The organism is Bacillus sp. CGMCC 1.16607, from assembly GCF_042683745.1.
Lineage (GTDB): Bacteria > Bacillota > Bacilli > Bacillales > Cytobacillaceae > Pseudoneobacillus.
This window is the reverse complement of record NZ_JBHUJX010000013.1, coordinates 1-86206: the sequence shown is the minus strand read 5'-3', so window position 1 is coordinate 86206 and position 86206 is coordinate 1. Positions and strand designations below refer to the sequence as shown.

82 protein-coding genes, 1 tRNA gene, 9 pseudogenes and 1 riboswitch are annotated in these 86206 nt (G+C 33.0%); of the genes and pseudogenes, 70 read left to right on the top strand and 22 right to left on the bottom strand.

Annotated elements, in window-relative coordinates:
- Nucleotides 1-119 precede the first annotated feature (119 nt).
- A pseudogene (locus tag ACFSO7_RS09430) lies at nt 120-338 on the top strand (transposase); the annotation flags it as partial.
- A 118-nt stretch (nt 339-456) separates the two neighbouring features.
- Here the strand turns inward: ACFSO7_RS09430 and ACFSO7_RS09425 are convergent.
- Nucleotides 457-834, bottom strand: coding sequence for a hypothetical protein (locus ACFSO7_RS09425; protein ID WP_377877050.1), 378 nt, complete (start codon nt 832-834; stop codon nt 457-459).
- A gap of 114 nt (nt 835-948) precedes the next feature.
- Between ACFSO7_RS09425 and ACFSO7_RS09420 the strand changes: the two genes are divergently transcribed.
- Complete coding sequence (locus ACFSO7_RS09420; RefSeq protein ID WP_377877049.1) at nt 949-1218, top strand: excalibur calcium-binding domain-containing protein; 270 nt, start codon at nt 949-951, stop codon at nt 1216-1218.
- A 67-nt stretch (nt 1219-1285) separates the two neighbouring features.
- Here ACFSO7_RS09420 and ACFSO7_RS24030 read toward each other — a convergent pair whose 3' ends face one another.
- The 3 genes from ACFSO7_RS24030 to ACFSO7_RS09410 all read right to left on the bottom strand — a co-directional run bounded on the left by ACFSO7_RS24030 (nt 1286) and on the right by ACFSO7_RS09410 (nt 2216).
- Nucleotides 1286-1471, bottom strand: coding sequence for a DUF7662 domain-containing protein (locus ACFSO7_RS24030; RefSeq protein WP_483861710.1), 186 nt, complete (start codon nt 1469-1471; stop codon nt 1286-1288).
- Between the two features lie 286 nt (nt 1472-1757).
- The gene (locus tag ACFSO7_RS09415; protein ID WP_377877048.1) at nt 1758-1943 is read right to left on the bottom strand and encodes a hypothetical protein; all 186 of its coding nucleotides are present in this window, start codon (nt 1941-1943) and stop codon (nt 1758-1760) included.
- A 66-nt stretch (nt 1944-2009) separates the two neighbouring features.
- A complete protein-coding gene (locus tag ACFSO7_RS09410) occupies nt 2010-2216 on the bottom strand; it encodes a helix-turn-helix domain-containing protein (RefSeq protein ID WP_377877047.1) in 207 nt (68 codons plus the stop codon).
- Between the two features lie 204 nt (nt 2217-2420).
- Here ACFSO7_RS09410 and ACFSO7_RS09405 point away from each other — a divergent pair, with 204 nt between their 5' ends.
- From ACFSO7_RS09405 to ACFSO7_RS09385, 5 genes and pseudogenes are all read left to right on the top strand, one after another.
- Entirely contained in the window at nt 2421-2582 is a 162-nt protein-coding gene (locus ACFSO7_RS09405) for a hypothetical protein (RefSeq protein WP_377877046.1), read from the top strand.
- A 284-nt stretch (nt 2583-2866) separates the two neighbouring features.
- Nucleotides 2867-3142, top strand: coding sequence for a YolD-like family protein (locus ACFSO7_RS09400; RefSeq protein ID WP_377877045.1), 276 nt, complete (start codon nt 2867-2869; stop codon nt 3140-3142).
- A 136-nt stretch (nt 3143-3278) separates the two neighbouring features.
- Nucleotides 3279-3359, top strand: a pseudogene (locus tag ACFSO7_RS09395) (YneF family protein); the annotation flags it as partial.
- Nucleotides 3360-3671: 312 nt separating this feature from the next.
- Entirely contained in the window at nt 3672-5420 is a 1749-nt protein-coding gene (locus tag ACFSO7_RS09390; RefSeq protein ID WP_377877044.1) for an ABC transporter ATP-binding protein, read from the top strand.
- A 4-nt stretch (nt 5421-5424) separates the two neighbouring features.
- Nucleotides 5425-7218, top strand: coding sequence for an ABC transporter ATP-binding protein (locus ACFSO7_RS09385; RefSeq protein WP_377877043.1), 1794 nt, complete (start codon nt 5425-5427; stop codon nt 7216-7218).
- Between the two features lie 46 nt (nt 7219-7264).
- Here ACFSO7_RS09385 and ACFSO7_RS09380 read toward each other — a convergent pair whose 3' ends face one another.
- Nucleotides 7265-7435, bottom strand: a complete 171-nt coding sequence (locus ACFSO7_RS09380; RefSeq protein WP_377877042.1) for a Spo0E family sporulation regulatory protein-aspartic acid phosphatase — start codon at nt 7433-7435, stop codon at nt 7265-7267.
- Nucleotides 7436-7829: 394 nt separating this feature from the next.
- Between ACFSO7_RS09380 and ACFSO7_RS09375 the strand changes: the two genes are divergently transcribed.
- From ACFSO7_RS09375 to ACFSO7_RS09365, 3 genes are all read left to right on the top strand, one after another.
- Nucleotides 7830-8537: a cytochrome c biogenesis CcdA family protein gene (locus tag ACFSO7_RS09375; protein ID WP_377877041.1), complete on the top strand. Its 708-nt coding sequence runs from the start codon at nt 7830-7832 to the stop codon at nt 8535-8537.
- 319 nt (nt 8538-8856) lie between these two features.
- Entirely contained in the window at nt 8857-9216 is a 360-nt protein-coding gene (locus ACFSO7_RS09370) for a response regulator (protein WP_377877040.1), read from the top strand.
- Between the two features lie 104 nt (nt 9217-9320).
- Complete coding sequence (locus ACFSO7_RS09365) at nt 9321-9800, top strand: CcdC family protein (protein WP_377877039.1); 480 nt, start codon at nt 9321-9323, stop codon at nt 9798-9800.
- Between the two features lie 32 nt (nt 9801-9832).
- Here ACFSO7_RS09365 and ACFSO7_RS09360 read toward each other — a convergent pair whose 3' ends face one another.
- Complete coding sequence (locus ACFSO7_RS09360) at nt 9833-10264, bottom strand: DUF2621 domain-containing protein (RefSeq protein WP_377877038.1); 432 nt, start codon at nt 10262-10264, stop codon at nt 9833-9835.
- Nucleotides 10265-11999: 1735 nt separating this feature from the next.
- Here ACFSO7_RS09360 and ACFSO7_RS09355 point away from each other — a divergent pair.
- The 12 genes and pseudogenes from ACFSO7_RS09355 to ACFSO7_RS09300 form a co-directional block, all read left to right on the top strand.
- The gene (locus ACFSO7_RS09355) at nt 12000-12245 is read left to right on the top strand and encodes a hypothetical protein (RefSeq protein ID WP_377877037.1); all 246 of its coding nucleotides are present in this window, start codon (nt 12000-12002) and stop codon (nt 12243-12245) included.
- Between the two features lie 263 nt (nt 12246-12508).
- Nucleotides 12509-12964 carry an SMI1/KNR4 family protein gene (locus tag ACFSO7_RS09350; protein ID WP_377877036.1) on the top strand — a complete coding sequence of 152 codons (456 nt, stop codon included), beginning with the start codon at nt 12509-12511 and terminating at the stop codon, nt 12962-12964.
- Nucleotides 12965-13106: 142 nt separating this feature from the next.
- On the top strand, nt 13107-13454 hold the full coding sequence (locus tag ACFSO7_RS09345; RefSeq protein ID WP_377877035.1) for a transposase: 348 nt from the start codon (nt 13107-13109) through the stop codon (nt 13452-13454).
- A gap of 148 nt (nt 13455-13602) precedes the next feature.
- On the top strand, nt 13603-14493 hold the full coding sequence (locus ACFSO7_RS09340) for a DUF2785 domain-containing protein (RefSeq protein WP_377877034.1): 891 nt from the start codon (nt 13603-13605) through the stop codon (nt 14491-14493).
- Nucleotides 14494-14631: 138 nt separating this feature from the next.
- Nucleotides 14632-15000, top strand: a complete 369-nt coding sequence (locus ACFSO7_RS09335) for a hypothetical protein (RefSeq protein ID WP_377877033.1) — start codon at nt 14632-14634, stop codon at nt 14998-15000.
- Nucleotides 14963-15205: a hypothetical protein gene (locus ACFSO7_RS09330; protein ID WP_377877032.1), complete on the top strand. Its 243-nt coding sequence runs from the start codon at nt 14963-14965 to the stop codon at nt 15203-15205. Before ACFSO7_RS09335 ends, ACFSO7_RS09330 begins: the two co-directional genes overlap by 38 nt.
- Before the next feature lie 141 nt (nt 15206-15346).
- Entirely contained in the window at nt 15347-15688 is a 342-nt protein-coding gene (locus ACFSO7_RS09325) for a hypothetical protein (protein WP_377877031.1), read from the top strand.
- Between the two features lie 300 nt (nt 15689-15988).
- Nucleotides 15989-16420 carry a hypothetical protein gene (locus tag ACFSO7_RS09320; protein ID WP_377877030.1) on the top strand — a complete coding sequence of 144 codons (432 nt, stop codon included), beginning with the start codon at nt 15989-15991 and terminating at the stop codon, nt 16418-16420.
- 200 nt (nt 16421-16620) lie between these two features.
- Nucleotides 16621-16818 (top strand): hypothetical protein, encoded by a 198-nt coding sequence (locus tag ACFSO7_RS09315; protein ID WP_377877029.1) that lies wholly within the window; start codon nt 16621-16623, stop codon nt 16816-16818.
- A gap of 145 nt (nt 16819-16963) precedes the next feature.
- The gene (locus ACFSO7_RS09310; RefSeq protein ID WP_377877028.1) at nt 16964-17278 is read left to right on the top strand and encodes a cupin domain-containing protein; all 315 of its coding nucleotides are present in this window, start codon (nt 16964-16966) and stop codon (nt 17276-17278) included.
- A gap of 264 nt (nt 17279-17542) precedes the next feature.
- Nucleotides 17543-18106 carry a CBO0543 family protein gene (locus tag ACFSO7_RS09305; RefSeq protein WP_377877027.1) on the top strand — a complete coding sequence of 188 codons (564 nt, stop codon included), beginning with the start codon at nt 17543-17545 and terminating at the stop codon, nt 18104-18106.
- Nucleotides 18107-18478: 372 nt separating this feature from the next.
- Nucleotides 18479-18975 (top strand): annotated as a pseudogene (locus ACFSO7_RS09300) (IS3 family transposase); the annotation flags it as partial.
- A 146-nt stretch (nt 18976-19121) separates the two neighbouring features.
- Here ACFSO7_RS09300 and ACFSO7_RS09295 read toward each other — a convergent pair.
- The 3 genes from ACFSO7_RS09295 to ACFSO7_RS09285 all read right to left on the bottom strand — a co-directional run bounded on the left by ACFSO7_RS09295 (nt 19122) and on the right by ACFSO7_RS09285 (nt 21323).
- Nucleotides 19122-20069, bottom strand: a complete 948-nt coding sequence (locus tag ACFSO7_RS09295; protein WP_377877026.1) for an anti sigma factor C-terminal domain-containing protein — start codon at nt 20067-20069, stop codon at nt 19122-19124.
- Nucleotides 20062-20562, bottom strand: a complete 501-nt coding sequence (locus tag ACFSO7_RS09290; protein WP_377877025.1) for an RNA polymerase sigma factor — start codon at nt 20560-20562, stop codon at nt 20062-20064. The genes ACFSO7_RS09295 and ACFSO7_RS09290 overlap by 8 nt, the downstream gene beginning before the upstream one ends.
- 203 nt (nt 20563-20765) lie before the next feature.
- Nucleotides 20766-21323, bottom strand: a complete 558-nt coding sequence (locus ACFSO7_RS09285) for a hypothetical protein (RefSeq protein ID WP_377877024.1) — start codon at nt 21321-21323, stop codon at nt 20766-20768.
- Nucleotides 21324-21442: 119 nt separating this feature from the next.
- On the opposite strand from ACFSO7_RS09285, the pseudogene ACFSO7_RS09280 reads away from it, so the two are divergent.
- The 10 genes and pseudogenes from ACFSO7_RS09280 to ACFSO7_RS09235 form a co-directional block, all read left to right on the top strand.
- A pseudogene (locus ACFSO7_RS09280) lies at nt 21443-21685 on the top strand (IS3 family transposase); the annotation flags it as partial.
- Between the two features lie 499 nt (nt 21686-22184).
- Nucleotides 22185-22718: a sigma-70 family RNA polymerase sigma factor gene (locus ACFSO7_RS09275; protein ID WP_377877023.1), complete on the top strand. Its 534-nt coding sequence runs from the start codon at nt 22185-22187 to the stop codon at nt 22716-22718.
- A gap of 4 nt (nt 22719-22722) precedes the next feature.
- Nucleotides 22723-23130 carry a PadR family transcriptional regulator gene (locus ACFSO7_RS09270; protein ID WP_377877022.1) on the top strand — a complete coding sequence of 136 codons (408 nt, stop codon included), beginning with the start codon at nt 22723-22725 and terminating at the stop codon, nt 23128-23130.
- A gap of 7 nt (nt 23131-23137) precedes the next feature.
- On the top strand, nt 23138-24406 hold the full coding sequence (locus ACFSO7_RS09265) for an FtsW/RodA/SpoVE family cell cycle protein (protein ID WP_377877021.1): 1269 nt from the start codon (nt 23138-23140) through the stop codon (nt 24404-24406).
- A 374-nt stretch (nt 24407-24780) separates the two neighbouring features.
- Nucleotides 24781-25080, top strand: a complete 300-nt coding sequence (locus ACFSO7_RS09260) for a hypothetical protein (protein ID WP_377877020.1) — start codon at nt 24781-24783, stop codon at nt 25078-25080.
- A 69-nt stretch (nt 25081-25149) separates the two neighbouring features.
- The gene (locus ACFSO7_RS09255; RefSeq protein ID WP_377877019.1) at nt 25150-25764 is read left to right on the top strand and encodes a nucleotidyltransferase family protein; all 615 of its coding nucleotides are present in this window, start codon (nt 25150-25152) and stop codon (nt 25762-25764) included.
- A gap of 250 nt (nt 25765-26014) precedes the next feature.
- A complete protein-coding gene (locus ACFSO7_RS09250; RefSeq protein ID WP_377877018.1) occupies nt 26015-26389 on the top strand; it encodes a hypothetical protein in 375 nt (124 codons plus the stop codon).
- Nucleotides 26390-27053: 664 nt separating this feature from the next.
- A tRNA-Ser gene (locus tag ACFSO7_RS09245) sits at nt 27054-27142 on the top strand.
- A 24-nt stretch (nt 27143-27166) separates the two neighbouring features.
- Nucleotides 27167-27289: a hypothetical protein gene (locus ACFSO7_RS09240; protein ID WP_377877017.1), complete on the top strand. Its 123-nt coding sequence runs from the start codon at nt 27167-27169 to the stop codon at nt 27287-27289.
- Nucleotides 27290-27402: 113 nt separating this feature from the next.
- On the top strand, nt 27403-27633 hold the full coding sequence (locus ACFSO7_RS09235) for a hypothetical protein (RefSeq protein WP_377877016.1): 231 nt from the start codon (nt 27403-27405) through the stop codon (nt 27631-27633).
- Nucleotides 27634-27883: 250 nt separating this feature from the next.
- On the opposite strand, the pseudogene ACFSO7_RS09230 reads toward ACFSO7_RS09235, so the two are convergent.
- From ACFSO7_RS09230 to ACFSO7_RS09220, 3 genes and pseudogenes are all read right to left on the bottom strand, one after another.
- Nucleotides 27884-28218: pseudogene (locus ACFSO7_RS09230) on the bottom strand (IS1595 family transposase); the annotation flags it as partial.
- 311 nt (nt 28219-28529) lie between these two features.
- A complete protein-coding gene (locus tag ACFSO7_RS09225) occupies nt 28530-28772 on the bottom strand; it encodes a hypothetical protein (RefSeq protein WP_377877015.1) in 243 nt (80 codons plus the stop codon).
- Between the two features lie 456 nt (nt 28773-29228).
- Nucleotides 29229-29402, bottom strand: a complete 174-nt coding sequence (locus tag ACFSO7_RS09220; RefSeq protein WP_377877014.1) for a Spo0E family sporulation regulatory protein-aspartic acid phosphatase — start codon at nt 29400-29402, stop codon at nt 29229-29231.
- A gap of 1017 nt (nt 29403-30419) precedes the next feature.
- On the opposite strand from ACFSO7_RS09220, the pseudogene ACFSO7_RS09215 reads away from it, so the two are divergent.
- The 10 genes and pseudogenes from ACFSO7_RS09215 to ACFSO7_RS09170 form a co-directional block, all read left to right on the top strand.
- Nucleotides 30420-30476 (top strand): annotated as a pseudogene (locus ACFSO7_RS09215) (XkdX family protein); the annotation flags it as partial.
- Between the two features lie 95 nt (nt 30477-30571).
- The gene (locus tag ACFSO7_RS09210) at nt 30572-31063 is read left to right on the top strand and encodes a GNAT family N-acetyltransferase (RefSeq protein ID WP_377877013.1); all 492 of its coding nucleotides are present in this window, start codon (nt 30572-30574) and stop codon (nt 31061-31063) included.
- 663 nt (nt 31064-31726) lie between these two features.
- The gene (locus ACFSO7_RS09205; protein WP_377877012.1) at nt 31727-32887 is read left to right on the top strand and encodes an acyltransferase family protein; all 1161 of its coding nucleotides are present in this window, start codon (nt 31727-31729) and stop codon (nt 32885-32887) included.
- Nucleotides 32888-33216: 329 nt separating this feature from the next.
- Nucleotides 33217-33495, top strand: coding sequence for a GNAT family N-acetyltransferase (locus ACFSO7_RS09200; RefSeq protein ID WP_377877011.1), 279 nt, complete (start codon nt 33217-33219; stop codon nt 33493-33495).
- A 944-nt stretch (nt 33496-34439) separates the two neighbouring features.
- Nucleotides 34440-34577, top strand: a pseudogene (locus ACFSO7_RS09195) (IS3 family transposase); the annotation flags it as partial.
- A gap of 490 nt (nt 34578-35067) precedes the next feature.
- Nucleotides 35068-36237: a HesA/MoeB/ThiF family protein gene (locus tag ACFSO7_RS09190; RefSeq protein WP_377877010.1), complete on the top strand. Its 1170-nt coding sequence runs from the start codon at nt 35068-35070 to the stop codon at nt 36235-36237.
- 12 nt (nt 36238-36249) lie between these two features.
- Nucleotides 36250-37482 (top strand): PqqD family protein, encoded by a 1233-nt coding sequence (locus tag ACFSO7_RS09185; RefSeq protein ID WP_377877009.1) that lies wholly within the window; start codon nt 36250-36252, stop codon nt 37480-37482.
- 105 nt (nt 37483-37587) lie between these two features.
- Nucleotides 37588-37773, top strand: coding sequence for a transposase (locus tag ACFSO7_RS09180; protein ID WP_377877055.1), 186 nt, complete (start codon nt 37588-37590; stop codon nt 37771-37773).
- A gap of 113 nt (nt 37774-37886) precedes the next feature.
- Nucleotides 37887-38327 (top strand): NUDIX hydrolase, encoded by a 441-nt coding sequence (locus tag ACFSO7_RS09175; protein ID WP_377877008.1) that lies wholly within the window; start codon nt 37887-37889, stop codon nt 38325-38327.
- A 160-nt stretch (nt 38328-38487) separates the two neighbouring features.
- Complete coding sequence (locus tag ACFSO7_RS09170; protein ID WP_377877007.1) at nt 38488-39276, top strand: alpha/beta fold hydrolase; 789 nt, start codon at nt 38488-38490, stop codon at nt 39274-39276.
- A gap of 444 nt (nt 39277-39720) precedes the next feature.
- Here ACFSO7_RS09170 and ACFSO7_RS09165 read toward each other — a convergent pair whose 3' ends face one another.
- Nucleotides 39721-40221 (bottom strand): GyrI-like domain-containing protein, encoded by a 501-nt coding sequence (locus ACFSO7_RS09165; protein ID WP_377877006.1) that lies wholly within the window; start codon nt 40219-40221, stop codon nt 39721-39723.
- A gap of 21 nt (nt 40222-40242) precedes the next feature.
- Nucleotides 40243-41481, bottom strand: a complete 1239-nt coding sequence (locus ACFSO7_RS09160) for an MFS transporter (protein WP_377877054.1) — start codon at nt 41479-41481, stop codon at nt 40243-40245.
- 173 nt (nt 41482-41654) lie between these two features.
- Between ACFSO7_RS09160 and ACFSO7_RS09155 the strand changes: the two genes are divergently transcribed.
- The 4 genes from ACFSO7_RS09155 to ACFSO7_RS09140 all read left to right on the top strand — a co-directional run bounded on the left by ACFSO7_RS09155 (nt 41655) and on the right by ACFSO7_RS09140 (nt 47326).
- Entirely contained in the window at nt 41655-43385 is a 1731-nt protein-coding gene (locus ACFSO7_RS09155; RefSeq protein WP_377877005.1) for an ABC transporter substrate-binding protein, read from the top strand.
- Between the two features lie 396 nt (nt 43386-43781).
- Complete coding sequence (locus ACFSO7_RS09150) at nt 43782-43907, top strand: hypothetical protein (protein ID WP_377877004.1); 126 nt, start codon at nt 43782-43784, stop codon at nt 43905-43907.
- A gap of 655 nt (nt 43908-44562) precedes the next feature.
- Entirely contained in the window at nt 44563-45420 is an 858-nt protein-coding gene (locus ACFSO7_RS09145; RefSeq protein ID WP_377877003.1) for an alpha/beta fold hydrolase, read from the top strand.
- Between the two features lie 1216 nt (nt 45421-46636).
- Nucleotides 46637-47326: a glycine-rich domain-containing protein gene (locus ACFSO7_RS09140; RefSeq protein ID WP_377877002.1), complete on the top strand. Its 690-nt coding sequence runs from the start codon at nt 46637-46639 to the stop codon at nt 47324-47326.
- Between the two features lie 296 nt (nt 47327-47622).
- On the opposite strand, the pseudogene ACFSO7_RS09135 reads toward ACFSO7_RS09140, so the two are convergent.
- A pseudogene (locus ACFSO7_RS09135) lies at nt 47623-47954 on the bottom strand (Tn3 family transposase); the annotation flags it as partial.
- Nucleotides 47955-48287: 333 nt separating this feature from the next.
- Here ACFSO7_RS09135 and ACFSO7_RS09130 point away from each other — a divergent pair.
- The 4 genes from ACFSO7_RS09130 (at nt 48288) to ACFSO7_RS09115 (ending at nt 57311) form a co-directional block, all read left to right on the top strand.
- The gene (locus tag ACFSO7_RS09130) at nt 48288-53495 is read left to right on the top strand and encodes an S-layer homology domain-containing protein (RefSeq protein WP_377877001.1); all 5208 of its coding nucleotides are present in this window, start codon (nt 48288-48290) and stop codon (nt 53493-53495) included.
- 842 nt (nt 53496-54337) lie between these two features.
- Nucleotides 54338-54526: an aspartyl-phosphate phosphatase Spo0E family protein gene (locus tag ACFSO7_RS09125; RefSeq protein ID WP_377877000.1), complete on the top strand. Its 189-nt coding sequence runs from the start codon at nt 54338-54340 to the stop codon at nt 54524-54526.
- 135 nt (nt 54527-54661) lie between these two features.
- The gene (locus tag ACFSO7_RS09120; RefSeq protein ID WP_377876999.1) at nt 54662-55858 is read left to right on the top strand and encodes a beta-ketoacyl synthase N-terminal-like domain-containing protein; all 1197 of its coding nucleotides are present in this window, start codon (nt 54662-54664) and stop codon (nt 55856-55858) included.
- Between the two features lie 16 nt (nt 55859-55874).
- Nucleotides 55875-57311: a sensor histidine kinase gene (locus ACFSO7_RS09115; protein WP_377876998.1), complete on the top strand. Its 1437-nt coding sequence runs from the start codon at nt 55875-55877 to the stop codon at nt 57309-57311.
- Nucleotides 57312-58442: 1131 nt separating this feature from the next.
- Here the strand turns inward: ACFSO7_RS09115 and ACFSO7_RS09110 are convergent.
- The 5 genes from ACFSO7_RS09110 to ACFSO7_RS09090 form a co-directional block, all read right to left on the bottom strand.
- Nucleotides 58443-58802 carry a response regulator gene (locus ACFSO7_RS09110; protein WP_377876997.1) on the bottom strand — a complete coding sequence of 120 codons (360 nt, stop codon included), beginning with the start codon at nt 58800-58802 and terminating at the stop codon, nt 58443-58445.
- A 68-nt stretch (nt 58803-58870) separates the two neighbouring features.
- Nucleotides 58871-58956, bottom strand: a riboswitch (cyclic di-GMP riboswitch).
- 135 nt (nt 58957-59091) lie between these two features.
- Nucleotides 59092-59643: a CBO0543 family protein gene (locus ACFSO7_RS09105; protein WP_377876996.1), complete on the bottom strand. Its 552-nt coding sequence runs from the start codon at nt 59641-59643 to the stop codon at nt 59092-59094.
- Between the two features lie 700 nt (nt 59644-60343).
- Nucleotides 60344-60469, bottom strand: coding sequence for a hypothetical protein (locus ACFSO7_RS09100; RefSeq protein WP_377876995.1), 126 nt, complete (start codon nt 60467-60469; stop codon nt 60344-60346).
- A gap of 257 nt (nt 60470-60726) precedes the next feature.
- Entirely contained in the window at nt 60727-61278 is a 552-nt protein-coding gene (locus tag ACFSO7_RS09095; RefSeq protein WP_377876994.1) for a hypothetical protein, read from the bottom strand.
- Between the two features lie 470 nt (nt 61279-61748).
- Nucleotides 61749-62192 carry an Lrp/AsnC family transcriptional regulator gene (locus ACFSO7_RS09090; protein WP_377876993.1) on the bottom strand — a complete coding sequence of 148 codons (444 nt, stop codon included), beginning with the start codon at nt 62190-62192 and terminating at the stop codon, nt 61749-61751.
- 132 nt (nt 62193-62324) lie between these two features.
- Between ACFSO7_RS09090 and ACFSO7_RS09085 the strand changes: the two genes are divergently transcribed.
- Nucleotides 62325-62738 carry a carboxymuconolactone decarboxylase family protein gene (locus ACFSO7_RS09085; RefSeq protein ID WP_377876992.1) on the top strand — a complete coding sequence of 138 codons (414 nt, stop codon included), beginning with the start codon at nt 62325-62327 and terminating at the stop codon, nt 62736-62738.
- A 256-nt stretch (nt 62739-62994) separates the two neighbouring features.
- Here the strand turns inward: ACFSO7_RS09085 and ACFSO7_RS09080 are convergent, their stop codons facing one another.
- Complete coding sequence (locus tag ACFSO7_RS09080) at nt 62995-63558, bottom strand: GNAT family N-acetyltransferase (protein ID WP_377876991.1); 564 nt, start codon at nt 63556-63558, stop codon at nt 62995-62997.
- A 626-nt stretch (nt 63559-64184) separates the two neighbouring features.
- Between ACFSO7_RS09080 and ACFSO7_RS09075 the strand changes: the two genes are divergently transcribed.
- The 5 genes from ACFSO7_RS09075 (at nt 64185) to ACFSO7_RS09055 (ending at nt 73530) form a co-directional block, all read left to right on the top strand.
- Complete coding sequence (locus ACFSO7_RS09075) at nt 64185-64673, top strand: GNAT family N-acetyltransferase (RefSeq protein WP_377876990.1); 489 nt, start codon at nt 64185-64187, stop codon at nt 64671-64673.
- Nucleotides 64674-65063: 390 nt separating this feature from the next.
- Entirely contained in the window at nt 65064-65828 is a 765-nt protein-coding gene (locus ACFSO7_RS09070) for a GNAT family N-acetyltransferase (RefSeq protein ID WP_377877053.1), read from the top strand.
- Between the two features lie 243 nt (nt 65829-66071).
- Nucleotides 66072-68135, top strand: coding sequence for a peptidoglycan D,D-transpeptidase FtsI family protein (locus ACFSO7_RS09065; RefSeq protein ID WP_377876989.1), 2064 nt, complete (start codon nt 66072-66074; stop codon nt 68133-68135).
- A gap of 782 nt (nt 68136-68917) precedes the next feature.
- Entirely contained in the window at nt 68918-70249 is a 1332-nt protein-coding gene (locus tag ACFSO7_RS09060; RefSeq protein WP_377876988.1) for a S8 family serine peptidase, read from the top strand.
- 11 nt (nt 70250-70260) lie between these two features.
- Nucleotides 70261-73530: a S8 family serine peptidase gene (locus tag ACFSO7_RS09055; RefSeq protein WP_377876987.1), complete on the top strand. Its 3270-nt coding sequence runs from the start codon at nt 70261-70263 to the stop codon at nt 73528-73530.
- 314 nt (nt 73531-73844) lie between these two features.
- Here the strand turns inward: ACFSO7_RS09055 and ACFSO7_RS09050 are convergent, their stop codons facing one another.
- Entirely contained in the window at nt 73845-73985 is a 141-nt protein-coding gene (locus ACFSO7_RS09050; protein ID WP_377876986.1) for a hypothetical protein, read from the bottom strand.
- A gap of 303 nt (nt 73986-74288) precedes the next feature.
- Here ACFSO7_RS09050 and ACFSO7_RS09045 point away from each other — a divergent pair, with 303 nt between their 5' ends.
- The 14 genes and pseudogenes from ACFSO7_RS09045 (at nt 74289) to tnpC (ending at nt 86065) form a co-directional block, all read left to right on the top strand.
- Entirely contained in the window at nt 74289-74858 is a 570-nt protein-coding gene (locus ACFSO7_RS09045; protein WP_377876985.1) for a dienelactone hydrolase family protein, read from the top strand.
- 861 nt (nt 74859-75719) lie between these two features.
- Nucleotides 75720-76175 (top strand): GNAT family N-acetyltransferase, encoded by a 456-nt coding sequence (locus tag ACFSO7_RS09040; protein WP_377876984.1) that lies wholly within the window; start codon nt 75720-75722, stop codon nt 76173-76175.
- Between the two features lie 200 nt (nt 76176-76375).
- Nucleotides 76376-76816: an NUDIX hydrolase gene (locus ACFSO7_RS09035; RefSeq protein ID WP_377876983.1), complete on the top strand. Its 441-nt coding sequence runs from the start codon at nt 76376-76378 to the stop codon at nt 76814-76816.
- Nucleotides 76817-76983: 167 nt separating this feature from the next.
- Complete coding sequence (locus tag ACFSO7_RS09030) at nt 76984-77463, top strand: NUDIX hydrolase (RefSeq protein ID WP_377877052.1); 480 nt, start codon at nt 76984-76986, stop codon at nt 77461-77463.
- A gap of 839 nt (nt 77464-78302) precedes the next feature.
- On the top strand, nt 78303-79574 hold the full coding sequence (locus ACFSO7_RS09025) for a UDP-N-acetylmuramoyl-tripeptide--D-alanyl-D-alanine ligase (protein WP_377877051.1): 1272 nt from the start codon (nt 78303-78305) through the stop codon (nt 79572-79574).
- A gap of 196 nt (nt 79575-79770) precedes the next feature.
- Nucleotides 79771-80010 (top strand): annotated as a pseudogene (locus tag ACFSO7_RS09020) (GNAT family N-acetyltransferase); the annotation flags it as partial.
- A gap of 177 nt (nt 80011-80187) precedes the next feature.
- On the top strand, nt 80188-80727 hold the full coding sequence (locus tag ACFSO7_RS09015; RefSeq protein ID WP_377876982.1) for a GNAT family N-acetyltransferase: 540 nt from the start codon (nt 80188-80190) through the stop codon (nt 80725-80727).
- A gap of 73 nt (nt 80728-80800) precedes the next feature.
- Complete coding sequence (locus tag ACFSO7_RS09010; RefSeq protein WP_377876981.1) at nt 80801-81115, top strand: hypothetical protein; 315 nt, start codon at nt 80801-80803, stop codon at nt 81113-81115.
- Nucleotides 81116-81441: 326 nt separating this feature from the next.
- On the top strand, nt 81442-82023 hold the full coding sequence (gene plsY / locus ACFSO7_RS09005) for a glycerol-3-phosphate 1-O-acyltransferase PlsY (RefSeq protein WP_377876980.1): 582 nt from the start codon (nt 81442-81444) through the stop codon (nt 82021-82023).
- A gap of 241 nt (nt 82024-82264) precedes the next feature.
- A complete protein-coding gene (locus ACFSO7_RS09000; RefSeq protein WP_377876979.1) occupies nt 82265-82930 on the top strand; it encodes a YdcF family protein in 666 nt (221 codons plus the stop codon).
- A 230-nt stretch (nt 82931-83160) separates the two neighbouring features.
- Complete coding sequence (locus tag ACFSO7_RS08995; RefSeq protein WP_377876978.1) at nt 83161-83649, top strand: serine hydrolase domain-containing protein; 489 nt, start codon at nt 83161-83163, stop codon at nt 83647-83649.
- Nucleotides 83650-83726: 77 nt separating this feature from the next.
- A complete protein-coding gene (tnpA, locus tag ACFSO7_RS08990) occupies nt 83727-84044 on the top strand; it encodes an IS66 family insertion sequence element accessory protein TnpA (RefSeq protein WP_377876977.1) in 318 nt (105 codons plus the stop codon).
- Nucleotides 84038-84397 carry an IS66 family insertion sequence element accessory protein TnpB gene (gene tnpB, locus ACFSO7_RS08985; RefSeq protein ID WP_377876976.1) on the top strand — a complete coding sequence of 120 codons (360 nt, stop codon included), beginning with the start codon at nt 84038-84040 and terminating at the stop codon, nt 84395-84397. The genes tnpA and tnpB overlap by 7 nt, the downstream gene beginning before the upstream one ends.
- Before the next feature lie 60 nt (nt 84398-84457).
- Nucleotides 84458-86065 carry an IS66 family transposase gene (gene tnpC, locus ACFSO7_RS08980; RefSeq protein ID WP_377876975.1) on the top strand — a complete coding sequence of 536 codons (1608 nt, stop codon included), beginning with the start codon at nt 84458-84460 and terminating at the stop codon, nt 86063-86065.
- The last annotated feature ends 141 nt before the right edge of the window (nt 86066-86206 follow it).

Genomic DNA, 86206 nt, shown 5'->3' with positions numbered 1-86206 from the left:
TTTAATGGGCCAAGTCATCGAATGAAGGATTCAATTTTACAAAACAGATAATTTATGGGAGTTGGCAAGTCTTACATTTTTAATTGCCATTTAAAGCATTTCCTACTTGCCAAAAACAGACACAAAGTATGTCACGAGTTGGTCGGTGTGTTGATAATGGACCAATGGAATCTTTTTGGGGAACACTGAAATGTGAGAAGTATTATTTACATAAATATATGACATTTGAGGAACTTTCTCTGGCGATAGATGAGTACATCCGTTTTTATAATCATGATAGATATCAAAAACGATTAAACGGCCTTAGCCCTATGGAATATAGAGCTAAAGCCGCTTAAATCATTTTATTATTTCCACTGTCTACTTGACAGGGGGCAGTTCATTCGAGAGGGGGTTTTCACATTTTAATTATTGTATTAATTGTATTGATTGTTTTCATACCTAACATGGTTCAAATTACTTTTTTTCATGATCATAATTTAACTTCAACGGTAATCCTACTCCTGCAGAAAGGTTAAGAAATTGCATTAGGTCTTTTGTATTTGAATTTTTATTTTTAACATCATTATTGTTTTGTGTTTTTTCTGTTGATATCGGGTCATTTGCTTCTTTCATTTCTTTTGTTTCTTTCACTTCTGAAATTAGTATTTTCTCTCCATTAGGTTTAATTATGTAATGTTTTATATAACCAGCTTCTCTACGAACATCCAATTTACCCTTACTTTTACTACCTTTTTCTTTGTTTTCTAGGAACAAATCTTCTGGTAATCCCTTATTTTTGTCATTTTTTATTAAATCTTTGTATGTATAAATACTAGAACTTCCAACTCTCATAATTATGATCACTCCATAAAATAATATTAAACTATTTATTTCTTAAATTCTAGTATTGCTTATATACTTGTAATAATATGGATATTAGTATTCGTGGGAGGGGTGTATCAATTTTTGAAAAAAATTTGTTTTTTCTTGTTATCATCAGTCATTCTAGTAGGATTTACTTTTTCATCTAATGTAGATGCGAATACTACATTAGAAGCGACTAAATTTAAGAATTGCACCGAGTTGAATAAGATTTATAAAGGTGGAGTCGCTCGTACAAAAGATGCGAAGAACAAAGGTGGAAAAACAAAATATACACCAACTGTTTCAACAGAAATGTATGATGCAAACACTAGATTAGATCGTGATAAAGATAATATTGCATGTGAAAAATAAATAATAAATTTGAATATATTAAAGGAGTAGCTAAAATAGTTGCTCCTATATTAAATTAAATAACTATTTATTTTCTTAGTTGGAATGTTACACTTTCACCTAATTTTACATCCATTGTTCTCCATCCTGCGTATATCCATACTTTAGCTTGAGATCCATAACCTTGATTAGCCCACCACGCAGGATATTGATAAGCTGACTTAGGTAGTTTAAATTCGAGAATATTATCTATATCCTCAAAACAAAGAACCATATTATCATGTTTATTTCTATTTTCCATAAAATAATTATAGATTTTAAGATAATTTCCGTAGTATTTATTTTGATTATCTAGTATTTTACCATCTTAATCTATCGAGGTTAAACCCCACCAAAATACCAACCGTTTGATTCTACAAATCTTATAAACTTCTCTAAGAATACATCTTAGTCAACGTCACCTTGATCAGCAAGAATACATCCGTTGATTTCTATTTCCTCTTTGTTTTGTCATGATTATTCCTCCTGCCATTAATAAATTTTTCTTTTATTCCGAAACATTATTTATCATCTAAATAGATAAAATTCTCTTTGAGCTCATCTTCAGTGATTGTTATCCTATGAACAAAATCATGAGTTCGTAAAACAAACTCTTTAACACCTATAAACTCAGATTCAACAATAACGTAAAATTGAGTTCCTTTTTTAATATCTTTAAATTCATTTTTTAACATGTATTTCTTCATTGTCTTACCTCTGATTGTATTAAATGGTTATTTATTTGTACTCTCTAAAGTAATAAATTTATTTACTCACTCTTCATCTTCTATTCTTTCATAAAAATCATCAACTTTAACCTCTAATAACTCAGCTAATAAAAATGCTTTATCTATTGTAGGGTAAGTTTTACCAGTCACCCAATTTGACAACGTGTTTTGACTGATATCCAATTCTTTTATGATATATTCTCGTCTATATTTTGATACCCTTAATAATTCGCCTATACGACTTTTAAGCATTGCAAATACCTCTATAAAATATACTCCAAAAATAATAATAATTCCTTTCACAATTTTATTGGATAGATGGAATAATGGACAACCAGTATCAAATATCCTTTACTAAGCAGCAAATATATTAGCAAATATATCTTATGTATTTTTGAATTACATTTTAGAAATGGTTAATTTTTGCACCTTAAAATACTCGGAGCAGCTTTTAACATGACAAAGATAGGCATTGAAGAAATTATTGAACGCCATGAAAATGGAAATAATGAAAAGCAAAATGACCCAACAGCACATCTTAGTAACTACATAAATTACGATTCTTATACTCTTGACGGAGTTACTAAGTATCCTAGAGGGTCTAGAAACTTTAAGTAATCTTTATACCAATAATCTAGAAAAATATTTTAATACAAAATAATCAATATTAATCTACTTTCAATACAAAATAATAAATACTAATTACAAAAAAGAGCAACCTGTAATAGTCGCTCCCCCTAACTACTATTCAATCTCTTCATCTGTCTTCTTGCTATAATAAAATGAAATTTGTGAGAATGGCTATGAAGTATTTCTGAATTGCACCAATTTTATAATTGGTGTATTTTTTTGTTTCAAAACGGAACAATTGTTCGTATAATATATTCAAGGAGTGATTTATAATGACGATTCGTGAAAGTGAATTAAATAAGGTAGTGTCTTCGTCTTACTTATCTGAGCACCAAATAGTAGATATTGAAAACATAATACTTGAAGCTAGGGGTTTTGCTAATATAGTGAAAATCAAAACTTGGGAAGACGGATACTTTTGGGAGTATGAAGGGTTAATTGTAAGATTTGAAGAAGTAGGTAATGTGATTTATTTAGAAAAAAATGACGGATATATAATGAAAGTAAAATTCAGTGACATAGTAGGGATTACTAATTTTGATGATTAATCTACCATTATATTCAATATTTCAGATAACTTAACCAAATTTTCTCTGTTTTAGTAGACAAACTATTAAAATAGGGTATATTTTTCTTAATAGAAAAAGTGGTAGTAATAGCTGGTGAAAACCTTGATGTATCAACATTTTGATGCAAATGGGTCAGAAGCCTTCCCAAAAGAAAATCAATCAAATGATGCAAGCAATGAATAAGCAATTTAAATAATAACAAGAACACTCATTTCAAACGGGTGTTTTTTTATCTTTTAGGAAACTATATAATATTCGGATGTGGATAACTTCTTAACTTGTATAATCCACGTCCAGCGCCTAGACCTCGAGGTCAAATGCCGTCCCAAAGAGCAGCCTTCTCTTTGGGACGGCATTTGCTTGTCGGGGATGATCAAGGCGCCGCGCGCTTTTGTTAAGTTTACAAAAAATAGGCAAGTAATAAAAATCTAAAATCTTCCTTATTTTAAGAATATTTGATAAACTAATCAAGTCTAACATTGCTATTAACGTATGGGGGAAGTTTGTTATGAAAGTGTTTTTAGATTTAATGTGGTATTTCAAACAGGAAAAAAAGGCTTATTTAATTGGAATAGGAATTTTATTATTTGTTGCATTTTTGCAAATCATCCCACCGAAAATCATAGGAATGGTGGTAGACCAGATTAGTAATGACACTCTAACGAAATCGTCTTTATTTAAATTTGTTGGGATCATTATCTTAGCTGGTCTTATCATGTATGTTCTTCGTTATTATTGGAGAATTATGATTTTTGGATCGGCAGTAAAATTATCTAAGCTTTTGCGAAACAAGCTATATGAGCATTTTACAAATATGTCCCAGTCTTTTTATCAAAAGAAAAGGGTTGGAGATTTAATGGCTCATGCAACAAATGATATTTCAGCGGTTCAGCAAACGGCTGGATCAGGGATATTAACTTTAGTTGATTCGATTGCAACTGGTGGTTTTGTCATTGTTGCGATGGCATTTACAATTAGTTGGAAGCTGACATTGATCGCATTAATTCCAATGCCAATTATGGCTTTATTAACTAATTGGTATGGAACATTACTGCATAAGCATTTTCACAAAGCGCAAGAGGCTTTTTCATCGTTGAATGATAAGACTCAAGAAAGTATAACAGGAATAAAAGTAATCAAAACGTTCGGTCAAGAAAAAGAGGATATTGAAGACTTCCAACAACTATCACATGAAGTAGTTGAGAAGAACATTCGTGTGGCAAAGATAGATTCATTATATGATCCTACCATTTCCATTATTGTTGGAATTTCTTTTTTTCTATCACTAGCATTTGGTGCAAAGTTTGTAATTAATGGTCAATTATCGATTGGTGAACTCGTCTCTTTTACTTCGTATTTAGGGCTATTAATTTGGCCAATGCTCGCCTTTGGTTGGTTATTTAATATTGTGGAGCGTGGTCGTGCTTCTTATGATCGGATTCAAAACCTATTATCTGAGAAAATTGACATGCCCGATGTTCCCAATGCATTAGGAACAGTTCCAAGTGGAGATATCGAATATTCACTCGATTCGTTTACTTATCCAAATGAGACAGTACCAGTTTTAAAAGATATCCATTTTAAACTGAGAAGAGGAGAAACTTTAGGGATCGTTGGAAAAACAGGAGCAGGTAAAACCACTTTACTTAAGCTGTTAATACGTGAGTTTGAAGGATATGAAGGGGAAATCTATTTTGGTGGGAATCCGATACCAAATTATAAGATGGAAGCATTAAGAGAAGCGATTGGTTATGTACCACAGGATCATTTTCTATTTTCCGCTTCGATCGGTGAAAACATTGCCTTTACAAATCCGACTGCTACTTTGCAGGAGATTGAAGAGGCAGCGAAAACCGCATATATTCATGAAGATATTAAACAATTCACTGATGGATATTCAACTGTTGTAGGAGAAAGAGGAGTATCCTTATCAGGGGGGCAAAAACAGAGAATTTCGATTGCTAGGGCTATTCTAATGGATGCAGAGGTTCTAGTATTAGACGATTCACTCTCGGCAGTAGATGCTCAAACAGAGGAAAAGATACTTAAGGCTTTAAGGGAGAATAGAGAAGAAAAAACGACAATCATTACGGCACATCGTTTAAGTGCGATTGCGCATGCCGATCTCATACTTGTTCTTGATGAGGGACGAATTTCAGAACAGGGTACTCATGAGGAATTAATGCAGCAGGATGGTTGGTATAAAGAAATGTTCGAAAGACAACAGCTAGAAGAGCTTGTGGAGCATGGAGGGTAAAATAATGGAAAAGATTCGAGAACTAGATGGAAGGGAACAAAGAAATGTTCTTTTTCGCCTCCTTTCCTATACTAGACCACACATAAAAGCAATTATCATAGCATTTTTGCTCTTATTCATTACAACAGTTGTTGATATTTTAGGTCCGATACTAGTGAAAATATTTATTGACGATCACTTAAGACCAAGAAATTTGGTTTTTAAACCATTATTTATTTTAGCGGCAGCCTATATCGGCCTTCAAATAACGAATGTCATCGTGTCTTATTTACAACTAATTAAGTTTCAAGAAGTTGCTTTAAAAATTATTCAACAGATGAGAATTGACGTTTTTTCGAAAGTTCATTCATTAGGATTGAAATATTTTGATAAAACGCCAGCAGGTAGCATTGTCTCACGTGTCACTAATGATACAGAAGCGATCAAGGATATGTTCGTGACTGTCATCGCAACTTTTATTCAAAGTGCCTTTTTACTTACAGGAATCTTTATTGCTATGTTTTTTCTCAATGTTAAACTAGCTTTGTTCTGTATGTTGATCTTACCTGTCATTTTTTTCATTATGAGTGCATATCGGAAATACAGCTCTCGTTTTTACCAGGATATGCGTGAAAGATTAAGTCAGCTTAATGCGAAGTTAAGCGAATCTTTACAAGGTATGTCAATCATTCAAGTGTTCCGTCAAGAAAAAAGATTACGTAAAGAGTTTGAAGAAATTAATGAAATGCATTATCAATCAGGAATGAAAAACATCAAAGTTGACGGTCTATTGCTTCGTCCAGCTGTGGATCTCGTGTATGTTGCCGCTTTAATAATTGTTTTGAGTTTTTTCGGGATTTCTTCTTTCGAATCACCCATTGAAATTGGAGTTTTATATGCTTTTATTAATTATTTAGACCGGTTTTTTGAACCGATCAATAATATGATGATGCGATTATCATTGTTTCAACAAGCAATTGTAGCTGGTTCTCGTGTATTTAAATTATTGGACGAAGATGAAGTAGCGCCAATTCAAGAGCAAGAAGGAAATTTATCCATTCAATCAGGTAGAATTGAAGTGAAGAATCTTACATTCTCTTACGATGGAAAGAGAGATGTATTAAAAAATATTTCTTTTACTGCAGAGCCAGGTCAAACTGTTGCATTGGTTGGGCATACAGGTAGCGGGAAGAGTTCAATTATAAACCTTTTAATGAGATTCTATGAGTTTGAAAAAGGGGACATTATCATTGATGGACATTCGATAAAATCTTTTAAGAAAGATGAGCTAAGAAATAAAATGGGGCTTGTTCTCCAAGATCCATTCCTCTTCTTCGGTACTGTATCTGATAATATTCGTCTTTATAATAATGGAATTACTAATAATGAAGTAGAGGAAGCAGCTAGGTTCGTTCAAGCACATACATTTATTGAAAAATTAGACGATTCATATGAGCATAAAGTGGTTGAGAGAGGATCTACTTTCTCGAGTGGGCAAAGACAACTTATCGCATTTGCAAGAACGATTGCAGCTGATCCAAAGATTCTAGTCCTTGACGAAGCTACGGCGAATATTGATACGGAAACAGAAGAAGCGATTCAAACAGCATTAGAGAGAATGAGAAAAGGCCGGACAACGATCGCCATCGCCCATCGTTTATCAACCATTCAAGATGCAGAATTAATTCTCGTTATGCATCAAGGGGAAATTGTCGAAAGAGGAACTCATCAAGAATTACTGGCACAGAAAGGACTATATCATAAGATGTTTTTATTACAGAATGGGGTAAATGAAAAAACAGAGAATGCAGTAATGTAATAAATAAAAAAATCAGCTCATTCCATAAAACTGGAGAGCTGATTTTTTAATATGCAGATACTTTTTTAATATACATTCGATTGTATTCATTTAAGAGTTGGTCTAGTTCTTGACTATATCTTATGGCAATGGATGAGGTAAAGCCATTTTGATTTACCACTTCAATTAACTCTGCTCTCTTTTTTTCAATGAGATGAAGTAAGTCATTTTTTAGCAAAATGGATGTTCCTTTCTAGTTGGTTTCATATATAGCTACATAATTTTGTAAAATCTATCAGTTTATGATACTAGATTATTATAACGGATATTGGGAATAACTTCAAAACATATTTGTAAAATAATATCCAATCATATTTTAGGAAAACGTGTATTAATTAAGTTTTATAAGTAAAATGTATTTAGGCACAATGATTTATGACACAAAATGTTCACAACTGGTTACATATCAAATTGATATAACATTTGTTAGAATGTTATTAATAAGGGAATAAAAATGTTAAAAAAGTCTTATTGAAAATGAAGAAAACTCAAAAATTTGAATATGTATATGTTGGTAGAATGGATTTTTTTCGAAGAATGTCAGTGAACTATATTTTAGGAGATGTTATAAAATGACTGATGTAAATTTATTTCTCGCACTAGGTGCTGGTTTTTTAAGCTTTATTTCGCCTTGTTGTCTACCTCTTTATCCAGCTTTCTTATCATATATTACAGGTATGTCAGTAGGGGAGTTGAAAAGTGAAAATGCGATGCTGCAAAAGAGAAGTTTATTGCATACTCTCTTTTTCTTAATAGGATTTTCGATTATTTTTATTGCCATTGGATTTGGTACGTCCATGGTCGGCCAATTCTTCCTACAATATCAAGATCTCATTCGACAATTGGGAGCTATTTTCATTGTTATATTCGGATTAGTAGTCGTAGGGATATTTAATCCTGAATTTCTGATGAAGGAAAAGAGATTTGAATTTAAAAATCGTCCTTCTGGATTTATTGGATCGATTATTATCGGGATGGCATTTGCGGCAGGCTGGACACCTTGTACAGGACCGATATTGATGTCTGTTATTGCATTAGCTGCATCGAATCCAGGTTCTGGCGTTCTTTATATGATTGCGTATTCCTTAGGTTTTGCTATTCCATTCTTTATTCTGTCATTTTTTATTGGCAAAATGCAGTGGATTCGTAAACATAATGTGAAAATTGTTAAAATTGGCGGATATGTCATGATTATTATGGGAATCGTTCTTTTTTTCGATTGGATGACAAAGCTCATTTCACTTTTTTCAACAATATTTGGAGGATTTACAGGTTTTTAAAGTTCATATATAGTGGATAAGAATCGAAAAGATTGATATTCCTTGTTATTTCCGATATATTCTTAATTAGTTATACTATCAAAATGCGGAAGTGCCTTGATCAGCCTCTTCAAGCAAAAGACGAGTCGGTCGGAATGATGTTCATTAACCTTCCTGATTGATTGGTATTTGTCATTGAGGGCTAGGCACTGGAGCTGGATTACAAAAACTTTTCCAGAGTTATCTACATTTTGTTATTTATAATTTCTTAAGTACTAATAAAACCCTTTCAGTTTGATAGGTTGAATATTTAGTACTTCCAGCGCTAGGGGGAAACAGCATGGCACGAATTTTAATCGTTGATGATGCAAAATTTATGAGAATGACCTTATCTAATATACTACTAAAAGCGAGCCACGAAGTCGTTGGTGAAGCGGAAAATGGTATTCAAGCGGTTAATCTATATCAAGAACTAAATCCGGATCTAGTTACGATGGATATTACAATGCCTGAAAAGAGCGGTATTGAAGCTGTTAAAGAAATTAAGGAACAGTATCCAAATGCTAGAATTATCATGTGTTCCGCAATGGGACAACAAAAAATGGTGGTAGAAGCAATTGAAGCAGGTGCAAAAGATTTTATTGTGAAGCCATTTGATGAAGGTCGGGTTTTGGACGCAATTAATCGTGTATTAAGTTAATAATAGGAACCATTTAAGTAGTATTGCTTGAATGGTTTTTTTCTTCACCACATGAACAAATATTTAAAGAATGAAAAGATATTATATTATAAAGGATGAATGAAATGAACTTAGTGATTGCATCCTCAATCGGTGCCATTGGTATGGCTATTTTTGTCATGTTTCTTCGCATCAAAGCGGCTAATAAACCAGCTTCTGCGAAAAAAATTATTCTCCCACCTATTTTTATGAGTACTGGGGCACTTATGTTTATTTTTCCATACTTCCGAGTGACACCTTTAGAAATACTCGAGGCGATCATTGTTGGGATGCTATTTTCCATTTTATTAATAAAGACGTCCAATTTTGAAATTAGAGAAAATCATATTTATTTAAAGCGTTCGAAGGCATTTATGTTCATTTTAATAGGTCTTTTAATCGTACGTGTTGTGATGAAGTCTGTTTTAAGTTCTACGATTGATGTTGGTCAGTTAAGTGGAATGTTTTGGATATTAGCTTTCGGAATGATTGTACCATGGAGATTGGCTATGTATCGAAATTTTCGCAAATTGGAATTGCAATTACAAATGGAGAATAAACAATAAAAACGCACATAGAAGTGCGTTTTTATTGTTTATTAGAACAGATGTTGGTACGGTGATATTTCTATTTGTTTTTCACGTAGTTTTTTGATTAAGAATTTATGGTCCCTTTTTGGAGTAGCAAGGATATACCCTCTAATAACAAGTTCTTGAGTAATACAACTTGCATTTTCATTAAGGGCAATTTCACCGATTTTTCCTGCTATTTTATGTCTAGCAACGTCTCGAAAAAGTTCAGGCACAGGACTTACTAAATCCTCAAGCAAAGCTTTTTGGTCATCCTTCCATAAGTGCCTAGATTCATTTACATAATGTTCTTCCCAGTCCATCATTGATTTTCCATCTTGTTTTGGCAATTTTTTAAGAAATTTCCGAAACATAAAAAATCCGCCAATTGCAAATAGGAAAAGGAGAACAAAGACCCAAAAAAGTATAAACCATAAAAACCAGCCTTCTAGTTGACCCATTTTCTCACCACTTAATCATTCATTTTATTCTATTATAGACTGTCTATTTATTGGATGACAAGCGCATGGTATCTGAAATAAAAAGGAAAAAAAGAAAAGCAGACAAATTGTCTGCTGATCGGTCACATTCCTAATTCTTTTAAATGTTGTTCATCAATCTCTTTCAATCTATCAAAAATAACTTGAGTAACATAATAGGAACCGATGAAAAAACCGATAGTCATTAAATAAGTAATAAACATTGTTTTTCCCCCTTGATTTTTATATCCCTATTCTCACATTTATTTAGTTAGAATGTTGTGATGCAAATCACGTTTCTTCGCCGTTAATAACATTTTGATAGTGAAATGTTTTTTGAAAAAGAGAAATCCGCCAATCATAATCGACTGACGGATGTACTTATAATTTAATGGTTTTGGCGGGACTGCCTGGGAATCGAACCCAGCTATCCTGGCACGCAGGACACAGGCGGTTTTGAAGTTCTAGACAGTCTGTAATTTCTAGTATCACTAAGTTCCATAAAGTGCTATAGAATAAGGTTTCTGTGATATAGAGTGTTCTTTAGTATCATTAAATTTTTTCAAATGGGCACCAAACTCGGCACCGGTTAATACGAGATATTTTAAGATATAAAAATGGTGAAATGGTTTTTCTAAGAACATTCGGATAAATTCAAAGTTGTGTAATTTTCTTTGTATCTTTTGGTAATTGAACGCATATTCTAACCTTTGGATAAGTATTTTCAAAGCTTGGGTGTGGGAAATGATTTTGATATTTAACATTGTTAGGTGTGATTATAGTACTAATTTCAGGAAGGTTTCTAAAAATCAACAATTACGTAAGTCTAAAGTGAATTAATAGCTTCTTTTCTAACTAAAGAAACGAAGTGGATTAGTTGAATTGACATTTAAAATTAAAGAAAAAATATTTAAAGTGGAATTAATCAGAAACTGAAGGACAGGTGACGATATCTTTAAAAGAGTACAGAGAAAGAGTAATAACTAATGAAAACTTTTATGACAAGATTAGAAGAGTTTTTACTTCTTATTGTAACTTGCCAAATGAACAAGATTATGTGTTTTATGTGTATCCCCTAGTACCAGATAAGGGAATTGATGAGATAACCCACTTGTATTTGGTGCCATAAAAACACCGATTCAAAACAACTTTATAATGCTGACGCATCGTTACTTAGAGAAAAAATCCTTTCCTATGGGCAGTATAAGAATAGCTTTCCTCAACGAAGGAATTTGGCTAACAATAATTATATTTACAAAATATTAGGATTACATTTCCAATTCAAATAATATGATGGTAAGAAATCTTTTCAAACTTCCTCTATTCACTTCTTCTTTAAATCTGCAGACAAATCCCTCATGAGGTTTTTTCTATTTTGAACTCTCTATCTCAAGGCGAGTATTTGTAAATTTTAAATAATCCTGTTTCTGAAAATTGAACTGAAAAAGTTTTTTGCATTATGTAAATTAAAATGATTAAAAACCTAGATAATTATTGTATGGAGACTAATAAATATGCATTATTGGTAAGTATTCCTTATTGTATTAACGTGGCAGTTTACTTTAAGAAGGAATCCTTTCAATATACGTTGAATTAAATATAAATTAGATTTTTGACCGAGGTGGAACTGGGGGGAAGAAACCGATATATAGGTAGTTGGACTGAATCAAATTTTATTGAAATCGATTTGTTTTTTAGTAAGGAAACCCTTGTTGAATTGTTAAAGAGTGTGATATATAAAACAAATCAATATACTCATCAACAGATTTGTAATTGGTGTGATAAGCATTATATGAAATATATGAATGAGGATAAGCTAGGTGATGAAAAGCTATACGGCATATTAGAGGATATTTCTGCACAGTGGGAATTATATTTGACTAACACATTCTCGCTTAAAGAACTACAAAAGTTGGATTTTTCAAAAATAAAACTCCCTATTGAATGGTTCAAAGCTGGTTAAAAGAATTAACTTAAAAATTTTTTAATCTAAAAGTTCCATTTATAGGGATGGACTTAGAGGATTTAATAACTTGTTCAAATACATTTAATGGTTTTTTGGAATATCTTTTTAAAAGCAATTAATATATAATCCTTATTTCGATAACGAGGGCGATACTTCCAAAAGGAGTATCGCCTTTTCCTTATGAGACTAACAGGCCAGGTTAGTTTAACAAGAAATAGTAGTAAAATGAATGTAAAAATGGATTGTGTGGAGGAGAATAAATGTCGATAAATAAAGCACTAGAAATTATAGAAACTAACCAAGAAGAAGCTTATTTTATTGGTGAAATCAATGAACAAACAATTATTGATGCAGAATATAAATTAAAGGTGAAATTTCCTAAAAGTTATAGGGAGTTTTTAAAGAAATATGGATTGGGAGATATTTTTGGACAAGAAATTTATGGTCTAGGAATAGATGAAGCGGGAATCCCGAATATGATTTGGATTACCAAAGAATTAAGGGAAATAGAAAATTTGCCTAATAATCTAATTTGCTTTTATTTCGCTGATGATGGCGAGTATTTCTGCCTAGATTGTTCCAAAGTGCAGAGTAACAATGATAACAATGCACCTGTTGTTTCGTATATCAGTGGACTTCCGATAAAGGAACAACCATTTGAAATAATTGCAGAGAACTTTGGAGATTTTTTATTTGAGTTATTAAATAATTCTTAAGAGGAATAAAAGAAGGGCTACACAGCTTTATTTACGAATGTTTTGTTTCAGCAAGTGGGCAAGGCATTTTTCTTATTCAAGAAACGGGTGCAAGAGTACAGTAACGGAAAAGTTTCTTTAAGTAGAGGGGCGTGTTATATAAATGAATAATGAAGATATAGTTGAGTTGTTTTATAAACATTTGATTGATGAAAGCCTTAACGACTATAAAGAAATATATCTAAAAACAGAAACGGCAAAAGTTAAAGATCCTTACTATAGGGAAGCTATCCCATTTTTTCAGGGATTATCGAATGATCAACAACAGTTGCTATTTAGAATCATAAAACAAACACAGATTGACACAGTATCATATTTTTTAGGTATTCTTGATGGCACTTCTACACTAGATTCTAACATTGAGTTTGATTTTACCCTGAAAAACCAGACGACTAAATTAAACGGTGATTTACAAGATTATTTTTTAGAACTCGTTGAAGAAAAAGAATAGGCAAATGAAAGAAAAAATAAAGTGTTCCTTTAGGAAGTAACGGGTGCTTTAGTTTACTAAGACAGCGATTTGCATTTGTAGATCGCTTTATATTTTTTTAAGGAACAAAAGGGGCAGGATAGTTGCAGAAGAAGGAATCTATTTTATTATGGCGAATCATATTATCAATACTCTTGGAAAGGGAGTGACAATTAAAAATATGGAACTGAAATTACAACTTAAGCAGTTGAGAAACAAAGATATACAACAATTAAGCGCTGAGTATTTCGAATCTTTGATTGGTGATATGTTAGAAAATATTGGTTCTGTGGACCCTGAATTAAGAGATAAGCTTATATATCCAACTTTTATATGGTTAATTAATGAAAGTTTATTATTAGATAAGCAATATCAATACATATTGGAAACCTGCCTAGATGAAAATCATTTGTTCTATGGGGTTGGGGAGAGAAATACAGATTCAGTATTTACACGCTCTTTTTCATCTTTGGTAATCACTGGACTATTGTCTAAAGATAGACAGACAGGTGTGTTATCTGAAGATAATTTAAAAAATGCATTTGAAAGAAGTATAAATTACCTACAAAATGAACTAGATACAAGAGGCTATGTAAAGGAAAAGGGCTGGGCTCACAGTATTGCACACGGAGCCGATTTATTGGTTTCACTCGTTAGACATCCAAAGATTAGTGAGAAAAACTTTACCAAAATTCTCAATATCGTACACACTTGCCTGTTTAAAGATGCGACATATATAGATGATGAAGATGAACGATTAATTTTTGTTATTGAAGCTCTCATTGAAAGAAATTTGGATGAACTGGAATTAGAACTATGGGTTTTACAAATTTTTACTGATCTTGAATTGATTTATACTAAAGAAGGTTTCTCAAATGAATACTTCCAAACTAAGTTTAACACAACTAACTTCCTTAAAGCCCTGTATTTCAGGCTTGGATACAAAAACAATAGAAGCAATGTAAGAGATCTAATCAATGGTAACTTAAAGGAACTTCATCAAAAGGTATATGGTTCTTAGTTTTTTATTTTAATGGACTAACGAGTGCGATACTTCCAGAAGGAGTATCGCATTTTCCTTATGGTACTAACGAGCAGTTTAGTTTAACAAACATTTGGATTTTTATGGTAGCATTTTCAAAAAGAGAGGAGGCTATTAATGAAGTATCTAACTCAAAAAATGCTCTTATTCTTAACTGTAATATTAATAGCAGTATGTTCATTTATTATTTTTCAGTGGAATAAAGAAAAAAATCAATCTAATCATTTAAATAGTGTAATGGAGCAAATGGTTTTTAGAAATTTCACCAATTTAACCAGCGATTTAAATGATATTGCAGAAACATTAAGCGATTATGAAAATGAGGTTACCGAAAAAGAATTGGACTTATTTACACAGTCATTAAATAAAGACATTAGAACCCTTAATGGAACTGGAACGAGTTTATCATATTTATTAAATTCTAAAAAACTTGATGGGATTTTGATATATGAAGATTATATGGAAAATAGAAGTAATATTGGGTGAGATTATAGAAGGAAAAATCATCGATGAAAAAAAGATCCATTCAATTGGTAATGTAATAAAGAAACAAAATAAGCAATTATCAGATATGTTTTATGGCAAAGAACAAGTTGGTGTAGAAGGTATAAATACAAAAAAAGAGATTACGAATGTAATGGAAATAATTGATGTGATGAATAAAAAAATTGGAGGAATCGTAAATAAATAGGATATATGTTTATAGAATTAACGGTGAGCGAAACTTCCAAAAGGAGTATCGCACTTTCCTTATAGTGCTTACGAAGCAGGATAGTTGAAGAAAGAAGATGAAATATACGTTTACCATTAACAATACACTGGGGATAAATTTATGAATGAAAAAGATTTGTTGGAATTCTTATTATTTATTGCTGAGGAAGATGCCCAAATCGGTAATATTATCAATTTTTTCACTAATCAATTAGGGTATGACTTAAATACTATTAAGGATATTGTCGACTACGGTGTAAAAATGAACATTTTTCAAGTAATCGAAAATGACGAAGACTTTGTAAATTATAGAATGGTAAAGCCTAATGAGTTAATCAAAATTGATTGGTCTATTTCAAATTTTAAACACGAAATATATTATAGTGACTTTGAATATTATAGAAAAAAATTATTTGATTCCAATCCTAAAATTCCAAATGAATTTAGATGTTTTATTAAATGATATTATTCATCTGGTCTTGAGTTGAATCATGAGCTTCTTCAACTATAGGGGGCGATTGTTCTATAAGAACAGTCGCTTTTTTCTTATATTTCCGTCACTTTGTGAATATGGAAGGAATTTTCCATTGGAATATTGAATATGTCTCAAAGATAGTTACAACGAAATGAGAAGATACAAGTGGGTATTGCAATGTTCATAGAATTTATCATTTTAATTAGGTAGTTTATTTACCAGTGTCAATACGCAAGAATGATTAAGGCGACTAAAGTTACTTTAAAAATTTAGGAAGGGGGATTCATTTTGAAGAAATATTTACTGATTGCTGCACTAATCCTGCTCTTTGTTTTCTTTTTTACCATCTATAAATATCGTGCTCAAGACTTAGGTAATGTAATAAATATTGATCAAGTTGAACGCATTCACTTGACAACAGAAGAAAGAGAAACCAACGGTGTTGTTAAAATAGAGATTCCAAGAGTAAGCCAAGAACAAATAAATCAACTTGCAAATTTTCTAAATCAATATCAGGTAAAACTAACAAATAAAAAGGGGTGGACTTCAGATTATCCAAGCGAACAGTTTACCCTTCGCATTGTGTACAAAAACGGAGATTTTGAGATTTATACCATCGAGCGAGATACCGTTGTATCAACCCGAATTTACGAATTAGTGAATGCTCCTTTAGATAATAAATGGATAAAAGAGTTTGAACGTGAACTTAACTCAAATTAAGAAAAATGACTTAAAACAGAAAAAGGATTATATCCTCTTAATTCAACTAACGGGGGCTTTAGTTTACTAAGACAGCGATTTGCATTTGTAGATCGCTTTATATTTTTTTTAGGAACAAAAGGGGCAGTTTAGTTGAAGAAGAGGTATATTCCACAGAGCAGCGAAATAGTAAATAAAGTTGAATTGTAAAGGGGTAGAATATGTCCAAGTATATTAGTATATTTTTCTTAACATTATTGGCTAGTGCAATTTTATTTTTTCTATTTGTTGGTGTGTTTGATGGCGGGGATTATGCCGAAACAGCAATTTATACATTTGGTACAATAATCGTTATACTTTTATCACTTTTGATTTCACTCATGTATTATTTAATAAATTTATTAAAAAGTAAAATTTAAGTCTACTGTTCACTAACGGGTCAGTTTAGTCCAACAAAGGTTTTTATAATTCAATGGAATATGAAGAGTTTTCTGTCTATTTAGTACCAGGTGTCAATAGTTGATGTTATAATTGTGGTTAAGAATAGTTTGAGAGGAGTTTACTATGCTAACTAAAATTGATACTACTATCGAAAAAGATTGGATAAAAGTAAGTGATGGTGTAAAAATGTTTGTTTTAAGATTAGAACCAGGGGAAGTGAGAGTTTTATTAAGGTTTGCTGCTGGGAAAGGATATTCAAAACATCATCATCCTTCTGGGGAAGAAGTATTCGTTCTTGAGGGAACATATTCAGATATGGGAATAGATTATGGGGCAGGTTCCTATATTTATTATCCTCCGCATAGTGAACACGCACCAATAAGCAAAAATGGTTGTACCATTATGGTGATGTCACCTGAGAAACCTGAAATATTATGAAGTGGCTACTTAATATTAAATAAATTTCTTTTTAAACAAACGGGTAGCTATCCTTCCTTAAATAAGGATCTCATTAAGCCAAAAATAAACAAGTTTTTATACATAACTTGTTTATTTTTGGCTATTTTCATTCCTTCAGTGAGTGAAAGGCAGGTTAGTTTAAGAAGAATAAGTAAGGAATTTAAAGTCAAAAATTTGGAAGAATAATTTCTAATGAAGATGATGAAGGTGTGGGTACAATATCTCATTAAGGAGAATATTAGTATGAAGACATTACAGGACCAGGAAAAGATGAAAAAGGTAGGAAGTTTTTATGAAATGAATACCAAAGCAAATCAAGACTATATAGAGTTTTGGAAGGAGCACACATTGTTCCATTGGGACTTTTGGGTAGCTTTAATATTCATAATAGCTCCGGTTATTTTTTGGATTAAAATTCGAAAAAAAGAAAGTTCAAATCGGCTTTTATTTGTTGGATTCTTTGTACTCATTATTGCTTCTTACTTTGATTTTTTAGGAGTTCAATTTGGAATGTGGTATTACACTGGTAAAGCATTACCAACGATCCCTTCATATCTTCCTTGGGATTGGACTATTTTCCCTGTTTTTGTTATGACCTTGATTCAGTTTAAACCATCGATATCACCTTTCATTAAAGGTTTGTTCTTCGCCGGTTTTAGTGCCTTTGTTGGTGAACCCTTATTTCTTTGGTTAGGTTTTTATGTTATGAATGATTGGCATACGTATTATTCCTTTCCTATTTACTTTGTTATTTACTTATTAGCTCATAAAATGAGTACAGTTAATAATTTTGAACCCATAAAATAAAAAAACAACTTGTTAAACTAACGAGGAGCTTTAGTTCAATAATGATCTACAACAATCGGGCGCAATTGTTGATTTAGCGTTTATTATCTAGGTCAACTAAAGAAGGTTATCCTTCCTTAAGAAAGGATCACATTTAGCAAATAATATTCAAGTTTTTAAACACAACTTGTTTATTTTGGCTTATTTTCATTCCTTCAGGGAGTAAAGGGGCAGCATTCCTGTAATGAATGAAAATGGGGTTTGAATAAAAAAATTACCTCTTGGTAGAATGAGAGAGTCCCGAAGCCGGCAAGCAAAAAGTGCGAACTCAATTAACCAGGAGGATATAAATTGAATTATAACCAAAATGAAAAGATTGCTCAAATCACTTCTAAGACTGGCAAGGGGTTTCTAACAGATATCACTTATTTATATTACGGTAAAGGCCAAAGAGCTTATTTATAAGCCATAAAAGATGACTCCACAGGTGAATTATTAGCCTATCATATTTCAGAACGGATGAACATTGATTTGGCCACAAACACTCTTAAAAAACTAAAGAAGAAAAAACACTTTAAGAAAGCAAAAGATACCTTAATCCATTCAGATCAAGGAGTCCATTATACCCATCCATATTTTCAAAAAGCGGTAAAGAAACTTGTCCTACGCCAATCAATGTCAAGAAGAGGAAACTGTTGGGATAATGCTCCACAAGAATTATTTTTTGGCCATTTAAAGAGGAGGTTTCTGTAAAAGCATGTACAAACCTAGAGGAATTAAAGAGAGGAAATAAGCAATATTTGACTTACTACAATCATTATAGATACCAATGGAAATTAAAAAGGATGACCCCTGTTCAATACAGTGATCATCTTCTTAAAACCGCCTAGACTTTTTTTAAAAATGTCCTTTACAAAGGGTGCCCTTTAAATTTGAGGGGCTTTTTTGTTACCAAGGAATTCGGGAATCATCAAATGCTTTTGCCTTATCAGTAATTACCATTTTTTAAATATTTACATTTATGTTTGTATATTGATTAATACCTTTCTGTTATAACTCCTAAAGTTGAAGCTCGAATAATAGGAATATCAATATATTCTTTTAACTCAGATGGACTTCCAGTTAAAACGACACCATTAATTTCTAAGTTATCTACCGAAAGTTCCTCAGAATTCTTGTTTGTGATATTATTTATAACTTTACTTATTTCATATTGGGAAGATTCTTTTTCAGATAAAAATTTTAAAGCATTAATAAAATTCCCTTCAGCGTCTTTTTGGAATCCTATAGCTTGTTCACCTGATACGACATAGTCAAAATCTCCGTATTGCTCTTTTTGTTTGCGCTGGACTTCTTCTTTTGTCTCTGTATTTACCCATAACCATGCTAAACGGTCATCTTTAAATATATTTTTAACTTCATCTATTGAAATTGATTTAGTGAAGGATACGGCTATTTCTAGTATTTTATCATCACTTATCTTATCTAGTAATTGAAAGTCGTTAGCTAAACTATGATATTCATTAAAAGGATGGTAAAAATCAAGTACTCTGTTCCCATCTAAGTACATTTGCATTCTACCAGACACAATTGGTCCGTATCCTCTTATTCCACCACCAGGTACTGTTCTTTGTTTCCCAAAAACATTATAGCTCCTCGTAACCTTTTTCCAAGGTACAGGCTTATTGCTCAGAATCTTATTATAAGAAGTACTTTTATTATAAGAAAGAAGGTTAAAAGATATTGTAGATTCTGCTCCATTTATATTCGCTCCCTGAATCAAGTCCCATCGACCTTCAATTCGTGTCATATAATCATTGACTATTCTTAACCTATACTGGGTTAATGTATATAAACTAAATATCACAAGTAATGAAACAAATAACGAAATTAGAAAAGTTCTAATGTATGTTTTTCTTCTTGCCTTCCTAGCTAATTTAGTAAAGTCATTGTCTTGAGAAGAAAACGTACTGTTTTTACTCATTTTTTATCCTCCCATATTCTTTGATAAAATTTTGCCTCGCTCGAAAGAGATTCATTTTTACATTACCGACTGACATATTCAATAGGTCTGCTATTTCCTGATACTTTAATCCTGTACTATACTTTAAAATTAGAAGATTTTTGTATGTAGAGTTTAATCTTTCAAGTATGTCTATCACGTTTTCCGCTAATGCTTTTTTCACAATAATATCTTCTGGTGTTAGCTCCGTATTTAGGTCATCGAGATGAAAGTTCAAAAAATAGCCTTTTTCTGTTCTTCGTTTTTTTACTAAGTCATAAAACATATTTAAAGATACTTTAAACATCCAACTTTTAGCATTATTTGGTTGGATAGAGTCTACAAATAGAAAATATTTATAAATAGTTTCTTGAACTATGTCCTCAGCATCCTCCTTACTTGCGCCCATGTTAATAAGACGACCTAGAATAAATTGTGAAACTTCATTGATTTTTTGAATATATACTTCATCCATTTTATACCTCCAATAGCTAAAACGATTTACATAGAAAAATGTTAACAATAAATATATTTTTTACTTTAGTAATAAATTGATTGTAGGTAATGTAAAATAAAAAACCCTTCTCAACTCGAGAGGGGCTATGTTTAAAGAGATTACAGTTCCATGAAACATTTATAGTGAAAAAATCCCAAAAGTAAAAAAATCGTAAGGAGGGATTAATTTAATGTAAAATAAGTTGAATCAATAATTCTCCAGTAATCCTTCTTCTCTAAGCTTCCTTCCTTGGTTAATGTACCTTTGAATTGAATTTTTGTCCCTGGTTTTAAATCTTGAGTTGATATTCCATCCTGTAAGTCAACAATTATGATATAAGGTATAAATTCTTTATCATTAATAAGCTGAGAAAAAGTTTGTTTATTATAATCGATTGTATTATTATCCCCTAGAACTGACATTGAATTATTAGTCTTACTAATTACAGACCCCTGCCAGTTAACTTTTGTACCGTAAATAAGGTTATGTACAGAAGAATAATTATTTGGAGGGGTCAACTCATAAACATACTTGGAAAACTCCTCAAACGGTTTTTGTTCAAGTTCTTGTATTAAAGTCTGCTTCTCATTTTGGTTTTCAATTTCATTTTCCTTTCCTAATTCGGTGGATATCGCTGAAATGTCAGTCTTTTTCTGTTTTCTTATGTCCTTATTTATAAATAGCAAGCCTGGTATAAAGATTAATAGTAAAAAAATAAATAGTAATAGTTTATATTTCATAGTTTTTCCTCTTTTATAGTTATTTGAAGGGGGTAAAAGACTATATTTTTCTATTATTAGACGAGATGGATTTGGAAAAGTTTCGCAAATAATAAATCCCTTCTCACTTTAAAATGTAGTTACCTAGAGAGATTTTAGAACAATGTGGTTTTGATAATGATGTTTTGGGAATGGATCATGTTAGAGCTGCTGGTAAGAGATGGCGTGCTGCCTATAGAGAAAATGGAGTAGTCGGTCTATGTGATATCAGGTCTGAGAGCGCAGGGTGGCCAAGTGAAAGAGAACTTACATTAGAAGAGAAGTATGCAAGATTAGAAGCTCAGAATAATTTATTAAAAGCAGAAAATGAACTTTTAAAAAAGATTGCTTTTTCTACAATATCTAACCCAACCACAGCATCGCCTCCTCCCCCCTGCTACCTATTAGACTTTGCATCAGGAGAAATCGTTCATCTACTTTTCTAGAATTATTAATAATCACTAGGTCAGTCCCTAATTCTAGCAATCCTATAAAAAACTGATTACAGCCAGTGAAATGTACCATCTTGACATAGTTGTTATACAAATTTGATGATTTTCATTAGCTCAGTCATTCGCAATCAGGCCAATAATTGAGTAAGTCTTATTAAACGAACGGTGGCAGGATAAAGAATTCCATGGAGTAAATAGGAAATAAGAGTGAGAATTATTAAGAAAACAAAAAGGGATATACCTTTTTTAAAGTAACTGATTAACTTTTAGATAATAAAAATTAATCTTGAAATTAAGATGGGTTTAACAATACGGTATGGTCACTTCCATCCGCTTTTTTAAAACTTTTCAATGGACTACCTCGTCTAATAAATCGGGAGGAGGAACTGATTTGGATGAGTTAACGGCTGAAATATTTGAAATAGAGGATAAAGAAGCCCTTATAGATGAGATAATGAACAGATATGGACAGGAGATCTTACAGCTTGTTTATTCATATGTAAATAATAAAGAGGTTGCTGAGGACTTAACACAAGATATTTTTATTAAATGTTACAAATCCATTCATACATACAAGGGAAAATCGAAGTTAAAAACATGGTTGTGGAGAATTGCTATTAATCAGTGTAAGGATTATATGAAAAGTTGGTATAACAATAAGGTAATCATTACAGAAAAAAATTCTACTTATATTGGTATCCAAGAAGAAAGTGTTGAACAGACTGTCGTTCAAAATGATGAGGATCATAGGCTGGCTTCTGCAGTAATGAATTTACCAATTAAATATCGAGAATTGATTTATCTCTTTTATTTTGAAGAATTGCCAATCAAAGATATTGCTATGGTAATAGAAGTGAAGGAAAACACTATTAAAACAAGACTTAGGAGAGCCAAGGAACTCTTGAAGAAGGGACTGGAGGAATAATCAAATGGAAGAACGGTTAAAAGGGCTAAGACAATCAATGGAGAAAACAACCTTTAAACATTTGAGTTTTTCTGATCAACATCGTAACGAGATTTACGAAAAAAGCAATAAACCATACGAAAAAGAAGAGGATATATTTTTAGCAGTTTTACAACTTCTCAATTATGAAAAAACAGGATACGAACTGGCCCAGCTATTACGGGGGAGAGGAATTCAAAAATTTGAAGGAAATGAAGGCTTTTTATACACCGTATTACATCGTCTAGAACAGAGTTATCTTATCCAATCAAGTTGGGATCATTCAGGAGCTAAATATTATCTATTAAATAATAAAGGGAAAAAAATATTACGAAAGGCAGAAAAAACTTCCACAGTAAAACGATTTATTTTAAAAGAATTGATACAGGAGTGAGATAAAATTGAACAAAAGAGGGGATCACTTTATAAAAGAAGTCACCAATCATATTAAATCAAAGGAAGCAAAAGATCTGGTGGCAACTGAATTGGGATTTCACTTGAAGAAGACTAAGAACATGTGGATCGAGAAAGGGTTAAGCGAGGTAGTTGCTGAAGACAAGGCAGTCGAACAAATGGGAAGTCCAATTAGACTTGGTCAAGAACTTAACAAACTCCATAAGCCAAAGGTTGAATGGTTGATTATTATTTTAATAGTGACTGCTATGGGGATAGGTTTCTTGCCAATAATAGCTCTTGGATATACGGATCTTTTTCTCATCAATAAGGTGATATTTGTTATTTTAGGTGTTACGGCTGCTTTTGGGATGATGAAGATTGATTATCGGAAATTAGAGAGACTTGGATGGCTGTTTTACACAATCGGAGTACTTATCCTGTTAATGATAAGCTATTTTCAAAACACTTCAATCAATGCAGAACCTTCTATAATAATTGGACCCATTACAATTGAATGCTTAATGTCTATACCTTTTTTTCTTCTAGCTTGGGCTTCTTTTTTTAATAACAGTAGGTTAAAGGCTCGGGACCTTGGAATTTTGTTCCTATTTTCTTTCTATCTTTTCTTAACTATGCCAAATATCTCAACAACAATTTTTATCTATATGATGATGGTATGCGTTATGCTTTGGTGGAGTAAATTAAATAGGAAAAAGGTAATGATGATTACAGTTGTATCAATTTGTTTAGCTATCATTGGTGGATTATTTTTCTGGTTCACTGCAGAGGAATACGAGTTGGGTAGAATTTTAGGGTTTTTATACCCAGAAAATTACGCAGATGATTGGGGGTATATGTATTTACGTTTAAAAGAGGTAATGTCGTCCGCAGGGTGGCTTGGTACATCTGGAAATATAGGGTTCAGTCTGGTTGCACATACTGATTTAGTGTTTGCCAGTTTGACTTACTATTATGGGTATTTGTTTGCACTTATCCTTGTTATGATTCTTTCCTTTTTTATAGCAAGGATAGTGATTATATCCCATAAAATAACTGGTCATTATGAAAAATTACTTCTTGCTGGTGTAATGGCGCTCTATGTAGTCCAGTTTTTTTATAATGTTGGAATGATACTTGGCTTATTCCCACTCACCTCTATATCCTTGCCTTTTATCAGCTATGGATTGATGCCAACTCTGTTTAATGCGTTTTTAATGGGAATCGTATTAAGTGTGTATCGCCGCAAAGACTTGGTATCACGGAGTATTATTTAGAATTCAATTTGAAATTTCTATAAATGAATTTAACAAAAAAATTGTATTCTGACATAGGTATTTAACTTTTCGAATGAACGGAGCTTATCTTGTATAAGTTTTAAGCTATGATCTTCAACAATCTGGCGCTTTTCTGAAATAAGGAAAGCGTCTTTTTTCATGAAAAGGGCCATTTCATTGAGTAAAAAAGGTATTTTGAGGAAGAAAAAGAATTTAATTATAAAGGGGCTTACTATATTTAATTAAAAGAACAGATAAAAATTTGAATGTAATCGTTTTGAGAAAAATCTTGTATAAGTGTGTCAATTGAATTAGTTAGAATTTAAATCAGGAACAGGTGTAATATTTAGTCTGATATAATAGGAGAGTATAGAATGCAGGTAATTACCTTATGTGGTTCAACTAAGTTTAAGAACCAGTTTCGGGAAGCAGAAGCGTCTCTCACTTTACAGGGTAATATTGTAATCAGTCTTGGATTTTTTGAGCAGAGTGAGGGAATAGAACTTACAAAGGAACAAGAAAAATTATTCGAAGATTTGCATTATCGAAAGATTGATATTTCTGATGAAATATTTGTAATCGATGTTAATGGCTATATAGGTACCAGTACGAAAAAAGAAATCGAATATGCAAAAAGAAAAGAAAAAGTAATACGTTACTATTCTCAGAGTTAGCAACATCTCAATCTTACAGAATTAGGGCCATTCTTGGTTTAGGATGTGTATCGGTAGGAGGTAAGGAAATTGTTTCATAAGCTAGAAAAATTGAACGGTCGTAACAAAGATTTAGACACCCAGAAAGAGATATTAAAGTATATTTTAAATTTGAGTGAGAACATCGACAAAATATTAAAAGTTTCGGATTCAGAATTAATCAATTATTATATCGGGGCAGGTGCTTTAGTACAAACTGTATGGAATTACTTATCAGGAAATCCATTAGAATATGGAATTAGCGACATTGATATTGTTTATTATGATGATAAAGATTTAAGCCGAGAGAAGGAAGAATACATAGAACGTAAGATTATGTCGTTACTTGGGGATTTTCCATTCAAAATAGATGTAAAGAATGAAGCACGGGTTCATCTTTGGTATAAGGAGAAATTTGGATACTGTATAGAACCGTACCAATCTTTAGAAGATGCTATTAACAGTTGGCCAACCACTGCAACTTCATTAGGGGTAAGGAGAGCAAGTAATGGTGAATTTAAGGTGTACGCCCCCTATGGTCTAAATGACCTATTTAATATGATTGTAAGGGCCAATAAATTGCAGGTAACACGTGGAATTTATGAAAGAAAAGTCACCAAATGGACTGAACTTTGGCCAGAACTCGAAGTTATCCCATGGGACTGAATAATATATGCATACTATTCAATTAATGAGCGCGATTGTTAAATTAGCGTTCCTTTTCTTGATCAACTAAAGATGGCGTTAGCACAATATGAAATATTGGTGAAGTATTAATTTTTTTTGCTTTTTCGGAAACTAACGCTATTTCTGAAAAAAAGAATCAAAGCTCATTTTTCACTTTAAGTATATATTGAGAAATTTGGTACTTAAACTATGAAGCAGTTTAGATCAACAAGGAAGGGGAGAAATACTGTTGTTGCGTCTATTCAAATCTGTACGTGTTATCCTTCTGTTGACCTTGTTAGTTTCTTGTTCTACAAACACAGAACAGAAGAATGTAGAGATTAATGCTTACAGTGACTTAGTAGCTCAATTTGCGTTTAAAAACAGTATCTATTCTATCGAAGGCACTACAACTCCTAAAGATAAATTAGAAAAAGAAATTGGGGAAATTGAAGAAATTGTAGATGAAATCGCAAAAAATGCCGAAGGTAAAAATATTAACTCAAAATTTAACTTAACAGAAGGATCAAAGGTATTTAGTATTAGAGGTGTAGATAGTACTGTTGTTGCCGTAAAATATAATAATATATATTACACGGCGGTATATACGAAAGAATTAAATTAAATCTTTTCAACAATCAGATGCAATTACTGAATAAGAAATCCATAACAGTTAGAACTGAATTTGGATAGAGAGAAAATTGGATTTAATAAAATTTCACCTATTCATCGTATTCTTGTGATAAAATTTATTGTAGTTTTATTTTGACCGAGTAGACAATGGAATTTGTCATAAATGAATGAATTAAAATGTAATTATTTTTCAGAACCCTTAGTAAACCGATCATTCAGTTTGTTAAGGGTTTGTTTAACTTTTGAAGTAATAATCTGTTTAAGGGAGAGTGATTTTTAAATTTACTGTAAATATTATTGCTTTGGTTGGTTAGTTTGCCGTGAAAACAAATGTATTTATTACTATGCAAATATAAATTAGATGATTTATAGTGTTACACTGATGATTTAACTAAGCTATAAATCAAATTGACTAGTAGTGATATAACAGGGTAGATATTTTTCTCTTCCAACTTAGCAATTTATAAACTCTAACCTCACTGGTTAGTTGGTAGCCTTGATAGTACAACTAATCGAAGAATGGTGATAATTAAGGCGTATTGAAAAAGCTACTTTTATTTTTGTAGGTAGTAGGTTGAAAAAACTGCTAACGATGAATACATATGTGACACTGCAGGATGTTTGAAAATCAAAATCTTGTGAGTTTCTTAAAAGATGGAGAGGTGCCGAAGTGGTCACAACGGGGCGGTATTGAAAACCGTTAGGGGGCAACCCCTCGCAGGTTCGAATCCTGTCCTTTCCGCCAAACATGTAATTGGAGGTGAGAATAATGAAGAAACTCTCAGCTTGTATTTTGTTCCTGTCTCTGACTTTCTCTGGAGTGCAGTCTCACACTCAAAAAGTTGAAATTGCGGAAGGTAAAGTAGTAGACCCTTGGGTTCAGCAAATATAAGTCTTAGGCGCTCTTAACCTTCTTTTGGAGATTATAAATCTGTCTTTTAAGTCAGAAACTAATCTCCGAATTCTATTTCTAGCTCAGTTGGATAAGTAATAGGTGGTGAAATTATGAAAAATCTATCTTGGATAAAAGGTCTTATTTTCGGTGCTGTATTTTCATTTGTTACTGCACTGTTATTTATGCTAATAGGACCAACGTGGGCTGGTGGAATAACCTCGTTTTGGGGTGAAAGTTGGTTGTATTTCTCAGTAATAATTCCTTTTGCAATTACTTTTGCAATTTTAGGTGAATATTTCCGCAATAGAAAAGATTATCAAACAAAAAACTATGGCTTATAAGCCTTATATGTGCGTTTCTTGTAACCTTATACAGTGGAACTATTGGTGCTATTTTTGGCGAAACTATCGTTAGAGGTGGCATGGAAACACTAAACATTGATGGCACATTAGTCTGGGGTACAATTTATGCTTTTATTTTACTTCCCCTCACTACACCATTTGCAAGATTACTGATAGGGATTTTTTACAAATTTATTAGAAGATAATCAATAAAATGCTGAAAACATTGACCTCTCGATTGAGGTCTTTTTTATGCACTTCTATACATCTGAACCGTTGTCTCATTTGATTTTTTACAATCTGAAATAAGCATTTGCTCCACCTGTTTTTCAAAGGTCAAATGCTTGTCTATTTCGAGCCATCTAAACCAATATAAGTAATTATCAAGGGATTGGGTTGCAACACATTGAAAACGCCTAATCAAAGTCTTCAAGCGACTATGGAAGTTATTCACATTTTAAATGTGATAGTTGCTTTCTTTACACGCTGTTTTTGTCTTCCGTTAATAGTTTCGTGTTGTAATCCCTTTATTTTTGCGAACTTTTTATAGTTAGTTGCTGTATCTGTGCATAGTAAAGCAGGGGGGGTGAACATGAAATAGAAGAGTAAGGGAGTTGTCTATATATAGATTAATGTTTAGCATTTGTTTTTTCTCTTAAACCATTTTGATAAGAAGTCTACGTATAAAGTATTGATAACCATAGAAACTGCAATGAGAAAACTTATCGATAATCCTATGAACTTTAACATTTTCATAATTATTAATCACACGTTATTTAATATTACTAACAAAGGGCAATGCAATACATTAAGCATTTTGTGCATTAAATCTGTAATGTGCAATAAAAGTGAATTAAATTTAATTATAGGGGACTCATAATCCCATTTCATTTTAATTATGGAGTCTCTATGAACAATCCACATGGTTTCATGTATTTCAACGTTTTCATCTTTGGTGGAGTCTTGAAAACTAATATATTCTTTTCTGTAAGGATCTTTTTCATTACCCAACCAGTGAAAACGATCAGATAACCAAACATATAAGTAATGTTTTTCAAATATACCCATATTTCTGGATCGAATTCCGGGAAGTCATCATAAGGGAAATAAAAAAATCTTTCTATCTTTTTTCGTTCCATACAAATACCCCAAAAATATATATGAATTTAGTATTACGTTCTTGAAAAATTCAATACAAGTGAGGAAGGTATCAATTAGGACTTCGCTAGTTGGCTGGAGGAAATACCTTGCTCGGATTAATATTCAAAAAGTATAGGTGCAATCCATCAAACAAAAGGTTTACTGAAAATTTTTCAGAGATTTTTTACATGTTTTACATGAAATATATTTGATATGTATAAATCTTATTTTTCTTAAATCTTTTCTGGATATGATATGAGAATAATTGTAAGAATATCCACACACACAATTTGTTTTGTCACTTATTGCATGAGTGATATTAGTTAAAAAGCATTCGAAAGTTGGAAAAAACATAGAAATATCCCTTCCTGCATTCCTCGCATAGGTCTTATGGCTTAGACGATAGAATTAAGAAAATGTTTCAAAAACTTAAAATTCATTGATATAAAAGTTTTTTATTTCTTTTTTAACGCCAGTAATTGATATTGCAAAAGTAATATGTCAAGTTGTCTACTAATAATGATAGTCTCATTGTTTTCAAGTCCCTTATCAAGACCAATTTCAATCATTTTTAATCTTAATATATTAATTTGTCTTAATAATTCAATTTGATCATCTTTGTTTTTCATTTAATAACCTCAAAATTATTCGGTAATCTAAAATTACTATTTACGAAAGTTATTATGAACAAAGTTAATTTAAATTTAAAGTGATTCAACAAAACATCCTATAAAAAGACAAAATATGCAAGTTTATTATACGGAATATGTTTGCAAAGTAAATAGAAGTTTTCATTAAGATTTAGAATGGAGAAATTTCTAAAGATGCAGAATTAAGTAAACAAAGGTAGGTTCTGACATTTAATAAGGGATAAAAGAATTAAATACTCTTCTTCATCCCAAAACTTCGGCACTCTTGTCCATTGCCAGCCGAACTCTGTGATAGGGTGTAGTAATTTCAGCGATGACAGCATGAGCCTCAGTACCACCACTTCGTAAAGTCCTTGGAACAAATACAATCAGGCTAAACAGTCATGTCTATTTATTGATAAAGCGGGCAGAGTATATCTAGCTAACTATAGTCAATAAAACCTTCCAAATTGACTCCATCATTTAAAATAGAATGATCGAAACCGATAGCCTGGATAATTGGTATAGTTAAGGACTCAACAGGTAGATTACTAGCACCATCCGCAAGCGATGGTTTAATTCACTATATTGTTGAAGAATTGATAACAAATAAAGGGAGTATAAAAATGAGCATTAACTTAAAGTACTAGTTGGTGGATGAGCAGAACGCAATTATTACAGAGTTTTTTTGATCTATGTAATCCAATCATGGATATAAAAGGGGCAGAGGGATAATGACTTGTTCGTTAACTTCATTCTAGAACCCTTGAAAAATAGTAAATCTCAATTCATAAAATCAAAATTCAAACTAAAGAAAAATGGGAAGATTTTAAAGAAAGACCTCTGTGACAGAGAACGAATCGAACAACTCGAAATGTCCCAGGGTGTCTTACTCATGGAAATTACATTGCTTAAAATGGGAAGTAGTATCTAATGTGGAATATGACAATCAAACGTTATTATGATAACAGGCATCCTTCATACACAGATGAGAGCTTAAAGAATTTCATCTAAGCTGGCATGATTACCGCGGATCAATATGAAACAATCACTGGCAAAGCGTACACTGAGTAGGATTTTTATTTTTGTATTACGCTTAAATAAAGGAGATTCTAATAATTCTAACGAACTCTTAATTTTGTAGTTTTATTTTAGGAGTGTGTTTTGAATTGATTAGAGAATTTACTTTAGAAGACAAAGATTACATTATTGAGTCACATTACTCGATGTATAAAGAAGAGTATGGTTATGATATTTCATTTAAACAGTTTGTTGCAAAAAAGATTCAGGAATATATAATAAAAAAGGATCCAAAGGAAAGGATTTGGATGATAGAAATTGATTCAAATCTCTTTGGTTCAATTTCTATAAGCAAATATGATGAAAATACTGCGCAGTTAGGATTATTCCTTGTTGATCCGGTATTAAGAGGGACTGGCATGGGAAAAAAACTAGTCCAAACTGCTGTTGATTTTTGTGTCTCCAATAGCTTCAAAAAGATTATTCTTTGGACTAATGATGATCTAAAATCCGCACGCCATATTTACGGGAAATTTGGATTTATTAAAGTAAAAACAAAAGAATCCTTCCTTTCGAATGTTAAAATGGTTGAAGGAAAATGGGAATTAAAACTAGAAAAACCGGTTACAAATGAGATATAGTTATTAAATTTATGAAGGGGTCAACGTATAGTGACTCTTTTTTTTATGGCATTAGGAATATATAGTGAAACAGGGTTATTTGTATTTTCCCCCCTCCTATAGAAACAATATAAAAAATGGGAGGTGAAAAAAAGAGGTTACTGAAAATAGTCACAATATCATTATTTCTTGCATGTTCATTCACCCTTTTAGGGTATGCGGAAAACCCACCAAAAAAGATACAATATGAGGATATAACCTCTGGTGAAATGTTCTATGGTCTAATTGCACCACAATTTGATAAGGTAATACAACAATAATATGATAAAACAGAGAGTTGGAAACCCAGTGGAATTGTTAAATCGGAATACATATATGAAACAGAACCAAATAAAAATATGTATGTGGTTACTGCTAATATTTTTGTTAGTCAAGAACAAATAACAAAGATTAGCCATATTACATTTAAAGTAAGTATCCCAACTGGAAAAGTACAAGTGCTCGAATACAAAAAATAAACCAACAATTGTTGGTTTTTTTATTGCACACATGGAATATAATGGAAAAAAATGATTAATTTCGGGGTTAGAATTTATTACTATAAATGGAACACTTTCCCCATAGTAGTAAAAAATACGCTACACTTATCTAAGTGTAACATTTAATGGGAAAGGGGTTTTAAGGGTGAAAAAAGAGAGTGATCATTTATATTTCATCGATAATATAAAAATAGCTTTAATTATGCTTGTAGTAGTTCACCATGCTGGACAAGCCTATGGACCAGGTGGTTGGTGGTATTTTTTGGATGAGGAGTCTATCAATTGGTTGGGCAGATTTTTCTCTGTAAATGCAGCATTTTTTATGAGTATGTTTTTCTTTTTATCAGCCTATTTTCTCCCTCAATCAATCGCGAGAAAGGGACCGAAACGGTTTTTAAAAGAACGGTTTACTAGAATCGGTATTCCATTACTACTTGGATTTCTCGTGATAATTCCTATTTTGATGTATTTATATTACATTAATTTCAGAGATTATGAACCCATCTCATTTTTTTCATACTATGTAAATATCTTTTTTGGGCTTGGTAATGAACCCTCGAATTGGTCCGGGCCATCATGGCCTGATATGCAATTTGGCCATTTATGGTTTTTAGAGCATTTACTTGTGTATGCTGTTGTGTTGTCAGTTTGGACCTACTTTACATCTAAGAAATCCATAAAAAAATCTTATGGAAACTTTAAGGTTTATCAGATTCTCTCCCTGTGGTTGGTCGTTAGTTTAGTGACTTTCATTATAAGGATATGGTTTCCTATTGATCATTGGACAGCGTTCGCTGGGATTATTCAAACAGAATTTGCACATGTACCACAGTATGTGAGTTTCTTTTGTTTAGGAATTATGGCTTATCATCATAAATGGTTTTTAACTTTGAGCGCGAGAGCAGGATACACCTGGCTTGTTATTAGTATATTAATAGTAACTATTTTGTATTTTGGAGGGAATACGGTATATCCTTTTCTTTTAAAGGGTGGTCAAAACTTTGGTTCTTTGGCTCGATCATTTATTGAGACGTTACTGTGTTTTTCGCTTGTAATCGGACTTCTTATTTTATTTAGAGAAAAAATTAACGGTACTAATCGTTGGTCTAAGATGTTATCAAACAATGTATTTGTTGTTTATTTCATTCATGTCCCAGTAGTTGTCTTCCTTCAATATACATTGAATGCGCTACCAATATCGGTCTGGAATAAATTCCTTATAACAGCATTTTTAGGAATCATCATAAGTTTTTTGCTAAGTCATTTTGTATGGCGAAAGATTCCATACTTAAAAAAAATGATGTGAAAGGAAAGATTATTTAAATAAGTGAAAAGTGAAAAAGCCAGCATAATGCTGGCTTTTGTCTTAGTAGGAACAAACTATGCAGTTCTTCTATTAAAATACGAATAGATTTAAAGGAATATCCTAAAAAAAAGAATATATTAATGAGTTTAAAGCATTGCTTTTATGGGGAGGTAATTTGATTGTGATTAGAGAAGCAACATTAAATGATAATTCTGGCTTAGTTGGTTTAATGGGACAACTTGGTTATCCCACTACGGAAGATAAAATGAGAACTAGGTTTAAATCTATTAATTCTAATTCAAACTATCACACATTAGTAGTTGAAATGAATGGGAAGGTTATTGGAATGGCTGGATTGTATACCGGAATATTTTATGAGTATGATGGCATCTATGTTCGACTTTGCCTTTGTAGTGGATTCTGCTTACCGTGGTAAAGGGGTCGGAAGGAAGTTACTACAAGAAGCAGAAAGCTGGGCGGTTGAGCAAGGAGCTATTGAAATTGGGTTAAACAGTGGTAACCGGGAAGAACGAAAAATTGCACATCAATTTTATTTCAATATGGGATATGAAGGTAAAAGCACTGGTTTTTCTAAAAAGTTTGCCTAATCTAGAATGATTAAGTCAATAGTGCACCTGTTGGCTTTTTTCTGTCGTATCCGGATGATAGTCCGCGATATAACATCTTGAATGTTAATCTCTGTATTTACGTTTCTTCCGATGAATGAAAAAAACAATGACGATGTAAATTAAAAATAGCACTGTACAACCTAAACCAAAATACAGAGAGAGAAGCTGTTGAACTAGGTAAAAAATACCTTTTGAGGTTATAAAGGAAACATAAGCTAAGGTTAAGCTTAGAAGCCATAATGCTGCCCCGAAAATTAATAATATTTTAGATTTTTTATACATATGGACGCACCTTCAGAAAAAAGTAGTTCGGTTTTTGGGTTTGTTTCCAGATTCATATTATCAGATTTACAAAGGAATTGGAAAAATCCACTGATTGTTTCTCCCTTCATATATAATAATCACATAGAATTAGAGGAGTGTTCCTTATGGAATGTGAAGTATGTGGTTATAAAATCGATATGAAAAAGAAAACTGGATTTTTTTTGATTACGAAAATACAGAACCAACATATGAAATTACTTCAAAAATTTTTGATGAGATAATATGTGAGCAAATAATAAATCATGCTTTATCATTATCATATAAACCTGACACGATTTATATTGATACATGGTTTCCTGATACACATTTATTTGAAGGATGTTTTGAGATAAAAAAGAATATAATAGATGGAATGTCGGCTAAATACTAGAACATACAAAATTAAAAGTAAAGTTTTTCTTTTAAGCGATCATCATTATGAACTGCACCCCAATTGTTAGACACAATTGGGGTGCAGTTTTTTTATGAGTAAATTATAAGTGATATAAAATTAATGATTATTCAAGACTATAACTCGAGAGCAATTTCTCAAACAGAGTATGCAAAACAATGGGGGTTACCAAAGCATAATTCCAATATTGTTGAAGTTATATGAATTACATAAGGAATTCGAAAGTGTAGAGCATTTTAAACAAGAGCTTGAAAAATATATGGAATACTATAATACGAAACGGAATAAGGCAAAATTAAAAATGAGTCCGTTACAATACCGAACTCATTTGGAGCAAGCTGCTTGACGAAATAACCGTGTCTAACTTTAGGGGTCACTTCACAATCTAGACCTTTGCTATTTTAAACAAAATATTAGCTCTAGGGGAAACTACAAGAAGATTTTTTTTAAAAAAATAAACTGACTAGTAGGTTTATGGTTATTTTTCAAGTTCTAGGTTCATATATTTTACTATCCAAGAACAAAGGGGGTGAAAATATGAAAATAAAAGGGAAAAAGATTGAACAAGTTAGCACAACAGCTGCATGCAGTGTATTTGATGCAATGGGAGGAGCTTGCTAACTAAGTAATAAGTAAAGTCTTAGGATTTAAAATACATACATAGGAGGTGTAAAGATGAAAATTAAGGGGAAAAAGATTGAACAAGTTAGCACAACTGCTGCATGTAGTGTATTCGATGCAATGGGAGGAGCTTGCTAACTTGATTATTATGTAAATAGTGATGAGATAGTGGTCTAGTTTTTGAGACCACTATCTTAATTCTTGGAGGTGAATGTGTGTTTAAACCATTGTTCAAACCAATATACTCGGCGTATCTAGTGAGACCTGGTTATATTCGTATTGGTCAATCAACAGATTTGGGAATGGAAATCGAGGATGAAACAGGAATTTTTCTTGATCTTATCTTGCAATTAAACGGAATAAAAGGACTTGAAGAAATTTGTCAGACTTTAATAAAAAAGTACCCGAATGTAACAAACGAAGAAGTTTTAAACGCAATTGAAGAATTAAATCAAATGGGATTTATATCAAATGCTGAACTAGAAGAAAAGTGTATGCTATCGAGTGAGAAGAGGAATCGATATAAGGGAAATCTTAATTTTTTCCTTCATTATTCAGGAATTGAAAATTCAGCAATATCCCATCAAATTAAACTAAATCATTCCAGAGTAGTCATATTAGGTATGGGTGCTTTTGGCTGTGGGTTATTGATGAATTTAGCTGGTTTGGGTGTAGAACATGTTAGAATTGTTGATTTTGATACGATTGAACTTAGTAATCTAAATAGACAGTTTCTATTTAGAGAGAATGATATTGGTTTAGCAAAAATCGAAGCCGCAAAGAATTCTATTCTTGGATTGAATTCGAACATGGAAATAGATATTGTCAATAAAAAAATTGATTCAACGGAAGTAGTGATTGAATTAATAAAGGACTATGATTGTGTCATTTTAGCAGCGGATCAACCTTTAATGCAAATTCAAAGATGGGTGAACTCAGCTTGTGTGAAACTAAAGAAAGTTTTCATGTCAGGAAGCATTTATTTAAATAGAGGAGTATTTACCACTATTATTCCTGACGAAACTCCATGTTTTGATTGTATGCTATTTGAGAATGGTGAGCCTAACTTAACTCTAATCAATGAAATGGAAAGATTCGTTAATACAAATTATATGCCACCTAATACCGCAACCGCCCCTGGAACTTTAATGATAACATCTATGATTATCCAAGACTTGTGCAAATTACTTACAGGTATATCACCTCCGATTTCTCTTGGGAAAACAATCCGTTTTGACATCATGACATTTTCAAAAAAGGAGATTCCTTGGAAAGAAAGAGAAGTAAAGAACTGCCCTACATGTGGTGAAGGAAAACATTATCAACACATTTTTAATAGCTTGGATAAAGAAGAATGGGCGAACAGACCTTTTATAGAAAGATAGGTAATATTAACTATGAATATAACCTTTCAAAGTAAAATAAAAATGCATCGTTTAAAAAGTCGGATAGAAGATGATGATGAAGTAGTGATTGGCCGTGTTGACACAGGAGAATATATATTGTTACCAAAAATAGGTATTGAAATTATTGATTTATTAGATGAGGGAAAATCAATTGGTGAAGTTAAACATATAATCGAAGAGCGTTACTGTGAAGAAGTGGATGTACTAGATTTCGCAAAAGATTTAATTATGGATTATAAGTTTGCATACATGTTAGATGGTATCATTGTCAATGAACAAGATAAAACAAAGGACCATTTAGCTTGGATACCTGGTAAAGTAGGGGACTATTTGTTTGGAAAAATGGGTTATATGATATACATAGTAATCATACTTTCATGTTTATTTCCACTTGTTCTTTCTGAAGGTATGGTCTACCCACATTATAGTGATATTTTTATAACATCATACTCCTCTATAAATATTCTTTTGACAGTTTCAATTAGTTGGTTTTTTTTAGGTATTCATGAAATAGCCCATTTAATTTCAGCAAAGTCTCTTGGGATTGGAAGCAGAATCCGACTTAGCCATAGACTATTTTTTATGGTGGCAGAAACAAATATGTCGAATATCGTTCTAGTGGAACCAAAGAAGCGGTATCGTGCATTTTTAGCAGGAATGGCTTTAGACGGAATGTTTTTAAGTATTGTCTTCTGGATTCAATACCTTCATGAAATTGGTTTATTTTCTCTTTTACCCACCACATTATCTATATTCAAACTATTAGGTTACATCTTTTTTATGGGACTATCCTTCCAGTTTATGTTTTTTATGCAAACAGATATTTATTACACCATAACTACATTTTTAAGGTGTAATAATTTAATCGTTAATACTAGGCTATTTTTAATGATGAAAGTTAAGAAGAAGCTTACTTTACATCAGCAAAGTGAATGGGAGGGAGTATCTCTTAAAGAAAAGAAAGTAATTAAGTGGTATTCTTGGGTTTATGTGCTAGGAATATCATGGGCAATTATTTTTTTCTTAAGTTATACGTTTCCACAGCTGATTGAATTTTATAGTAATTCATTTCGTTCAGTGTTTAAATTTCCATTTCAGTTATGGTTTTTCATTGATGGAATTTTTTATCTAACTATAACATCTATTCCATTTGTAGTCGTTATTTGGTCCTGGATGCGTACCCTAAAAAGGAACAAAATACGGAGTAGAAGTAATGCACTTTAGTGAGTGAATTAATTGTAATCTAATAAATGATATAACCAAACCAGTTTTTTAAGAAAAAACAGTCCAAATGATTCAACTGCCCTTGGATGTTAAGAAAAAGCCTCTATCTACGGAAAACGTAAAAGCGAGGTAGATTGCGTTTTTGGTCACATCAAGGGCAATTGGTCGTTCCTCAGATGGTCCTTGCGGGGTCGTACCAAAGTCCATGTAGAATTTGGGATTGTGGCATTAGCAAATAATTTTAGAAAATGTAGTTTTATAAAAAAGATTGATCATTTAAACAAAGTCTAATTATTTAAAATAAGGTTTGATTAAAAATCCTGTGTTGATATGCAGGATTTTTTCTTCTTCCACAATCGGGCCAGATTGTGGAAGATAAAGTATAAATTTCAGGAGGTTTTTTTATGTTTGTAGTAAATGTAGAAGGGGCAATTCGTCGCAATGAGAAATGGCTTTTAATCCGTAGAAGTGAAAAGGAGGAGCATGCTGGTGGGGGTCTCTCATTAGTAGGCGGAAAGTGTGAAATTGAAGGTGATTCATCTGATATTCTGGAAAGAACGTTAAAACGAGAAATTTTTGAAGAAGTAGGTAGCGAAATAACAGGCATTAAATATGTAAATAGCTCCTCCTTCGTTACTGAATCAGGGATAAATGTAATCGATATAGTTTTCCTATGTCATCATAAATCTGGAGAACCTTACGCTAAAAGTACTGAAGAAGTGGATGATGTTATTTGGATGACAACTTCAGAGATTCTTGCTCATACGGATCTACCTATATTTCTAAAAGAAAACATTAAACTTGCAGAGAAAATACTACAAGATAATTTGCATGTGAAATATTAGTTATACATATTCCATTAAGGGGCGCTTTTCTGAAATAAAGAAAGCGTCTTTCTTCATGAACAGGGCCATAGTGTGGAGTAACTCTTATATTGCGTATTGCGAAGTAAGTATATTTTTAATAAGATAGAATATATGTTCCTATAAAGATGGAGGGGTTCGAATGAAACGAGTTTATTTTCAATCAAATAATTTATGTTTGTCATATATCGATTATAATATTGGTGAAAGTGAAAAGGTTTTACTTGCATTACATGGTCATTTTGGAAATGCTAGAATGTTCTCTAGTCTTGCATCCAATTTTGATGATTGGAAAGTCATTGCTTTAGATCAGAGGGGGCATGGTTGGAGTGAGCATCCAGAAAATCGAGATTACTCTCGCGAAGCATACATTGAAGATATAAAAAATTTTATTACGACTGTACTAAATAAAAAATCTGTAGTTATAATAGGACATTCGTTAGGGGGAGCGAATGCTTATCAATTTGCTTCTAAATATCCCGAACTTGTAAAAGCAATGATTATAGAAGATATTGGGGCTGAAATTGAAGGTGATGCATCCTATGCAGAACAATTTCCTAATAGAGTAGCTTCATTAAAAGAGCTTAAAGACGTAATAGAGAGTAGATGGAAAGGAAGTTTTAGATACTTTGGTGAAAGTGCCTTTGAAGACGAGCATGGATGGGGATTTAGATTTGATTCAAAAGGGATGATAATTTCACAGCAAAATTTGAACGGTAGTTGGTGGAATGAGTGGACAAACACAGATTGTCCAACATTACTATTACATGGTAAAAATAGCGATGTGGTTAACCTTAGTCAAATCAAAAAAATGAAACAAGTAAGAAAAAATACTACAATAAAAGTTTTTGAAGGCTGTGGACATACCATTCACGATGATAATCCTCTTAGTTTTAATAACACTGTAAAAAACTTTCTTGAATTACTTTAATCTATAAGAACTAATGCTACGCAGTACAAGGATACTGTTAAATAGAACAGGTTATTCGGCAATCTGGCGCCTGATTGTCGATAAATATAGGTAGAAAATGATCTTACTTTTTTATTAAAATCATACTTAAAACTGCTGAAAGAGAATCCCTTTTGAACAATCTTTTTTTAAAAGGGATTCTTTTAATTTATCGTGAAATATAGGCTTGTGGGGGATTATTAATCAAAATTTATTCCAAGGCCTAAATTTATCCCTACGTTTAACTTACTGTAAATTCAATAGGATTAATTGAATTGAGTTCATTATATCTCTCCTTAGTCATTATCACTACAAAAAATAGACAAAAGTTTCATTTTTGCAATATGTAATGGTGACTAATAAAATATATCGCAGTTCGAAATAAATATATAATTAAATGGTATGAGAATATGTTAAATACTGTTACTAGCAATCAATAGTTTTATTCTGAATATTATAGTCATTTAATACTGGAACATAAATTTCAAATTCAAGCAATTCATGATTCCATGTATGATTTTGCTTTTTATCAAATAATTCAATGTAAGGGAGATTAGGATGTTTTGTTAAGCCATTTTCCATAAGTTTGTTTTCGATCAATTCATAAGTTTCTATAACCTTTATAGATGAACCCTTATGTTTGAATACAGCATATTCGATTGAAGGGATGATTTCGCTTACGAAATCACCCTTTAAAGTAAAAGGTATTTCAGATATTGGCTTAGCGAAAAAGTAGGTTGATTTTTTTCGGAAATCACTAATAAGACCGAAATATAAGGAACAGTTTTTCCATTCAAGAATAGGGTACTCATCAAACCCTATTTCATCCCATCTCACTACTATTTCATCCCTTGAAAAAATGTCAATATCCTCTACTTTCTTTCCTACAATCTTTAATTCACCTTTTTTTTTAATAGTAAATTTCATCTTTTAGTCCTCCCATAATTTTTATGCAGTTTGATTATTTTTTGGGGTAAAACTCTTGGATTTGGCTAAGAAGTATTTCGTAACAAAGAAGGTGAAAAATAATCCTATTCCAGATATAAATAATGTTCCTTTCTCACCTAATATTTCTCCTAATACACCTCCGATCAATGATCCAATCGGTACTAGACTCATCATTATCAATCGTAATAAAGCATTTACCCTACCTTGTGTATTTATAGGTACAATCATCATTCTTATACTAATCTGATTAACTCTAAATATAGTTATACTTACCCCCAATAATAGCTGTGTCAAGATAAGATATAAGATTGAATAAATAGAATTGTCTGATACCACAGGAAGAAGTAGCACGGAAAATGCTCCCATGATAAGGGAAATCACCAAAGATCTTTCCTTTCCGACGAGATTTGCGATCTTGCTAGCTAGTACGGATCCTATAATTCCACCAATACCAGTAGAAGCCAGGACGATTCCAGTGAAAAATGGATTCAATTTAAGTTCTTGTGTTAAAAATAAGAGAAAAATAGGAGCCATCATGGTTGAAAATAGATTTAACAAAGCTGTAGATAATGCAAGAACTCTTAGTTTTGCATTATTGATGATGACTTGATATCCTGACTTTGCTTCCAATAAAAGCGATTTTCTCTTAGTTGTAACTTCCTCAATACTTTTAACATCCTTCTCTTCTTTTATAGTTGCTAACACCAAACTAGATAACATAAAGGCACCAATATTAAAAATTATGGCAAAAGGAGCAGATAATAGTTGTATTAACATTCCTGCTATTCCCGGGCTTACTGCCATTGATACAGATCTTGTACCTTCCAATTTACTATTAGCCTTTATAATTTCATTTTCTGTAACAACTTTTGTAACAAGAGATAGGTATGCGATATCAAAGAAGGTTGTAAAAATCCCTAAAAAAAAGGCAACAAAATATAAATGTATTATGGTCAACATATCGAAAATATACAAACAAGGTATCATTAGAAGTGTAATAAAACGAGCTACATCTGACACTACCAAAATAGGAACTTTGCGATGTCGATCTACCAAAGTACCTACAACGAGACTAAATAAAAGGATAGGAGTATAGCTAACAGCTTGGAGGAAGCCCATTTGCAATGGATTACCTTTTATCACAACAACTGCTATTAAAGGAATACTCATCGTAGAAATTTGATGACCAAATACTGACAACGATTGACCTAACCATAGTTTTGAAAAGTTACTTCTAATAGAATGTTTAACTTGTATCCCCTCCTAAAAGTGGGCAGTTTTACTACCTAAAGTTTGGACATTGAAAAAACTTGTAAGACAATAGCAACAATTCTATTATTAATCTGAAAAGAGGAATAAAAAAGGGAAAATAAAATTATTATTTTCCTCTATTAATGCTGGGGAGTTGCAAAATGAAAGTTGAAGAATATTTTATTCTATTAAGGGAATATTACCGAGAATATAAGAGTTGGGACGAGATTGAAGTAACTTTAAATGAAGTATCAAATATTCTTCTATGTACAAAGAGAAATTCTCGTTTAGTTTTAAACAAATTATCCGATTTAAATCTACTTAAATGGAACCCTGGGAAAGGAAGAGGGAATAAATCGACTTTAGTATTTTTATCTTACCCTGAGGATCTGGTCTTTAATGTAATCATTGACCTTGCATCAAAAGGGAACTTGTCAACCTCTTACAGATATCTATCATTTCAAACAACACCGCAGAAAGTTAAGATGAAATACAAAGAGTGGCTAGATGAACAACTTGGGGTTAAGCATTATGTTGAAAAAGGAAAATCTATCGATGTGATAAAAGTTCCAATTTATACAAAAATACAATCGTTAGAACCATCAAAGGTCTTTTATGGACCAATGAAACATATCCTAACAAACATATTTGATAATTTAGTAACATTTAATTATCAAACAAACAACCCTGAACCTCATATTGCCCATTATTGGGATGTAAGTAACAAAGATTTAACATGGACGATATATCTTCGAAAAGGAGTATTTTTTCATAATGGAAAAGAACTTACATCCGATGATGTTATAGTTTCTATTAATAGAATAATAAATTCTGAATATCCTCTTAAATATACTTCATTTTTAGGGATCAAACAGCTCGAGAGTGTTCACAACTATTGTTTTAAAATCCATTTGTACAAACCTAATTCCTTGCTCTTGCATTTTTTTAGTCAACCCGAATTTAGTATCTTACCTAGTAAGCATATATCTGAAGAAGATAGTGAAGTTATTGGCACTGGTCCTTATCAACTATTAAGCAATAAGAATAATGTATTAATATTAGGCGCTTTTCAATATTATTTTAAAGAAAGGCCACATATAGACAAATTAGAAATTTGGTCTTTTCCTAACGATAAAAATATGGCTATAACAAATTCTGATATTATTTTCAATCCACCGGAAGAAATAACAAGAAATCTCGGGAGTTGGAAATCATTCTCAACACAAATCAGCAAAATGCTTATTTTCAACTCTACAAAAATTAATAGCCCTTTGCTTAATAAATCGATAAGAAAGATAATTTCTACTTCTCTAAACATAGAAACATTAATAGATTTAGGTAATAGTAAGAAGAAAGAAGATTTGGGTGCTAATATTGATGGTTACAATGGAGAATTGATAAGTATATATACCACTACGACAAATGAAAGGGAAATGGAATGGATTAAGATTGAATTTAATAAATTAAGCATAAATGCTAAATTAGAACAGATTTCCCCAGATGAATTATACAGAGCTGATGTTTACTTAAAAGCTGATATTATTATTTCTGGTTTTTCCTTTGATTACTCTAAAGAGATATCCATCCTAACATTAATATTTAAGTTTTTCGGATTGTTTACAATAGAAGTCCAAGAAAGCATTCAAAAACAATTAGATCTGGTGAAAAGTTCCTATAACCCAAATTTAAGAAAAAAAAGTTATGATAAAATTTTTATGATTTTAAAGGAAAATTATTGTATTAAAACTCTATATAAAAAACAAATAGATACTAAGATGGATTCCTCTATCTTATGGAACGACAACCAAACATCAAATTTGATTGACTTTAGAAATATATGGATAAAAAATACAGATACTTGTTCTAGTATTAATAAAAGTACAAATGGATGAAGATACGAAGTAGACTAAATACTGCGCAACAAACAGGCAAATCATCGAGGTAAAATTCATGTGAATTAATTGTATTTGATTTAAAGTTATTTGAGATTAATCGAAGTGTACCATACCACAAAAAGTGGTAAAGGAAACCATCTCAATATCAAATAACACTGTCTTGCCCATATCTCTATACAGATAATTTGGAAAAATTTTTTTTGGATTTTTATTTACTTTGTCGATTTTGATTTTTCATGTTCGTTGTATCTATACAGAGGACGAGTATGAATGGTCTTCTAAAAGGAACTTGACTTAGAAATAAGGTGGAAATCCCCCAAGATCAGAGCTCAATGAAGCCATAAGTAAGTACAATGAGGAATTAGTTAAGGCAGGTGTGAGGGTTGCGGCTAATTGACTATATCAAAGTTCAATTGGGATTCGCATTTGGATTACGAAACTAGGGAAAAGCCAGTGGTTATGGATGGCACATTTACGGAAACGAAAGAAGTGATTGCCGGGTTCATTTTATTGATGTGAAGTCGAGGGAAGAAGCGGGTCGAGTGGGCAATGCGGATGCCGGATCCACAGGGATATTGGGAATGTCAGAATTGCAGGAAATTTGTTGCAAGAGGTATTGGTCAGTGCGCTTGAAAAATGGCCGGAGTCAGGTATATCAGAATACTGGGAGCCTGGCTCATAACTGTTGCCAAACGATAGGCGATTGATCTTCTGCATCTCATATTCACCACGTGTCATCCGGTACTTTTAAGGGAAGCTCGAGTCGCTCTAACGCGGTTGCAACATATCCTTCATTAACCATGAGATAAATCACATCCAGAACTTTTGACATCCGGCGTGAAAGCTCAAGCCCACATGGATATTCAAAAGGTACCTTTGAAGCAGAAAGTGTTCCTTTGCTCTGACGATTTGTTGTGCAATGGCTGATTCCGACACAAGAAAAGCTAAAAAAAGCTTGGACCATTCCATCTGTCTTTAACCCGTATAGCTGTTTAAAATAGGACCAATTGCAACCTCGAGCTCAAGTCTTCCGTTATCGGACGCTTTACTTTAATAAAGATATTCAACAACAGGGCAAGATTTTGAAATAAAAAATAAAAGAGTAGAAATTTTTGATAAAATGAATCTTAGAAATGTAAAAATAAGAATGATTGCTTAGGAAGAGGGGGAAGAAGTGCCATATTGTAAAGTTCGTCAGGCTGAGATTTATTATGAAGAAATAGGTGAAGGTAGACCAATTTTGTTAATACACGGATTTACACCTGATCATAGATTAATGAGTGGTTGTATGGAGCCAATATTTACTTCAAGGGATGGATGGAGAAGGATTTATGTGGACCTACCCGGAATGGGGTTAACAAAGAATTATAACGGAATTAGTAGTTCGGATGATATGTTAAATTCGCTTATAGATTTTATAGAAGCTGTCCTTCCTAATAAAGAATACATAGTTGCAGGAGAATCTTATGGTGGATATATAGCAAGAGGACTTATTGAAAAGCATAAAGAACGAATACTAGGGGCTGCATTTATTTGCCCTGTTATTATTCCTCAGCGAGACTATAGAACGGTTGAGAAACATAGAATTTTAAGAAGAGACGATGAATTTGTAGAAAAATTATCAAAGGAGGAATTAGCCGAATTTAGTAGTAATCAAGTTGTACTTGATGAGTACAATTGGTTACGTTATAACAAAGAAATTTTAGCTGGATGTAAAATTGCGGATGAACAATTTTTAGAAAAGATTAAGAACAACTATGAATTTTCATTTAAAGCTAATCAAACTATTTTTACCAGACCGAGTTTATTTCTTTTAGGAAGACAAGATTCTTCTGTTGGATACAAAGATGCACTTAACATAATGGAATACTATCCAAGAGGGTCATTTGCAATTTTGGATATCGCAGGTCATAATTTGCAAATTGAGCAACCCAAACTATTTAGTTCTTTAGTAAATGAATGGTTAGATAGAACAGAAGAATTATTATTGATTAGTGAAATAACTTGTTCAACAATCTGGCGCGATTGTTGAATAAAACATAAATTTATAAACCACTTTATTGTTATATTTCTTTAGTATAGTGAAGTGTTTTACATCAAAAATTTAACAACTATATTTACAACCCCGACCTAACATTGGTTGAGCATTTAAAATTAAATAATTTTATTGTCATTAACACAGGAATGTGAACTGTAATACCTTTTGATTAACTCAGTGGAGAAAGTCAAATACATCACTACAGCTCTCCTTTGCTAGTAAGTGATAAAACGAAACAGTAAGATTATTAATAATTGAATTTATGGATACCATCATAGTTGGTGAAAATGAGCTTGTTAGAAAGAGAGAAAGGTGTTGCCGTTATCACGGATGGCTTTTATTAAGGAGGAGTTAAGAAGTAACGTAATGAAATTTACAGACTAATCAAATGGTTGCCAGTCAGCGTGAACAAGCAGGTTGCAGGATAAGGTGGAAACCCACCTAACAAGAAATAGTCATTCAAGTAGAGAATCTTGGAGTAAGAGGGCTAAATCTGTTCTTAAGTGTAGACAGTTTGGAAATGAGGCGGAAGCCAACTTAGTAGGAGGTTTGAACTCCGAAATCCCAAGTTTATGGTGGTAGAAATATTTGACTGTACAGAATGCCAAATCTTTATTCTCGATTTGGAGAGAAAGTAGAGTTTCCTTCGGAGAGCATTGATCTTTGCACCTTTCACAATGATCTTGTAACAACTCGGGAGATCCTGTGTGGTATTTCATTATGAGTCTTGTTCTGCACAGGAAGAAGAATAGATGCAAATCTGCTCATGTATTAAGAATTTATATTGGAAAACCTAAAACAAACAAGATGACTTTCTTAGGAAGGTTTTTGTCAACCCTATCTTAATCTAGGGAATTATAGGTTAATTTGTTGAAATTTGTCTATCAATCATCGATCTGTTATGCTTCGTTTTATGCTATGCTCTTAATATAAAACGACTAGTTGTTCTATATTATGGGAGAGGAGTGATAAAATGGTTAAAATTCTAAAATCAATCAAAAAGGCAATTTCAACAAAGAAAGTAGCACCTGTTTGCGAACCAATGTAATTATTACATTATGACAAAGTCTTACTTAAAAGGTAAGGCTTTGTTTTCTTTTATAAGTGAATAACTAAAGTAGAATGCTGAATACATAAAGATAAGAAATAAACAGGATATGAACAATGGTAATTCTTTATCATAAATTACTAAATAAGGAGTTTTAGAGAGTTGAATTTAAAGCAATCATTACTTAATATTATCGATGACTTAATTATTAATAATTACATTAAAAAAAATGATATCTACAATCAGGGAACTGGGTTGAGAAATGAACTATTATTACCCCTATATAAATCATTAGAAAGTGCATTAGATGAATCTTTTAGACTCAATCTAAAAGATAGGGTGATAAAGGTTCACAAGTTCAATTCTGTAAAATTTGACTTTGCATTAGAAGAATTAAAGAGATTTTTTTTGTTAGCAGCCTTGGTGAAGAATGGTATATCTATGTACTCTATGAAGGTAGATGCAGTATGGCACGAAATGTTAATGTTTACTAAGGAGTATGATTCCTTTTGCGAGAATTTTATTGGCAGGAAGATACACCATGTTCCTAGAGTAAAAAATAAACCTCTTTATATGACAGAAAAACAATTTAATGAACAACAATCTTCTGATGATGCCCAAGACAAAAGACTACTTTTCAATATCATTTACAGTCACGTGTTTATTACAACTGAATTTAGTCACTATTTTTGGGGAGAGATCGAGACAGATTTACCCGGAAACTGGAGCGCTATTTTAGATAAACATTTTAGACATTATCCTGACTTACGTGAATCAGTCATTCTTGCTGAACAATTAAGTTTATTGAGTAGGGAAACTTCTGAAATAAAACAACAAGTGGTATTTAAGTAACCTTGAACCATAATGAGTAAATAAATAGATAACAAGAATTTATCATTAATGGGTGGGTCTGCTGCTAATCGGTAGCGGACTTAAATTATGTGTACCACATTCTAGTAAGTTCTTTTTAAGTAAAGTTTGAAATATTCCTAATACAACCTATATTTTATTTAAAATTATTTTAAAGTGCCTACTTTAAATTCTATTACCGGTTAGATAGGTATAAGTGTCAACGGATATATCTATATTTTTGATCTTTTAGAATGTAAAATTTTGTTCTTCCTCCTTTTTCCCCAACCATACGGATTGGCTTTATTAATTGCAACTTCATAATGCGCCATAGAGAATACATTGGCAAATTGCTTATATGTAAGTCCGGGTGTTGCTTCAACCATCTTGCTTAAACCGATATTCATTCCCATTTATAAAAGAGCAGCCATGATAATGATCGTTTCTTCCTTATGTGGCTTTCGAATATTGAAAGCATGAGTGAATTGCTTATGAAATCCTACTACATAAGCAACATCTATGAGTAATCGGTTAATTTTAATTATTGGAGCATCTTATAAAGACGAGCACTAAATTTCTTTGTTAATTAATGAACATCATTTTCTAAGCATGCAATTGAAAGTTTTCCCCTTTAAAAAGGAAATTTATCAAGCTTTTTAAAATTTGATAAGGCTATTGGTTCTCTTTATCATATAGTCATAGATGATAAGCTAACTAATCATTCTCTAATTGGTTAACATCAGCAAATGACTTTTAATTAAAAATTGTCCGAAAGGATTATATCCTGATAAATCTAGTTATTTATTAAATAGACTAATTAGTATATTATTTATCATGGGGGGTAAATTGTAATCTATTAGATATAGTAGAAATAATTAATAGTATCAATATTTTGTCAGGAAAAGTGTATTCCATTCTTCTTTAGTTCAGAAGTGATAAAAAAACGTGTTGAAGGGTTGATGAAATGGTGTTAAGAAAAAATTCCTTTTATGGCATTTTTATAATTTCAATGATTTTATTTATGTATTTTATATTTTGTGTAGTCCCAACTTATGCAAATTCACCAATAACGTCCAATAATATAGTAGAAGTTAATGCCCATACATTTTCCAATAATACTTATGCGTATAGTAAATTAGACATCAGTCCTAATGGAAAAGTTTATCTAGCCCATGTTATCAATGATGGAACTGATATTGTTATTAAAAAATGGAATGGAACGAACTGGGAAACAATCACTTCAGTGAGAAATAGTGATGCAAACGTTACTTATATTAATGGGCCATTGGATATTACTGTAGATTCTAATAATGGCATTCATTTAGCATACCATTTAGACATAGGTACAGGAGTTACTAGTACAAGAGGAATAGGATATGGCTATTATAATGGTTCAAGTTGGAATTTTACTCAAATAGAAGTCGCGAGTGATCCAAATGGATGGAAAGATTATAGAACACCTATAATTGAAGTAGATTCTGATGGTAAAGTTTATCTTGTTTATGAACATATAGATGGTAACGGTACAAGGAAATCAGAAGTAAGATTTGCAACTAATGTATCGGGTACTTGGAGTAAACAAGGCGTATATACTAAAACAGGTTCAAGTGATGGGAATTTATTTGCTAGTATTGCAATTGATAGTAATAAAAAAATTCACATTTCGTATACCGATAACAATGCTTTTTATTACACATTCAAATCAGCCTCTGATTCAAACTTTTCTATCGCTAGTAAACTAGTAGATGGGGGCTCATTAAATAGTATTTTTTCTTCTATTTTTATTGATTCGTCAGATAATCTATATTTTACTTATTTCAAAGAGAATGGCTACTCTTATATTGAAACAAATAAGAGTGGAAATTGGCAGACAGAGCAAGTCTATTTTGATCAAAACAGATCTACATATCCCGTAAATATCTTTGTTTATGGGTCATCAGTTTATTTATTAATGGATTCTTGGAAAAACGATGGTACGGATGAATATCTATTTGCGATGGTTAAAAATAATAACCAGTGGATATCAGGAAAGAATGTATTGCCCGCGGATAATAGTTCTACAACATCAGAATTGGACTTTATAATTAACTCTGATGGGAGTTATATGATTATTATGTTAGATGAATCACTTAGAAAAATTAGTAGCTTATCAGGTACCAAAACAGCTTTTGGCTTAGTGTCAAACATCCCACAAGCGCCAAATGTCAGTGCAGATGATATCAATAATACGATTCTTGGTATCGATATGATTATGGAATATCAAATAGACGGTGGCGCATGGACCGCGTATACGGGAAGTATGCCAGACTTAAGTGGCAATAAAACCGTCAAGGTTCGAATCCAAGCTGACTCCACTTCTGGTACTCCTGCAGGGGAAGAGGCGACTTTAACATTTACGACGAACCCAAGTGCTCCACCCGCTCCAAATGTTAGTGCAGATGATATCAATAATACGATTCTTGGTATCGATATGACAATGGAGTATCAAATAGTCGGTGGGGCATGGACAGCGTATACGGGAAGTATGCCAGATTTAAGTGGCAATAAAACTGTCAAGGTTCGAATCCAAGCTGACTCCACTTCCGGTACTCCTGCAGGGGAAGAGGCGACTTTAACATTTACGACGAACCCAAGTGCTCCACCCGCTCCAAACGTCAGTGCAGATGATATCAATAATACGATTCTTGGTATCGATATGACAATGGAGTATCAAATAGACGGCGGGGTATGGACAGCGTATACGGGAAGTATGCCAAACTTAAGTGGCAATAAAACCGTCAAGGTTCGAGTCCAAGCTGACTCCACTTCTGGTACTCCTGCAGGGGAAGAGGCGACTTTAACATTTACGACGAATCCAATTGCCCCGGCCGCTCCAAACGTCAGTGCAGATGATATCAATAATACGATTCTTGGTATCGATATGACAATGGAGTATCAAATAGACGGCGGGGTATGGACAGCGTATACGGGAAGTATGCCAGACTTAAGTGGCAATAAAACAGTGAAGGTTCGAATCCATGCTGACTCCACGTCTGGTACTCCTGCAGGGAAAGAGGCGACTTTAACATTTACGACGAATCCAATTGCCCCGGCCGCTCCAAACGTCAGTGCAGATGATATCAATAATACGATTATTGGCATGGACGCGACAATGGAGTATCAAATAGACGGCGAAGTATGGACCGCGTATACGGGGAGTATGCCAGATTTAAGTGGCAACAAAACTGTCAAGGTTCGAATCCAAGCTGACTCCACTTCAGGTACTCCCGCAGGGGAAGAGGCCACTTTAACGTTTACGACGAACCAAAGTGCTCCACCCGCACCTAACGTCAGTGCGGATGATGTCAATAATACGATTATTGGCATGGACGCGACAATGGAGTATCAAATAGACTTTGGAGCATGGACCGCATATACGGGAAGTATGCCAGATTTAAGTGGCAATAAAACCGTCAAGGTTCGAATCCAAGCTGACTCCACTTCAGGTACTCCCGCAGGGGAAGAGGCCACTTTAACGTTTACGACGAACCAAAGTGCTCCACCCGCACCTAACGTCAGTGCGGATGATGTCAATAATACGATTATTGGCATGGACGCGACAATGGAGTATCAAATAGACGGTGGAGCATGGACCGCATATACGGGAAGTATGCCGAATTTAAGTGGCAATAAAACCGTCAAGGTTCGAATCCAAGCTGACTCCACTTCAGGTACTCCCGCAGGGGAAGAGGCCACTTTAACGTTTACGACGAACCAAAGTGCTCCACCCGCACCTTACGTCAGTGCGGATGATGTCAATAATACGATTATTGGCATGGACGCGACAATGGAGTATCAAATAGACGGTGGAGCATGGACCGCATATACGGGAAGTATGCCAGATTTAAGTGGCAATAAAACCGTCAAGGTTCGAATCCAAGCTGACTCCACTTCAGGTACTCCCGCAGGGGAAGAGGCCACTTTAACGTTTACGACGAACCAAAGTGCTCCACCCGCACCTAACGTCAGTGCGGATGATGTCAATAATACGATTATTGGCATGGACGCGACAATGGAGTATCAAATAGACGGTGGAGCATGGACCGCATATACGGGAAGTATGCCGGATTTAAGTGGCAATAAAACCGTCAAGGTTCGAATCCAAGCTGACTCCACTTCAGGTACTCCCGCAGGGGAAGAGGCCACTTTAACGTTTACGACGAACCAAAGTGCTCCACTCGCTCCAAACGTCAGTGTAGATGATGTCAATAATACGATCATTGGCATCGACATGACCATGGAATATCAAATAGACAGTGGCGTATGGACGGAATACCTGGGAAGCATGCCGGATTTAAGTGGAGATATAACGGTGAAAGTTCGAGTAAAATCCGATACTAATACGGGGACACCTGCAGGAGCGGTAACAACGTTAACCTTTACGACTAATCCAAGTCCGAACCTAGATCAAGTAGCTCCTACAAGCTTACAAGGATTCGCACCAACTTTTGCAGGAAATGACGGTCAGATCAAAGGTGCTTCGCCAGAAATGGAATATAAGTTAAAAAACGATTCAACTTGGATTCAGGTGACGGGAACAACCATTATAGGATTAGTAGCTGGAACGTACGAAGTACGCTATAAAGCTAAATCGGGCTATAATGCTGGTCAAATTACAGAAGTTGTTATCCCACAGTATGTAGCACCAAGCCCCAATCCTAACGATAACGACGAAAGTAGGGGCAGCACTCCTTCACATGGTGGTGGTAATAACATTGGAGGGTCTTCTACAACTCCTAGTGTAAACATTCGCCCTGCTGATGTGGGCGTTAGCGATGGAAGCAAAACAGAATCAGCAGCTAAAGTTGAAATCGTCCGTCAAACAGAAAATAATAAAAAAGTTGATCAAGTTGTATTAGATAATAAAACTACTGAGGATACGCTTAAAAAAGCATTAGAACAAAAGAAAGATACAGTTAATATATCCATCTCAGATTTACCTAATGACTTAGCCGATGAGGTTTTCGTTAAATTACCAAATCAATCTATAGGTCAATTATCTGGCTCAAATGTGTCACTAAATATTCAAACAGAGGACGTTAGTATTCAATTACCAAAAGAATCTGTACAAGGATTAAACAGAAAAGCAGACGACTTATTCTTCCGAGTTATTCCAATCCGAAAAGAAGAGGAGAAAAAAGAAGTCATCTCCAATACGTTAAATGCTAGCGTTGTAAAAGAAGTCGCTGGAGACAATGATGTCCAAGTTCTTGGTAAACCAATGACCATTGAAACCAACTATCAGAACCAAAAAACATTGGTAACTTTCTCATTAAAGGATATTACCCTTCCAACTGATACAACAGAGAGGGAAATGTTTTTAAATTCATTAGCCGTGTTTATCCAACATAGTGACGGAGAAAAAGTAGTCAATAAAGGGAAAGTGAAATACGATGCTAATGGCAAGCCTTTAGGGATTGAGATTGAAATTACTAAATTTAGTACATTTACAATTATTAGTGTAACTGATAAAACTGGAACAAAAACACATGCACCATACATCCAAGGCTTTGGAAAACAATTCAAGCCAGCTGAAATTGTCACACGTAAGCAAATGGCTGCTATGTTAGCGAGAAATTTACCTGAGCAAACAGTTAACGAAGACACCAAAGGTTATACAGACATTAATAAAAACAATTGGGCTTACACAGATATTATGAAAGCTAAGAATGCTGGAATTATGTTGGGTGCAACCGAAACAAAGTTTAATCCAGATGGTGCTGTAACACGTGCTCAAATGGCAGTGATTGCTTATCGTTGGATACAAAAAGAATGTTCCAAGGATTCAAATGCTTATAGCAGTTGTTCATCTTTAAATAAAATCGCAGATGCAGACTATAAAGACGTTTTGTCAGAATACTGGGCGCAAGAAGCCATTTCCTTCATGAAGATTGCGAATATCATGACAGGATTTGAAGGGAACACATTTAAACCAGAAGATAAATTAACAAGAGCCCAAGCAGTAAAAGTATTAAATCGTCTCTTCAAACGTGGTCCATTAAATGAAGTTGAAACATCCACATTTACAGACGTTCCAACCTCCCATTGGGCATATAAGGAAATTGAAGAAGCAGCAAGAGCGCATTCATACACGCTTGAAGCAAATGGAGAAGAAGTATTTATAGATAAATAAAAAATTAACTGGATCCAGGGGTTAGGAACTTCTAACTATTTGGGTCCAGTTTTTTCTTTAAAAGGCTCAAGTAATACGCTTTTCAATATTGCGCATATATATAGATGTACTATCAGTTATATAAGGATCCCAAATGCAGCTTGTGGCGTTTAAAACGAAAGAATTTTACAACGATAAGACTCTTAAGAAATATCTTATGAGACATTCGAAGGCCTGATTTCACTGTTAAGTGACAAAAGCTGTAATACGATAAAGTTATTTAAAATTTGCGAATTATTCTGTTCAACAATCGGGCAACGTTATTGGGCTTGACTTTTAGAGGAAATTGGATACCTATGATCCAGTGTAGAATAGAATGTGAAATTTGGTACTTAAACTAATGCGAAAAGGTTTAGTTAAACAAGTCAGGGGAGAAAGAAAGTTGTTGCTTCTATTCAAATCGTACTTGCTATCATTCTTTTGACAATATTCGTTTCATGTTCTAAAAACATAGAACGGAGGGATGTAGAGATTACTCCTTAACTCAAAATTAATTTAATAGAAAGAACAAAGGTATTTAATTATAGATGTTGAAAACTGTAGTTTCCGTAGAAGTTAATAATATTTATTACACTGCGTTATACACGAAAGAATTAAAAATAATATTGAAAACCTCGCACTATCTTGAGTCAAGGATAAGTGCTTTTTTATTTTTAGTGCTAGATTGTCAAAAGACTAAACCACCTCAGGGCAAAAAGAATAATTCAAATTTTTCTATTTTTTGTAGAAAAGTGTAAAAAAAGTAAAAATCCGAGAGGGAAAATGTTACTATTAAATGGAAGTATTCTAAGGGGGTTTTTTTCATGAACCTATTTTTTTTAGAGCAGGAAATAAATTCCTTGCGTTTATACTTATATGAGTTAGCAAAAAATGCAGATAGTTACTCTCAAGGAGAGATATTAAACGTAAGCCAACAATTAGATCAAAAAGTGCTACTTTATCAAAAATGTTTGATGGAAAAATTGGAAAATAAATATGTCGGTAGCAAGTGATAAAATAGCAGTTAAATAATTAGCCAAATCTTCACAATTTACTTTTTGTAACTCTAAAATTAACTAGGATAACTAGCCTATTTTCTATATAATTTTTTATATAGATTTTTTTATATTAAAAAGGTGGTATGTTCTTTGGGGAAAATTGTAGTTACTGGGTATGGTGTCAAAGCACCAAAAACAAATAATATTGAACAATTTTTATCCAATTTAAGAAAAGGGGTCTGCTGCTTAGAAAGTGTTAACCACCTTTCACCAAATGGTGAGGAAACGATAATTGGACGTATAAACGGAAGTGTACAAGAGCTGGAGACTGATAAGCGTTTTAAGAGATATCCAAGGGTTACGCTTCTAGGTATGACTGCAGGAAAAGAAGCATTAGATAAAGCTTATTTACCGAATATTTCTGATAAAAGAGTTGGAGTGTTTATTGGAACTTCATTAGGAGCAATGGGAGAAATGGCGTTTCAGGAATCGATTATGCAGATCCATCAAGATAAATATAGAGAAATTCCTATTAATTTTTCTCATATTGTCAATTATCATAGTATTACATCAGGAATTGCTCATTTTTTAGGAGCAAAAGGAATAACAAAAACCATAACCACGGGCTGTACTTCTAGTTTAGAAGCAATTCAAGATGCCATGGTTTATTTAACATGTGGTGCGATTGATATGGCGATTGTTGGTGGTACAGATAGTCTAGTCGATAAAATGGCTACCTACGGATTTGCTAAAACAAAAGCAATCGCACTTAATCAAACATTAACAGATGGTGCTATACCATTTAGTCAACGTAGTTCTGGTTTCGCTATTTCGGAAGGTTCAGGTGTTGTAATTCTCGAAAGAGAAGAAAGTGCCTTGAAGAGAAATGTGCCCATCTTAGGTGAAATTGAAAATATTGTTTCAAATAATGATGGGGTTTCTATCTATACAATAGATAATACGGGTGAACAGATGCTAAATGCTTTAAATGAGGTAATTAGAGGTAGGAAACCTGACTATATAAATAGCCAGGCATTAGGGATTAATACTAATGATCGTATAGAGGAACGCTGTTCTAAAGAATTATTTAATCATGAGGTTCCATACTCTTCGATCAAAAGTATGATCGGAAACCCTTATGGAGCGATAGGAATATTACAGGTAATATCCTCTTTATTAAGTATAAATTATGGATTTATTCCTCCAACGATACGAACAAGTAAAGCAGGTTTTGAAGAGATGAATATTGTTCAAGAAACTAATTTCCAAGAGGTGAACGAAGTCGCCGTTACCAATCATGGGCATGGAGGAAATAATGCATGTGCATATATAAAAAGATATCATTAGAGTGGGGATCAGAAGAGTGATTATCGCATTTTTAATTGCTATTATTGGGATAATTCCGATCGTATTAGCAATTTCAGTACTAAAAATATATAAAGGTTCGGAATTAGGCTATGCCTTGCTTCTCTATATGCTTTCCATCGGCTTTTGGCAACTAGATATTGCCTCATTATATTTAAAAGAAATACTTCCTGAAAATGTTATTCTATGGTTTTTCAGGATTTTTAGGGCTGGACCTACCTTTATGATTCCTTTGGTTTTTTACTTATCTTATGTATCTATTAAGAAACATTCAATAAATATAAAAAATAAATTTTATAATCGATTTCTATTATCCATCTTTAATCGGAAATTATTGATATTACTAACCATTTGGAGCACTTTTGTCTATTTTATTAATATGACCAATCTAGGAGTTGCAGGTTTAAGGGAAGTCAAGATAATAAACACAGATACCTATTCCTATTTCCCTGAATATGGGCAACTTCAATTTTTGTACATCTATCATACAAGCAGCTTTATCATATTTGTTTTGTTTACATATTTGATTTCTAGGAATATCCAAAATCAATACTTAAAAGATTTTCTAGGTACGTTTTCATTTTGTTCATTTTTACTTTTCTTATCAGGGTTATTAAACTTCATTCCTAAAACAGGGACATTATTCAGTAGCTTAGGTGTTATCATTTTTTCAGTCATTATCATCTTTTCATTTGTAAGAATGAACACAGTCATGGCGGTAAACTACAATCGTTTAATGGAGCGTCAGAAGAAACTAGATTATTCAGGGAATCTTACTGCAAGCTTAGTTCATGAAGTAAAAAATAATGTACAAATAATTAATGGCTATTCCAAATTATTAAATGAGTCAACCACAATATCTTCACAAGATCAAAAAATGAATGAGATGATCCAACTCGCTTCGCAACAATTAGTTGAGTTAACCCAAAATTATTCAAAGTATATAAATGATCAACCGATTGATTTTATGATGGAAGATATAAATGTAGTTATCGAACAAGCAATCAAAATTACAAATGAAATGGCCAAAAAAAAATCAGTGGAGATTAGCTTTGATCGAAAATATAGAACACTAAAAGCGTTTGTAAATCAAACGAATTTAAAACAAGCATTTGTTAACTTGATAAAAAATAGTATTGAAGCATTTCCTGAAGAAGTACTTACAAGAAGTATCATGATTACTACTGATATCCTAGCAGATAAAATTTTCATTACTATTATAGATACAGGAACGGGAATACCAACAGAAAATTGGGAAGGTATTTTTGACCCATTCACTACATCTAAAAAAGATGGGTTAGGATTAGGATTACCATTTGTCAAGAAAGTCATTTTTGAACATCGTGGAGATATTAATATTGTGGAAAGCAGTCAAAGAGGTACCAAGTTTCAAATCACATTACCACAATATTCTTTTAGTGATATTCATATTTAATAATATGTACCTACACTACATAGGTAGTATTTTATATGACAATAAGCAGGCTGCTTTTAAATAGCGGTTTTTTGTTGTCATTATTACTTTTAAGGTGGCAATACAATGCCAATGGGAACAGCTGTATTAGGAGAAGTTATGTATTTTGGCGAGATGGCGCCAGCTATCCGTGAAATGCATAACGATTGTTAGAAGTTGTCATTGTGAAAAAAAAACAAGGAGTTGTTTTAGCAAGTGGTTAACCAACATAACCAATTTAGGAGAAATTATAAATGGATTGCATGTTGATAAAAGTAACTCAAGATAGGTATTTAGTTAATGGAATTGAATCGTTAAGAGATAGGGAACTTCTTCGCCTTCTTTTATGTCTGGAATGAAGAGCCATTCGGTTGAAGAGTGGATTAACGAGATCCTTATTCTAAAAAATGAGTATGGTTTAAAGCGGATAACCAAAGAGAATCTTATGTCCAATGTAAAGGGATTAGCTCAAAGAGAATCAGAACTGCTTTTAGCATTTCTTGAATTGTGTAAGAAAACTTATTCTGATGTACCTTCTGTAGGATGGGGTATTAAGTCACCATAAGATGGAGCAAATATTAGGAGTGGAATGGAGAAATCAATTCCGAGAACATTCCTTTTATGTAGGTTATCCTTCTATTTCTCCTTGTGAACCAATGATTGATGGATTAATATGGTTTACCGATAAATAAAAAACTTGGTGTATGAATCTATAATCAGACTTCTCAAGAAATAGTTGTCAATAATGACATCGAATTTGGTTGGAGTCCCTTTGTTATAAAAAGTGTAGCACCTCCTAATGAGCCAGTGCATATTCAATCTGCTGATTTTCGAAATCACCTAGTTTGGTATGTGGATGAAAATGGATATGGTCAATATGGTGTAATTCAAAAGAATGGACAAGTTTGGTTACCCCATCAAAAACCTCATATATAATTTATTCATAGTTACTAGTAACTCAGAATAAAGGTTTTTAAAAGATGGTCTTTAAGGGATAGTTATTTTAAGAATTATATTGTAGTTGAAGTTAGAAAAATTATGTCATTTATGATGAACATTATAAAAAATCGCTTTATTTTTCCATAAGAAAAGCATTTCTAAATGAAATGCTAATCAATTAAATAATTTTCTAATTGCTGGAACCAATTCATTAAAATTTGGCTTAATGATAAAATCTTTTGCTCCAGATTGTAAGGCTTCAAATATAAACCTTTGTTGTCCCATTGCTGAACAAATAATTACTTTAGCTTCTGGATCAAATTCTATAATACTTTTTAAGGCATCAATACCATTTAAATTAGGCATTGTTAAGTCAAGTAGAACAAAGTCTGGTGATTTTTCTTTGTATAAAGAAACAGCATATGCGCCATCAGAGGCTTCAATGAACAATTTGTAGCCTTCGTAAAATAAGATATTTTTTATCAAATTTCTTAGGAACCTTGAGTCATCGGCAATAAGAACGGTTTTGCTCATTTATAACACCTTTCACTAAATATTAAGGCAAATTAGGAAAGGGAATATTCTAGATGTAGTTTTGAAATTTATGCAACCCGGCTACCATAACAAAAATAGTTTTAGGCCCGTGGCTTTGCGTCTTTTACTTTCGTAAAATTTGCCCTTATTAGATGTTATCACACATTTTGTTGTAATAGAGGAAAATTTGTCGAATTATTAAACTGAATTAACAGATGAATCACTTGGTCTCATAGGGAACTCGAAATGCAAAATAATCAGATCAGTAAGTTTTTGCCTTGGAAAAAAGTTAAGAGAAATAGATATTCTTACATTTGTTTAAAACTCCTTTAACAGTTATTCCTAAAACCATGTAATACAAGAAAGAGTAATAATATTCCCATTTTATATAGTAAACCAAGTTTAATAAATGACTAATCGGTTCTCCTATAAAGGAAAAGACTAAAGCCATTATCACTAATGCTATTATATATGGTTTCCAGTTCCAGAAAAACTGATATAAAAGCATGTATGTTACTCCTACCATAAAAATATCAAACGGTAATGATCTAGGAGTAAGGGGTATGAATTGCACTGGATATACCCAAAATTTAAGATCTATACCAATAGAATCTAAAGTAGAAGTTGGAATGATTACTAAACACCATACTAATAAAAACTCTAACATCCTTTTTCGGTCAACTACTAATAGCCAGATAGTGAATGGAATTACGATGAATGCAACTAATATCCACCAGTTCCAGGTGAATAATTCATTATTAAGCCAATGTTTAATATCTTGCTTAACTATTTCATTATGATTGTCTATAGTCTTCAGAGCGGTCTTTAAATTCTCATTCATAAAAAGAAATCATCATCCTTTCCATTGTCTAATATATTTAGATAAATTATTGCCTAATTTGTAAATGGAGATGTAAAAAATAAATTCGCAGAACAAGACCTAATGAATCATAAGATTGATTAAGTTTACTAGGCGGTGAGATTAATATGAGTCATAACTTTTACATCACACCCATTGAATATGCAGAAGTTAGAAATGTATGGAGTGGACCCACACAATTTAGAAAGACGGATCAGACTTCTTGACTGGAAGAAAGCAATAGCAATTTCCTCTCCGTTAAAAAGAAAACCGATCGCAAAGCAAGGCAATTGCAGCAGAAAACGGAATTAAATACCAGATATTCTTGAGTCGGATAAATATTTATGGAATGTCTGAGGAAGAGGCAGCCACTAAGCCTTTGCAGAACAGAAAACTAGCTGCTGAGAGGGAATCGGATAGTAACCGTGTCATCCTGAAAGATTGGCTAAAGATAGATATTGACAGCGGAATAAATTATCACACTTTTCGTGAAAGGTTAAAAAAATGAGTCCAGAGGAAGCTGCCACAAAGAAAAATGTCCAGGACATAGATAGGTCCTAAAGGTGCCTAAAGCTATCATAAGAAATACGGAAGAAATCATGAATTGGTATTTAAAAAGGCTTAATACACAAAATAGTAAGTAAGAATTAAAAAAAGGCCAGGAAACATCTGCCTGGCTAAATTAAGAATAACTTTTTAAGTTTTGCTGTAATGCTTTATTCTGAGAAATTATTACTGAACTAAATATAGTAGTTGCAATCAAACTTAATAAAGAAAAGAAAATCAGTACAGCAAATTTATTTTCCATCAATAAACCTCCATAAAATTTATATGGTTATTATTCCATTTTTTAAAAATTCGATTCACAGAAGCGAGCAAAGTATCAAGGTTAGGACTTTGCTAGTTGTCTGTGAGTTAAATACCTTGCTTGGATTAATATTACTTTCAAAATGATTTAAGTAATACGTTAAGCTAAAGTAACCCGTACTGAAAATTTAAAAAAGAGGATGATACCGACTTTTATAACTTAAGCGAATAGCTTCATTGTCTAAATATAGCTAAACGTCATTCAAGGATTTGATTAGCTAGTTTAATCATATCTTTTTTATGTTGATTTTTTGGAATAGTATCATTCTTGTAGTGAATTAAATATGAAATACCATTGCTGTAGAATTTTAACAAGTTTTGGTTGTAATATCCTTGAATCTCGTTATTTAAGCTAATTTTATCAGCTTCATCATCACCCATTTCCAAAAATTCACCATTAAAAGCGGATATTCCCAGAATAATCTTATCCTTTTTATTTTTTGAATTGGTACTGAATTCAATCCTTACTTTTTTATTGTCTTGAAAGTTAGTCGTAATGGTAGGCGGTTGAAAAGGTTTTGCATCAAAAGGTAAATTCTTAGGTAATGTCATTTTAAAAGGTATTGCTTCTAGTCCAACCTTAACAGACGGTGCTTTATAGGAACTGGGAATATGATTTTCTTGTTCTTCTGCTACATCTTGCATTTCGACTTTACTTAACTTTGATGTATCCAGGATTCCGTTTTTAGTGTTTTGGCAACCCACTAAAAAAAGTAAAATAATTACTGAAAATGAAAATAACTTTCTCATGAAAATCTCCCCTTATAATCGTTTCGATTATTTGTCGATTACCAATATGATAAGTTTCATAGTTAGTTTGACTTTAATAAGTTATTTCAAAAAGCGTCTAAATGGAAAGAAAGTGTTCTAAACTAACCAACTTTACTTGTTAATATATTGAAAAATAGACGGCAAACAGAAGCCTTATAACCCAAATAACCCAAAAATAGAAATTAATCGTAAGACAATGCTAATTAACCAAATAAAAATAAAAAAATACCGTTCTGAAAGAAATTGCACCGTTTTACCCCTTGAATATATTTTTAAAAGGGTTTTTTAGGTAGTTTAAAGGAACTATATAAAAAAATAAGTTGTTCCGTTAAAGGGCCATTTTTTGTGGAAAAAGCAGGATTTGTTCATAAATTTCGATCATTATTAATGCTAGGTTATTATTTCTACTACCTGTAAGGTGAAAAAAGAGTAATGACTTTAACTAATAACTATTCAATCAAATTATTTTTTAATTTCGTCGGAATTTGTGAAAAAATAAAATGTGTTACAGTGTTTGCGATTGGATTTAATTCATCAATGAATCTTTCTGCTTTTGCGAATGTATCAAACTGCAATTTAAGCATATAGCACGCACTTCCTGCGATTCTGTAACAGAATTCTATGTTTGGTAGTTTTTCAATGTAATTTTTAAAAGATTTATAGTCACCATTTTTTACAGTTACTTCAATTATGCATTGGATTGGTAAACCTAATTTTTCATAATCAACTTCTAAAGTATACTTCTTTATAACTCCAAATGATTCCATTTGTCTTACCCTTTCCGTAACCGATGGAGAGGACAGATTTATTCTTCTCCCAAGCTCGCTCATTGATAAACGGCTGTTATTATGTAGTTCATCTAAAATTAATTTATCAATATCATCTATTTTCATTTTTAAAGTATATCCTCCTATTATGTTAATTTTAAAAAGAGTTTATCTGATAATCGTTTCCAATTTAATGTGTTTTAGCTATTTTATTTTATATAATTTATTCGTTAATAAATATAACAAGGAGGAACTTATATGGCAAGAATTGTGGAATCTATGTTAGGAGAAACACCTTTTCAACGACTATTGGGGCATAATAATGATGTAATGGAAGGATGGAATCAGTTAGGGGCTGTGTTAGGAAATAGCGGATTATTATCATCTGAATTAAAGGAACAGGTGAGGAGAACATTAGCTCACGGTAACGGATGTGAGTATTGTAAGGCCAAAGGAAGACCAGATCCAGATAAGTTTAATGAAAAAACATCTATTGCAGTAGGATTTGCAGAAGTTTTTTTAAAACAAAAGGGTGATATAGCTGATTCAACTTTTGATATTTTGAGAGAATATTTCACTGAAGCGGAGATAAGTGAATTTTGTGCATTTATCACATTTACGACTGCTTCACAATATTTTGGTGCTATGATGAAAATAGAACCTGAAAAATAAACACAATCCTTATTCAGCAATCCGGCGCAATTCTGCAGCAAGAATTGTGCTCTTTATTTATGTTAAAGAGCAATTTAATTGAAAAACACTTTATAGAAAATTGGATGTGTACGATGATAGGTCTTAGAAAAGATTGTGAAGTTTTGTACTTAAAGTAACATGGAGGTTAGAAAAATAAAGGGGCTAACTAATGATAATATCTATAGTCAACCCTTTTAGTATTAGCTATGTTAAATTTTAATGTTTAATTGTCAATTTATTCAAACAATAGAATAGCCGATTTTTTATATTCATGACTAAGAATACTCATAACAATCACGTCATGATATTGCTTATTGAAAAATAAACCATCTCTTTTAATACCCTCTTGTTTAAATCCAATTTTTTCGTAAGATTTTATGGCTCTAGGATTATAGTCATAAACCGTTAAGAATATCCGATGGAGATTTAATGTACAAAAGCAATAATCTAACAATAGTTTCATAGCTTCTGTTCCATAACCTTTTCCTAAGTATTGTTCTTCGCCTATTTTTATACCTACTTCAGCACTTCGATTATTTCGGTCAATAGAAACTAAATTGACATCTCCAATCGGTTTATTAGTTTCTTGGTCGCAAATGATTAAATCCACTCTGGAATGAATGTTTGCTGATTTTTCAATGAAATCTTCAATTCGTTTTCGAACGATTATTTCTACAGTACCTGTAAAATAGCGTACTGTTGGGTTGTTAAATAACGCAAATAAGAAATCAACGTCCTCATACTCCAAAGGTCTTAAAAATACTTTTTCACCGATTAGTAATTTAATAGTCTTATCCATGATATTCTCCTTTAATATCTAATTAGATGATCAACTAATTTAATGTATATCTAATTACAAATTATAACATTAGGGTAATTTAGTCAATTAATAAAATTATTATTTTTTTTACTTGAACTAACAGAATGCATTACTCGAACAACGGTAATGCTTCTTTCTTATTGAAGTAACAGGGGAGGTTAATTGATGAACGATTGTGGAAAATTTCAAAAAGAACGCATTTTTTCAGATAACAAATAGGGTGCTTATGTTATGAACATGCAATGAATCTACACCTATTAGACTAACTGAATGTATAAAGCAGTATATCGTGAAATGATATACTGCTCTTTTAAAAAAATAATCATAGAAAATAAAATTGTGAATAAATGGACATAAAGTAATGGGTCATGGGTTGAAGATGGAATTCCGGCAGGCAGCTCTCTTTTTCGTTGATCAACTAACTGTGCAGGATAGTTCAAGAAGGAAAAGTAAAAATATTTGGTTGAAATATATATAAAAGTTCCATTTTTTCCTTATTGTTTATCAATAATAATTTTTAAATGTTGACAAAAGGAAAGAAGGAAAATTAATATATTATAAACTGAATGGTCGATTTATTTTTGTGAAAAGGGGGAGTAAATGACATGAATTATTTTATAAGAGATGCGAAAATTGAAGATATTAGTGAAATACAAAATGTGGCTATGATTACTTGGAATTACACATATGAAGGGATAATACCTTATGAAATACAAGAACAATTTCTAAATTTTGCATATTCAATTAAATCTATGGAGCAACGAATAAGAAATTCTATTTTATTAGTAGGAGAATTAAACGGTAAAATCATTGGGTTTGCCAATTTTTATTTTATAAATGTAAACAAAGATGCTGAATTAGGTGCTATTTATATTTATCCTGAATGGCATGGAAAAGGATTAGGAACAGAGTTGTTAAGAGAAGGTCTCAATCGATTGGTAACACCTAAAAGAATATTTATAAATGTTGAACATAAAAATGAAATCGGAAAAAATTATTATGTAGCCAAAGGATTTAAAAAAATAAAAGAGTTTGAGGAATTTATTGGGAATAACAGTTTGAAAATGGTTAGAATGGTATTGGAAATAGAATGAATTAAAGAATTTAATAATTAATTTGGTTGTTTTCGTTTTCAATAGGGGGGAGGTCTTTCATGTTAAACTAAAGAGTGCAATTGTTCTATTACAATTCATTTGTAGAAGTCCAAATTATGCAAGGTTTATACAAAACTGAGTGTATTTGGACTTTTTTCCGTGTGTAAATGTATTTAAGGAAGAGGGTTAATTCAAATAAGGATAGAAACTTTATTCCCATTAAATCGTAATAAATTTTAATGAGATTATCAAAGGTGGATGGGGATTATGTCTGAGGAAGAAAGAGAATGATTGAAGGCAAAAGAACTTCGGAAAAATCCTGTCGGTGCCCTGAACAATGCTTGGGCTAGAGCTTATACTGGAGCTCCAAGTAGTGCCTGTTTAGTTAATATTATTTCTGTTTTAATCGTAGTTATAAATAATTTTGAAGAAAAATTAAAAGTATTTACTAATGCAGTTAGTGGAGAACTTGCAAGTGAAGAAGATTTCGTCATAGCGAATACGGGAATCCCTACTGGTACATTTAATGTATTGCTATCGAAATCTCCAATTATCAAAAATGCTGTGAAGATTAGACAAGAAATGACTAATCTAACGGTTAAAAAGCATCCCTTTTGTGTTTGGATGGACGCTCAATATGTCAGTAATGACTGGAAAAAGCTTATGCAAGAATATGATTTAGTGGAAGCAGAACGTAATGTTATGATGAAACTTGATATTACATTGAATGTTGGTCAATATTCTCAACAGATGATGATTACTCAAGTGAGAAGTAATGAAGAACTCCTGAAGTATGAGGAGGTTTTTCTTAGTCTATTTGAAGGTACACAAGAAAAATTAGCGTTAGAAAGTTACTTTAATCAATTTTCATATGAACAATTAAGTTCAGCAGTAAAAATGTTTATTGGCTGCATAGATGAAGTGCCTGTATCTACTGGCTTATTAATCGAAAGTAAAGATAGTTATGGTATATATGATGTGATGACAAAAGCAACATATAGAGGTAAAGGATATGGTAGTGAAATGTTTCATTACCTTCTAAACCAAACAAAGGATAAAGAAAAGCCAGTTGTATTACAGGCTTCAGATGATGGAAAAAATATCTATAAACGATTTGGTTTTATAGATATCGGAGAAATGGTTGTATTCGAATAAGATTTTTTCTTATTAAGCTAACGGGTGTGTTAGTGGAACAAATGAGGTTGTAGCGGCAACCTCCTTTTTTTGTATAACAAACGGAGCAGGAAGAAAAATTGTGGGTTAATTTACCAAAAGTAATTTATTCGTAGCTTATATATAATTGACATTGTACAAAAATGAATTGATATTGGTGGATATAGAATTGGTGTTAGAATTACTAGAAAAATATTAACATAAACATTAAATACGCATTGCTAGGTGATTAAATTGGAAACACAGAAAAATACTACCAAAACGTTACCCTTTCGCTTAAATATATTATTTTTAATCGTTTTTTTTGGTTTTAGCACCTTAGTCATAAATTTAGGTATTCTTCAAATCGGTAAAGGCGAAGACTTTAGAAAAGAAATAAGTAGAACTGAAAATCATATTGTTCGTAAACCTGTACCGAGAGGGAAAATATATGATCGATATGGGAGAATCGTTGTTGATAATGATGGGAAAAATGCGATTTCGTATACTAGGGCACAAGATACAGAACAAGAGGAAATATTAGATGTGGCAAAAAATCTGTCAAAATTAATTAAAGTAAAAACAGATAAACTAACGGAAAGAGACTTGAAGGACTTTTGGATTCTGACTAGACCAGGTGAGGCGGAGTCTAAATTAACAAAGGCCGAGCTTTCAAATAAGAAGCTTTCTAGCGGTGATCTTTATCAACTTCAGCTAAAAAGAATTGATATGCTTGACCTTTCTTTAATATCAAATAAAGAGAAGCAAGTTGCGGCTATTTACCGAGAAATGGCAAAGGGATATGCATTGACATCTATGATTGTCAAAAATGATAATGTGGAAATAGAAGAGATCGCTCGTGTTAGCGAGAATTTGGAAAATCTACCAGGTGTAGATGTATTTACAGACTGGAATAGGATCTACCCAAACGGTGATACATTCCGCTCTATTTTAGGCAATTTAAGTACCGATGAAGAAGGCTTACCAGCTGATTTTTTAGATTATTATTTATCGAGAGACTACAGCCGCAATGATCGAGTCGGCAAAAGCCAAATTGAGTTCCAATATGAAGAAGTATTAAGTGGTCTAAAAGAAAAGACACAATATGAAATAGGTAAATCAGGTAAGATAGAACAAACAAAAGTGATTTCAGAAGGTCAAAGAGGAAAGGATTTAGTTCTGACCATTGACCTAGAATTACAAAAAAAAGTAGAAGAAATCCTTGAAAAACAATTAGTAACAGGTAAACAAAACGGCGGCGGACCATTTTTAGATAGAGCTTTTGTAGTAATGACCAATCCTAAAACAGGGGAAGTCCTATCGATGTCTGGTAAAAAATTAACGTTTAGGAATGGTAAATATGAAGTGGACGATTATGCATTAGGTACCTTTACATCCTCCTATGAAATGGGTTCCGCTGTAAAAGGGGCTACCATATTAACAGGCTTCCAAACGGGTGTTATCCAGCCTAACACTTATTTATTGGATGAACCTATTCAACTGGCAGGTACTCCAGTTAAGAAATCCTGGCGTACGTTGGGGCGAATTAATGATTTAGAAGCTTTAAAACGTTCATCCAATGCTTATATGTTTAAAACTGCCATTCGTTCCTTAGGTTCTGAATATTACCATTTAATGAAATTATCTCTTAATTACGATGCCTTTGACACCTATCGCTATTATTTTAATCAGTTCGGCTTAGGGATTAGTACTGGAATAGATCTTCCAAATGAAGCAGCAGGACTACCTGGTCAGAATAACCCTAGTTTCCTACTAGATTTTACCATTGGGCAGTATGATACGTATACTCCAATGCAGCTAGCTCAATATGTATCCACGATTGCCAACGATGGGTACCGTGTGAAGCTGCAATTGGTTAAAGAAATAAGGGAACCTAATTTGGATGGTGTTTTAGGGAAAATTCAGCACTCCTTTGAACCTGTGATATTGAACCGAGTAGATATGAAGGATGAGTATGTCAAAAGAGTTCAAGAAGGATTCAGACAGGTCTTTCAAGAGAACGGCGGAACTGCCACTTCGTACTTTGACTATAAGCCATATTCTGATTACAATCTAGCTGGTAAGACAGGGACAGCAGAATCCTTTTACTATGATTCTGAGAAGAAAAAATTATATGTTGATGAGCCAACCTTTAACCTAACATTAGTAGGCTATGCACCATTCGATAATCCGGAAGTCGCATTTTCAATCGTTGTACCATACGTAAAATCGGATGAGCATCCAATTAATAAATTAATTGGACAAGATATTATTAAGGCATACTTTGAATTGAAGGAGCAGCACCCGTAGAAATAGAATGAATAGCACAAAAGGTCGACCAGAAGTTCTGGTTGGCCCTTTTTACATCAACAGATATTAGTTGTAAAAATTATCTATTCATCCATTTAACCAAGCTCTTTCGATACCATGATAATTTTTGAGTTGATTTATTTGTACTTATAACTACATCAAATCATTAAAACTTCGTTTAATGATTTGATGTTTTTCTAATCCTATTGTATGGAAATAAAACTATTAATCTAAATATCTAAGTGTGTCTAACCAAAACAATGTTAGGATTAGAAGAAACACCAAACCAATGCATCCTCTCTATGTGCACCCAATATTTATCAGTCTACCTAGCATAAATTTTGTTTCTTCTTTAAGTTTCTGAATATATATAGCTCGTCCATAACGTCCCTTCTATTAATGCAACATCTAAAAGTTAACAAAAAAATAAAAAGCAAATAATCTTCTTAAAAAGGGTGCCTTTAGTCATTCTTGCATTATTGTCAAAGTATTAGAATATTGAATATTACTAAAATTCAAAAATAATAATCTGGTTATATGCATATATATTTTATGAGTATGAGAGAAAAATAGAGTGATTGGAGGAAAGAGTAGCGGAGTCTAGATTAGAATAGTGATGTGACATCCTTGAAACATCATAAGGATACTTTTTTTAAAAAATAAACCAACTGGTCATTTTAGTATGAGTGGAATTACCATTTTAAGGTAGGTTTTTTAGATGGAATTTCAGTAGGTATTAACTAACACGTAGTTTCCATTATTAAAAAGAGATGAGGGCTATTATGAAAAAGAAAAATCAAAAATGGTTTTTACTTTGGATTATACTTTTATTGCTATTTTCTATCATCGCTCCAAGCGCGATTGCTAATCAAGTGAATAATGAAGTACCAATTGACACTAAACAGCTTGAAGTTTATAAAGATAGACTCTTAAAATACCGAAATGACTTCAAAAACAGAAAAATTGACTCCTCTATAAACATAAATTCTAATGAAACAGTTAAAGTCATTGTAGAATTCAATGAAGAACCATCAGCAGTAAAACAACACAAAGCTAATAAACAAAATCAAGCTTACCAAGCTACCGAGCACAAAGAAAAACTAAAACAAGAGCGCATTCTTTTTAAAGCAAACCTTGCTAAGAATGCTGTCGAAGTTAAAGAAGGAAAGTCTTTTGAAAAAGTACTCAATGGGATGGCACTAGAAGTAAAAGCGAGCGATGTTCCAAAACTTGCGGCAGATCCAAACGTCAAATTTGTCTATGAAAACAGTAAACTAAATGTGATTCCAACCTTGCCAGCACAAAAAAATGTACCCTACATGGAGGAAAGCTCACAGTTTATCGGTACAGACCAATTATGGGATCTCGGCTATGAAGGTCAAGGGAAAAAAATCGGGGTGCTTGACACAGGAATTGATTATAACCACCCAGACTTAAAGGATGCTTACAAAGGTGGTTATGATTTTGTTGATAACGATGGGGATCCATTTGAAGGGAATGATGGTACCCAAAGTATTGATTCAACTCACGGAACACATGTATCTGGAACAATAGCAGGGAGAGGCAGTTATGAAAACGGAGGAATACGAGGAATCGCACCGAAATCGGATCTTTATGTCTATCGTGTATTAGGACCGAACGGCGGTTGGGATGAATGGGTCATTGCTGGAATAGAGAAAGCAGTTGAAGATAACATGGATGTAATTAATCTTTCCCTTGGAAACGGTATCAATGATCCAGACCATCCAACAAGTAGAGCTGTAAATAATGCCATGCTCGCTGGTGTAGTAGCAGTTGTGGCAAATGGAAATGATGGCACTTTTGGCTATAAGAGTGTCGGAGCACCCGCAACAGCTGCATTAGCCATTTCAGTAGGAGCAAGCTCCCCACCTATCAAGGAATCAATTTATAAAGCTAATGCATCCGCTACTTCCGAGGACCAAAAGGAATATACACTAAACTGGATGATGAAAAGGGATCCTGATCCGAATATGATGGAGACCTTTATGAATGAACAAGAAATCGTGTATTTGGGTTTCGGAACAGTGAGTGATTTTGAAGGGAAGGATTTAACTGGGAAAATTGCCCTTATCAAGATGGGTGGTCTTTACTAAGTGAGGCCAACATGAGAGCCTCTAAAGCGGGGGCAACAGCTGTTATTATCTTTAATATAGATGGAATTAATGAACATATAAATCATCCATTCCCACAAGAAGGGCCACTTCCTATGTTCGATATGCGTGGAGATGATGGACGTGATCTCATTGAAAAAATGTCAGGTCAAGAAAAAAATACCTTCACTTTTACTGCAGAGGAAATAGACATTTATCCAGGAGATGAAGTTGCTGGTTTCAGTTCAAAAGGACCGGTTATGGGAAATTGGGATATTAAACCGGATATAGTAGCACCAGGGGTCAACATTCGTTCAACCGTACCCGGTGTTAATGGTAGCTATCAAAATGCTTTTGATCGCTACTCTGGAACAAGCATGGCCGCACCACACATCGCAGGATTAGCCGCTTTAATACTAGAAGCTCGACCAGAAATGGATGTATTTGATGTCAAGACGGTGTTAATGAATACGTCCAAAAAAATATCACCTCTTTCTAGTGAAAGCACATACACCATTCAGGAAATAGGGGCAGGACGCGTACAGGCGGTTAGGGTATTAGAAACCGAGGTTGTAGCTCAAGTACAAGAAACAGCTTATTATACGAAAAATCCTTTTGGAGAAACCGCTGAAGAAGGAGTACAACATAAGACAGGCTCACTAAATTTCGGACCGATAAAAGAAGATGAAACGATAACGAAAAACATTATTATTAAAAGTTTATCTCAAATCGATTCAATGTACAAAGTTTCTTATGATTTAAGATGGCTCCCTTCCTTAGATGAACACAATCTTGAGCCAGTCTCGACAAATGATGAAAAGGAAAGTGCAATTATTTCTTTTGATAAACAAGAATTGACCCTTCCAGCTGGTGGTTCAGTCGATCTTAATGTATCAATAAATATGCCCGTCAATGCAAATAAAGGTGTATACGAAGGGTATCTCTATTTAAGTCTACTATCAGGTGAAGGTCCAACTATCCAACTACCTTTTATGGCATATAAAAATCCTGATTTAGTAAAGGCAATTTCCTACTTGGAATCCAATCCAAAATTCTTATCATTAAATGGTGATGGTACTGATGAAACTACAAACCTTGATTATAAGTATTTATTAAATATGAAGGAAGCTCAAATGTACTTATGGAGCGAAACTGACCCAAAAAATTATGGTCTCGTAAAAGAATTCTCAGGAGAGGACTTGAAAAAAGGAGCACATAGGTATAATTGGGATGGTTCTTTCTTTAGTTTTGATACTGGGGTAAATGAGATTGTTCCAAGCGGGCTATATCACCTTTTTATTCAAGGTCAAGATGAGTTTGGAAATTGGGATTATTTTGAAATTCCATATATTGTTTCAAATGAACCAACCGACATTTTAGTGGACAATGGAACTATAGATCAATCCGGCCAAAAATCGATTTTAATAAATGAAAACAAGCTACATGGATTTATTACATCAACATCGGTTCAAATTTATCGTGATTTTCTTTTCGATATCTTATACAGTTTTTATTGGAACATAATTTCTATGGAATATGAGCTTTATGATTCAAAAAATATGCTTCTCTCTAAAGGAGACGTTGACCCAATAAAAGATTTGGGTACCCCTGAAAAACATTTAGAGTACACCTTGAATGGCATTTTTCCAAATGGAAATAGCCGCTTAGTGCTTCGTGTGAAGGATAAAGCTGGAATAGTGAATGAGCAACATTATCAAGTTCAGTATGTTCAAGAGACAGCGGTAGAGTTGGTCGGCGAAAAAGAAGTTGTGATGAATCAGGAATACGAACTAGCTCTTCAGTCTAATCAAGTCTCAGATATGGTAGGAGCAGAATACATTCTAACTTATCCTTCGAAAGCTTTTTCTATAAAAGATATCGAACCAGTACCAGGATTCGCAGCATCTACCTTAACTTACGAAAAAGTCAGGACCTGGAAGGATGAAATGGGAACTGAATATACGACCTTGAAGATTTTGACTGATTTACGAAAAAATCCAAAGGAACATAAAAAGGCTAAGAAAGACATGATAGGCGTTACAGGGAATATCCAGACTGGTAGACTGATATTTGATGTCACTGATAACCTTATGAATATTGGGCACTATACTATAAAAACTCAAACATCCAAATATACCAATCTAAATCTTGAAGTAAAAAATTTAAAAGGAGCAGAAAAAACAGTCGAGGTGTATACGAAATCGGGAACTATTTCGGGTAAGGTTAGCCCAGAAGCATTATTAGACCAAAACGGCAAGCATAGAACGGATATCAACTATATTAAGGAAGGGCTTCTTATTGAAATCTATAATACTAAGAAGGGTTATGGTTCGGGAGAAGAAAATAGATTAATTAGCTTTGATGGATACAGAACAAATTTAGAGTGGACACTAGATACTGATGGAAGTCTGGTAATTACAGGATTAAACCCAAAGGAAAAATATGATATTGCCATAAATTATCCATCGCACTTTACAAGTGTTGTCAGGGGTATACAACCTATAAGTGAATATAACGGAAAATTGGTACCAGCTCAAATAGATATAGATTTTGGAATATTAAAGGCAGGGGATGTTCAAAATAAAAATAAATATGCTCAAAAAATAGACATTACAGATGTAGCAAACGTTGCAAGAAATATGGGGAAAAAAGCTGTTGATGGAAGCTACGAAGGCCATTTGACAGAAATCAAAATCAATGATATTGACAAAGATGGACAGATTAGTGAAAAAGATTTTTCTTATAGCGTGAAAAACTTTGACTTTATTAATAGTTCACAGGAAGGAATCGATATTGGTACACCTGAAGAACTACCTCCTAATAATGACTCTCCAACCATTATGTTTGTAGCAGAGACACCAACATCTAAAAAAGGTGACATCATTCCTGTCAAAGTCGAATTAAAAAAAACCAGCAAAGTCTATGCACTTCAATACGGATTTACGTATGACCCTACAGTGCTAAAACTAGTACTTTCAGACGGTACGGTAACGAACGGTGGCCAAGTGGGAGAAATATTCAAAGGGAACTTCATTGAGTTGAAAAATAAAACAATAGGCAATCGTATTGAATTTGCAGCTAGCTATAAGGGAGATGCAAGCCCTGAATTAAAAGACAATGGTGTTGTTATGACATACTACTTTCAGGTACTAGACGATGCATTTAATGAAACCACCTTAACTTGGGACCGTTCTGCCCTTGAAATTTTAAAGGAGGTAGAAGGAAGTGTTTATAATGAATGGGAAAAAGAGACAAAGAATATCACTTTTAATTTGGTTAAATAAATAGATAGTTGAATGAAATCCTTAAGTAAGGCAACGAGGGCTATCCTTCCTTAAGCTAGGATCTCAATAAGCCAAAAATATATAAGTTTTTATAAATAACTTGTTTATTTCTGGCTTATTTTTATTCTTTCAAGGAGTAAAGGGGCAGGTTAGTTGAAGAACGATTGTGGAAAATTCCATAAAAAAGACCGAATTTTTCAGATAACAAATAGCGTGCTAATTTTATGAACATTGTAATGAGTCTACACCTATTAGACTAACTGAATGTAAAAAGCAGAATATCGTGAAATGATATTCTGCTCCTAAGAAAAAACTTATTCCCCTTGGGCACCGTTTGTAGTCACTCTTCGAATGTGGTTATCTTCAAAATTGTTTTCACGAGCTTTCTCCACTTTATCATCTAAAAGTTTCTTTTGATCTACCTCTGATGAAGGTGTCTGCTTATCTTTGGACATTGGTGTTCCTCCTTTGCTAAGATATTCCCTACCTTTATATTTTGCGGTCCTTTTAAAAAATTATCATAGAAATTAAAATTGTGAATAAATGGACTTAAAGTACATGGGGCATAGGTTGAAGATGTAATTCCGGCACGCAGCTCTCTTTTTAGTTGATCAACTAACGAAGCAGGATTATTGAATAAGGCGAGGGGTGGGTTTTTCTTAAGGTAGATATATCTAAATCGTAAAGTTCTGGAAGGTCAACAAGCTTTCTTGTCGAAACTTAGACATATGAAATTCATTAAATTGGAGGAAAAAACAATGGCAGTAGTCTTGTTGTTACACCATGTTTTAGGCCGAACGAAGGGGATTGAAGCAATCGCCGATCAACTGAGAGAAGCGGGGCATACTGTGCACGTGCCAGATTTATTTGATGGCCGCATGTTTTCCTCGCTGGAGGAAGGCTTGGTATTTGTGAAGGAAATCGGTTTTGAAGAAGTGACGGCGCGTGGCGTTCGGGCAGCCAGCGAGCTTTCACGCGATGTCGTCTATGCTGGTTTTTCACTCGGTGTCTCGGTAGCACAGCAGCTCGCTCAAACTCGTGAAGGTGCCAGAGGCGCACTGTTTTTTCATGCCTGCCTCCCGACCTCGGCGTTCGAATCTCAGTGGCCGGTCGACTTGCCTGTGCAAATTCACTCCATGAGTGCAGATCCTTTTTTCGTTGAAGACGGTGACATCAACGCGGCCCGTGATCTTGTGGCGTCGGCCAATAAAGCTGAACTTTTTCTGTACGAAGGCAAGGAGCATCTCTTCACCGACAGCAGTTTACCGTCGTACGATGCTGACGCGACGAAACTTGTGATCAAGCGGGTTCTCGACTTTCTTGCATAGTTGTTAAAGGAAAGTTTTCAACAGCTGGGACATAATTAGACCAAAATAGTAATAAAAGCGCCAGTTTAAAAACGTAAAGACTGGAGCAAATCAACTGAGATAATGGAATCACGGTAAGCTTGCGAACCAATGTTAATTTATCGTAGGGAGAGTTGTGAAGTCGCCTAATTATTGGCGCTTAGAGCTGGATCAGGAAGCGCCACTTTTTATACTTATTTATCTTTTAAAAAAGGGTAGTATCATATTACCCCTTAATTCTCTAGAAAATAAATTTGTTTTTACCAACTCCATATCCTACTAGTTTGTCAAAAAGTGTACTTAGACTTACGGGTGCTCTACTTCAATAAGGAGTAGAGCCCTTTTAATGTACTAAAGGGGCAGGATAGTTTAATAAGCAGAAATGGACTTTTGTTAATTCAAAATGGAGAATTTACCCAATATTGGAACTTTTATTCAAGTTAAACGTATTAAAGTAAAGGGACTATGTCAATTCAATGAGATACATATAAAAACATAACTCATAGAATGAGAAAAGAAATGGAGATTTACATGGTAATATTACCAATGATTAGTATGTTATTAGGCTTGTATTTAGTATGTCTGGGACTCTGGGAATTAAGAGTTGGATTAGATAGAAAAAGATTTATTACCTTCTCTTTTACAGGGCTATTTTTGATCTTTATATTACCAGATATTTTTGGGTTTCAATTGATTATTAATAACTTTCAATAAATATTATCCTCTTATTAAACTAACCAGTGCTTTTGTAGTACTACTGGATCGCGTAATGCGATCTTTTTTTCTGGAACTTAAGGGGCAGAATTGTTTAACAAGAATAAAGTTATTCAAAGGGGAGTGCATATGGAGAAATATGAAGTTAAGCAAATATACAATCTGTTGAATTTTGATTTGGATAGTTTAGTAATACAAAGCAAAGAAGATGGTTTTCGTTTTGTAGAAAGATTAGTAAATGATTATAAAAATGGCAGTAATACTTTTAATCATTCTGGAGAAGGATTATTTGGTGTGTTTAATGAAGAAGGTGTCATTGTTGCTATTGGTGGATTAAATAAAGATCCATTTTCAAATGAACAATCTATCGGAAGGCTAAGAAGGTTTTATGTTAGTAAAGAGTATAGGAGAAACGGTATAGGAAGCCTTTTGGTAAAAAAGATAATAGACGAAGCAATAAGATATTATAAATTTTTGGTGCTTCATACAGATACAGTACAAGCCGATAAATTTTATACTTCTTTAGGATTTTCAAAAGAAAGTTATTTTCCTAATTCAAGTCACTTTATGGAGTTTAAAAGCTAACGTGTTATTGAACTAACGAGTGCTTTAGTTTACTAAGACAGCGATTTGCATTTGTAGATCGCTTTATATTTTGTTAAGGAACAAAAGGGGAATTTAGTTGAACAAGGAAACAGAACACTATTGGTTATAAAATAGAGGGATTTTCCATTATGTGGAGAATTATTCAAGGTGAAAATTTCTATCTACTTGAGGTGTGGAAAATGAAGATTGAATTTTATGACATAGGCACAGTTAATGATAATAAGTTGAAATTTGCAGTTATAAGTGCTATTTATCAGGGTAAGTGGCTCTATGTTAGACATAAAGTAAGAAGATCCTGGGAAATTCCTGGTGGACACAGAGAACCTGGAGAAACAATTGAGGAAACAGCTAAAAGAGAGTTATTTGAAGAAACAGGTTCCAATGAGTTTGAATTTGCTCCAATTTGTGACTATTCAATGGGTGATTCCATTAATAAAATTTTTGGAAGGTTGTACATTGCAAGGATAAAGGAAATTGGTCAATTACCAGTATCAGAAATTGATGAAGTAAAACTATTCGATAATCTTCCAAATAACCTTACATATGTAGAGATCCAACCAAAATTATTTGAAAAGACACTTGCTTTTATTGAAGATAGTGAGGATCTACAATTAAATTAACTAGGAGCAATCCTTCTTTAAGCAATATTCTAATCAAACCAAAAGTAAAACAAGTTTTTATACATGTCTTGTTTATTTTTGGCTTATTTTCATTCCTTAAGGGAGTAAAGGGATAGGATTGTTAAAGAAGAATAATATGTAAAATAGAGTAAAAAGGAGATATATAGATCGGATACATAGAAGAATTAAGAGAAATAGTTGGTCATAGACCTTTAATATTTGTTGGTTCTGTTACTGTTATTGTTGATGATATGGGTAAGTTATTGCTTCAACAACGAAAGTTTCCCAATGGTACTTGGGGAATTTCAGGAGGACTTATGGAACTCGGAGAAACCACTGAAGAAGTTGCGAAAAGAGAGGTTTATGAAGAAACTGGATTGACAGTTGATAAATTACAGTTAATCAATGTTTATTCAGGTCCACAAAACTATATAATGGCTGAAAATGGTGATGAATTTTATGTCGTAACTGTTGCCTATTATTCGGAGGGTTATGAAGGGGAATTAAACATAGACAAATCTGAATCAATTAAATTTGATTTCTTTTATCCTGACGAGTTACCAACAAATATTGTGAAAAGCCATAAAGTGATATTGGATGAATTTTTATCTAAACATTATACAAATGGAAAACAAGAAAGCAGATAAAAGTTTATTCATTAACGAGGGCGATTGTTCAATAAGAACAGTCACCTTTTTGTGTATAAAAGGAAGATTAGTTACCAAATCCATATATAACCTGCCGTTTGAATATTCCACTTTTATATAATTAATATTGAGACTGTCTCCATCAACATATCGAAAGGAGTGATAATAACTGAACATATTAGAGGGTCTCTCTAATACATTTGTTAAAAACCTTATTATTATTTTAACCATAAATTATTACGTACTATTATTTTGTTTATCAGTTTTAATCGATATACATTACAAGATGGAAGGGGGACTAGCACTAATAACTGGTTTTGGTTTAGGACTTGCTTTTTTGACTTTCAAGTTATTAAATTGGCTAAAACAAGCCAGCTTCCTTATCATTTATAAAGTTATTTTATTGATACATATTTTTGTTTCTATAGGTGTACTTATATTTTGTATCTATACTGCTTATTCATTATATGTCGATTATAAAGCATTACATGATGTTTAAAAAAACATGGGATTTATGGAACTAACGGGGGCTATCCTTCCTTGAGTAAGGATCTCATTTAGCCAAAAACAATCAAGTTTTTATACATAACTTGATTATTTTTAGCTTATTTTCATTACTTTAGGGAGTAAAGGAGCAGAATACTTCCTTAAGGATTAGGGTTTTTAATATAGGAATAATACCTATATATGTAGAATTAAATAATAATGGATAAAATATTGTTCTTTTATTAAATGGAGGAGTTTTTTTGATAAAAAGAAGCCTAAAGGTTATCGAAGAGATGATCAATGGAGATGGCTTAGAAGCAAATTTTGGTAACTTATGTGTCTAAGGTGTATCAATTGATTCTAGAACTGTAAAAAATGGAAATCTGTATATTCCAATTGTACGGATAAAGGATGGACACGATTACGTCATTGAAGCAATAAAAAAGGGGGCAACTGCTTCTTTATGGGAAAAAGATCATCCCAATCCTCCAGAAGGAATATCTCTGATTTTCGTAGATAATACACTGTCCGCTTTACAAACATTAGCATCTTCCTATCGGAATCAACTTTCAATTAAAGTAATCGGTATTACTGGAAGTTATGGCAAGACAACTACAAAGGATATGGTGAATTCCATATTAGGAACATCATTTAAAGTTCATAAAACAAATAGTCAAATTGGATTACCATTAACCCTATTAGAAGTATCAGCAGATGATGAAATGGTAGTCCTAGAAATGGGTATGAGTGAAAAAGGTCAAATTAAACGATTATCTAAAATAGCCCAACCTGACATAGGTATTATTACAATGATTGGCTTATCACATATTGCAACTTTAGGTTCCAGAGGGGAAATTGCAAAAGCAAAATTAGAAATTGTTTCCGGATTAAAGGAAGTTGGATTACTTATATATAATGGTGACGAACCATTTTTAAAGGGTGTAAAAAATACTCCCAAAACAAGAGGTATTCGGTTTATTACTTTTGGTGAGACAGAACATAATGATTTTTATCCTAGTTCAATTATTAATGAGTCTGGGGAGTATAAATTCCTCATAAATAAAAAGAATTCACCGCAATATACTGTTCCGATATTAGGTAAACATAATATACAAAATGCCTTAGCATCTATTGCTGTTGGTAAGGAACTCGGAATTAATGAGGAAAACATTGTTAGTGGTTTAAAGAATTTAACCATTACTGAAATGCGAATGCAAAAATTAAATTCAAATAAAGGTTTTACAATCATTAACGATGCCTGGAATGCAAGTCCAAATTCTGTTCAAGCTGCTATTGAAACTTTTCAGGAATTGGTAGGGTATGATAAGAAAATTTTAGTTTTAGGTGATATGTTGGAATTAGGAGAAAAAGAAGAAGAATATCATAAAGAAATTGGAAGATTTATTGATCCAAGTAAAATTGATTTTCTAGTTACACATGGTCCTCTATCTAAATTTATAGCAAATGAAGCCAAAATAAACTTAGGTAATTCAAGAGTACAACATCTAATCGATAAAAATGAAATTGTTAATTTTATTGAGAGCATATCTAAAGCAAACGAGATTATCTTAGTTAAAGGTTCACGCGGAATGACTTTAGAAGAGATTGTTAACAAATTATTATAACAATACAAGTAACGAAATCTTATATTGCATAACAGCCCAATTAATAAAGCTAAAATATGCAAGGTTATTTTTATTATCCTGCATATTATTTTGGGCTTTTTTATATTTAAGGAAGTATTTGGAAGGGTATTTATGGGGGGAAATAGAATAAATAAACCATTATTCCCATAAAAAAGGAGGTAATGAGATGAATCCACTTAATACAAAATTCAGTGGCAAAGGATTTATGGTAGAAGCTGTTAAGGAGTTATTAAAATTTGGATTTAATCAACTTGGATTTAAAAGAATTGAAATTAGATGTGAGTCTACCAACTTTAAAAGTCGCTCAATCCCTGAAAAGTTAGGGTTTGAGTTAGAAGGTACATTAAAGAATGATGATTTATCCGCTGATGGTAGCAAATTTACTGATACCTGTATATATGCTTTAGTTCGTTAACGATCATATAGTGAATGATTGTACTAGAACTAACGGGGGCTTTTGTAGCACAACCGGATCGTGTTATGCGATCTCTTTTTTTGGGAACTAAAGGGCAGGATAGTAGCGGAAGGAAAAATCATATAATCCATAGAATATCTTGTATTAAATACATATTACAAAATAAGGGAGAAGAATATGTTTATACATAAAATTGATGAAAATGTCTCTTTAAGGAAAATTGACTTGAAAGATGCTGAAAGAATATTTGAACTAACCGACAAATCAAGAAACTCTCGTAGAGAATGGCTTCCTTGGCTGGATTTCACAACAAAAGTTGAGGATACAAGAAAGTTTATCCAGAGTTGTTTAAAAGGTTATGCCGAAAATAAAAGTTTAAACACAGTAATTTTATTTAATGGAGAAATTGTTGGAGTGGCAGGATTTAATAATATAAATTGGTCCAACAAGACGGCATATATAGGATATTGGCTTGGAGAAGAATATCAAGGAAAAGGGATCATCACCAAAGTTGCTAAAGATTTGACCAACTACGCCTTTAATCACCTCAATTTAAATAAAGTGGAAATTCGAGCCGCTGTTGAGAATAAAAAAAGTAGAAGCATTCCAGAAAGATTGGGTTTCATAAATGAAGGAGTTATCAGACAGTCAGAATGGTTATATGACCACTATGTCGATACGGTTGTCTATGGAATATTAATTCAAGAATGGAATTAAACCAGTTAATAGTACCTTCATCTTAAAGAAATAACGGATAGCCTTAGTGTAAAATTATACCAAGGGGAAAATGATGAAAAATATCTGGATAAGTTCTATTTTCATTCTGGCAAGTACATTTAATTATTGGCTTTTATTGATAGCTGCAACATTTTTATTTACTGAGTTAACAACGGATGTAGATTCTTATATGAAAGAAAATCATATCTATCCAGGGGTAGGTTTGTTGGGGGTTATGGGAATAGGAATTGGTCCAATTTTGTCAATTGTTTTATCAGTAATCTCTTATTATTGGTTGAACAAGTTAAGTATTCGAAAAAAATCCATTATTATTGGAATTCAAATAAGTTTATCAATTATTTCTCTTATTTGGCTGGCTGTTTCTTGAATAACCCTCCATAAAGAAAGTTAAGCAACTATCGGCGGGCGTTGATCCAACATCGATACTCATTTTTGCTGAGGAAAATTATTGTTTTCCGTGTACTGGAACTAATGAAAATAGCAGAGACCGGACTAACTTTGTGGTAGTAAAGGAGTGCAACCCTTATTTAAGTAATTATCTTAATAAGCCCAAAAATATAACTTGTTTATTTTTTGGCTTATTCTCATTCCTTCAGGGAGTAGAAAAAGCAGTTTAACGCAAGAAATATTGCAGGAAAAAATATACAACAAATTGAAATACTTAAAATAACAAACTATTTGAGGAGATAAACTTTGAACATTATAACTCTGATTTTAAGTTATTTAATAGGCTCAATCTCATTTGCTTTAGTAATCGGTAAAATGTTTAATAAGAAAGATGTTCGTGATTACGGTAGTGGTAATCTTGGTGCAACTAATGTTTATAGAGTTTTAGGTATAAAAGCTGGAGTAATTGTTGCAATTGCTGATATATTAAAAGGTACGCTTGCTTGTATACTTCCACTATTACTTAGTTCTACGGTTAACCCTATTGTATGTGGTTTATTAGCCATATTAGGACACATATTTTCTGTATTTGCTAGTTTTAAAGGTGGAAAAGCTGTTGCGACAGCAACTGGAGTTTTTTTATTTTTGACGCCTTTAGGTGTTTTTGTTGGTTTTGTTGTGTTTGTGTTAACTTTGTTATTTACTAAGTATGTATCAATAAGTTCAATGTTGGCTGGTATAGTGCTGTTCATTTACAGTCTAATATTTGAAGATAAAGTTATCATAGCACTTTCTCTACTAATAAGCGTATCAATAATCATTCTTCATCGACAAAATATAAAGAGAATTCTAAATGGAACAGAGAACAAAATATTCGAAAGATATTGAGTGTTACTTGTTAAGTTAAAGGGAGCCTACCTTTAATTAAAAGAATAGTGATACTTCACTAACGGGTAGCGATTGTGCCTTAAGCTGCTAATACAGAAAGCCGAGAATATACGAGTTTTTATTCATTAAGACTTGTTTTTCTCGGCTTTTTTGTGCGAGATCCATTAAAGGGCAGTTTAATTGCATAAGAAGGAGATAAATATGTCTGTGAAGAATTAATAGATTTTGGAGGTGGGATTTAGTGGGAAAACCAATAATACCTAAGGAACCAATTGTTCCTGAATTAAAACCTGAACAAATATCTGAGTTAACGAATATTGTTTTTGGACACAACATAAAACCAGAACCGTGCGATGCCATCTTTGTTTTTTCAGGTACACATCCAGGTCATTGGGAGAAAACTATCGAGGCATATAAAAAGGGGTTATCCAAAAAAATTATTGTAACTGGTGGTGTAAGTCCAACGGGAGTAAGTCATCCTGAATGGAAAGATAAAAATGTTCCTGAGTCAATTATAATAATTGCCAAATTGATTGAATCAGGTATAAAAGAAGAAGATATTATTTCAGAGAATCGTTCGAGAAATACATTAGAAAATGTTCTATATGCAAAAGAAGTATTTAATTTTAATGAAATAAATAGCTTGCTATTTGTATGTAAAAACCACGCAGGAGGTCGTCAGTACCGTACACTCGCAAAGCATATTTCAAATGAAATACGGTATATTCAGTATGGTTTTGATTCCATTTATCAAGGTGTTCCAATAACAAGAGAAAATTGGATGAACACTGAAGCAGGTCGTTCTAGGGTATTTGGAGAATTTTTACGAATCATATTTTATGGGAGAAGAGGTGATATCTTGCCAGTCGAAAAAGAAATAGATGGATTAGAAGAATACGTTATTTAAATTTATAAAGTAAGTAGTTCCTTAATCAAGTAACGGGGGCTATTCTTCCTTAAGTAAGGAACTCATTAAGCCAAAAATATGCAAGTTTTTATACATAACTTGTTTATTTTTGGCTTATTTTCATTCATTCAGGGAGTAAAGGAGCAATTTACCTTAAGAGGGGACGAGGATTTATATTTTAATTTGTCGAATAAAATTATAGCCAAGACAAAAAGAAAAGTAGGGGAATAATGATAATTAATGAAAAGATAAATAAACGGTTTGATTTGGTTGTATCCAATGTAATGGAGACATCTAAAGAAGTTGACTGTTCTGGTGCATCTGTTCTTATTATTCATGATGATGAAATAGTTACAGAAGAATACTGGGGGAAGCATTCCAAAGAACCTAATGCAAGACCTATTCAGGAAGATTCACAATTTCATATAGCATCAGTTCGGAAAAGTTACATAGGATTTGCAGTTGCATATGCGGTAAATAAAGGCTATATAGAGTCAATAGATGATTTACTTACGAAGTACCTTCCCTTGAGTAAAACCCCCGAATTAAATGGCACAACAATAAGACATCTAATAACACATACACATGGCTTAAAGAGAATTAATGGGGATATATATCGAGAATTTCCGTCTGGTGAGAATTGGGCATATCGGGGTATTGGAGTTGATATCTTAACCCAAATCGTTAAAAACACTACTGGCAAATCGGTAGCTGAGTAAGCGTCAAACTATACCCACATGGTTTGACGCCTTTTTCTATGCGATAATCTCCTTAAAATCTAAATGGGGGTTTTGCGATGAATAAATCTGAACTTAGAATTGAATGGGAACAGCGTATGGACAACTTTATTTCTAGTGGACAAAGTGCATCAAAATGGTGTATTGCCAATGATATAAATATTCATCAGTTCTGGTACTGGAAGAAAAGACTTAAAGCTCTTCAAACCCAGGTTACTGTTTCTTCTAAATGGCTTTCTGTAGAAATGGATGATTCAACTGAAAATTCTAATAACGCATTGATTGTAAGGGTTGGCCAGGCTTCTGTGGAGGTGAAGTCCGGATTTGATCCCAAATTACTTTTAGATGTGGTAAGGACGCTAAGATCAATATGTTAAACGAAGCCGTGATAGATCGTGTCTACCTCGCACGAGGTAGCACGGATTTGAGAAAATCCATTGATGGGTTGGCTGTGCTTGTACAAGTGGAATTTAACCTTGATCCTTTTAGCCCAAGTCTATTTGTTTTTTGCAACCGGCAACGGGATAAACTGAAAATTCTACATTGGGATCATAATGGTTTTTGGCTATATTATCGAAGGTTAGAACGTGGAAAATTCCACTGGCCACCCGATAATAATAGCTCAGTTCCCTTAAAAATTTCCCGTCGCCAATTTCGTTGGATACTAGATGGCTTATCGTTAGAACAGAAACAGGCTCATCCAGTTGTAACTGCAAAAACAGTCATATAAGTATATATTAATGAAGAAATCTAGTTGTTTTTTTAGTATAATAGAATTATGGAAAAGACAATGAAATCATCCACCACAAACACTACAATTGAAGAACTTCAAAAGCGTTTAGAGCAGTTGGAAAAGAAAAATGCTGAATTAGAGGCGAAACTAGAAAAACAAAACGAGTTAGAGGCCAAATTAAAATGGTTTGAAGAACAGTTTCGTCTCTATCAACAGAAGAGATTCGGCATTTCTAGTGAAAAAACGCATCCAGATCAATTAGAACTTTTCAATGAAGTAGAAAAGGAATCTAATCCAGATCTGCCTGAACCTACGCTAGAATCTATCACCTATCAACGTCGTCGGAAAAAACGTGGACATCGTGAATTGATGTTAGAAAACTTGCCTGTGGAGACGGTTGAATACCGCTTATCCTCTGAAAAGCAGGTTTGTTCGTGTTGCAGTGGAACTTTACATGAAATGAGTACGGAAGTACGCCAAGAACTGAAATTTATTCCTGCGGAATTAAAAGTGGTTAAGCATGTTCGATATGTTTATTCTTGCCGTCATTGTGAACGTGAGGAGATCGAAACTCCAATCAAAACAGCTGCGATGCCAAACCCTGTTATTTCCGGAAGCTTAGCTTCACCATCTTTACTAGCGCACATTATGTCACAGAAATATGTTGACGGACTGCCTTTATATCGTCAGGAAAAGCAATTTGCTCGACTTGGGGTTGCCTTATCCAGACAAACCTTTGCCAATTGGATGGTTTATGGGGCAAGTAACTGGTTGAGTATTCTATACAATCGGATGCACCAACTCTTACTTCTACGAGATATTTTACATGCAGACGAAAGTTCACTACAGGTGCTTCATGAACCTGGTCGCCCGGCTACATCAAAGTCTTATCTTTGGCTTTATCGTACAGGAAGAATAGGCCCTGCTATTACCCTTTACGATTATCAAGAAACACGGGCAGGTGAAAACGCCAAAAAATTCCTTAAAGACTTTAAAGGATACCTTCAAGTGGATGGTTATCCTGGGTACCACAAGGTACCTGGTGCCACCCTTATAGGTTGTTGGGCACATGCTCGTCGAAAGTTTGATGAGGCATTAAAAGCTGTGCCTGCCTCGAAACGTGTTGGATCTTTAACAGCAGCTGATGGTTTATACTTCTGTAATCAGCTATATACTATTGAGCGTGAACTAAAGGATTTAACCTCTGAAGAACGCTATGAGAAACGTTTAGAATCCAGCAAGCCAGTCTTGGATGCTTTTTTGGTATGGCTTAAAAAACAAGAGCAAAACGTGGCACAAAAAAGTAAACTTGGTGAAGCAATCATCTACTGCCTAAACCAGTGGGAGAAATTAGAGGCCTTTTTAAAAGATGGACGTTTGGAAATCGATAATAACCGAAGTGAGCGATCAATTAAGCCATTCGTAATTGGTCGTAAAAACTGGCTGTTCGCAAATACACCGAAAGGTGCACGGTCAAGTGCCATTATATATAGTATTGTAGAGACAGCTAAAGAAAATGGATTGAATCCATATTATTATCTTCGCTATCTATTTGAGGTTCTTCCCAACATGGATATTAAAGATGAAAGTGCCTTAGATAAATTATTACCTTGGTCAACAACCCTGCCGATCTATTGTAGAGTGTTTAACCAATTATCTAAATAATAAACTTTTTCCCCATCTATAGAATGATATGCTCCCCTTTAAGTAGACAGATTAAAAAATAAAAATCTGTTTACTCAAGGGGAGTATTTATTTTGTCTAAAAGGGCTTATCCTGTAGAGGAAAAATTGAAGATATTAAAGG

Bases quoted from the DNA above. Each gene is read 5' to 3' on its own strand.
- ACFSO7_RS09170 (WP_377877007.1), top strand. From the start codon at position 38,488: ATGAAACGAGTTTATTTTCAATCAAATAATTTATGTTTGTCATATATC.
- ACFSO7_RS09410 (WP_377877047.1), bottom strand. From the start codon at position 2,216: ATGCTTAAAAGTCGTATAGGCGAATTATTAAGGGTATCAAAATATAGA.
- ACFSO7_RS09330 (WP_377877032.1), top strand. From the start codon at position 14,963: ATGAAGATTATATGGAAAATAGAAGTAATATTGGGTGAGATTATAGAA.
- ACFSO7_RS09075 (WP_377876990.1), top strand. From the start codon at position 64,185: ATGAATTATTTTATAAGAGATGCGAAAATTGAAGATATTAGTGAAATA.
- ACFSO7_RS09340 (WP_377877034.1), top strand. From the start codon at position 13,603: ATGGCGAATCATATTATCAATACTCTTGGAAAGGGAGTGACAATTAAA.
- ACFSO7_RS09325 (WP_377877031.1), top strand. From the start codon at position 15,347: ATGAATGAAAAAGATTTGTTGGAATTCTTATTATTTATTGCTGAGGAA.
- ACFSO7_RS09015 (WP_377876982.1), top strand. From the start codon at position 80,188: ATGTTTATACATAAAATTGATGAAAATGTCTCTTTAAGGAAAATTGAC.
- ACFSO7_RS09010 (WP_377876981.1), top strand. From the start codon at position 80,801: ATGAAAAATATCTGGATAAGTTCTATTTTCATTCTGGCAAGTACATTT.
- ACFSO7_RS09130 (WP_377877001.1), top strand. From the start codon at position 48,288: ATGGTGTTAAGAAAAAATTCCTTTTATGGCATTTTTATAATTTCAATG.
- ACFSO7_RS09050 (WP_377876986.1), bottom strand. From the start codon at position 73,985: ATGTCCAAAGATAAGCAGACACCTTCATCAGAGGTAGATCAAAAGAAA.
- ACFSO7_RS09220 (WP_377877014.1), bottom strand. From the start codon at position 29,402: ATGAAAAACAAAGATGATCAAATTGAATTATTAAGACAAATTAATATA.
- ACFSO7_RS09390 (WP_377877044.1), top strand. From the start codon at position 3,672: ATGAAAGTGTTTTTAGATTTAATGTGGTATTTCAAACAGGAAAAAAAG.
- ACFSO7_RS09285 (WP_377877024.1), bottom strand. From the start codon at position 21,323: ATGAAATATAAACTATTACTATTTATTTTTTTACTATTAATCTTTATA.
- ACFSO7_RS24030 (WP_483861710.1), bottom strand. From the start codon at position 1,471: ATGGTTCTTTGTTTTGAGGATATAGATAATATTCTCGAATTTAAACTA.
- ACFSO7_RS09385 (WP_377877043.1), top strand. From the start codon at position 5,425: ATGGAAAAGATTCGAGAACTAGATGGAAGGGAACAAAGAAATGTTCTT.
- ACFSO7_RS09090 (WP_377876993.1), bottom strand. From the start codon at position 62,192: ATGAAAATAGATGATATTGATAAATTAATTTTAGATGAACTACATAAT.
- ACFSO7_RS09125 (WP_377877000.1), top strand. From the start codon at position 54,338: ATGAACCTATTTTTTTTAGAGCAGGAAATAAATTCCTTGCGTTTATAC.
- ACFSO7_RS09360 (WP_377877038.1), bottom strand. From the start codon at position 10,264: ATGGGTCAACTAGAAGGCTGGTTTTTATGGTTTATACTTTTTTGGGTC.
- ACFSO7_RS09165 (WP_377877006.1), bottom strand. From the start codon at position 40,221: ATGAAATTTACTATTAAAAAAAAAGGTGAATTAAAGATTGTAGGAAAG.
- ACFSO7_RS09200 (WP_377877011.1), top strand. From the start codon at position 33,217: ATGGGAAGGTTATTGGAATGGCTGGATTGTATACCGGAATATTTTATG.
- ACFSO7_RS09225 (WP_377877015.1), bottom strand. From the start codon at position 28,772: ATGGAACGAAAAAAGATAGAAAGATTTTTTTATTTCCCTTATGATGAC.
- ACFSO7_RS09040 (WP_377876984.1), top strand. From the start codon at position 75,720: ATGGAGAAATATGAAGTTAAGCAAATATACAATCTGTTGAATTTTGAT.
- ACFSO7_RS09365 (WP_377877039.1), top strand. From the start codon at position 9,321: ATGAACTTAGTGATTGCATCCTCAATCGGTGCCATTGGTATGGCTATT.
- tnpC (WP_377876975.1), top strand. From the start codon at position 84,458: ATGAAATCATCCACCACAAACACTACAATTGAAGAACTTCAAAAGCGT.
- tnpB (WP_377876976.1), top strand. From the start codon at position 84,038: ATGTTAAACGAAGCCGTGATAGATCGTGTCTACCTCGCACGAGGTAGC.
- ACFSO7_RS09260 (WP_377877020.1), top strand. From the start codon at position 24,781: ATGCAGGTAATTACCTTATGTGGTTCAACTAAGTTTAAGAACCAGTTT.
- ACFSO7_RS09110 (WP_377876997.1), bottom strand. From the start codon at position 58,802: ATGAGCAAAACCGTTCTTATTGCCGATGACTCAAGGTTCCTAAGAAAT.
- ACFSO7_RS09100 (WP_377876995.1), bottom strand. From the start codon at position 60,469: ATGGAAAATAAATTTGCTGTACTGATTTTCTTTTCTTTATTAAGTTTG.
- ACFSO7_RS09035 (WP_377876983.1), top strand. From the start codon at position 76,376: ATGAAGATTGAATTTTATGACATAGGCACAGTTAATGATAATAAGTTG.
- ACFSO7_RS09055 (WP_377876987.1), top strand. From the start codon at position 70,261: ATGAGAGCCTCTAAAGCGGGGGCAACAGCTGTTATTATCTTTAATATA.
- ACFSO7_RS09235 (WP_377877016.1), top strand. From the start codon at position 27,403: ATGAAAAATCTATCTTGGATAAAAGGTCTTATTTTCGGTGCTGTATTT.
- ACFSO7_RS09290 (WP_377877025.1), bottom strand. From the start codon at position 20,562: ATGGATGAAGTATATATTCAAAAAATCAATGAAGTTTCACAATTTATT.
- ACFSO7_RS09105 (WP_377876996.1), bottom strand. From the start codon at position 59,643: ATGAATGAGAATTTAAAGACCGCTCTGAAGACTATAGACAATCATAAT.
- ACFSO7_RS09060 (WP_377876988.1), top strand. From the start codon at position 68,918: ATGAAAAAGAAAAATCAAAAATGGTTTTTACTTTGGATTATACTTTTA.
- ACFSO7_RS09155 (WP_377877005.1), top strand. From the start codon at position 41,655: ATGAAAGTTGAAGAATATTTTATTCTATTAAGGGAATATTACCGAGAA.
- ACFSO7_RS09085 (WP_377876992.1), top strand. From the start codon at position 62,325: ATGGCAAGAATTGTGGAATCTATGTTAGGAGAAACACCTTTTCAACGA.
- ACFSO7_RS09270 (WP_377877022.1), top strand. From the start codon at position 22,723: ATGGAAGAACGGTTAAAAGGGCTAAGACAATCAATGGAGAAAACAACC.
- ACFSO7_RS09315 (WP_377877029.1), top strand. From the start codon at position 16,621: ATGTCCAAGTATATTAGTATATTTTTCTTAACATTATTGGCTAGTGCA.
- ACFSO7_RS09175 (WP_377877008.1), top strand. From the start codon at position 37,887: ATGTTTGTAGTAAATGTAGAAGGGGCAATTCGTCGCAATGAGAAATGG.
- ACFSO7_RS09345 (WP_377877035.1), top strand. From the start codon at position 13,107: ATGAATAATGAAGATATAGTTGAGTTGTTTTATAAACATTTGATTGAT.
- ACFSO7_RS09350 (WP_377877036.1), top strand. From the start codon at position 12,509: ATGTCGATAAATAAAGCACTAGAAATTATAGAAACTAACCAAGAAGAA.
- ACFSO7_RS09305 (WP_377877027.1), top strand. From the start codon at position 17,543: ATGAAGACATTACAGGACCAGGAAAAGATGAAAAAGGTAGGAAGTTTT.
- ACFSO7_RS09045 (WP_377876985.1), top strand. From the start codon at position 74,289: ATGGCAGTAGTCTTGTTGTTACACCATGTTTTAGGCCGAACGAAGGGG.
- ACFSO7_RS09370 (WP_377877040.1), top strand. From the start codon at position 8,857: ATGGCACGAATTTTAATCGTTGATGATGCAAAATTTATGAGAATGACC.
- ACFSO7_RS08995 (WP_377876978.1), top strand. From the start codon at position 83,161: ATGATAATTAATGAAAAGATAAATAAACGGTTTGATTTGGTTGTATCC.
- ACFSO7_RS09425 (WP_377877050.1), bottom strand. From the start codon at position 834: ATGAGAGTTGGAAGTTCTAGTATTTATACATACAAAGATTTAATAAAA.
- ACFSO7_RS09400 (WP_377877045.1), top strand. From the start codon at position 2,867: ATGACGATTCGTGAAAGTGAATTAAATAAGGTAGTGTCTTCGTCTTAC.
- ACFSO7_RS09080 (WP_377876991.1), bottom strand. From the start codon at position 63,558: ATGGATAAGACTATTAAATTACTAATCGGTGAAAAAGTATTTTTAAGA.
- ACFSO7_RS09095 (WP_377876994.1), bottom strand. From the start codon at position 61,278: ATGAGAAAGTTATTTTCATTTTCAGTAATTATTTTACTTTTTTTAGTG.
- ACFSO7_RS09310 (WP_377877028.1), top strand. From the start codon at position 16,964: ATGCTAACTAAAATTGATACTACTATCGAAAAAGATTGGATAAAAGTA.
- ACFSO7_RS09405 (WP_377877046.1), top strand. From the start codon at position 2,421: ATGACAAAGATAGGCATTGAAGAAATTATTGAACGCCATGAAAATGGA.
- ACFSO7_RS09240 (WP_377877017.1), top strand. From the start codon at position 27,167: ATGAAGAAACTCTCAGCTTGTATTTTGTTCCTGTCTCTGACTTTCTCT.
- ACFSO7_RS09295 (WP_377877026.1), bottom strand. From the start codon at position 20,069: ATGAGTAAAAACAGTACGTTTTCTTCTCAAGACAATGACTTTACTAAA.
- ACFSO7_RS09185 (WP_377877009.1), top strand. From the start codon at position 36,250: ATGAATATAACCTTTCAAAGTAAAATAAAAATGCATCGTTTAAAAAGT.
- ACFSO7_RS09335 (WP_377877033.1), top strand. From the start codon at position 14,632: ATGAAGTATCTAACTCAAAAAATGCTCTTATTCTTAACTGTAATATTA.
- tnpA (WP_377876977.1), top strand. From the start codon at position 83,727: ATGAATAAATCTGAACTTAGAATTGAATGGGAACAGCGTATGGACAAC.
- ACFSO7_RS09375 (WP_377877041.1), top strand. From the start codon at position 7,830: ATGACTGATGTAAATTTATTTCTCGCACTAGGTGCTGGTTTTTTAAGC.
- ACFSO7_RS09415 (WP_377877048.1), bottom strand. From the start codon at position 1,943: ATGAAGAAATACATGTTAAAAAATGAATTTAAAGATATTAAAAAAGGA.